This window comes from Proteus alimentorum (assembly GCF_002607735.1).
GTDB classification, from domain to species: Bacteria; Pseudomonadota; Gammaproteobacteria; order Enterobacterales; family Enterobacteriaceae; genus Proteus; species Proteus alimentorum.
Map to the genome: position 1 here is coordinate 230,687 of NZ_NBVR01000024.1, position 115,343 is coordinate 346,029.

Genomic DNA, 115,343 nt, shown 5'->3' on the forward strand with positions numbered 1-115,343 from the left:
CCAAATGACAAGTTATTAAAAGTATTGGGTCGTGGAATTTCATTATTAGATGCGTTTGGCGCAGCGAATGATGTATTAAAAGGCGCAGTTCAAGGTATCGCTGAGCTAATCACTCGCCCAGGTTTAATGAACGTTGACTTTGCTGACGTAAGAACTGTGATGTCTGAAATGGGTTATGCCATGATGGGATCGGGTGCTGCGAAAGGCGAAGATCGTGCTGAAGAAGCCGCTGAAATGGCGATTTCAAGTCCATTACTGGAAGATATCGACTTATCTGGCGCGCGTGGTGTGTTAGTCAACATCACTGCAGGCTTTGACTTACGTCTTGATGAATTTGAAACAGTGGGTAATACCATTCGTGCATTTGCATCAGATAATGCGACTGTGGTTATCGGTACATCCCTTGACCCAGAAATGAATGATGAATTGCGTGTGACTGTGGTTGCAACAGGTATTGGTATGGACAAACGTCCAGAAATTACGCTGGTAACTAATAAACAGAATCAGCAAAGCGCAATGGAGAATCGTTACCAGCAAATGCAAAATAGCATGTCTTCTTTCTCTGCTGTAGAAGAAAGCAAACCTGCTGCAAAAGCCGTTAATGAACAATCTACTCAGGCAAACAAAGAACCGGATTATTTAGATATCCCTGCGTTCCTGAGAAAACAGGCTGATTAATCGCCAAAAAGATTGGCATCTCCGCTTTTTGTGCTAAACTGTCCTGCCAATTATAAGTATAATGATTGGTAGGACGGATAACATTGCGAGATAAAATGATGATCAAACAACGGACATTAAAACGAATTGTACAAGCAACTGGTGTGGGACTTCACACGGGTAAAAAAGTTACGCTTACAATGCGTCCGGCGCCAGCAAATACTGGGGTCATCTACCGTCGTACTGACTTAAATCCACCGGTGGATTTTCCAGCAGACGCAAAATCAGTTCGTGACACTATGTTATGTACTTGCTTAGTTAACGAAGACGATGTGCGTATATCAACCGTTGAGCATTTAAACGCAGCACTGGCTGGTTTAGGCATTGATAATATCGTAATTGAAGTGAATGCACCTGAAATTCCAATTATGGATGGAAGTGCGGCACCTTTTGTTTTCTTGTTACTTGATGCGGGTATCGAAGAGCTTCGTACTGCGAAGAAATTCATTCGCATCAAAGAAACTGTACGAGTAGAAGATGGCGACAAATGGGCAGAGATGCGTCCATACAACGGGTTTAAATTAGATTTTACTATCGATTTTAATCACCCAGCCATTGATGCAAGTACACAGCGTTATAAATTAGATTTCTCCGCTGAATCTTTTATGAGCCAAATTAGCCGTGCTCGTACTTTTGGATTTATGCGTGATATCGAATACCTGCAATCTAAAGGATTGTGTTTAGGCGGAAGCTTCGATTGTGCAATCGTCGTTGATGATTATCGTGTTCTCAATGATGATGGTCTGCGTTTTGAAGATGAATTCGTTCGTCACAAAATGTTGGATGCAATTGGTGATTTATTTATGTGTGGCTATAACATTATCGGTGAATTCACCGCGTTTAAATCAGGTCACGCACTGAACAATAAATTGCTCCAAGCTGTATTAGCAAAAGAATCTGCGTGGGAGTTCGTCACATTTGAAGACGAAGCACAAATGCCAGTGGCATTTAAAGCGCCCTCAATGGTCTTTGCTTAATTCCTGCGAAGGAAAGAACGTTAATTATCTCTAATTAACGTTCATCTTTGGCTGTACTTGTACTCTCTCCGGCAAGTGCAGCCAACCGTTCTAATCTCTCTCTTAATTTCTTCGGGCTTTTTTCTGCCAAATATTTCAATGACTGTGCGCTTTCTAAACTTAAGTGACGTCTCTTTGTCGGCTCTTGCTCTTTTAATGATGATATTAAAGATCTTTTTTCCTGTTTTATTCCCAAAGACGGATTTATTTTGATGTCTATTGAGGATAAGGATGGTAAAATTTCTTGTCTCAATGCGGAAAGTAATGACGGGGTTTCATAACGTAATCGCGTTAACCAACTTGCGTTTGCAACTTCAATAATTAAAATGGCATTGCGATAATTTGCGACACGGCACTTATCTCGTAAAGGAACGGGCAAAAGAGCCATGACGGCGCGATTTAATTTTAGTAAAATTGTTGCACGCTGTTGGATAAGTTGTAATGTACTCTTGTTGGAACCTTCAAGTTCAATGAAGATTTTTTCCAATGATTGTGGGTAACTATCCCGCATAGATTTTGACTCCACAAAATAAAAATTAATGAGCAACGAAGGTTAATGAGCATTATAAGTTTTTGGCGACAGTTTGGCAGGCGATATTTTTGGTCGCACCTGCTTTTAGGGATGGTAGCAGCAGGTATTGGAATACCTTCGCTGTTGTCTGCCCATGCCGAAAATCCACAGCAAACTGATACCCCTTCATCTCAAAACCGTCAAAGTCAGGCACTTATTGCGTTTGATAACTTATTCTTACGCCAAAGTGTACAGAATCCTGCTTCATCCTTCACCTTTAATTACTGGCAACAACACGCAGTAAAAAATGTGATTAAACAGCTCTCTTTTGCATTCACCATTAATTCGCCTGAATTGATGGTTAAAGCCAAAGATGAACCGTTACCTGTTTCTAATGTTGCAGAGGTTATGCTTGATACTCTGTATGCCTTATTAACAGAGACTCCATCATCGGCACTAAGCAACCTTCCTCTTTCTGGCTATGTTTTAGTACAGAATACAATTTCCTATCATACCGGATTATGGCTTGCACAAATCCGAGGTATTCGCGCAGGGCCTTACCTAACAGCTTAATTGAGTCACTTAATCTAATAAGATTATGATTATCTCTGTTTATTGATAAATACAGAGGCTGTTTTCGGCGTTTCACGCCATAAATGAGAATAAAGATTTATGTTAGGTAAAATTGTAACCAAAATTTTTGGTAGTCGTAATGATCGTTCAATCCGTCGTATGCGCAAAGTTGTTGTTGAAATTAATAAACTAGAACCAGAATTTGAAAAGCTGACGGATGATGAGCTAAAAGCGAAAACAAATGAATTTCGTGAGCGTTTAAAAAACGGTGAGAAAGAAGAAGATATTTTACCTGAAGCATTTGCTACTGTTCGTGAAGCAAGTAAGCGCGTCTTTGGTATGCGTCACTTCGATGTACAGTTAATTGGTGGTATGGTTCTAAATGAGCGTTGTATTGCAGAGATGCGTACAGGTGAAGGTAAAACATTAACCGCAACATTACCTGCATACTTAAATGCGCTATCAGGTAAAGGGGTTCACGTTGTTACTGTCAATGACTATCTGGCACAACGTGACGCCGAAAATAACCGACCTCTGTTTGAATTCTTAGGTTTAAGCGTTGGTATCAACTTGCCAAATATGGCACCACCAGTAAAACGCGAAGCTTATAATGCTGATATCACTTATGGTACGAACAATGAGTTCGGTTTCGACTATCTCCGTGACAACATGGCATTTAGTCCCCAAGAGCGTGTTCAACGTAAATTACACTATGCATTAGTGGATGAGGTTGACTCAATCTTAATCGATGAAGCGCGTACACCTCTGATCATTTCAGGCCCAGCAGAAGACAGTTCTGAGCTTTATATCCAAATGAATAAAGTGATCCCTCACTTGATCCCTCAAGAAAAAGAAGACTCAGATACTTTCCAAGGTGAAGGTGATTACTCTGTTGATGAAAAAACACGTCAAGTGAACATCACTGAACGCGGTCTGGTTAAAATTGAAGGGTTATTAGCAGATGCAGGCATGATGAAAGAAGGGGAGTCTTTATACTCACCCGCTAATATTATGTTAATGCACCATGTGACAGCAGCATTACGTGCTCACGCACTGTTTACCAAAGACGTTGACTACATTGTTAAAGATGGCGAAGTTATCATTGTTGACGAACATACTGGTCGTACAATGCAAGGTCGTCGTTGGTCTGATGGTTTACACCAAGCGGTTGAAGCAAAAGAAGGTGTGAAGATCCAAAATGAGAACCAGACATTAGCATCAATCACATTCCAAAACTATTTCCGTTTATACGAAAAATTAGCGGGGATGACCGGTACTGCAGATACTGAAGCGTTCGAGTTTAACTCTATTTATCGATTAGAAACAATTGTTATCCCAACGAACCGCCCAATGGTACGTAAAGATCTCCCTGACTTAGTCTATATGAATGAGCAAGGTAAATTTGCAGCTATTATTGAAGATATTCGTGAACGAACTCAAAATGGCCAGCCTGTTCTTGTCGGTACCATTTCAATTGAAAAATCAGAAGAAATTTCTAAAGCATTGACTAAAGCGAATGTTCACCATAACGTGCTGAATGCGAAATTCCACGCCATGGAAGCGGACATTATTGCTAACGCAGGTTTACCTTCAGCGGTAACAATCGCAACTAACATGGCGGGTCGTGGTACCGATATCGTGTTAGGGGGTAGCTGGCAAACTGAAGTGGCTAAACTTGAAGAGCCAACTGAAGAGCAAATCGAAGAAATCAAAGCTAAATGGAAAGAGCGTCATGATGCAGTATTAGCATCAGGTGGTTTACATATCATTGGTACTGAGCGTCATGAATCTCGTCGTATTGATAACCAGTTACGTGGTCGTGCGGGTCGTCAAGGGGATGAAGGTTCTTCTCGTTTCTATTTGTCTATGGAAGACTCCTTAATGCGTATTTTTGCTTCAGACAAAGTGTCTGGCATGATGCGTAAATTAGGCATGAATGAAACCGAAGCGATTGAGCACCCTTGGGTAACTAAAGCAATTGCAAACGCACAACGTAAAGTAGAAAACCGCAACTTTGATATTCGTAAGCAATTGCTTGAATATGATGATGTGGCAAATGACCAGCGTCGTGCAATTTATACTCAGCGTAATGAATTACTGGATGTAGCAGACGTAAGCGAAACTATCGATAGCATTCGTCAAGACGTCTTCACTTCAATGATTGATAACTATATTCCACCTCAATCACTAGAAGAAATGTGGGATATCGAAGGTTTAACGGCATGTCTACAAAAAGACTTTGATTTAAATTTACCAATCAAAGAGTGGTTAGATAAAGAGCCAGAATTACACGAAGAAACATTACGTGAGCGTATTTTAGAAAAATCTATCGAAGTTTATAAAGCAAAAGAAGAAATCGTTAGTGCTGAAATGATGCGTAACTTCGAAAAAGGCGTGATGTTGCAAACGCTGGATTCACTGTGGAAAGAGCACTTGGCAGCAATGGATTATTTACGTCAAGGTATCCACTTACGTGGTTATGCACAAAAAGATCCAAAACAAGAGTACAAACGTGAATCGTTCGCTATGTTTGCTAACATGTTGGAATCACTGAAATATGAAGTGATCAGCACACTAAGCAAAGTACAAGTGCGTTTACCTGAAGAAGTTGAAGAGTTAGAGCGTCGTCGTCGTGAAGAAGCTGAGCGTTTAGCTAAACAACAACAATTAAGCCATGAAGTGACAAAAGAATCTCAAATGTCAGCAGTAGATGGTCAAGTTGCCGCAGGTAAAAAAGTCGGTCGTAATGAACCATGCCCTTGTGGATCAGGTAAGAAATTTAAGCATTGTCATGGTCAGTTAGGTTAGTTATTGATTTTATATGATGATAAGCCTGTAACACATTGATTAAAACAAGACCCACTTAGTGATAAGTGGGTCTTGTTTATTGGCTCTGACCCGTCCTAAATCAGGTTGACACTTTTCCATATTGAAATTGATACATAAAAAACCCGCTTATTGTGATAACAAGCGGGTTTGGTTTACAAAAGAATAGGCATTACTCTTTTATAGGGTGTCTATTATTTTTCAGAAATAGACGATTTTGTGTTTACAGTTTCATTCACTTTAACGGGTGATTTTAATGATAAGTCACCACCTGCAAGTTGTTTCACTAAATCAACAGCAGATGATTTCAGATCAAGATCTGCACCTGCTTCATATTGATGACCTTCAATATTGTTTAATTGAACGTTACTACCACCTAAATCAACCTGACCTTGTTCGCTTTTAATTTCAGCACCTGTAAGTTTAGTTGTGCCACTTACATTTAATGAAATATCATTTTTGCTTGTTAAGGTTGTTGTCTGATTAACAGCATCATTATCAATATGAGAAACTTTAATATCTGCATTCGCCGTATGGCCTTCAGCACCTGTTACGATATTTTTGATACCATTACCTACTGTGCCAACACCTTTATCAATTTTGGCTTTCGTTTCGCCACTGATACCGGTTTTATCTGCGATAGTTGAAGAGAGTGAATTGTATTTATCAGAGATAACATCAGTTGCAGATTTAATACCTGAATCAATAGTTTCTTTGATTGTATTTTCTAATAATGATCCACCTGCTTTAGCTGTTTTATCAACTTGGCTCGATTTAGGATCATTGTTGTGGTTGTAACCGATATTTACATCAACATTAACGTGACGATCGCTGTCTTTTTGGCTAGTGATTGTAAAGTCACCCCCTACATTACCCGTCACACTATCCGCAGAAATATTTGCACCAGAAAGAGCGAGATTTTTGTCGCTATTTACCGTTAATGTGCCTGTTTCTATTGATGCATTTTGGTGTGTAGATTTTTGTTGATCTTCAACGTTTACTAAAACTTTGCCACCAATATTATGGATAGAAGTTGCTGGATTTTCTTCTGTCACTTCTTTTGGCGTCGTATTCGTTTGTTTGCCATTTAAAGAGATATCAGTTCCCCAATTATTTTTGTAATCAGTGGATTGTGCTGATGTCAGCGTGATATCACCAGATTGAGAGGTTAATTGTGTATCTTTGCTATTAACTTTAGTCCCTTGAAGATTAATAGAGCTACCGTTAACGGTTAAATTACCTTGGTTAGCAATAGTTCCACCTTCACGAGAGACTGTTTTTTCATCTTGCTTACCAATAGCAAATTCAGCGCCACCTAACCCATTAACAGAAGATGATTTATCTCCTGTTTTTTGACCAAAGCCCGCTTGTAATCCACCAGATAAGTTCTTACCTGTTTCAGTACGTTGAGATTCTGTTGCTTGGAAATCAACTTTGTTAGTTGCCGTCAGAGCAACATCATTTTCGCTGGTTAAATGAGTACCTTGTAAAGTCAGATTATGGCCTGAATTTAACTCAATACCTTGAGAGCCATTCACTGAACCTGCTTTTGCTGTTGTTTGATCTTTTTGATGATTAGCGCCACCTGCGTTAAAACCGCCACCGTAATCTTTACTGTCTGGTGTTGTACCGACTTTCAGGTTTGCACTGCCATTCACGTTATGTTGGCTTTCAGAATGAGTATCTGTTGCTTGTGCAAGTGTTAAATCACCGCCAGCATTAATGACCATTTTCCCATCTTGAGCATCAAATTTAGCGCCTTCATAATGTGCGTCTTCACGTACATTAATATTGATATTACCCGTTGAATTAAACTGGCTACCATCAGCTTTCGTTGTGGTTAAGTTTGTGTCAGTAGTTTTACCTTCACCTTTAATGGCAACAGTAATATCACTACCTGTTTTCGTGCTGACACCAACTTGACCCCCCCCCGTTGTTTCATGGAAGGACTCTTGGTGTTGATTTTGCGCCGCTTCACTGGTGTGAGAGTTAGCAGTTAGAGCAATATCACCTTGGGTAGATTGATAATGAGTACCTTGGTCACGTAAGTTGTTATTACTATCAGAATTGATTTTACTCGCAGTAATTGATGTTGAAACTGCTTGGCTATCGCTTTGTGATTTCTGACTACCGCCTCCTTTAATACCAACTTCAACACCGACATTAGGTGCTTCTAAATTACTTAAGTTAGCAAGATTGCTAATAGCATCTTTAAAGGTAACTTTCTTATCCATATCGGTATTGTTACCCGGTTTTGTGGTATCAATTCCGTCTTCTACTGCTTTTTTAATCGGTTTAGTCACACCGCTATAATCAAGATTAACACCCACATCGACACCGATATTTAAGGTATCTGTTTTCGATGTTGCACTGTCATTTGCAGCAAGGTGATTGATATTTTCACCTGATTCTTTATACGCACCATCAACTTTGTGTGATGCACCTTGATGCGTCACATCATTGTTTGCAGTCATGGTTAAATCACCTGCAACTTGAGTTTCGCTACCTTTATTTTTGGTGATCTCAGTTGTTGTATGCTGTTTGTCATATTGGAAATCAGCTTTACTACCGATTTTATCAACTCCACCGGTATAGCTAAAACCACCTGAGATGGTTCTATCTGTACTGTCTGTTTCTTTTTTGTTTTCTGTTGCAACAAAAGCAATATTGTCACCAGAAACAGTGGCATTACCCGCAGTTGTTTTTAAATCAGAACCTGCAAAAGTGACATCTTTATCCGCTTGAACTTTAACACTGCCACCACTAATAGTAGATCCGACTTGTTCAGTTTCAGTGCTATTGTTTTTATTGGAGGTATGCGTGATATGAAAACCTGCGCTATATTGCTTGTCTTCGACTTCTTTAGCATGACCCGTGATCTCTAATGATGTTTTTTCATCATTGATTTTTGTGGTTTGCTGTGCAGATTTAACGTTGATGTCACCTAACGATTTAATACCTAACTCATCAGCACTTTTAATTAAGCTACCAATGACGTTAACATCTTTGCCACTGACTACAGTTAACTCTGCATCAGAAACTAATTCACTACCCGTTGAATGCTGTTGGTTAGTTTCATTCTTGTGAGAATTTTTAGTGATGTTAAATGCTGTACCTGTACGTTCATCTGTTTTTGTAATGGTTTCGCTAATCGCATTATCAATAACAACATCACCTTGAGTCGTTTTAACAAAGGCACCTTGATTGCCTTTTACTTGACTACCTGTGACTTTGACACTGTTATCTGCTGCAAGTAACAGTTGTCCGTCAGCCGTTAATTGTGTTGAATGGCTGACTTCTTGTTTGTTGTTATTATTCTTATTATTACCGCCACCGATACCCCCCCAAACAACATGATTGTTGGTTACTGTTTTATCATTATTGGTATTTTGAACATTAAGATTGATGTTCTCTTTGGCATTAACAACAACATTCTCATTAGAATGTAATTTTGCACCTTGAGCGGTAACTGAGCCTTCAGCATTTAAGCCGAGCGTTTTACCTGCGGTCAGTTCACTCGCTTTTAAGGTTTCTGTTTGATGGCTATTGCTCCAGCTACCTGTTTCTAAACGAGAAGTATGGTTGCGTTTATAGCCGTTTTCACTGCGATTTTCTTTTTCAACTAATCCATTGATATTAATATCTTTATTGGCATTGATGGCCAGTGTGTTACCAGCATTAACTTTGGCGCCTTCAAGTGTTACATCACCTTTAGTTGCCGTTAATGTTGCACTGTTTTTAGCATCAATATGGCTACCAACTTGCTGTACTAGCTCTTTTTCTTTAGTGACATCATATTGCCAAGAATAGAACCAACGATTGTCAGTATCTGTGTCTTTTTGTTGTAACTGTTTACCATCAACAGTTAAATGAGCCCCTTGTAATAAAATATCATCCCCCATTAAATCAGAGGCTTTGATTTGGTTTTTATTACCAGCGACTAAAGTGATGTTTTTACCTTTTAACTCTGTTTTTGTCAGAGTCTGGCTTGAACCACTGTTATTAACAGCAATACCTCCACGGTAATTTTGATAATTTTCACTACCCTCTTTGTCGTAACTGTCGTAACGAACTTGGCTATCCGTTTGAATATTGTCCGCGCTGACACTTAATTCGTTATCAGCAACAAATTTACCTGTTAATTTAACACCACTCCCTTCTGCGGTATTAATGATGCGGATACGACCAGATTGCATACTTCCAAAGAAATAACTATCTAAGGCAGACGCGGGTTTTTGCGATGAAAGAATATCAAAGCGTTGAGAGAAGGTATTTTGACCCGTTAATGCAGAAATCTCTGCCGCTGTTATTTTACCTCGGCTATCAATGCGAGGTGCAATTAAATCTAAAAGACTGGGTGCATGTAATCCATTTTTACCAATAGAAAGTAAATTCGTATTATTAAGCGTGCTGTAACCTTTTAACTCACCATTTTCAAACAGTGGATTACCTACAACCAACGAAGATCGGCTGGTATTGATAAAACCGCATCCATCACAAGTAATACCATTTGGGTTAGAAAGCACATATTCCGCAGCGATACCAAAAACTTCTTGCTGACCTAATAAGAACGAAGGGTTACGACTAACAACTTCATTTAAAATTAAAGAAGCGGCTTGTCCATTTAAGTTACTGTTGGCATTTAGCTGTCCAACAAGCTGTGATTGTCCTGCCTCTAAAGCGTTGTTAAAAACAGCCCCTGGTTTACCTACATTAAAATCTTGATATTGGTTATGAGAGATACCTTCGTTATTGGGTGTAACGATATTAATGACTTGAGTGCCACCATTCACTGATGAAACATTCGGTCCTTGATTGCCCGCATCAGGAACAATACCGCCAGCATATGCATTTAGTGATACAAAAATAATCGCTAAAGATGCAGCAAGCCTACCCGAAGGAGAGAGCTTGAAGTTTTTTGATTTCATAGAGTTTTCTCCGTTTATTGCTATGAGTGTGAATCAAAATAAATATGAAAATCTAACTAACACTTGAGTAGGGTCTTTGGTTTTATTGGAATTCGTTTGGTTGTAAAGCAAATGCCCCTTGGCGACTTCAATATCGAACTGTGCTTTTTGATATTGGAGGTTTAAGCCCGAACTTAGCCCATAGCCACTACGCCATCCTTCATAGTTGCCATGTTGTTGAACGCGGCCAGCATCAAGACCAATTCGAGGGGTGATTGAAAATGTGTTTATCCGATAAGGATAAGAAAGGGTATTGCGCAAATAGCCGCCGTTATCGCCAGAAAGTGTGCTTTGATCAAAACCACGGATCGCGTTTTTATCCGTTAAACTCAGCCATTCCACACCCGGTAAGGTGTCAGGGCTATATTGACCAAAGAAGGCGCTATTGAATAAAAATGTAGAATCCGATATAGCAAAACGATGTTGCCAATTGGCAAAAAGCTTAACTTTTGTAAAGCGATAGTCATTACCATTGCCATTAGCAACACGAGGTGAGCCGTCAGCACCAAACCAACCAATGGCTTTCTCAGCACTTAAATTAACGTTGATGACACCACTTGGAACAATATGTAAATGGTTGATGCCTAACTCTACCGTTGTAAGTGCAGGGCTACTTAGATCAAGGCGGATTTGGCTAAAATAGTTACGTATCCGTTTATGTGTTACCTGAATATTTAAGGTATCAATTTGTTTTTGACTACGATAAAAAGCGTAATCGGCCCTTAAACCAACTTGTGTGGTATCACCGGATAAACGTACAGTACGTGTTTGTAATGCTTGATGAAACTCATACTCGGAATAGCTACCAAAAGTGCTGAATGTCAATGCACCATAAGGTAAAGAATAGAGTAGGGTGTAAGCACGGTTAAAACGTGTATTGGGGTTATCAGTGGTCATGCTGGCATTTAAGCTAACAAAATCAGATAACCCTAATGGGCTGTCTAAGCTTGCATTCGTTCGAACTAACCAGCGTCCTGAGTTTTTTTGCCCATAATTATCACTTGAAATATTTAGATGCCACGGCGCTTGTCGTTGATTGGTGAGCTGAATAATGGAGCCACCTAATTGTGTACCAGGCAATATATCTAGTTTAACTTTATTCGATTGTAAGCGGTTTGCTTGATCCAACCCCTGATCCAATTTTGAAAGTTTAAGAGGCTCTCCTTCAACATGAGGGAAAAGTAACGCGGTGTTAACGCCTCGATCGCCACCCTCAATTTTTTCAATAAAACCTTCAATAACATACAACCCAAGTTGTTGCTCTTGATTCGGACGTAAAAATTGAACTCTGGCCGTGATATAACCCTGTTGAAGGTAGCGCTGAGTTAACTCTTTGACTAAACGGTTAATGTCAGCACTTTTGATACATTGCTCTGGTAATGGTGTTAAGGAGTCAAGATCTTTTTCATTAAGTAAAGTAATTCCTTGAACATAAACCCCATTAATAGGCAAACAATGTTCTGATTCAGTAATAAGTGTGGGAGTTGATGAAACCGCTAATGCATTTTCTTGAAGTTGTTGATAGCGATTTTGTTCAATAAGCTGATTTATTTCACGTTGACTATCTTGTAATGCACGCCGCGATTCTCCCATCGAGCCTACATAACCGGCGTCATTTGCTGTTAATCCACTGGTTGAAAATCCACTTAATAGTGTTAATAAAATAACTTTTTTTCTCATTTTACCTCAATATAAAGGTATTAATTCAAATATAAATAATATTACTTAAATATAGAAAGATAATAATTAATGTTTTTATATTATCGTTAATTTTAGAATAATAAACACCGGGTACTCTCAATATGAAAAGAAATTAAAAATCGATGAAATAAAGATAAATTTTCATCTGTTTCGATATTAAATAGCGACATAACCAAAATGATTACTATCTCAAATAACATTACTTAAACAAATGATTTATTTAAATAGTGTCTAGTGTATTGATTTTCATAGTTATAATCTGCTGTGTTATTTTTTTCTTGCTTAAATTACCATCGATTAAGCTATGTTAATTGAAATTTTTTCATTTTTTATAAAGAGAAGATAAATAATGAGAGGAGATTCGAAGATATAAAAAAAGCAGAATGCTAATTAGCTTTTCATTTGTTGTTTATAAGTTTATTAATGTTTTATTCTGGAATAAATATTTTATGAATTATTATTTCATTTTAATGAATAAAATGGATGCTAGAAAAGTAAAAAGATTAGGTTTTTATTGTTAAATTATTAATCATGATAAAAAGTATGGTTATTTAAATACAACTTGTATTCTATGAAAATGTAATATGAATACATGTATTACCACTTAGTATTATCAATAAAAATTTAAGTTATAAAAAAGAGTTTATTAAAGATTGAAGTAAGTGATAGTGATCACGTTAATATATCATTTATCATAAATAGTGTGATTTTTATCCAAAATATACTATTGTTATATTACTAATTGTGTCTAACTGTTATATAAATTAGCATGTAAATTGTACTATTTCCTGACTATAAGGGTTAAAGTATGTTCTCATCATTTAATGTTTTAATAATATTAAGAGGTTTCTTCAGATTGAAGAAATGGTTTAATATTGATTCTGAACTCGCCTTCTTCTTTCCTGAAAAATAATCCTTTTTTATATCTATCCAAAATAATTTAATACTCTTTTTCCATTTAATTTAAATGGGAAGACTATTTTATTTATTTTAATTTTATTATTTAATTTATATTAAAGGTATTATCATGGCTAAAAGAATCGTAGAACCATTCCGTATTAAAATGGTAGAAAAAATCCGTGTTCCTTCAAGAGAAGAACGTGAAGCCGCATTAAAAGAAGCAGGATATAACCCATTCTTATTACCAAGTCATGCTGTTTATATTGATTTATTAACAGACTCTGGTACTAACGCAATGAGTGATCACCAGTGGGCAGCAATGATAACAGGTGATGAAGCTTATGCAGGCTCAAGAAACTATTATGATTTAAAAGATAAAGCCAAAGAGTTATTTAACTACGATTATATTATTCCTGCTCACCAAGGGCGTGGTGCTGAAAATATTCTTTTCCCAGTATTATTAAAATATAAACAAAAAGATGGAAAAGCGAAAAATCCTGTATTTATTTCTAACTTCCATTTTGACACAACAGCAGCACACGTTGAATTAAATGGCTGTAAAGCAATTAATATTGTGACTGAAAAAGCGTTTGATTCAGAAACCTATGATGATTGGAAAGGCAATTTTGATATTGCTAAATTAAAAGAAAATATTGCTAAACATGGTGCTGATAACATTGTTGCCATTGTTTCAACAGTGACCTGTAATAGTGCTGGTGGTCAGCCTGTTTCAATGGATAATTTAAGAGAAGTTTACGAAATCGCAAAACAACACGGTATTTTTGTTGTTATGGACTCAGCACGTTATTGTGAAAATGCGTATTTCATTAAACAGCGTGATCCTAAATATAAAAATGCGACCATAAAAGAAGTTATTTTAGATATGTATAAATATGCTGACGCATTAACAATGTCAGCGAAGAAAGATCCACTGTTAAATATCGGTGGTTTAGTCTCAATTCGTGATAATGAAGAAGTCTTCACCTTAGCAAGACAGCGCTGTGTACCCATGGAAGGCTTTGTCACTTATGGTGGTTTAGCGGGGCGTGACATGGCAGCAATGGTACAAGGTTTAGAAGAAGGTACTGAAGAAGAGTATCTACACTATCGTATTGGTCAGGTTCAATATCTGGGTGATCGCCTACGTGAAGCGGGTATTCCAATTCAATATCCTACCGGCGGGCATGCGGTTTTCGTTGACTGTAAAAAACTAGTACCACATATTCCTGGTGATCAATTCCCAGCTCAAGCGGTAATTAATGCACTTTATTTAGAGTCAGGTGTGCGTGCTGTTGAAATCGGTTCGTTCTTATTAGGTCGTGATCCTGCAACGGGTGAACAAAAACACGCAGATATGGAGTTTATGCGTTTAACCATTGCGCGCCGTGTCTATACCAACGACCATATGGATTATATTGCTGACGCACTTATCGGCTTAAAAGAGAAGTTTAAAACGCTTAAAGGTCTTGAGTTTGAATATGAACCACCTGTATTAAGACACTTTACTGCTAGATTAAAACCTATCAAATAAATAATACTCCACAATAATAATGGCTCTCGTGCAATGCGAGAGCCCTATCCTTATTTCAGTAAGGACTAAAAAATGGAAAATAAGTCGGTAAATAAAGAACCCTCAATTATTGTAGGGGGATTTGTGTTGGGTGGCGCCATGATTGGTGCGGGGATGTTTAGCCTACCAACAATAATGTCTGGTGCTTGGTTTATTAATTCACTCTTTATATTATTTATTGTCTGTTTCTTTATGTTTCATTCTGGAATTTATATTCTTGAATGTATATCGAAATATGGCGCAGGAACAAACTACTTTCATATATCGAAAGAGTTATTACCTAAATGGGCGTGTTATCTCGCGAATGCCTCCTTGATATTTGTATTGTATATATTAATTTATGCTTATATCTCTGCCGCGGGTTCGATCATTTATGAAGCTTCATCATTATATGGACTTAGCCTAAATCTTAGAGTGATATTCTTTGTATTTACCATCGTACTTGGGGCAACAATATGGTGGGGAGGCGCTTGTGCTAGCCGTTTAACCTCAATATTTTTATTTATTAAAATTGTTCTATTTGTATTAGCATTCTCGGGCTTATTCTTTAAAGCAAGAGGCGATTTATTATTTACTGCAACCTTTGAAGGTAAAAGCCAATTATACCTTTATCCTTTTATTTTTATCATCATTCCTTATGCTATAACCTCTTTTGGTTATCATGGTAATGTTTGTAGCCTTTATAAGCTTTATCATGAAAATGAAAGAAAGGTTGTAAAAAGTTGTGTTATTGGTTGTGTGTTAGCGCTGGTGATTTATTTACTTTGGATGATTGGTACTATGGGGAATTTACCTCGTGAGCAATTTATTACCATTATCCAAAAGGGCGGTAACTTAGATGCCTTTATTGATTCTTTATACACTGTATTAAATAGTAAATATATTGAAGGCTTTTTATTATGGTTTTCTATTAGTGCCGTATTCTGTTCATTTTTAGGGGTAGCGATTGGTCTATTCGACTATATTTTAGCATCACTAAAATTCGAAGATAACAAAACAGGGCGCTTAAAATCTGGCGTTTTATGTTTCACACCGCCTTTACTATTATGTTTACTTTTCCCTAATGGTTTCTTAATTGCGATTGCTTACGCAGGTACTGCGGCATGTGTATGGGCAATTATTTGTCCTGCGGTTATGGCGCTAAAAGCACGCGAGAAATTCCCAAATTCAGGCTTCAAAGTGTGGGGAGGTAAAGGATTAATTTATGCTGTTATTGCTTTTGGTGCTGTAGGGATTATTTGCCAGACATTAGCACAGTTCGGTTTCTTACCTATTTATCGTTAATTAATCGAGGATAGTCGGGGAAAGAAAACCAGAGTAGCGTCGTTGGATATACGTTATAATAACGTTAAGTTGTTATAATAACGTGACTATTCAATAGGTTGTTTATAATGGATAAAAAAAAGCTACATATTGCTGCGGGTATTATTTGTGATCAACACAATAATGTCTTTATCACCCAACGCCCTCTAAAATCGCATATGGGAGGATTTTGGGAGTTTCCGGGAGGGAAATTAGAAGATAAAGAGACGCCAGAGCAGGCGCTAGTACGTGAGTTACAAGAAGAAGTCGGTATTGATGTAACGCAATGCTCACTTTTTGAAACAGTAGAGCATGATTTTCCAGATAGACACATTACTTTATCCTTTTTCTTAGTCACGCAATGGGATAATGAGCCCTATGGTAAAGAAGGGCAAGAATTCAAGTGGACATCTATTGGATCGTTAAATGCTGATGATTTTCCGCCTGCTAATCGCACCATTGTGGCATTATTGCAAAAATAAGCAAAAGTAGAATAGTGCTAAATAAGCGTTTATAAATAAAATAGCCACTCGATTGAGTGGCTATTTTTTATGTTCAAGATTGGAAAATTAAAAGTCTTTTGGCTCTTGTTGCGGAGCTTCACTCCAATCATCACTGTCATTAATATCGCTTTGGCTTGGAATACGCTTTGATTCATCCGCCCATTCACCTAAATCAATAAGTTGGCAACGCTTACTACAAAAAGGGCGATAAGGGCTACTTTCATTCCAAACAACTTCTGTTTGACAGGTTGGACATTTTACAACTAATTCTTCGCTCATTATCTCTCCTAGATTTTATTGGTGCGATTTATGCTCATATCAATAAACATAATGTTAGCAACAAGCAATCTCAAAAGGTAGCTCTAGAGGTACTGTTCCATTTTCACTATCAAGTGGTAAAAAGCGGATCGCATAGCGATTTTTATGCCCAGAGACTTGAGGATAGATTTGGTGATCGATGGCTATTTTAAGGCGTAGTAATTCACCTTCTTCCGCGCTGTCTTGATAAAAACCACGGTGACTGAGAGCTGGCTTAAATGTATCTGATTGGCGAATAAGCATCAGTAAACTATTTAATGCATTTTGTAATGGCAATAAACCCATCAGCCAGCTTTGTAATCTTTCATCACGGGTCGTTTGAGGTAAGCTTAGCCATAAATGTAATGCTGGTACATCAAAGTTACAGCATCCACCGGGAATACTTAGACGTTGTTTAACTAAACTGATGACTTTATCTTGTTTTAAATGTTGACCAATGCGAGGTGCTTGGCTTAATACGGCTGCATTTTCAGCTAATTCATCAATAATTTGAGTGACAATCGCTTTATCAACATTAGGAAATGAAAGCCATTGTTGTAATTTTTTTTGTCTTTTTTCTAATTCTTTAAGCAATTCAGCGCGGATTTCGCCACGATCAAGTACTTCAATAAATTCTGATATCGCACGGAAAAATGAGAGTGCCGTGGGTAATGAATCAATTGCACTAAAACTGTTAATTTGAATCAATGAGTTTTCAATTCTAAGCCATGAACGCATTTTTTCATTGAGGGGATGTTCGAAGATGATTGTTGTGATGTCATCACTCATGGCAATTGTCCTGTAACGCTTGTTGAGCTAATTCTAAGTAATGCTGATGGAGTTGTTTAACTTTTCCAATCATATTTTGGCTATTATCGTGATTTTCAATAATATCATCAGCAACGGCTAATCGTTCCTGTCTTTGAGCTTGAGCTTTTAAAATATTGAGAACTTGCTCTCGACTTACGCCATCTCGTTTCATGGTTCTTGCGATTTGTTCTTCTTGAGTCACATCGACAACAAGAACACGAGAGGCTAAATGGGTTAGTTTATTTTCAACTAATAAAGGAACGACCCAAATAAAATAAGGTGCCTTAATTTGTTGTATTTGTCTTTGCGTCTCTTGCTGTATAAGAGGATGAAGAAGATTATTTACCCATGTTTTTTCTTCATTATTTTCAAAAATAATCTGGCGCAGCTGTGCTCGGTTTAACGAGCCATCGGGAAGCAAAATGCAGTCACCAAAATGCTGATGCAATGCATTGAGTCCTAAGGAGTGAGGCTCTACCACTAATCGAGCAATAATGTCAGCATCAACAAGAGGTACACCTAATGAGGCAAAAGCATTAGCAACGGTAGTTTTACCGCTGCCAATTCCGCCTGTAAGAGCAACCGTATAAGCCATTTGTGTTTATCTGTTTTTAATGAATTAAAATTTACTATTAGTCTAGGTATTCTAAAGCCTAATTTTGTTTTTATCACAAGATAATAACCGCAATATTTAGGTTTTATTCGGTTATTATAATAGATGATTTTCTGCTACCCTGACATCCTACCTCATAATAGGTAATAGAATTACCATCAATCAATAAGTTAGTGCAACACGTAGTAACCGCGCGTTACTCATAAAATTTGTGATTCACTGTATAGTATCACCTAACTGTAATATAGGAAGATACATGGCAATGATTAATGTGCCAATAATTAATGCAATGACCATCATCAGTATTGGCTCTAACCAAGTACTAATTGTATTTAATTGCTCATCAAGTTGATGATAAAACCAATCACTTAATTGCTGGCAAAAATAGAGCAACTGCCCTGAGTTCTCTGCACAAATAATAAACTGATAACAAATGGGCGTAAAAAGAGGTTCATTTTTCATAAATAAACTCAACGATTTACCTTGCATAATGTGATCACTCATTTGAGAGAGAACTCGTTTATAAATAGGGTGTGTAAGTTGTTCTATTCCTATTTTTAAGCCTTGTAATAAAGGTAATCCTGCTTGTTGTGTAATACTGATTATCTGAAAAATAAGATGTAATTGCTGATACTTTAAAAGTTTACCTAAATAGGGAATATGAAGAAAAAGAGTTTGTTCAGCGAAATAAAAGGGCGATAAAGAGTAACGAATTAAACGATAAAAGAATATTAATCCGATAAAGATAAACGCGATTATGCTGATATAATCCGTAAGCCATTGTGAATAAGTAATAAGGGTGAGTGTTAAAAGAGGAAGTTCTGTATTAAAGGCGCTGTATAAGGATTGATATTCAGGTAAAACATAGAGCAACATAATACTGGTAATAAAAACTAATACAGTAAGTAAAAATAGGGGATATTTAAACGCTTTTTTGATTTTTTTTACAATCTCTCGGTGTTTTTTTAATTGTATTATTTGCAAAGTAATCACTTCATCTAATTTTCCACTTTCTTCACCAATAAAAACAAAACGACTTAGTGAGGTTGGAAAGTAAAGTGGATAGCGATTTAATTGTTTAGAAAGCGAACCTCCTTGCATTAAGTTAGAAATAATATCTTCTAATACACATTGCCAATGTGAGTAACGACATTCATTTTTTAATAGCGTTAATGCAGGGAGAAGCGCTAAACCAGAATGAAGTAATAATGCTAATTGTTCGAATAATTGAATTCTATATTGTTTATCAGCATCTTGAAATAAAACGATTTTATATAAACGTATTTTTATGGGGATTTTTTGTTGCTGAGTTAAGTTAATAAATGCTTCGTTATTAGAAGACGCAAGTATTTTTCCAGTACACCATTCCCCTTGATAAGTTAATGCATCATAGCGATAAATTAGCTGTAATCTCATTCAATATCTCCGAGCGTTTGATAAACCTCCTCAAGTGTCGTGATCCCTTGTTTAATTAATGAAAAACCAGAATAGAGCAAATGATAAAGGGATGAGTGTGCTTGTTTTGAGGGCTCAAAGCAGTCATAGATAGCCGTTCTTCCGTTATAGCCTGAACAGCATTGCTGACAACCAACAGCTTGCCAATTTGGTAATTCGACCATTTCTTTATTTATATTAATATGCTGTTTATTAGATAAGCATATTTTACAATGTGGGCATAAACAGCGGACTAATCGTTGTGAAATAATTAAACTCACACAGGAATGAATAAGATCTTTTTCAATCCCTAAGTTATGTAGACGCATTAATGTGGATGAAGCTGAATTAGTATGTAAGGTTGATAATACAAGGTGCCCTGTTTGTGCTGCTTTTATTGCCATTTCAGCAGTAGATTGGTCACGAATTTCACCTACCATAATAATGTCAGGATCTTGGCGTAGCAATGCTCGTAATATTGTCGCAAATGAGATCCCTGATTTTTCAGAAATTTGAGTTTGATTAATGCCCTTTAGAGGTAATTCAACTGGATCTTCAACACTATTTATATTTAGGTTTTCTTTATTTAAATAGTGTAAACAACTATATAAAGTGAGTGTTTTTCCGCTTCCCGTTGGTCCGGTGACTAAAATCATTCCTTGCGGTAAATTTAAATATTTCTTTAATAGTGTTAAATGTGAAGATTGAAAGCCTAGATGATTTAATTCTGGTTGTTGTAAATTATTAATAAGCCGTAAAACAACTTTTTCACCGTACAGCGTGGGGAGTGTCGCTATTCGTATTGAATAGTTTTTTTCATGATAAGACCAACTAAATTGCCCATCTTGAGGTAACCGCTTTTCTGCAATATTTAAGTTAGCAAGCACCTTTAATCGAGTGATTATTTCCTCAGAGAATTCATCTGGAGGAGACGATAATAGATATAAATGATTATCTATTCTGGCGCGAATTCTTACACTGGTTTGTTGAGGCTCTATATGTAAATCAGAGACGCGTTTTAAAATACTTTCACGTAATAGATGCTCAATAAATTCTGTTGCAGAGTGTGTGATATCCATTCTTCACCTCTTTATACGGTTTGATTTATCTAAGTTGTCTTCAATATTTAAAGTGCGTAATAAGAACACTCAATATTGAGTGCTCCTGTATATCTAATCTAACGCGCTAATATGATTTTAAAATCTCACTGCACTGTTTTTGCAACGTAAGATTTGTGGCTACACATTGTGTTTTCCATACCGGAAGAAGGTCATTAATTCCTTTCTCTAAAGACATTGTGATCGTTAGGCCATCAAGCTGCGATTTTCCAGTTGCATTAATTACGCCGTTTAACACATTAATATCGGATAAATATCGACTACGAAATTGTTGCGGTATAAAGGGGGAATCAGAATTACAGTGTTGAAGTTCGTTTTCATAACGACATAGTTCCATCGCAGAACGATAGGGCGAGAGTGTTTGCAGTACATCGGTTAATGCGGCTTTTTGGATATAACCTTGATAAGCTGGAATAGCAACAGAGCTTAAAATCGAGATGATAGCAATCACGATCATAAGCTCCATAAGGGTAAAACCATTTTCATTAGAGTGATAATTAAGTACATTCATCTAGCGTCCTCCTTGAGTAATAGACACTAGAAGTATGAAAAAAAAGGACTTTATTGGCGAATAGATAAAATAAAGTTTGAGTAAAATATCGAAAAGAAAAAAGAGATATACATATTTAACCTTTATTATTGAGGCAACGTTCGCATTTATTGATGAGTATGAATTAATAAAGTTATTGATAATGGCTAAAACAAACTAAAAGAGGGTTGATGTGGAAATTAAACATGGTTGGCTAATCGATGCGAGGCAGGTTCCTTCACCTAATCATGATAAGAGACCTGAAGGTGTGCTTCCTTCTTTATTAATTGTTCATAATATCAGTTTGCCTCCTGGTCAATTTGGTGGGCCTTATATTGATCAGCTTTTTACCAATACATTATCAGAACAAGATCATCCTTTTTTTAGTGAGATTGTTAGCTTAAGAGTATCAGCTCATTGCCTTATTCGTCGTGATGGAGAAATTGTGCAATATGTGCCTTTTACTGAGAGAGCGTGGCACGCTGGCATTTCTTTATATAAAGGCAGAGAAAAATGTAATGATTTCTCAATTGGCATTGAGCTTGAAGGTACTGATGAGTGCGATTTTACCCAGCAGCAATATCAACAATTAGTGAAGATAACTCAATCACTTATTGCTCTTTATCCTGCCATTGAAGAAAACATTACTGGGCATAGTGATGTTGCACCAAATAGAAAAACCGATCCGGGGCCTCACTTTGATTGGACTTATTACCGCCATTTGTTAACAAAATAACTGCTTTTGTTGAATATAAAATCACTAAGATTGCTTTTATATTCAAAATGGTGTTGCTGTCACGCTTCAGTTTGACTGTTTATGTGTTTAAAAAACGTTAAAAAATTTATTTTTAACGTTTCTGTATAATGCGATCTAGTTATCACTTTTGATGAATTTTTAAAATAATTTGTTAAAATTTGCAGGTTTTTATGATTTCGCTCAACAACTGTATGGACAGTTAGTGAATACTTTGTTACTTTATTATTCGTTATATTAAATTGGTATTACCAATTGACAACTCAATCACTAAGGTAATAGTTATCCAATAATGGCTTCCAGCAATATGGCTTATACAAAAATCCGCCAACCTAAGCTTTCTGATGTTATTGAGCAACAGCTTGAACATCTGATTTTAGAAGGTACTCTGCGTCCGGGAGAGAAACTCTTACCTGAGCGTGAGCTGGCGAAGCAATTTGATGTATCTCGTCCTTCATTGCGTGAAGCAATCCAAAAATTAGAAGCTAAAGGTTTTTTACTCCGTCGCCAAGGCGGTGGAACTTTTGTTCAGCACAATCTCTGGCAAAGTTTTAGTGATCCTTTAGCTCAACTGCTTAGCGGACATCCCGAATCTCAATTTGATCTTTTAGAAACTCGTCATGCACTTGAAGGTATTGCTGCATATTACGCGGCATTACGTGGCACTGATGAAGATCTTGATCGTATCAAAGCTAGCCACGATTGTATCTTGAAAGCCCACGAAGAGGGTGATTTAGCCGCTGAGTCTGAAGCTGTATTGCAATATCAATTAATTGTCACGGAAGCTGCTCATAATGTTGTTTTATTGCATCTATTACGATGCATGGTGCCAATGCTTGAGCAAAATATCCGCCAGAATTTTGAGTTTCTTTACACTCGTAAAGAGATGTTAACAGCAGTAAGTGAGCATCGTAGTCAGATTTATCAGGCTATTATTAATAGAGAGCCAGAAGCTGCGCGTGAAGCATCACATCGCCATTTGGCCTTTATTGAAGATGTTTTGTTGGATATGAGTCGTGAACATACTCGCCGTGAGCGCTCTTTGCGCCGGCTACAACAACATCCTGATTTATTTTAGTAGCACAGATCCTGACCGCTGAATCTGTACTACCTATCGCCCTGTGATTTTCAGGGGAAGCGGTAATAACAGCAGGGCCTATCTTCCCGTCATATCAGATGGGTATAACGGGAAGATAGGCTCCCATAACCATTAAAAACAGATAACAGATAAGGAATACACCATGTCAGATATGCTGAAAAATGACGTGGATCCGATCGAAACTCGCGACTGGTTACAAGCGATCGACTCGGTCATCCGTGAAGAAGGTGTTGAGCGTGCACAGTTCCTGATTGATCAGGTATTAAAACAAGCCCGTAATGGTGGTCTTAATATCGCTTTAGGCGGTTCTGTACACAGTGATTATATCAATACCATTCCTGCTGAAGATGAACCCGCTTACCCTGGCAATCTGGAATTAGAGCGTCGTATTCGTTCTGCTATTCGCTGGAACGCAGTAATGATGGTTCTGCGTGCATCCAAAAAAGATTTGGAACTCGGCGGACACATGGCGTCATTCCAATCTTCTGCAACTTTATATGAAGTGTGTTTTAACCATTTCTTCCGTGCACAAAATGAAACTGATGGTGGCGACTTGGTTTATTTCCAAGGTCATATCTCCCCTGGTATCTATGCGCGTGCATTCTTAGAAGGTCGTTTAACTGAAGAGCAATTAAACAACTTCCGTCAAGAAATTGGTGGTAAAGGTTTATCTTCTTATCCACACCCTAAATTAATGCCTGAGTTCTGGCAGTTCCCTACAGTATCTATGGGGCTGGGACCACTATCTGCAATTTACCAAGCTAAATTCCTGAAATATTTGAATCACCGTGGATTAAAAGATACGACTAAACAGACTGTTTATGCGTTCTTAGGCGATGGTGAGATGGATGAGCCAGAATCTAAAGGTGCTATCACCATCGCAGTTCGCGAAAAATTAGACAACCTGTGCTTCGTGATTAACTGTAACTTACAACGTCTTGATGGCCCAGTGACAGGTAATGGCAAAATTGTTAACGAATTAGAAGGTATCTTTGCGGGTGCTGGCTGGAACGTTATCAAAGTCATGTGGGGCGATCGTTGGGATGAGCTGCTGCGTAAAGACACTTCTGGTAAACTCATTCAATTAATGAATGAAACTCTGGATGGTGACTACCAGACATTTAAATCTCGTGACGGCGCTTATGTTCGTGAGCACTTCTTTAATCGTTACCCAGAAACAGCTGCATTAGTTAAAGATATGACTGATGATGAAATCTGGGCATTAAACCGTGGTGGTCACGATCCGAAGAAAGTCTTTGCTGCATTCCAAAAAGCAAAAGACACTCAAAACCAACCAACTGTTATTTTAGCTCAAACCATCAAAGGTTATGGTATGGGTGAAACGGCAGAAGGTAAAAATATCGCTCACCAAGTTAAGAAAATGAACATGGATGGTGTTCACCATTTCCGTGATCGTTTCAATATTCCTGTTGCTGATGAGCAAATCAAAGACCTGCCTTATATTACTTTTGACAAAGAGTCAGAGGAATACAAATACCTGCACGCACGTCGTCAGGATTTAGGGGGTTACCTACCAGCTCGTCGTCCACGTTTTGAAGAAAAACTGGATATCCCTGCACTGGAAGATTTCAGCCAATTACTGGAAGAACAATCTAAAGAGATTTCTACAACTATCGCATTCGTTCGTGCTCTGAATGTGATGTTGAAAAACAAATCTATCAAAGATCGTTTAGTTCCAATTATTGCGGACGAAGCACGTACTTTCGGTATGGAAGGTCTGTTCCGTCAAATCGGTATTTATAGCCCGAATGGCCAACAATATACGCCTCAAGACCGTGAGCAAGTTGCTTACTATAAAGAAGACGTTAAAGGTCAAATTCTGCAAGAAGGTATCAACGAACTGGGTGCCGGCGCATCTTGGTTAGCTGCTGCAACATCTTACAGCACTAACAATCTGCCAATGATCCCATTCTATATCTACTACTCAATGTTTGGTTTCCAACGTATTGGCGACTTATGCTGGGCGGCAGGCGACCAACAAGCACGTGGTTTCTTAGTAGGTGGTACTTCAGGTCGTACAACACTTAACGGTGAAGGCTTACAGCACGAAGATGGTCATAGCCATATTCAATCGCTGACGATCCCTAACTGTATCTCTTATGATCCAGCATTCGCTTATGAAGTTGCTGTTATCATGCAAGACGGTTTAGAGCGTATGTATGGTGATAAACAAGAAAACGTTTATTACTACATCACTACACTGAACGAAAACTACCATATGCCAGCAATGCCAGCCGGTGTTGAAGAAGGTATCCGTAAAGGTATCTACAAGCTGGAATCATTGGAAGGTAAAAAAGCGAAGAAAGGCGCTAAAGAAGCTAAAGTTCAGTTACTAGGTTCAGGCTCTATTCTGCGTCACGTTCGTGAAGCAGCGCAAATTCTGTCTGCTGAATACGGCATTGGTTCTGATGTTTATAGCGTAACTTCATTCACTGAATTGGCTCGTGATGGTCAAGATTGTGAACGTTGGAATATGCTGCACCCATCTGAAGCACCACGTGTACCTTACATTGCTCAAATTATGAATGATGCGCCAGCTGTTGCATCTACTGACTATATGAAACTGTTCGCTGAACAAGTTCGTACTTATGTACCAGCAGATGATTACCGCGTATTAGGTACAGATGGTTTCGGTCGTTCTGATAGCCGTGAAAACCTGCGTCACCATTTCGAAGTTGATACTTCTTATGTGATTGTTGCTGCATTAGGTGAATTAGCTAAACGTGGTGAGATTGATGTGAAGGTTGTTGAAGAAGCAATCAAAAAATACAACATCAACCCTGAAAAAGTAAACCCACGTCTGGCGTAAGAGGTAAAGTGAATGTCTATTGAAATTAAAGTCCCAGATATCGGTGCTGATGAAGTTGAAGTCACCGAAGTGATGGTGAAAGTGGGCGACCGCATTGAGGAAGAACAATCCTTAATCACCGTAGAAGGCGACAAAGCGTCTATGGAAGTTCCATCACCGCAAGCGGGTGTGGTTAAAGAGATTAAAATTGCCGTGGGCGATAAAGTCCAAACTGGTTCTCTTATCATGATTTTTGAAGCAGAGGGTGCCGCACAAGCAGCACCAGCTCAAGCTGCTGCACCTGCACCAGCCGCAGCGCCTGCAACAGCTGCACTGAAAGAAGTTCACGTTCCAGATATCGGCGGTGACGAAGTTGAAGTCACTGAAGTGATGGTAAAAGTGGGCGATAGTGTTGCTGAAGAACAATCACTGATTACTGTTGAAGGCGATAAAGCGTCAATGGAAGTTCCAGCACCATTTGCTGGCGTAGTGAAAGAAATTAAAATTGCAACTGGTGATAAAGTGAGTACGGGCTCTCTTATCATGGTCTTTGAAGTTGCAGGTAGTGCGCCTGTTGCTCAAGCAGCACCCGCTCCAGTGGCATCTGCACCAGCAGCATCTGCGGTGAAAGAAGTCAATGTTCCAGATATCGGCGGTGACGAAGTTGAAGTGACTGAAGTGATGGTGAAAGTAGGTGATTCCATCTCTGAAGAACAATCGCTGATCACTGTTGAAGGCGACAAAGCTTCAATGGAAGTTCCAGCGCCATTTGCAGGTGTGGTTAAAGAGATCAAAATTGCCGTGGGCGACAAAGTGAAAACGGGCTCACTGATCATGACGTTTGAAGTTGCCGGTGCAGCACCAGTTGCTCAAGCACCAGCGGCAGCCGCGCCAGCGCCAGCAAGTTCTACACCAGCAGCGCCTGCTAAAGCACAAGCAACTGCGCCAGCAGCGAAAGAAGAATTTGTTGAAAATGATGCTTACGTTCATGCAACACCTGTTATTCGTCGCTTAGCGCGCGAATTCGGTGTGAATTTAGCGAAAGTAAAAGGTACGGGTCGTAAAGGTCGTATCTTACGTGAAGACGTTCAGTCTTACGTGAAAGAATTAATTAAACGTGCTGAATCAGCGCCAGCGAATGCAGGTGGTGGATTACCAGGCATGTTACCTTGGCCGAAAGTTGACTTCAGCAAGTTTGGTGAAATTGAAGAAGTTGAATTAAGCCGTATCCAGAAAATCTCTGGTGCTAACTTAAGCCGTAACTGGGTGATGATCCCTCACGTAAATCTGTTTGATGAAGCCGATATTACTGAGGTTGAAGAATTCCGTAAGCAGCAAAATAAAGAAGCAGAGAAGAAAAAACTGGATGTTAAGATCACGCCGTTAGTCTTCGTAATGAAAGCAGCTGCAAAAGCACTGGCAGATATGCCACGCTTTAACAGCTCTATCTCTGAAGATGGACAGAAACTGATCCTGAAAAAATACATCAATATCGGTATTGCAGTTGATACACCTAACGGTCTTGTTGTTCCTGTTTTCAAAGATGTTAACAAAAAAGGCATTATCGAACTGTCTTATGAGTTAGCAGAAGTGTCTAAGAAAGCGCGTGCAGGTAAACTGACAGCAGCAGATATGCAAGGCGGATGTTTCACTATTTCTAGCCTTGGTGGTATCGGTACTACCGGTTTTGCACCAATCGTTAACGCACCAGAAGTTGCGATTATGGGACTTTCCCGTTCTTCTATGAAACCAGTATGGAATGGTAAAGAATTCGTACCACGCTTGATTTTACCAATGTCATTATCTTTCGATCACCGTGTGATCGATGGTGCTGACGGTGCTCGATTCATCACTCTGATTAATCAATACATGAGTGATTTACGTCGTTTGGTAATGTAATTTTAAAACCGGTGCTTAGCGCCGGTTTCTCTGATTACAGTGATGGATTTTACAGTCATACATCTTAGGTTGTGAGATCCGTCATGTTAGAGCGCTTTTCAGTTTATTAACATTTCTGTAAACTGCATGCGGTATGTAAGTCTCGGTGTTAAATATGGATTATCGTCTGACTCGCCGGACAAATAAATAATGAGGTCACGATGAGTACTGAAATTAAAGCACAGGTAGTGGTTCTCGGTGCAGGCCCTGCGGGTTATTCCGCGGCGTTCCGTTGCGCTGACTTAGGTTTAGAAACAGTTTTAGTGGAACGTCACTCTACTTTAGGTGGTGTTTGTCTGAACGTGGGTTGTATCCCTTCTAAAGCGTTACTCCACGTTGCTAAAGTTATCGAAGAAGCGAAAGCATTATCTGAACACGGTGTTGTATTTGATGCACCAAAAACAGATATTGACAAAATTCGCATCTGGAAAGATAAAGTTATCTCTCAGTTAACGGGTGGCTTAGCGGGCATGGCTAAAGGCCGTAAAGTAACTGTCGTTAATGGCGAAGCACGATTCACTGGTTCTCACACATTGTCTGTTGAAGGTGCTGAAGGTACAACTACCATCACTTTTGACAATGCAATCGTTGCCGCTGGCTCACGTCCAATCGAATTACCGTTCATTCCACATGAAGACCCTCGTGTATGGGATTCAACAGATGCACTACAACTGAAAACCGTACCAGAGCGTTTACTGGTTATGGGGGGCGGTATCATCGGTCTGGAAATGGGAACGGTGTATCACTCTCTGGGTTCTCAGATTGACGTAGTTGAAATGTTTGATCAGGTTATTCCTGCTGCTGATAAAGACGTGGTTAAAGTATTTACCAAACGTATCAGCAAGAAATTTAACCTGATGCTAGAAACTAAAGTTACTGCTGTTGAAGCAAAAGAAGATGGCATCTACGTAACAATGGAAGGCAAAAAAGCCCCAGCAGAACCACAACGTTACGATGCAGTATTAGTTGCTATCGGTCGTGTACCTAACGGTAAACTGTTAGACGCAGGTAAAGCGGGTATCGAAGTTGATGATCGTGGCTTTATCCATGTTGATAAACAAATGCGTACTAATGTACCTCACATCTTTGCTATCGGTGATATCGTTGGTCAACCAATGCTGGCTCACAAAGGTGTCCATGAAGGTCACGTTGCAGCAGAAGTTATCTCTGGTAAGAAACATTACTTCGATCCTAAAGTTATTCCATCAATCGCTTATACTGAACCAGAAGTTGCATGGGTTGGTATGACTGAAAAAGAAGCGAAAGAGAAGGGCGTTAGCTATGAAGTGGCTTCTTTCCCTTGGGCCGCATCAGGCCGTGCAATCGCATCAGATTGTGCTGATGGTATGACTAAACTGATTTTCGACAAAGAAACTAACCGTGTTATCGGTGGTGCAATTGTTGGTTCTAACGGTGGTGAACTGTTAGGTGAAATCGGTCTGGCAATTGAAATGGGTTGTGATGCTGAAGATATCGCATTAACTATCCACGCCCACCCAACGTTATACGAATCAATTGGTATGGCTGCGGAAGTATTTGAAGGTAGTATCACTGACCTGCCAAATCCAAAAGCGAAAAAGAAAAAATAAGCTGATTGTATAATCAAAGCAACACCTAAATGTTAAGAGCCAAGTTCATTAAGAGCTTGGCTCTTTTTTCATTATGAACATATAGGCATTTAAATTTATACGGTTTATTTTTCTATTAAGAGCACTCTTAAGGCAAAAAATCCTCTCGCGTTACAGTTCACATTTAACGGAGAGGATTTATTATGGCTATAGAGTATGTTTACAAACTACACTAATATGCCTTTTCCTGAAATTGTATCTGTCCAAGCTGCGGCTATCATTTGCTTAGCTTCACCATTTATATTATCGAAAAATCCGTATGTGCCTGCTTTCATGGGGAATGTACTCATTGCTTGAATCTGAATAGCGAGTGCATTACTTGATAAAGCCACATATTCACGCTGATCAGAAGGATCTTTATCTGTCATTTCGATCACAATTTTTGCCTGATTGCCATTAAAATACTGAGTAAAGATCGTCGAGCCAATGCGTTCAAATGCGGCTTGTTCTCCTGTACTTTGTGGTGTCCGAATATGTGAGATCTTTAAATCATAGCCACTGCGTTCAAACCATAATTTATTCCAATCAATATCTCCAAGCACAATATTATCTTCTTGGCTAATATCATCTACATAGCAATCAATCACATTATGATTAATCAGGAAGCTATCGATACCTTCTCCACCTTTGAAGTGGTTCTGATATCCACCTAATATGATAATATCATTACCTGTATTGCCATTAAGAATGCTAAATTTTGAGAATGAAGCGGCAATGAGTTGATCATTCCCATCACCACCATTAACGATGGCGTGATAACCCATTAGTTGAATTTCGTCATCCCCACTTCCTCCATTCAAGCTATTATCGTTACCAAAGATTTTGGAAAAATCATTGCCTTCCTCTAGGGATATTTGGTTGTGGTTACCGATTGTGACAACAAAATCTTGTTCACTACCACTGAAAATGCGATTGTAGTTACCAGTAGTGACGACATAGTCATTACCTGCATTAGTATGGATTTCACCGCCTTCACCAAAGACAAAGGCTTTATCGAGCCCGCCACCTAAATAGACATTATTGATCCGGCCTGCGATAACGGCAGTATCATCTCCATCGCCTCCAAACATCATATTTGAGTGCCCCATCAAGACGCCGAGATCATTTCCGCTACCGCCAGTAAAAATATTTGAGATCCCTGTTGCATAGAAAGCATCTGAACCACGCCCACCCCAAAAATTATTATTATCTCCGAGGTAAGCGCCAAGATCATTCCCGTCCCCCCCCCAATTGAAATTATAGTTGCCAAGAGAGACATGTATGTCACCATCGCCTTTTAAATGGCCGCTATTACGCAAGAAATCGAGCGTTTTCTTCTCCATATTCAGCACATCAGCCGCTAAATTTTCTTTGAGGTTTTCAGCGAGATCGCGCATATTTGCGCGTTTATCTTTATTAAAGATTGTGGCAAATAGATTGGGTATATTCAGCGAATTGAAGCCAAAAGGGCGCTCTTCTTTTTCTGTTGTTTCGCTGTTTTTAGCTTGAGTAGTTGATGCATCAGTAATTGATATTTTGGGGTTAATTGAAACCTCAGTTTTATTTTGTTGATCTTTTGTCGCTTTTGCTTTTAATCCATGGCTTTCAGCAAATGAAACAATACCATCCTTGCCCATATTAATAGATGATTGAAGGCTATCTAATAATTTTGTCGGATCAGTAAATGCGGACAGTTGTTCACCACCAAACTCAGTCACTACGGCAAGCATATCTTTCAAAATAGCCACAACATCAATGGGTTCACCGTGACGAGAGATTATTTTTCCATCCTCGCTATAGTCGACGCCAAAAATATCACCCAGTGTCGTATCTGAATTAACGCTGGCTAATCGACCTAACAATTTATTTTTTAATTTAGTCGGTAAATTTTGGAGGTTATAAGTGAAGGTGGTTTTCACTATGCCAGTTGCTGTAAATTGCTGCGTCATTAAGCCAAATAATGAACCAAGATTGGTGTCCATAATAGACTGGATATTGTCACCAAACATCAAGTTCCAATTCCCTGTTGTAACTTGAATATCAGCACCTTGGCCGCCAATGGCGAAATTAAAAGCGATTTTACTATTTAGTTGACGAAGTTGCTCAGCTCGACTGATTTTTCCCATCTTGTTGTTATTGCCACTGCCTCCCAACCACTGATTATATTTTTTGTTCAGTGTAGCTTCTAGATCACTCTTTAATCCTCGGCTACTACGGTTATGCTGTGAATTCAGATCAGTCAGTGTTTTATAGTCAACATCGCTCGTTTGGTCTATTCCTGACATATCTATGGCAAACTTTTTTGCACCAGCGAGTGTCCACTGACTGTTTTGTTCCGACAACCAATCATCATTTTCACCTGAACATGCGATTGACTCTAGAACTTTGGCGATACTAGCAGCACCGTCAAAAGGGTTGATCAGTGGAGGGGTTGGGATTGATTTTTCTAACATCACAATAAGATCATTACTACGTCCCAGATTAAAGCTGACGTTACGTGTACCAACAAATAATTGCGCACCTTCGAAAGCTTGATAGCCAGCAATATCAACACTATGTTTACTATCACCATTACCAACGTGTACCATCACATTGTTATCACCGAAAACCAGTGATTTAAATCCGCCAGTGCCCACTTTGATCCCGAGATTAGAGGTTCCCCAATTAACTGTTGTAAATTCGCCGTCACCCACACTGACTTGGATATTGCCAGAATAGCTTAATGATGAATTATCACTTCCAGATGAGCTTTGTTTGGCTGGTTTTTTACTTTTTTTTGGGGGAGTAAAGACCTCATTATTATCTGCGATTGCGCCATGTACTTGGTTATCGTTTGAAGTACCTACTTTAGCTAAATTAATATCACCTTCGGCAATACCATTACGTATTTGCTCAAATTCAGTTGTGATTTTTCCTTCTTTATTCCAATTTAACACGACCTTGTTTTGGTTTTGTTTGGCTACCCACTCTCCATTGTCATCTTTGGTATATTTGTGACCATTGGCATCAACCGCGACCTCTGTTACTCGCGCTGAAACGCGACTACGAATACCTTGTTGATCTAATGCATTGATAAACTGATGGGCAAACCCAGCCTGTTTGTCGTCACTTATTAACGAACAGCCGACAATACTGATATGTTCAGGGGTTGTGTTGATATGGTTTTCTTTGCTAAATACGGTACTGAATTTAGCCAATTGATTGGAAAGCTCGTCAGCATTGTAGTTGCTAAGGCGTAAATGATTATTTTCACTTGTTTCACGACCATGTCCAACAAGTTGCCAACGTATTTTACCTGAAAGTTGTGTTGGGTCGCCATAAACTACACGGTAATTACCATCGGCATCCAATTGTACCACTATACTATTTTTGGCATGTTTAGCGGCAAGTGATGAAGCTGCTTGAGCGGCTATCGGATCATCTTCTGTTTGGATAATAATTTGGCTATCAAAACGACTATCACCCCCATTGTCATTGGGCTTTACATATACCATTCCCCAATTAGTCACCTTCTTCTTTTTTATCGGGTTTTGTATCGAATCTAGTGCTTTTCTGTGATTGGTGTTATTTACATACTCTGGGGACAGTAAACTTGATATTATTTGTTTACCGTATTGATTCATCAACATACGGCTAGCGAAATGAGAAACATCGGTTCTTTCTCCTTTAACTAGATATCCTTTGTCAAGCAATTTGGTGCGCATTTTTTCACCGCTCATGCCCAATTCGTCACAATCGGTGAGTAATATAATGGGGATATCTTTTGAGAAACCCTGTAGATTTTTTTCTACGGATAATTGCCCATTGATTTTTTTTGCGAGTTGACCCGTAAATCCCATTGGGTTATGTATTTTATAAGCACCAATCGCTTTTGACATACTTGGCATTGGCCTATCTAATAATAGTCCCGCAATGCGCTGACCATTAGCGGAAATTTCGCTTGCTAATTTAGCCGCAATAGGTGCTCCCATGGAATAACCATGAATAATAATATTTTTAGGATCGACGCCTTTATCATTAACGAGATAACGGAACATTGTTTGTGCATCAGCATACATTCCTTGCTCTGTTGGCGAGCCATCACTTTCGCCAAAACCTCGCATGTTAATCGCTAACATATCGATGCCTTGTTGGTTGTAATAATGGTAAAAACCAGAAGCTTGATTCTCGGCAGGGGTATTTGAGCCATGCAAAAATAGTACTACTTTCTTATCAGTCGCTTCCTGAATACCATTATTTCCTCTGTAATATGCACCGGTAAGACGACCAGCATCACCTTTTAATGTTATTTTTTTTGCATTTTTCATCATTATTATTGCCGTCATTTCACGACGGCGATCATAGTCGCCGAAAAAATAATCATTAAAAAAACGTGTTAATGGACTAAAATTATTTTTCTCGTTTGGTGGCGTGGCGTCATTATCAATAGCCACCTTGTTGTACACTTTATTGTGGTTGTCTGATAACGCTTGTAAATTAGAATGTATAGGTTTGCTCTGTTGTACCGCAATTTGGGCTAATCGTGCTTCTTGTATTTTTTGGGAAAATTGATATAGCTCATTTGGTGTCCATACGCCAAATCTAGGTTTCCAATGATGACCAATCAGTTGATCTGCGCCACCAGCTTTTAATATTCGAGCAACAATACTAGAACAGTTTTTGGTTAATAATTGGTAACGAGGATCAGGCTGACTATTAATGCGCTTCCACTCTTTTTGCATGGCAGCGACATCAAGACCTTCTAGATTAATGCGAAAAACCATCCCATCGTTTGTGCCATCAGCCACTCCTGTTTTGAGATTTTCTGTTTTCTGGTTTTCAATTTCTTTAATTTTCTTGATTTCCAATGCAAAGGTTTGGTTAACCATCGCTGCTGGAAAGGCAATTTTTATCCAGTTTTTCACTGTGATTGAAAAGTCTGTTGATACTTCAAGCGGGTTACTATTTGGGCTTTCCCATTGTTTAATAAAGGGTTGTGAAATCTTTGGTGGAATGACTGTTTCTTGGAGCCTATCAGGGTTACTTAACAGTGAGCCTGCAATTTCAGGTGTCATCTTTTCAAGACCTTGAGTAAGATTCGTTTTATTTCTAAACTCTTTCAACAGTTTGTCATTTTTACCCTGATCTTTACCTAAATTGAAATTTGTCTTTTCCTCTTCTTGAATATCAATTTGTAATGTCATGAAATTTGTTGTTCGATTCACCGGTTGGCTCAAATCATACCAGCGTAATCTTAAATCAGGGTTTTCCTCTGTTGCAATATTAAATGGGGTTGCGATATATTTGTTCCCTTCTGGCCACCAACTGACATAATTATTCTTCTGGTTATTTTGCATATTATTGCGATCTAATTGTAAGCGTCCTGAACCTATTTGCAGCGCAGCATGCCCGAAACGACTATGTTTGGTAGGCTTCCAGATATATAGTGTGGAACTGATTGGCGAAACTTGTTGTTCAATCTCTCGGTGAATTTTTTTCAATCCTGACAGGTCAATACCATGGCCATTTCGGGCAAATTCATTTTCTGTAAATTGATTAAATACCTGATTGGTAATTTCACTGCCATACTCTTTTTCGACCAATCTTTTAATGCTTGCAATTGCATTTTTACCACTAATAAGTTTGTCTTGATTTTGTAAATTATTTTTCCCTTTTGTCACAAAGTTGCCGTTTTCATCAAGATAAATATGTTTGTTGGTTTTTAAGTTAGCATTTAAGAGGCGATCGTATAAATGGCTAAAGCTGTTATCAGCGTTGATTGTATGACTATCTAGTATTAAAGCAGCTGCATGTTTATAACGTGTATTGACTTGAGTTTGTAACTGTTTCAATCCATCATTGCGTTCGGAGTCAGGATGCCCTAATAGGTAACCATCAATTTGGTTTCGCAACTGATCTAGCATTTGCAATTTTTCTATTGGTAAGTCGTTTGGATTAGACTCTTTTTTATGATAGTCATTAAGCGTGGTAACGAGCGCTTTATAACTTTCGCCTTGTATTTTGCCTTTAACACTTGCAACTCTATGCAGTTCATCAACTGACATGACTATTGAATCGGTTAACATTTGCCATTTATGACTTACATATTCTGCAAGTATCCTATCTTTGTTATTATGACTCGATTTAATTTCGTCATTTTCTAAATGAAGTTCATTAGGTATTGCTTCAAAACTTGAATAATTGGCTAAAATAAAGTGTTCTATTATTTTTTGCTTAGTTGGATCGTTGATGTTATCCAAATAAATATTTTTTTGGATACGCATTCCGTTTTTTGTCAAAATAAAAGTAAAATGTTTGTCATGATTATCAATATTTATATTGAATTTCTGTTTTAGCGTTTCAAAAATGGGGCGTTCTGCTAATCCAGAAAGATTGACCGCGATAGCCCCTATTTTGTGATATTGAAGATTGTCTGAACGAAGAGAAGGTTGCTGATAGCTTGCTACGCCATGCCCATTAAGGTTTGATATAGAGGAAGGAAGGGCGTTTGCCGATTTTTGTCGGATCCCAGCATTAATGCTTAAACGATTAATGGCTTGCTGAGCATCATCCAGTAATTCCTGATTAATTTCTGTCAATTTATCATTGAAACGATCATCATTTTTTTTAGTTGATATTGGTTTGATGTAACTGGATGGGGTATTATCAGCCCCCTCTACATAGGCAGCTTCTCCTGATAAACCACTACCATGCGCTCCGTGACGATTAGGTTTATCACTTTCTTTCAGTTGAACAGATTTAGCTTCTTTTTGTGCTTTATCCGATATGTTAGTCGCTGTTTTTTTCTCCGTATCTCCTCGTAATCTCGCTTCTTCCACCATGGTTGATGCTTTTTTCTCTGCTATTTCAGCCTTGTTTTTTTTATCTCTCGCGTCCGAATATCTTTTATCCGCATCGTTTTTGGCTTTGGCGGTATCGAGTTTCGCGCCCTGACAATGTTCTTCACTTTGAATAACGCCATATTCTGATTTCTCTATCGATTTTTTCACCTTTTTAAGGTTTGCAGAATATTTAACCTTAATATTATCAACATGCGCTGAAACCATTTTTTTAGTATTACTTAAGTTCTTCTGTACATCATTTAAAATCCCTTCCGCGAATAGCTCACTCCATTGTTGATCTGATGTTTTTTCACCTTGTGAATGTTCACTGAGTACTTCAAGTGTTTGACCAATAGTGGTCAAATTGTGTGTTACTGAATTAGCTTCTTCAATAATGGCATCACGTTCTGTCTGGCCGTTTTTCTCCAGTGCAACTTGATCGGTCGATTCAAGTTCCGTTTGTGTAGTTGAAATGCGATCTAATTGGCGTTGTTTTTCATCAGCTAGTTTTTGGCGATTTTCATCTGCATTATTTTTATCCGCGAGGGCATTTTTTGTCGCATCAGAATCTGAGAGATACTTGTTGATATTTGCTGCCGCTGATTTAGCAACGATATTTCTTAGTTTGTAATTATTTCCTTGCAAGCCACCAGAACCCGGAATTGTAAAAACAAGGCGATTATTTTCTGCATTGGCGGTTAATTTAATTTTTTGTTGTTGCCATGCTATCGATTTGTCTTCACTTGATGAAGTAAATACAACTTCACCATTCCAGATAACACTCAATTTATTCTCTGTTGGCGTATTATCTTGTCGTTCATACTCAAAACTTAATTCAATCACTTCATCTTGCATCAAACCACTAATATCCTGATACATAGCGATATTGGGCTCATATGGCTCCTCGTATTCTGTTATAATTCCGTGATCCCAATAATCCTCACCATTAGTATTCATTGCCGTATCAGTAGATGTTTTCTGTTCATACTGACTCATTGTTTTTATTTCATCTTCGGTATATACAACGTTCCAACTTTCGGTTTCATATTCAAACCCATGTTTAAAATCACCATTCATGACCAAATTAGGACTGTTATTGGTTAAGTTGGATTCATCTGAATTAACATCGCTTAAATCGGGTGTTTTTACCTCAGTAACCTTGCTCTTTAAATTTTTGCCAATGCGACTCTCCACTTTGTCGATTTCATTCATTTTGAAACCGTCGATTGAAGATTTTTCAATTAAGTTAATCGCCCCTTTACCTTTACGGGATCCAGAAGTGGTTGCATCATCACCTTGTACCAAATAGTTAATGGCCTGACTCCCAACCATACCAAGTACACTTTGTTTTATATTGCCGAAGAAAGTCGCGAGTTTATTACTTTGAGTATTACTAGAAGCAACCGATAAGCTGTAGATATCACCATTGCCAATTTTAACGATGACATTGTTTTTTGCGTAAGAGGCGTTAATACCTAAACCGTTACCAACATGGATATTCGCATTAGCGGTACCTTTCATGACCGAAACATTTAAGCCATCACCCACCTTGGTACTTACGTTGTATTTCCCCCAAGCAACGTTTACTGATACATCATTACCCACTTTTGTATTGATATTTGCGTCGCCGTATGTAACGGTAACGCCGAGCCCATCGCCTACGGTTGTTGTAATATTTGCTCGGCCTTTTGCTATGGTGACTTGCGTGCCATTACCTACTTTTGTTGAAATATTGGCTTTACCCCAAACTATGCCATAGTTGTCGCCTTTTCCCACCATAGTGACAATATTCGCATTACCTTTTGCTAATGTGACCTGACGGCCATCACCGATTTGTGTTACAACATTCGTATTACCCCATGCACCAGTATAATTATCCCCATTACCTACGTGCGTAATAATGTTGATATTACCTTTGACGACAGAGAGTTCTTGCCCATTTCCCACTTTGGTAATGATATTGGCATTTCCTTTAGCGAAATTATATCGTTCGCCATCGCCGATATGAGTGAAAATATTGGCTTTTCCCCATGCAGCATTAATGCCTAAACCATAACCTACTTTGGTGATGATATTGGCGTTGCCTTTGGCAAAACCTATCGTGGCGCTATTGCCAATATGGGTCATAATATTTCCCACCTTTGAAATCAGCAGACCTACGGTGATCCCATCACCCACTTTTGTTAAAACGTTCGCTTTTCCCCCTAGGAGCGCAGCGGTTATTCCATCACCCACATGAGTAACTATATTTCCTTTAGCGCCTGCAATGACGCCCGCAATGCCATTCCCCACTTTTGTTATGATATTGGCTTGACCTAATGCAAGTACGCCAGTTATTCCATCACCGACATGGGTCATGATATTAGCTTTGCCAAACATCGCTGATAATGTAGTGCCATTCCCCACTTTGGTCATGATATTGGCTTTACCCGCAAACAGCCCAATACTGGTGCCATCACCGATATGGGTATAAATGTTAGCGGCACCTAGCATTAATCCCAACGTTGATCCATTGCCAACTTTGGTAAGGACATTACCTTTACCCACCATCGCTGCAAAGGCTTCATCATGCCCAATATGGGTAAAAATATTAGCGCCACCAATCATCGCGGCTAATGTCATGCCATCGCCCACTTTTGTGGCAATATTGCCTGTTGCTAACATTAGAGCAACGGACATGCCATCACCCACATGAGTGAATACATTTCCCTTGGCAATCATTAGCGCTAAAGCATTTCCATTGCCTATTTTGGTATAGACGTTGCCTAAGCCTCCCATTAGTGCCCAAGCTTCGCCACTCCCTACATGGGTGAATATATTGCCACCACCGACCATGGCACCCATACTTGTTCCATCACCTACTTTGGTGAAAATATTCCCCACCGCGCCCATTATGCCTAGGGTTTGTCCATTGCCGACATGTGTTAGTACATTACCGATACCTAGCATAATGCCAGAAAGATCACCGTTACCTACTTTAGTTAAGATATTGGCACCGCCAAGCATAACGCCATGTGTGTTACCAATTCCGATATGGGTCAGAACATTGGCTCCGCCACCCATTATGCCTAAAATATCACCTTGGCCTTTCTTTGTGAGTATATTTAATCCACCGAGGATAATGGTGTAGGTGTTTGATTTTATTTCATTGTTACTGATGTGTGTAATGATATTAGCGCCACCTAACATGATACTGCTCAGGTCACCGTCACCCATTTTAGTCAGGACATTTCCACCACCACCAAGTAACGATGTAATAGTACCTGCACCAACTTGTGTCATGACATTAAGTCCGCCTAATGCTCGCCATGAGGCTTTATCACGCTGATGACTGCCAATCTGGGTATGGGTATTTAATCCTCCTAACATTGTGACATGACTATCACCTAGTCCTTTGTGAATAGAAACATTACCTAATGCTGTAAGATGTGCTTTATATTCACCGTTACCAATTCGGATCAATACATTTGCTGCGCCTGCAGCGTTAATGTTCATTCTTCCTTCTTTACTTTGATGCAGTAAGACATTTACCAATCCTCCACCATCAAAGATTAGGTCTCCTTTTTGACCTTTTTTTACAATGATGTTGGCTGCGCCGCCGCCAGTAAAATGGGTATTACCGTAAGCAGAGTCATGCAATATTACATTTGCACCACCACCACCATTAAAAGTGATATTACCTTGTGTAACATCACTTTTAATGACGTTACCACCACCTACACCTGTAAAATCAATATCACCAGAGCTTTCAGTAGAATTATCGTATTTAAAAAGTTCTTGTTTTACGCCTACTGAGAGTGTTTCTACCGCCTCTTTTTTTGTTTGGGTTGTGTCAATTTGATAATGAACATCCTTCAGTGAAAATGCTTTTTCATTAGTACGATAAAACCCATTAATATTGGAAATCTCAGAATTGGCTAAATTGTGTGTATCATCGATATCGTTTTTACACCATGATGTTAAACGGTATTGTAAAAGCCCTGTTTCTGGATGATTACTGAATTCACATTCAACAACTAAAGTTGATTTTTTTTGTTCCTGATAAATACCATAAATATAAGTATTGGGTTTAAAACGTGATTTAATGGCTTTTATGGTGATGTTTTTATTCGAAGTGTCGCTTTCCATTATTTGCGCATCGAGTAAGGTGATATCAGCAGCATTAACAATCAAATCATTACCATAGGCCGTCCACTCATTTTCAACATGAAGCTGCCCTACGATGCCATTTGGTTCCAAGTTTTGAGATTGAATATGTTGAAATACTTTTAAGTCAGATAATTGATAGTTGCTATCAACTCTTATTTTGGTGAAACGTGGTGATTCGATAATTTCTTGTTTTTCTAATGTATTCCAACACTTATTGACCGCATTGAGGTTATCGCTATCATTAAAATTTTTATTATCAAAACTTATGTTTTTAATATCCCCATTATCTGGGGTTATACACCAAAGTTCGGAATCGTATTGAAGTTTTCCCGTTTTAGGATCATTGTAAATTTTGACCTTATTAAAGGTATAATCTCGACGACCATAATCCGATATGAACAAATTGGTATCACTTGGACCTGGTGTTTTAAAAAGATAAGTATTGGGTTCACGCAATGATTTAATCGCTTTTACTTCAACAAGTGTACCTAAGCTTAAATTTTTCATATAAGCACTTGTTAATACAATATTTTCAGCTTTTGTATATTCAACTGATAAATCATTATGGTGACGGACTTGAGTTGTGCGAGTGATCTTGTTGTAAGCACCAACCCCATAAAATGTGATATTGCCTTGGGCTATATCTGAAAAGATATTATTATAGCCACCAGCCCCTTCAAAATGGATATTGCCACTTGTCTCTTTATAGATATCAACATGTTGGCTGGTTCGTACTAGTTCGTTATAGGCTCCTGCTCCAGACATCGAGATATCGCCTAATTTACCTTCGCGTTTTAAGAGGTTTGCTAAGCCACCGCCAGTAAAATTAATATCACCTGTTTCAACGCGAGATTGGATTTCGTTGCCCCCACCGAACCCATTAAAATGAATGTTTCCTTTTGAATATTTATATTTATCAAACCAAGTACGCGTTAATTTATTATAGAATCCACCACCTTCAAACGTCAGGTTGCCATTATTCGTTTCATGCCAAATTTGATTGTAACCGCCAGCACCTTTGTACGTTATATTGCTTTTTGATCCTTTACGGGTGATGACATTAGCAACAGCACCTCCTGAATACTTGATGTCACCATATTCATATCCAGTATGGTTAATCTTAATCGCAGCAGAAGCACCAGCGTATATCAGATCTCCATGACCCGATTTTTCAATTTCTCCCCATGCACTTAATTCTCTGACATCTAAATTACCGTTCTCGTCAATAATCTTAAGATAAGCACTTCCCCCTCTGACAAAATCGTGCCCATCACCGGTGTAAGCGATAACTGCAAGAGTTCCAACAGTGATTGTATCGTGTCCCTTTCCTGCATAAACGTTACCCCCAAAACCAATGGCATCAATATCATCATCTCCATCTGTACCATGACGCGTTCCTGTAAAAGTAAACTCTAAATCTTTTAAAAATTTTGACATGAATTTTTCTCAAATTTAAATTAAATAGAAAACCACCGTAATTTTTAAATACAGTGGTTTCAGCATCTCTATATACCTTTTCACCATTTGATAAAATTGTCTTTTTAAAGACAAAAAAAGCCTGAAGAGAGAGAAGATTGTTGTAAATAATCGTTCTCTTTCTTTAAATATAGGTGTATTTATTTCAGGTATTAAATAGATTAAATAAAACTTAATTTATAATGAATTAGTTTTCTCTATAGATTCATTCTTCTATTAAGTATTTTTTTTACCTTTAGGTGATTTTTTTTCGACTAAATAAGGGGCGGTAGATCCTTCAGTTATATCAGTTTCATTTTGAAGAGCCGGGAATAGACCTGCTGCAATCAGTTTTTCAAACTCCATGTTTATGCGTGAGTCTTCCAACATATTTTTAATTATTGAAGCCATATAAATAAATCCAGAAGCAGGAATGTGGATCACTTGCTTTAGGGCTAACTCTTCATCTGTTTCTGGCATGATACCTTGCGCTATTTTATGTGGATCTTGACCGACAAAATAGAGTGAGAATATGCCATTGTTATAATTAATACTTGAGATTGCTTGGACGAATTTTTCGTTAATTGACATAAGAATTTTTTTCCATGTAGTTTATGCTTTCAATAAATCAATCATTTTTTGAGGATGAAAAGGTTAAATATAATTACTAAATTATATTTATAAATGGAATTAATACGATTGGTATTTAAATAATTCGTATTTTAAATCTATTACATATTAATATGTTAGATGTTGAAAGTGCTATCAAAAAATAATTATTATATGAATTTTATGATAATTAATTGATTGGGTTATGGTTTATTTTTGATATTGAAACTATTTTTATGAGGGGTGAGTTTAAATATAATATAAAGAAATTCATATAAATTTTTTATTGTTTAACTGGTTATTATCATTAACTAAATGACGTTAATTTATCTTTTTCTTTATTTTAAAAGATAAGCTGCGTTTACCGAGCCGTGCTGATATCTATTTAACTGAATTTATCGCTAAAAGTGCGATGGGTGAAAAAACGCCTATCAGATTGAGTGTAGCAACTTGAATAAAGTGATATTTACGTTTGTTATATGTTGCCTTTATGTGAACGAATTAACATCGTGTTGAAAATTTGCTATGCTAATATCCCTTAGCTGGGCATAATTTCACAACCATAGAAGTTTTATGCGAGCAAAAGATCCTCTGACCTGGCATCCAACTAGATAGGGTGCAGACAGCCGGGTTATACAAAATGACAAAGAAGCGAGGAGACCGTCGTGCTAGAAGAATACCGTAAGCACGTAGCAGAGCGTGCAGCTGAAGGTGTCGTTCCAAAACCTCTCGATGCAACACAAACAGCAGCACTTGTTGAGCTATTAAAAAATCCCCCTAAAGGTGAAGAAGAATTTCTTCTTGATTTAATTGTTAACCGTGTCCCACCCGGAGTTGATGAAGCCGCGTATGTTAAGGCGGGTTTTTTAACCGCTATCGCAAAAGGCGAAACGACATCACCTCTTATTACGCCAGAAAAAGCTGTTGAATTATTAGGTACCATGCAGGGTGGTTATAATATTCATGCTTTAATTGAATCTCTGGAAAATGATAAGTTAGCCCCAATTGCAGCCAAAGCGCTTTCTCATACATTACTGATGTTTGATAACTTCTATGATGTTGAGGAAAAAGCGAAAGCAGGCAACGTTTATGCTAAGCAAATTATGCAATCTTGGGCTGATGCACAATGGTTTACTGAGCGCCCGGCATTAGCAGAAAAAATTACTGTTACCGTATTTAAAGTCACTGGTGAAACCAATACCGATGACTTATCTCCAGCACCAGATGCTTGGTCCCGCCCTGATATCCCATTACATGCTTTAGCAATGCTGAAAAATGCGCGTGAAGGTATTGAACCTGATCAGCCGGGTAGCGTAGGTCCAATTAAACAAATCGAAGCATTAAATAAGAAAGGCTTCCCACTGGCTTATGTTGGTGATGTTGTAGGAACAGGTTCATCACGTAAATCAGCAACTAACTCTGTACTGTGGTTTATGGGAGACGATATTCCGTTCGTTCCTAATAAACGCGGTGGTGGTGTTGTTCTTGGCGGCAAAATCGCACCTATCTTCTTTAATACAATGGAAGATGCGGGAGCACTCCCTATCGAGGTCGATGTTTCTAAATTAAATATGGGTGATGTCATTGATATTTACCCATACAAAGGTGAAATTCGTGACCATGAAACGAATGCGTTATTGGAAACCTTTGAACTAAAAACAGAAGTGTTAATTGATGAAGTTCGTGCTGGTGGTCGTATTCCATTGATCATTGGTCGTGGATTAACGTCAAAAGCGCGTGAATCACTAGGTTTACCGGTTAGCACATTGTTCCGTCATGCTAAACCTGTTGAAGAAAGCAACCGTGGCTTCTCACTAGCTCAGAAAATGGTAGGTCGTGCATGTGGTCGTACAGGTATTCGCCCTGGCGAATATTGTGAGCCAAAAATGACCTCAGTAGGTTCACAAGATACAACAGGCCCAATGACTCGTGATGAGCTAAAAGACTTGGCATGTCTTGGTTTCTCTGCTGATTTAGTGATGCAGTCATTTTGTCATACCGCGGCTTATCCAAAACCGGTAGACGTTACAACGCATCACACTTTACCTGATTTTATTATGAATCGTGGTGGTGTTTCACTGCGTCCGGGCGATGGTATTATTCACTCATGGTTAAACCGTATGTTATTACCTGATACTGTTGGTACAGGTGGTGACTCGCATACGCGTTTCCCTATTGGTATCTCATTCCCTGCAGGTTCTGGGCTTGTGGCTTTTGCTGCGGCAACAGGAGTTATGCCATTAGATATGCCGGAGTCTGTTCTGGTCCGTTTTAAAGGCAAAATGCAACCGGGTGTGACACTGCGTGATTTAGTTCATGCTATTCCTTATTACGCGATCCAAGACGGTTTACTGACAGTTGAGAAAAAAGGTAAGAAGAACATTTTCTCTGGTCGTATTCTTGAGATTGAAGGCTTACCAGAACTGAAAGTAGAACAAGCATTTGAACTTGCTGATGCATCAGCAGAACGTTCAGCGGCGGGTTGTACCATTAAACTGGATAAAGCACCGATTATTGAGTACCTGCAATCTAACATCATCTTACTGAAATGGATGATTGCTGAAGGTTATGGCGATCGTCGTACTATTGAACGTCGTATCACTTCAATGGAAAGCTGGTTGAAAGATCCGCAATTACTGGAAGCAGATGCAGATGCAGAATATGCAGCAGTGATCGAAATTGATTTAAATGAGATCAAAGAGCCAATTCTATGTGCGCCTAACGATCCAGATGATGCTCGTCTGTTATCCGAAGTGGCAAACAGCAAAATTGATGAAGTATTCATTGGTTCTTGTATGACCAACATTGGGCACTTCCGTGCTGCGGGTAAACTGCTTGATCAACACAAAGGTCAATTACCAACACGTTTATGGGTTGCTCCACCAACAAAAATGGATGCAGCACAATTAACGGAAGAGGGATATTATAGCGTCTTTGGTAAGAGTGGAGCACGTATCGAAGTGCCGGGTTGTTCACTCTGTATGGGTAACCAAGCGCGAGTTGCTGATGGTGCAACTGTTGTTTCAACATCAACACGTAACTTCCCTAACCGCTTAGGTACAGGTGCAAATGTGTATCTTGCTTCTGCGGAGCTTGCGGCAGTAGCTTCATTATTAGGTCGTTTACCAGAGCCACAAGAGTATCTGGATTTCATAAATAAAGTGGATGAAACCGCAGAAGATACTTATCGCTATCTAAACTTTGACCAACTAGCGCAATATACAGATAAAGCAGACCAAGTTATTTTTCAAACAACGGTATAACGGTTAATTTATTGCTTTAAAGTATGTTATACAAACAAGCGGGAGGCAAAAGCCTCCCGTTTTTTGTTATTTTTGTCATAATAAGAATAAGATATTTTTTATTAAAAAAGCGAGAGCGTTATAAGGGGCGTACACCATGGATTATGAATTTCAGCGAGACCTCACTGGCGGTATACTAGCCCGTTTTTCGATGGATCATGAAGCAATAGGATATTGGTTGAATGATGAAATTCAGGGCGATATTAGTCTTATAGATCAAATTCTTGAAGAAATGGAAGGAATTAAAGGCAGTGAAAGACAGTGGGAACTTATCGGTAAAGAATACAGTCTTTCTATTGATGACGAAGAAGTGATGGTAAGAGCCAATACCTTGCATTTTGAAACAGATGAAATGGAAGAGGGCATGAGCTATTACGATAATGAGAGCATCTCTTTTTGTGGTTTAGATGATTTTGCTACCATGCTGCAAAAATATCGGTTATTTATTCTGGAAAATAGAAGAAATTAACAAATCCTATATATTTTTGGAATAAATCTGCCACAATATACTATTGAATTACTATTCTTTTTATTACGTTTTTAAGTTTAAAAGGTGGTCTAATGAATGAATTACCCGCTAGTTTAGATGAAGCAACAGGTTGGTTTGTGGCAAATCAGGATCTTTTTATTCAGTATGCTGTGAATATTATTGCTGCATTTTTGATACTCTTTGTTGGTCTTTTTGTGGCAAAAATGATTGGCAAAGGTGTCGCAAGAGTTTTAACGTTGCGCCACATTGATGCTACTGTTGTTACATTTCTGTCTGTTCTAGTTCGTTATACCGTTGTTGCTTTTACCTTAATTGCGGTATTAGGACGATTAGGTGTTCAAACTGCATCTGTTATTGCCGTATTGGGTGCCGCCGGTTTAGCGGTTGGTTTAGCATTACAAGGTTCGCTGTCTAACTTTGCTGCTGGTGTACTGATTGTTATTTTCCGACCAATCCGTACTAATGAATATGTGATGATCGGGTCTGTTGAAGGTACCGTGAGAGATGTGCAGATTTTTTCAACCACATTACGCTCAGCCGATGACAGAATTATTGTTATCCCGAATAGCAAAATTATCAGTAGCGAAGTTATCAATTTAACGCGTGAGCCTAATCGTCGTACACAAATTATAGTCGGTGTCGCTTACGATGCTGATATTGATAAAGTAAAACAAGTACTGGGTGATGTTGTTGCGAAAGACAAGCGTATTCAACATGAGCAAGGCGTGACTATCCGTTTACATGAAATGGCACCGTCTTCATTAAACTTTGTGGTGCGAGTTTGGACAACCAATGGCGATGCATGGCCAGTTTATTGGGATTTGATGGAAGATTTTAAACGTGCATTAGATGCGAATAATATCGGTATTCCATTCCCACAAATGGATGTTTATATGCATCAAGCACAAAGTACAGCAGCGAAAGCAGAATAGTCTCACAAAAATAGATGACATAGAGCCACGTTAATCACGTGGCTTTTTTTGTCTTTATTTTCATTAGTTTTCCTTATTATCAATAAGAATGATTCATTTCCTCTAATATCAAAACCCCGCTATTATGCATCCAATATTAAATGAATAATTATTAGGATATTCTGCATGTTCACAACTTTTTTTCAGGGGTTCTTATTAAGTGCAGCAATGATTTTGCCAATAGGTGCTCAGAATGCCTTCGTTTTACAACAAGGAAGTAAAAAACAGTTTCATTTAATGAGTGCATTTTTATGCGCTTTAAGTGATGTTGTTTTGATCTCTGCAGGTGTCTTTGGTGGAAGTGCTTTACTTAGACAATCAGAAATACTTTTATTACTGATCACTTGGGGAGGCGTCGCGTTCTTATTATGGTATGGCTGGAATGCATTTAAAACGGCTTTTTCAAAAGAGATTGAATTATCACAAAGTGAAAATCAGGTAAAAAGCCGTTGGCGTGTGATTGTGACATTAGTTGCCGTAACTTGGCTTAATCCTCATGTTTATTTAGATACGTTTGTGGTGATTGGCAGCATGGGCGGGCAATTAACGTCAGAACTGCGTCCTTGGTTTACATTTGGTGCGATATTTGCCTCTATAAGCTGGTTTTTTGCGTTATCACTACTGGCGGCTTGGTTTTCTCCAATATTAAGCAAAGCGCGCGCTCAACGTATGATTAATCTATTTGTAGGATGTGTAATGTGGTTTATTGCTGTTCAATTAGCAGCACAAGGATGGAAAACTCTCTTTTAATCTTAAAGAACTTTACATCAGATATGCTAAGGTTCTTCTTAGCCATAAAAAGAGGGTCTTAAATTTTATTCTGTCAGGGGGTTTTTGTGAAATTAAAAGCAATTGTATTAGCATCCGTGTTTACGCTGGGATTACCTTCTTTTGCATTAGCAGCGTCTGAGCCAGAAGGACCACATATCACAACATCGGGTAATGCGACAATTAAAGCCGCTCCTGATATGGCAACATTAAATATTCAGGTTAACGAAAGAGCAAAAGATGCGGCTCAGGCTAAGAAACAAGTTGATGAGCGTGTTGCAAAGTATTTTGCCTTCTTAAAAGAAAATGGTGTCGTTAAAGAAGATATTGATGCTGCTAATATTCGTACTCAACCAAACTATGAGTATGATAAAAAAGCAGAGCGTTCAGTGATTAATGGTTATACCGCAACACGTACCGTTAATGTTAAAATTAAGAAGTTAGAACAGCTTAATACGTTGCTTGATGGCGCATTAGCGGCGGGTTTAAATGAGATTAATAACGTTGAATTTGGTGTAAATAATCCAGAACAATACAAAACAAAAGCACGAGAAGTTGCGATTAAAAATGCAATTGATCAAGCAACGTCAGTAGCAAAAGGTTTCGGTGCAGATTTAGGTGCTGTTTATAGCGTGAGCTATCGTGCGCCAGAAGCCACACCTTACCCAATTGCACAAGTGCGTATGGATGCAATGGCATTAAAAGCAGAAGTACCTGCCGCCGTACAAGAAACTTATCAACAACAAAGTATTGAATTTAAAGATTATGTAGATGTAGTTTTTGAATTAAAACGTACTAAATAATCCTATTATGAGAAAAACAAAATAGGCTTCATATTGAAGCCTATTTTTTGTGTTAATAAGATGAAATAGCGTTTTACTCTTCATCCTGTTTTAACACTTTACGCCCAAAATCAATAAGTGCGTCAGTTACTTTTCTCATGGTTCTACTTTCTGGTGCAAATCGGTGCCAATAGAGCATACGCCGCTGGCAAAGGCCCGGCGTTAAATCAACCAACTCCCCGCTTTTTAGTTCATTTGCAATTTGTAGATGAGGGATCATACAACAGGTTGAACCTTGTTTCGCTAATTGCACAAAGGCTTCAGAGGAGTTCACGATATGACAGGGCACACTCCCAGGTGATAAACCGAAATTTTGTTGTAAAAAAGCCTGATGCATATCGTCAAGATGGTCAAATGCAACGGCTGGCGCTTTTAATAACGAAGATTTTGTTACACCGTTAGCAAAGTATCGTTGAGCAAAGTCAGGAGAAGCAACGAATAGGTAATCGAGAGCGCCTAATTGATCGACAAGGCAACTTGGTAGTGCTTGTGGCTGAATACTGATTGCACCAACGACTTCGCCTCGTCTTAATCGTTCTTGGGTACGAGTTTCATCTTCTACTTGAATATTGAGACGAATAGGCAATTGCGTTAATACGGGATGTAAAGCGGGTAATAACCATGTCGCTAAACTGTCAGCATTCACAGCCAAAGAGAGTAAAAGAGGTGTAGAACCGCTGTTTTCATCACCTAACCATTGTTCTTCAAGTAATTCTACTTGATGCAATAGCGCTAATAATTTTTGTCCTTGCTCAGTGGGTTGAGGTGGAACAGTTCTAACTAATAGCGGTTGTCCAAATAAATTTTCTAACTGTTTGATACGCTGAGAAACGGCAGATTGTGTAATACATAATTTTTGCGCGGCTCTTTCAAAACCACGTTCTCGAATGACGGCATCAAGGGCTTGTAATGCTCGATAATCAGGGCGTTTCATTAACAGACTCTCTTCGATTTTATATTCTATTGCTTACTATGCCATATTTTTCGTTGTAATGAGTTAAAATGTTGCTTCTCAGTTTTTGATGTGTCTCGTGCTAGTTTTGAATGCAATATGCTATTCTTAATCCATTAACGTGATAAATAAGGTTTTTTAAATGACTCAGGATGAATTGAAAAAAGCAGTAGGTTGGGCAGCGCTTGAATATGTAAAACCAGGCACAATTGTGGGGGTCGGTACTGGCTCTACGGCTTCTCACTTTATTGATGCATTAGCAACAATGAAAGGTCAAATCGAAGGCACCGTTTCAAGTTCAGAAGCATCAACTGCAAAATTAAAAAGTTACGGCATTCCTGTTTTCGACTGTAATGAAGTCGATTCTTTAGATATCTATGTTGATGGGGCTGATGAAATTAACCATCACATGCAGATGATCAAAGGTGGTGGTGCTGCATTGACGCGTGAAAAAATCATTGCCGGTGTCGCGAAAACATTTATCTGTATCGTTGACGAATCTAAACAAGTCGATGTATTAGGTAAATTCCCTCTACCTGTTGAAGTTATTCCAATGGCGCGCTCTTATGTCGCTCGTGAACTGGTTAAACTGGGTGGCTTGCCTGAATATCGTGAAAACGTGGTAACAGATAACGGTAACGTTATTTTAGACGTTCATAACTTAACGATTCTTAACCCTATCGAACTGGAAAACAAAATTAACAGTATTCCAGGTGTGGTAACCGTAGGATTATTTGCTAACCGTGGCGCAAATGTTGTTTTAATGGGCACCTCTGAAGGTGTGAAAACCATTAAATAATTCTTTTTAAGATAGGTAGCGATGGCTACCTATTTTTAAAATTATTTTAGAAACCGCAAATTCAGTGATATATATCACACGCTAGTTATATCTCTCTTTAAAATCCTGCCATTTTCAAAGTCAAAATCATTTTACTCGGTAGAAAATCACTTTATTTACCGCTTATTCTGTCATCACTGCAATCGGTTGTATTGCCACAAAATCTATTTTTGTTATGTTGATGAGACAGGATTTTGTTTTTCATTAAATGTAATAACGATAGGGCAGGGTAAATGGTCAAAGTATCTTTGGAAAAAGAAAAGATAAAGTTTCTACTCCTTGAAGGTGTGCACCAAAGTGCAGTAGAAAATTTAAGAGCTGCGGGTTATACCAATATTGAATATCATAAAGGCGCATTATCGGACGAAGAATTAAAAGAAGCTATCCGTGATGCTCGTTTTGTTGGTCTTCGTTCCCGCACTCATTTAACAGAAGAAATTTTTGCGGCGGCTGAAAAATTAGTTGCTGTGGGATGTTTCTGTATAGGTACTAATCAGGTTGATTTAGACGCCGCTGCTCGCCGCGGTATTCCCGTTTTTAACGCGCCTTTCTCAAACACTCGTTCCGTGGCTGAGATGGTGCTTGGCGAATTACTGTTATTACTGCGTCGTATCCCTGAAGCAAATGCGAAAGCACATCGTGGGGTTTGGGATAAACAAGCCAAAGGCTGTTTTGAAGCACGTGGTAAAAAACTGGGTATTATTGGTTATGGCCACATTGGTACACAGTTAGGTATTTTAGCCGAAAGTGTTGGTTTAAATGTCTATTTCTATGATATTGAAAACAAACTGCCATTAGGTAATGCAACACAAATTCGTCATCTCTCTGAATTGTTGAATATGAGTGATATTGTCAGCTTACATGTGCCAGAAACACCATCAACCAAAAATATGATTGGGTATGAAGAAATTCAGCGCATGAAACCGGGCTCAATTCTGATCAATGCTTCTCGTGGTACTGTGGTTGATATTCCTGCGTTGTCACAAGCGCTAGAATCAAAGCATTTATCAGGTGCTGCGATTGACGTATTCCCATCAGAGCCTGGTGCGAATAACGATCCTAACGATCCGTTTGTTTCTGAACTTATCAAGTTTGACAATGTGATATTAACACCGCATATCGGTGGTTCAACCCAAGAAGCGCAAGAAAACATTGGTTATGAAGTTGCGGGTAAATTAGCAAAATATTCAGATAACGGTTCTACATTATCTGCTGTTAACTTTCCAGAAGTGTCACTGCCAAGCCATGGTGATGATGTAAACCGTTTATTGCATATTCATGAAAACCGCCCAGGTATGATGAATAGCATCAACAAAGTGTTTACTGAAGAAAATATCAACGTAGCCGCACAGTATTTACGTACGTCAGGTAACGTAGGTTATGTTGTGATCGATATTACAACACAAACGAAAGCGCAAGCTGAGTTAGTGTTACAAAAAATCAAAGCATTACCGGGAACCATCCGTGCTCGTATGTTGTACTAAATAAATTATTTTAATATTAAGTATAAAGGCTCAATAATTTGAGCCTTTATTTTTTATGGTTCATCACTTATTACGGTTTATTGTTGCGTCTGTTGTTGCCACAATTGCTGATAAAGTGTTTTATTATTTAATAAATCTGTATGTGTACCTTCTTCTAATATACGACCTTTATCAATGACATAAATATAATCTGAAATAGAAATGGAATTAAGTCGATGAGCGATACAAATCACCGTTCTATTTTTACAAATAGCAGGAAAGGTTGCTAAGATTTCAGCTTCTGAGCCATAATCCAATGCGGATGTCGCTTCATCTAAAATAAGAATTCGTGGATTAGGCAAAAGTGCCCTTGCCAGAGCGATACGCTGACGCTGTCCTCCTGATAAATTATGTCCTCTTTCTCCTACTTGTGTATTAAATCCATTAGGAAGTTGAGTAATAAAATTAAAAGCCCCTGCTAATTTGGTCGCTTCAATAATATCCTCTTCGCTACTATCGGGTTTTGATAAACGAATATTTTCTATAATAGTGCCACTAAATAAAAAATTATCTTGTAAAACAACACTAATTGATTGACGTAAAGCAAGGGGATCTGCAATCGCGAGATCCATGCCATCAATATAAATTTGCCCTTGCTGAGGGGTATAAAAACGTTGAATTAAACGTGTGATGGTACTTTTGCCTGAACCTGAAGGCCCTGTAATTCCAATAAATTTTCCTGCAGGAATAGCGAAAGAGAGTTGTTCAATCACATCCGGAGTATTGTCTGTATAACGAAAGCGTACATGAGAGAATTCTATATTTCCTGCAATATGCGGTACAGTGGCAAGTCCTTGATGCTGATATTCGGTGGGAGTATTGAGGATCTCGCCAATACGACGTATTGAGATACTCGTTTGTTGAACATCTTGCCAGAGTTGGGCTAAACGTAAAATAGGGTGTGTAATATGAGCGGCAAACATATTAAAAGCCACTAATTCGCCCACAGTTAACTGTGCCTTCATAATTAAGTTCACACCATGCCATAAGATAATTGCCATCGTAATTTTATGAACAACGCCAATTAATTGCTGAGCAAGTAACGCTTTTTTGGCTGCAGAAAAACGCTTAAGAATATGGTTGGTGAGTTTATATTGCCATTTTTCAACAAATTGGTTTTCTGTCGCTGTTATTTTAATGGTTTCTATACCATTGATAGCTTCTGTTAATAAGCTCGTGTTATCGGCATTCGCTTGATACTCTTGTTCAACCCAATAGCGGATCATTGGGCCAAGTATAAGCCAGAGTAAAAAGTAAAGTACTAATGCTGCTATAGTTATCCAAGTTAATAAAACTGAGTAAGCAAACATTACTGAAATAAACACGATAATAAAAATAGAATCCAGCACCATCATCAGAGCTGAACCAGTAATGAATTGACGAATATGGGCAAGTTCTTGAATACGAGAGATAACTTGCCCAGATTGGCGTTGATTAAAAAACGGATTTGGTAATCGAATGAGATGCTGATAAATTTTACCTGAAAATTCTGCACCTAGGGTGCAAGAAACAAAAGCATAAAGTTTATTCCGCATTAAAAGATATATAGGCTCTATAATGGCAATAAGTACAAGCACCCAACCTAAAACCTGTAAATTGGAAAGGCTTCTTCCTGTTAATACCTTATCAATGATTTTTTCAAAAATGATCGGATTTACCAAGGAAAATAATTGAATAAAAAAGGATAAAACAAAAATTAAATATAATGATTTTTTTTGTTTTAATAAAGAAGGAATAAACCACATTAAACTAAACTTACTCAGTTTAGTGGTAGACATCTTATTAATAATTAGCAGTGTTGAAAAAGTAATATTCTTATTAATATGGTGAATGCTTTCTGTGTTGGTACTTGGATCAATAATAATTAATTTATCACGGGTTCTTTTCTTTAGAACATACCAATATCCTTTAATTTCAATAAGCGTATCAATGATGGTTTCATCTTCATTATGAAGATAAGAGAATTCGCATTTTAAATTTAGCTGTTGAGCAGCTTCAATAATGTTTAACTCTGAAAGATGATTGGTATCACCTAAAAAATGAATAAGCTGCTCTTTTTTTAATGAACCTTTATTTTCTTTTGAAAAATAAATTAGACCATCAATAATTGAAGGATGAAGAGGTCGGTGATTTTTAGCTATATTATTCATAGATATCTCTCTATTATTTTTCCCTTAATGCTTCATGGCGATAAACGTCTATTGGACTGAGTAAATAATCAATCACTCGACGTTTTTCAATAATCACATCAGCAGTTAAAGACATCCCTGTGGCAAGGTGATATTGCTCTTCATCTTCACCAATCGCTTGTTTATCTAGTTCAATAAGGACGGGATAAACTAAGCCTAATTGTTCATGTTTTATGGAATCTTTGGCTATATTGATAATGGTTCCTTCAATGGTGCCATAACGGGTATAAGGAAAAGCATCAATTTTAATTACCGCTTTTTGTCCTGGATAGATAAAACCAATATCTTTATTGAGAATATTTACCTCAGCAACGTTATGTTGAGTATCTGGTACTATAACCATTACGGCTTGTGAAGGTTGTAATACAGCGCCTAGGGTATGAACAGAGAGTTCTTGGACAGTACCTGTAACCGGAGAACGTACAATTTTTAATTGTTGGCGTTTTTGAGCATGATAAAGATTTTGCTGATAAATAAAAATTTCACTTTCATATTGTTTAAATTTGTCATACCACTCTAGGTATTTTTGTTTTTCTAATTTATCGCGTTCTTTAATATATTTTTCTTCTTGACTGGATAAAATAACTAATTCTGATGATTTCCTCTTAATGGAACGATTAATTTCTAATTGTTCTTTTTGATTTTCCAAAAATTCCATAGTACTAACGATTTTTTTATCATAAAGTGTTTTTTTAATATTGAAGCGCTTTTCAACATTTTTTTTTAATTCATTTAATGAGCTAATTTCTTGATGAATAAGGAGCTTGTTTTTATCATTAGTTTCTATTTCAGCATTAATATGATTGATACTGGCATCGAATTCATCTTTTTCTTTTTTATAACTTAATAGAAGCGATTCTTTATTTTTGTTATTTAATGAATTAAATTGAGAAAATGTATCAAGTAAAACATGTTGGCTTAATGCTTGATAACGAATTTTTAGTAATAATAAACTTTCTATTTTGTTCTTTAGATTATTAATTTCTTCATCAACACCTAAGATATCAAGTGTTAATAATGCTTCTCCCTCGGTAACCTGTTGGCCGTTTTTCACATGGATAGTTGTTAAGCGACTATGTTCATAAATTTGAATTTGTTGAGAGTAACCTGAAACAACTAATTTCCCCATTGCTGGTGAGAGTACATCCAATTTACCTATATATGCCCAGAGCATAAATATAATAACGCTTAATGAAATTATTATCGCAATAATACGACTATAAGGTGTTGGAGGTTTTTCAAGCACTGCAATATGATTAGGGTAAAAATCATAGTTTTTAGGCTCTTTTTTAGTTTTTAAATAGTGATTAATGATTTTTTTTATTTTTGATTTCATTATTTTCATCCTTGTTGATGTTGCCAAAGTTTTTTATAAGAACCATCTTTTTTAATCAATTCATTATGTTTCCCTTCTTCAATTATCTGGCCATTTTCTAATACAATAATGCGGTCACAGTTTTTTATTGTAGAAAGACGATGAGCAATCATAATGACGGTTTTATTTTGAGTTATAAGAGGAAGGTTTTTTTCGATTATGGCTTGAGATTCACCATCTAATGCACTAGTGGCTTCATCAAAAATTAAAATCTTAGGTGATGATAATAAGGCTCTGGCAATGGCAATACGTTGGCGTTGCCCCCCAGATAACGATCTGCCATTTTCAGCAATTAGGGTATCGTATCCCAAAGGAAGTTTTAATATAAACTCATGCGCACCTGCTAATTTAGCAGCATGAATAACGTCATCTAATGAGGCGGATGGTTGAGTTAAACGGATATTGTCAAAAACGGTTAAATGAAATAAAAAATTCTCTTGTAATACAAATCCTATTTGTTGACGTAATACTGTGGGAGGAATTTCACAAATAGGCATTCCATCAACCTTAACTAGCCCTAATTGTGGGATATAAAGTCCTGCGATCATGCGTGCTAATGTGCTTTTCCCTGACCCAGAAGTCCCAACTATACCAATAGTTTCATGCTTTTTAATCACAAGAGAAATTTGCTTTAAAATGGGGGACGTATCATGTTGATAATAAAAACTCACATTCTCAAAACTTACTTCACCTTGTAATATGATATTCTTATGCGCTTTTTCTTGTTCTGTCGGGAGATTAAGAATATCTTGTAAATGATAAATAGCTGTTTTTGTTCTTATATACTTTCCCCAAACTTCTATTGCAGAACTTAAAGGTTGTAAACAGTGATTTAATAGCATATTAAAAGCTATTAATTGACCTATGGTCATTGTGAGTGAAATGACTTCAAAAGCACCAAGGCATAAAAGAGTGGCTGTCGTTATTTTTTGCAAAAATGAAACAATGTATTGGGATAAGTTATCAATATTTTGTAACTTTAAATTTTCATTAGTGAGCTGATGAATTTGCGTATTCCACTGTTGTGTAAAACGTGGTTCTAATGAAAGACTTTTTATTGTTTCTATGCCTCCTAGCGTTTCTGTTAAAAAAGCACTATTTGTTGCCGAGCATTGATAAAGTTGTTGTACGGTATTTTCTATTTTAGGTGCAATTAATTTAGCTAATATAAAGTAGAGAGGAATGGTGGTAAGAAATATTAATGTTAACTTTAATGACAAATATGCCATAACGAATAGAAAAATAAAGATAAATGAGAAGTCAACCAATAACATCAATAAGGTTTTTGTTATAAATTCTCGAATAATATCGAGCTCTTTTACTCGAGTGACAATAATACCGGTTTGGCGAGACTTAAAGTAACTAATAGGTAGTTTGAATAAATGATGAGTTAATTTTAAACTCAGTAACATATCAATTTTATTGGCAGTATGATGATAAATATACTCTCTTATTCCCTGAAGGACGGATCCTGAAATAGCGACAAAAATAAGACCTATTACCAATACATCAAGTGTAGATAAAGCTTGATGTATAATAACTTTATCCATAATTATTTGTGTAACAAGCGGTGAGGCAAGTGCTAGCAATTGAAGAATTAACGAGTAAAATAAAACACGTTGAAAGTGTGAACGATATTTCATAAAAGTAGGAATAAACCAAGAAATATCAAAAAAATGCTTTTCCGCAAAATCGAGATAATAATAATGATGAACACTGTTTTTTATTAACGTCTCTTTACTCCATGTTTCCATTTGGTCAGTTTGTAGATCATAAATTAGAAATTCATTATCATTATATTTTAAAATAATAAATGTGTTTTCTGAATCATCTGAAAATATAACTGGATAATATAGTTGTTTTTTAAAAACATGATGGATGCTTTTTTTCTTTAGTTTGAAAGCGTAGGTTTTTTCTAATGATGAGATAGTGTTATTATATTTATTATGAATTGAATTTTCATTTTTTAATTGTTTTCCTGATAGTTTCAGAATGGTATTGATGCTTTTTATAATTTTGGGGTTTTCTCTATTTTTCATCTTAGATACAGTTTGGTTAAAAATAGAGATTTAAACGAATCAAGTCAGATAATGATATAAAAAAACAAAGATGATGGAAAAATAAAACTTAATTATTAAAACTCCATATTTTATTGGGTGTAATAATTTCAGGCAATGGTATATCCCAATCTGCACTTGGCAATGGCTTAACTTGTTGGCAAGTATGTGCAAGCCCCATAGGATAAAATGACTGCTGTTGCCAATTTTCTAATGTTCTATCATAAAAGCCACCTCCCATACCGAGCCGCTGACCGAATTCATCAAAAGCAACAAGTGGCGTAAAGATAATATCAATATCAGATATTGGAATAATGTTATTCACATTGAGTGGCGGTTCAAAAATATTAAAGCGATTTTTTACTAATTGAGTGGTTGGGTCATAACGTAAAAAAAGTAAATGATGGCGATGAAAAGGGTGTAATACCGGTAAGCAAACCTGTTTATTTAATACCCATAGCTGGGTGATCAAAGGTGATGTATCAATTTCACCATCAAAAGAAAGAAACAGTGCGATCGTCTGCGCTTGTTTGATTTTTGGGTGAGAGAGAACCTGTTCGCATAATTGTTCAGCTGCCTGCTGTTGCTCGTCTAATGTAAGTAAACGGCGTTTTTGGCGAATAGCTTTGCGGATTTCATCTCTTTGCTGAAAAAGTGAAGTATGCGTCATTCATCAATCCATCAATAAGTGGTTGGTATTAAGTAGAAACCATCATTTTAATCAATTTATCACACTTTAGAGGTAAGAATGCGAAGAAGTTGAAGATAGGAGAATAGAGGCATAAAAAAAGTTCTAAACATTAAGTAGTTACAAAATACCTAATGTTTAGAACTTTAGTAGAGGTCTCCAAGATGCCGCCGCAAGCTGTAACCCTTGAACCCATGGTCCAAGGTGAACATAGTGTTGCTGCCATTAGGCTGCCTGAACGAATCGGGTATGCTCACAAGCAACAGATCACCACGTTCTATGTGTTTCGAATATCGGCTCAGGGGACTGGCCCGCTGGCAAACATCTCAGAGAAATTTGGTGGGTGCGTTAAGCACCTTATCTATGGACTATTGTATTATTTTAATTGTAGAAAGCAACCTATTATCTGTGAATTTCGTGGTGTACGCATGCTTTCTGAACAAATCTACTTCGCAGTTGAAAAAGTGCGATCATGGTGCTTGCCTTGATCGTGTAAAGCTTGTTCAATAGATTGTTGTAGCATTTTTATTTTCTCTTCCATGTTGTAGGCATAGTCTCTGGTTTTTAACTTTTCTTCTGCCAACTCATGACTCATATTTAATGCCACGATAAAAATTAAGTGCTCTGTATTGGAAACACCACTGCGTTCTTTGAGATCTTGTAATCGTTGTTCCAGTTCAGCAGCAGAAGCCAGTAAAGCATCTCTTTGTTCTGGTGGGCAATTGACACGTAATGAGCGCCCAAAAATTTGAAGATCAACGGGTTGTGCGGACATGATTCCTTCCTGACATAAAATCTGTGCTACGTGTTTAGTAGTGTATACGGTTATAACGCTGTATTAAACGCTATTACTGCAAAAATTCCAATGATTAACATGGCTTAACTGGTACAGCGACTTCTATTGATGGTAGCATATCTTGAACTATTCCCCTAAATGCGACGTTTATTCTTATGTCAAAACAGAACACATTACCGAATTATCAAACTATTGATGCATTATTACAGCAACATACAGTACCTTTAACCGCAGCTGAAATGCATGGTTTGATTACAGGATTTATTTGCGGTGCAGTGCGCGATAGCAGTTGGAAAACCTTATTACACGACTTGACCAATGAAGGTTTAGCTTTTCCTAAAACGCTATCAGAGCCACTTGAAGAGCTTTATCACATCACCTATGAACAGCTCGATGACAGTGTGTTCAACTTCTCTATGCTAGTGCCTGACGAATCTGAATCTGTTTTTTCAAGAGCCGATGCTCTTGCGGGTTGGGTTAATCATTTTCTTTTAGGTCTGGGTGTTGCTCAACCTAAGTTGTCTGATCATAAAGAGTTGACTGAAGTGATTACTGATCTTCGTAATATTGGTGCGCTAGGTTACGAAGAAGACGAAAACCAAGATGAACTTGAAGATGCACTTGAAGAAGTCAGTGAATATGTAAAAGTATCCGTTCAACTTTGTTATATCACTTTTGTCGCACCAAAAGACAAAGGAAATAACGAGCAAAATGATCAACGTGTACTACATTAATTTCATCATTAATTAGATAACCATAAAGATAAATGAAAGACAGGAGTGGGTATGAATAAGCAAGAATTTTTATCCCGTCGTCAGGCATTATTAGCTCAAATGAAGCCTGCGAGTGCGGCTATTTTTTTCGCCGCACCACCAGCGCAACGTAATGCGGATAGTGAGTATCCTTATCGCCAACATAGTGATTTCCTTTATCTAACTGGTTTCAGCGAGCCTGAAGCTATTCTTGTGCTGATTAAAAGTGATGAAACACATAATCATAGTGTGCTTTTTAATCGCGTTAGAGATTTAACCGCTGAAATTTGGTTTGGTCGTCGCCTTGGACAAGAAGCTGCACCTGAAAAATTAGGTGTTGATAAGGCACTACCTTATGAAGATGTGAGTGAACAACTTTACCAATTATTAAACGGATTAGATGTTGTTTATCATGCTCAAGGTGAATATGCGTTTGCTGATGAAATCGTTTTTAGTGCATTAGAAACGTTAAGAAAAGGCTCTCGTCGTAACTTAAAAGCACCACAAACTATCATTGATTGGCGTCCAATTGTTCATGAACAACGCCTATTTAAATCTGATTTTGAACTTGAATTACTGCGTAAAGCTGGAAAAATTACCGCATTAGCACATACGCGTGCGATGCAAAAATGCCAGCCGGGTATGTATGAATATCAACTTCAAGGTGAGATTGAACATGAGTTTGTCTCTCATGGTGCGCGTTTCCCTTCTTATAACAGCATTGTCGGCAGTGGTGAAAATGGGTGTATTTTGCACTACACCGAAAACGAAACCAAAATGCGTGATGGGGATTTAGTTCTTATTGATGCAGGCTGTGAATATGAAGGTTATGCTGGTGATATCACTCGTACTTTCCCTGTTAATGGTAAATTTAGCCGTCAACAACGCGAAATTTATGACATTGTCTTAAAATCCATCAATGTTTCTTTGGAATTGTACAAACCTGGTACAAGTATCAAAGAAGTCACTGAGCATGTCGTGTATATCATGGTCGAAGGACTGGTTAAACTGGGCATTATGCACGGTGAAATCGAGCATCTTATTGAAACAAAAGCTTATCAGCGTTTCTTTATGCATAGCTTAAGCCATTGGCTAGGCCTTGATGTTCATGATGTTGGGCATTATGGCACCGAGCGTGACCGTATTTTAGAGCCGGGCATGGTACTAACCATTGAACCGGGAATTTACATTGCGCCAGATGCCGATGTGCCACAAGAGTATCGTGGTATTGGTATTCGCATTGAAGATGACATTGTTATCACAGAAACAGGCAATGAGAATTTAACGGCATCAGTCGTTAAAGATCCTGATGAAATTGAAGCTCTGATGGCAGGAAAAATTTAAGGCTAAAATCAGCATGAATGTGATTATTGTGGGTGGTGGAATGGCAGGTGCGACATTAGCACTTGCACTCTCTACATTAAATAAAGGTAAGATTTCAATTTCGCTAATTGAAGCAAGAGAGCCTGACAATGGGCACCCAGGGTTTGATGCAAGAGCGATTGCATTAGCACATGGAACAGCGAAACGGTTAGAGCAGATCGGGCTTTGGTCAACATTAAAACCTTTTGTCACTCCCATTAATCATGTTCATGTCTCTGATAAAGGTCATTGTGGTTTTGTTAATATTCATGCACAAGACTATGATATCTCAGCACTGGGTTATGTTATTGAATTGCATGATGCAGGGCGACAGCTTTTTGCGAAATTAAAAAAACAATCTAATATCACGCTTTATTGTCCCGCTAAAGTTGAACAGGTTCAACGTAATATCAATTCTGTTGAGGTAACACTTGATGATGGTACGCAATTATCGAGTGATTTATTGATTGCCGCTGATGGTACCAACTCACCTATTGGCCATCAGTGCCATATTCAATGGCAACGAGAGCCTTATCATCAAGTGGCTGTGATTGCTAATGTCAAAACGCAAATCGATCCTCAAGGGAAAGCTTTTGAGCGCTTTACTGAATTTGGCCCATTAGCCCTATTACCAATGAGCGAAGGGCGTAGTTCATTAGTATGGTGTCATCCTATTGATAAATTGGATGAAGTTTCACAGTGGGATGATAAAACAACCATCGCACATTTACAGCGTGATTTTGGCTGGCGTCTAGGGAAGATCGAGCATATTGGCAAGCGAAATTGTTACCCTTTAGCACTACAAAAAGCCAATCAAATAATTGGTCATCGCTTAGCGTTAGTTGGAAATGCCTCGCAAACACTTCATCCTATTGCAGGACAAGGTTTTAACCTTGGTTTACGTGATGTTATGGCACTCGCCAATACAGTCACCCAAGCGATTAATGCCAATACTGATATTGGTAGTTATCGAGTGCTCTCTCAATATCAACAAATTCGCCAACAAGATAGAGAAAAAACCATCTCTATTACTGATGGGTTGGTAAAAGTGTTTGCAAATCGTTGTGCACCATTGATTGTTTCTCGCAATTTAGGGTTAATGACGATGGAATTGTTCCCAATGATGAGAGATAAGTTGGCGCATCAAACACTTGGCTGGACAGACTAGAGCGTGTTGATCTTTGATGGTCAATTTTTTTGTTGTAAAAATAAGCAGAAAAGAACGGCGCGCTCTAAAATAATCGCTTTTTAGGATACTTTTATTATGAAATCATTTGATGTTGTTATTGCTGGTGGTGGAATGGTTGGGCTTGCATTAGCCAGCGGATTACACGGGTGTGGATTACGGATAGCGATAATAGAAAATCACCCAGTAACGAAACTTTTTCACCCACAAGATGATTTTTCATTACGGGTATCTGCTATTAATACAGCCAGTGAGATGTTGCTGAAAAAATTAGGTGTTTGGGAAAATTTACAAGCATTACGAACTGCACCTTATCAAGGTATGGAAGTTTGGGATCAAGATAGCTTTGGCCGCATTGAGTTTTCAGCCCAAAAAGAAGGATTCAGTCACTTAGGTTCTATTATCGAAAATAACCTTATTCGTGAAGTACTTTGGCAAAAATGTGAAAGCCATAGTGATATTACCTTCTATTCATCAACGCAAATTGAGCGTGTGGTATGGGGGGAAAATGATGCATTTATTACCCTTAATGACGGTGAAATGTTGACGGCAAGACTCGTTGTCGGAGCTGATGGGGCTAATTCATGGTTACGTAAACACGCAGATATTCCCCTCACTTTTTGGGACTATGAACATCATGCTTTAGTTGCCACTATTCGTACTGAACAACCTCATGAAAATGTTGCGCGTCAAGTCTTTCATGGCGAAGGTATTTTAGCGTTTCTGCCTCTTTTTGATCCTCATACTTGTTCTATTGTTTGGTCTTTACCAAGTAACCTCGCTGAACGTTATCAAAATGCAGAAAAAAACCTATTTGAGCGCACACTAGGTGTAACCTTTGATATGCGTTTAGGCCAATGTGAGTTAATCAGTGATCGCATGACCATACCATTGACAGGTCGTTATGCTCGCCAATTTGCTGCTCCTCGTTTAGCATTATTAGGCGATGCTGCTCATACTATCCATCCTTTAGCTGGACAAGGTGTTAACCTTGGTTTTATGGATGTTGCAGAGTTAATCGGAGAGATCCGTCGCTTAAAAGCAGAAGGTAAAGATTTTGGTGAATATCTCTATTTGAGACGATTTGAGCGCCGTCGCAAACATGCTGCTGCTGTAATGTTGGCCAGTATGCAAGGATTCCGTGAACTTTTTGCTGGCAATAATCCCGTTAAAAAGCTGGTTAGGGATATCGGCCTTTCGTTAGCAGATAGTTTACCAGGGGTAAAACCTAAGTTACTTGAGCAAGCAATGGGACTTTCTGATTTACCAGAATGGCTAAGTGATAAAAATTTCACTTCAGTTGAAAAAATCTAATTCCTCTCTTATTTCACATTACTTTTATTTATATCTGGCTGAAGAAATAGAACTAAAAAAATCTATTTTTTCAGTCTATTCTTTGCACTAATTCCTTTTTTTTAGTAATTCCTCGCTAAAAATGAGCGCTGATACGCATAATTGCAATCATTAGTTCTGCATACCCATATGTCTACATTATGATTAAGAGACACAATACCCTATTTTAACTTATGGTTTATTTTTTCTCACAATGCTAAGTTCAAGGGGATGGTATCGTTTGCGTTGTACGTTAATTGCTCGCATTTGTTAAATCCATGTTTAAAAATAAACTTAAGCTTGAGATTAACACTATGATTTTAAATCAAGTTTAATTTTATATTTAACAAATCGCGTTCTCTGAATAATCTAAAGTAAAAGTAGAAAGAGGGAAGAATGGCAAAACAGACTCCGTTGTATGATGAGCACGTAGCCTGCGGTGCTCGTATGGTCGATTTTCATGGTTGGATGATGCCACTGCATTATGGCTCTCAAATAGATGAACATCATATTGTACGTCGTGATGCCGGTATGTTTGATGTTTCTCATATGACCATTGTTGACTTACATGGCTCACAAGTTAAAGATTTTCTACGTTATTTATTAGCGAATGATATCGCTAAACTCACCGAAAAAGGTAAGGCGCTTTATACCGGTATGCTCAATGCATCTGGCGGTGTCATTGATGATCTTATCGTCTACTATTTTGATGACTCTTTCTATCGCCTCGTTGTGAACTCTGCTACTCGTGAGAAAGATCTGGCATGGATTGAGCAACATGCTGCCGATTATGTCGTTGATATCACTGTTCGTGATGATTTGGCTCTTATTGCCGTTCAAGGCCCTCATGCACAAGAAAAAACCCAACGCTTATTAACTGAGCAGCAACGCCAAGTTGTTTCTGCCATGAAGCCTTTCTATGGTGTAGAGCTTGGTGATTTGTTTATTGCAACAACGGGCTATACCGGTGAAGCCGGCTATGAAATCGCAATGCCAAAAGAGCAAGCCGTCGATTTTTGGAAAAAATTATTAGCTGTGGGCGTTAAACCCGCAGGATTAGGTGCAAGAGACACATTGCGTTTAGAAGCGGGAATGAACCTATATAGCCAAGAGATGGATGAAACGATTAATCCACTTGAAGCAAATATGGGATGGACGATTGCATGGGCGCCAGAAGATCGTCAATTTATTGGTCGAGAAGCATTAGAAAAATTACGCGCAATAGGCACAGATAAACTTGTTGGTCTTGTAATGCGAGAGAAAGGTGTGTTGCGTGCTGGCACTGCCGTACACTTTACTGATGATTTAGGTGAATTAAGAGAAGGTATTATTACAAGTGGTACTTTTTCGCCTACATTAGGTTTTAGTATTGCATTAGCAAGAGTTCCTGCTGGTATAAAAGATAGCGCAATTGTATTAATGCGTAATCGTGAGATGCCAGTGGAAGTGGTAAAACCTGGTTTTGTTCGCTCAGGTAAAGCATTGGTATAGCACGCACAATTATTTTAAATGGAGAGTAAGGTCAATGAGTCAAATACCTAGTGAATTAAAATACGCACAATCTCATGAGTGGATCCGTTCAGAAGGCAATGGTGAATACACTATCGGTATTACTGAACATGCACAGGAATTATTAGGTGACATGGTGTTTGTTGATCTACCCGAAGTGGGTAGAGAGGTCACCGTTGGTGATGATTGTGCAGTCGCCGAATCAGTAAAAGCAGCATCAGATATTTACGCACCATTATCAGGTGAAATTATCGCAGTAAATGAAGAGTTAGATGGTTCTCCAGAACTGGTGAACAGTGCACCTTATGGAGAAGGTTGGCTATTTCGCATTAAAGCAAATAATGAAAGCGAATTAGATGACTTACTTGATGCCGCTGGTTATCAAGAACTGGTAGATAGCGAAGAGTAAAACCGAAGCGCCCCGTCAAATAATGCCGGGGCGTTTTTATTTGTTAGCTTGTTATCGTAACGCTATCTCAACGCGCTTTAAGCCGTGTGCTATTTACCTATCCATTCATAGTGAATTCAGGAAATTACTTGCAATGACACAGACTTTAAATCAGTTAGAGTATCGCGATGAATTTATTCGTCGCCATATTGGTTCATCACCAGAACAGATTAAAGAGATGCTCAGTGCTGTTGGCGTCTCCTCATTAAATGAATTAACTCAAAGAATTGTTCCAGATAATATTCAATTAGAAACACCACCGAATGTAGGTGCAGGGGCAACAGAGCAAGAAGCCTTGGCTGAATTGAAAGCGATCGCCAGCAAAAACAAACGTTTTACCTCTTACATTGGAATGGGGTATGCACCTTCTGTATTACCTCCTGTGATTTTGCGTAATTTATTAGAAAATCCGGGTTGGTATACCGCTTATACACCTTATCAGCCAGAAGTTTCTCAAGGTCGCCTAGAATCATTACTGAATTTCCAACAGGTTACAATTGATTACACAGGAATGGATCTCGCTTCTGCATCGTTGCTAGATGAAGCAACAGCTGCTGCCGAAGCAATGGCGATGGCAAAACGTGTAAGCAAATTGAAAAATGCGGATCGTTTCTTTGTTGCTGATGATATTCACCCTCAAACCTTAGATGTTGTCAGAACGCGTGCAGATACCTTTGGTTTTGAAGTTGTTGTTGATAAAGCTGAAAAAGTATTAGAGCTTGAAGGTATCTTTGGTGTGCTATTACAACAAGTCGGCACAACAGGCGAAGTTCATGATCACAGCAAGTTATTAGCTACACTAAAAGAGCGCAAAATTATTACCAGTGTTGCCGCTGATTTAATGGCGTTGGTGGTACTCACTGCTCCGGGTCATCAAGGTGCTGATATCGTATTAGGTTCAGCACAACGTTTTGGCGTCCCTATGGGGTACGGTGGCCCACATGCCGCATTCTTTGCTTGTCGTGATGAGTATAAACGTGCGATGCCGGGACGTATTATTGGTGTTTCTCGTGATGCGGCAGGTAATCGTGCATTACGTATGGCAATGCAAACGCGTGAACAGCATATTCGCCGTGAAAAAGCGAACTCGAATATTTGTACATCCCAAGTCTTACTCGCCAATATCGCGGCTATGTATGCGGTTTATCATGGACCAGAAGGGTTAAAAACCATCGCTCAACGTATTCATCGTTTAACGGATATTTTAGCGGCGGGTTTACAACAAAACGGTATGGTGTTACGCCATAAAACTTGGTTTGATACATTAACGATTGATACCGCTGATAAAGCCGCTGTACTACAACGTGCTAAAGATGCTGAAATTAACTTACGTACCGATATTGTAGGTGCCGTGGGTGTCACACTAAGCGAAATTACAACGCGTGAAGATGTGTTAAAGCTGGTTGAAATTATCAGTGGTAAAGCATTAGCCGGTGATATTGATGCACTTGATAAACAAGTTGCTTCTTCATCAGCATCAATTCCTGCTTCTATGCAACGTAAAGACACTGTGCTGACTCATGAAAACTTCCATCATTATCACAGTGAAACAGAAATGATGCGCTATATGCATCGTTTAGAAAATAAAGACTTAGCATTGAATCAAGCGATGATCCCGTTAGGTTCATGTACGATGAAACTCAATGCTGCCGCTGAAATGATCCCGATCACATGGCCTGAATTTACAGAGCTACATCCATTCTGCCCAGCTTATCAAGCGAAAGGCTATCAAGTGATGATTGGACAACTATCCAATTGGCTTGCCGCATTAACGGGGTATGACGCGATGTGTATGCAGCCAAACTCAGGCGCTCAAGGCGAATATGCAGGCTTATTAGCCATTCGTCGTTATCATCAAAGCCGTGGCGAAGGTGCGAGACATATCTGCTTGATCCCAAGTTCAGCACACGGCACTAATCCTGCATCTGCACATATGGCAGGGATGACAGTGGTAGTGGTCGGTTGTGATGATAACGGTAATATCGACATTGCAGACTTAAAAGCCAAAGCAGAAAAACACCAAGCTGAACTCTCTTGTGTGATGGTGACATATCCATCGACACATGGGGTTTATGAAGAGGGTATTCGTGAAGTTTGTGAAATCATTCATCAATATGGCGGGCAAGTTTACCTTGATGGCGCCAATATGAATGCACAAGTGGGGATCACAACACCGGGCTTTATTGGTTCTGATGTTTCGCACTTAAACTTACATAAAACTTTCTGTATTCCTCATGGCGGTGGTGGCCCAGGAATGGGACCTATTGGTGTTAAATCACACTTGGCACCATTTGTACCAGGGCATTCTGTTGTTGAAATGGAAAATGTCACTACACAAGGCGCTGTTTCTGCGGCTCAATTTGGTAGCGCTTCAATACTACCAATCAGTTGGATGTATATTCGTATGATGGGCGCACAAGGGCTTAAACAAGCAAGCCAAGTGGCAATCTTAAACGCGAACTATATTGCACAACGTCTGAAAAATGACTATGACATTCTTTATGCTGGCGCTGATGGTTATGTCGCACATGAATGTATTATCGATATCCGCCCATTAAAAGCGAATTACGGTATTAGTGAAATGGATGTGGCTAAGCGTTTAATTGACTATGGATTCCACGCTCCAACTATGTCATTCCCTGTTGCGGGTACATTAATGATTGAGCCAACTGAGTCTGAAAGTAAAGTTGAAATTGATCGCTTTATTGAAGCGCTGCTTTCTATTCGTGCTGAAATTGCACAGGTAGATAAAGGTGTATGGCCAATTGATGACAACCCATTAGTTAATGCACCTCATACACAATATGAATTAGTGCAAGAATGGTCACATAGTTATAGTCGTGAATGTGCCGTGTTCCCAAGTGAAGCAACAAAACAAAGCAAATACTGGCCTGCGGTTAAACGTCTGGATGATGTGTATGGCGACCGTCATTTACATTGTTCATGTGCGCCAATCAGTGATTATGAATAAGCTTTAATCTCGCTATATTCTTAAATTTTAATACCGAGGGTTAACTTAGCCTTCGGTATTTTTTATTTAACAAATTCAATATTGAATAGATTACTTCAGCCAGCCTTTTTTCTGTGCCTCTAATAATTGAGGGTAGAGGTATTGCCAAAATTCAGGCCACTGTTTTTCAATAAACAGATTACGTGCTAATACTTGTTCTAAGCGGATATTATTTTCAACCCAACTTTGACCTTCATTATGTAAATTCATCAGCATTGGCATGGTGCGATCAAGAATATTGGCAAACTGAGACTCTGGTGTTTCAGCCGCATCATATTCCAGCCATAAATTGAGAAAATATTCACTTTGTGGGGACGGTAATAAAGAGAAAATACGTTTTGCTGCTTTTTGCTCGTGCTCTTTAATTGCTTCGCGAGCGGCAACGTCATAAACCATCACATCGCCAGCATCTATTTCAACGATATCGTGAACAAGGGCTAACTGAATAGCACGTCCCATATCAATATCACCCGCATAGGGCTGAAAACTCATTGCTGCAACGGCAAAGTGCCAGCTATGTTCTGCGGTATTTTCGGAACGACTATTATCTAATACATTATTTTTACGATAAACACGTTTTAGTTTATCTAATTCCATAATAAAGTTAATAGTATCAGAGAAGGGGCCAAATGCCCCTTTAGGTAATTGTGTCATAAAAGTCCGTATTGGTTATGATAAATAAAAATTACGCATCTTCTAAAGAATAAGGCAGTGGTTTAATGGATAAACGACTAATGTTATCGTCTTGAACTCGAAATACACTCTCTAGCGCCATATCGTTATTCATAACAACTTCAGCCAAAATAGTATTATCAGCCATACGTACAGCGCTTAATACCGTTCCTGTTTTACGCCATTTATCTTCGCCTAATTGCCATTCAACGCTACCACCGATCTCCGGTAATTCAGTACCACCACCAGATAACAGATACATTGCTCGCTTATTTGCACCTCTGAATTTCGCACGAGATACCATTTCTTGCCCGGTATAACAGCCTTTTTTAAAGCAGATGCTCAGTGGTAATGCTTGCAGATTTGTTGCTTGAGGTAAGAATTGCTCAATATTTGGAGTATCAATAATAGGATATCCAGCCTCAATATCTAAGGCTAACCATTGCTCACTATTACTGGTTTCTGCTTTTAATGTTGTTGCAAGATTTTTTGCTGTTTCTTCATCTGTTACGATTAAAAAACGTTCAGTAGGTAAAGGGAGCTGAAGAATATAAGTATTATCGTGATTAACAACTTCGTTTGCTTTACGAGGAATATTGGGAAAGTAATCTGCTAATGCAAGAGCTGCACCTTGCCCCGCTAATCCTAATAATACGGCTTGTGTATTTTCAGCTAAGGTTACTTTTGAAAATACGGCATATTTTTTTAATTCAGCAAGTTGTTTTTGTGCGACATTTTTACGCAGAATATAAGCAAAACCTTCTTGCTGGTGGAATAAGCGGAGTGTACTCCACATTTTACCTTTTGCTTCACAGTGTGCAGCCAATGTATGTGTCGTTGTTGGAAGTGCTGCAATATCCGTTGTTAGTTGACCTTGTAGATATTTTTCACTGTCAGCACCTGTTGCTGTTATCAGTGACCATTCATCTAAAGAAACCAGTGTTAATGGCAAATTGATTGCTGCATGAGGGCGTTTAGCCTGAGTAGAATTTTGAGTCATGATGTCACCAGCTATTAAATTAATCAGATACATCAGTTATGGTAAAAGAGTGGCAAGACAATGCAAGTCATTATTATTTTTAGCGCACAGAAAATGAACTTGATAAATAACAAATGAAAGCATGTTCAATAGGTTGTCTATGAGACTAAACCTGCAAACTGTGATCATTTTGATGTTAAAATTTTTGCGATAAGACTATCATCAATGCTAGGAAGAAATCGTGGTATTTCTTGATTTGAACAATGTAAAGAGCAGAGTATGACTATCGATATAGAGAATAAAGCACGAATTAACTGGGCATGTCGTCGTGGAATGCGTGAACTGGATATTTCTATCATGCCTTTTTTCGAGAATGAGTACGATACGCTATCTGATAACGATAAAGCGCTTTTTGTTCGTTTACTAGAGTGTGCAGATCCTGATTTATTTAACTGGTTAATGAATCATGGGCGCCCTGATGATGATGAACTCTATTATATGGTGAAGTTAATCCAAGATCGCAATAAAGCTAGAATGGCGGAGATCGTTGATAAATATTAATAAAATAGATTATCAAATCAGCGATAGATTAAATAGTAATTAAGATTGATTAAAAATGACGCTTTTATTTTCTCATCGAATAAAGGCGTTTTTATTTTTTGTATAAAAATTTAATAACATTAATGGCACTCTAAAATTTACTGAAATAAAAAATATAGTTGCGTTAAATTTGCGCGCTATCTCTAAAAATGATCGCTTAAATCGCCTTTTTTTGATGTTTTTCACTTTATACTTAATAAATCAGATATGCTGACTTTATTAAAACAACGATTAACAAAAAATATCAATCAGGTTCTTATTATTAAGCTATATTTTTTGAGCAAATCTAAAATAGAAAAAGTAATAATAAATAATTGAGTAAAAAGGTAAGATAAACTAATTGCAAGGTTAAGGAAGAAGTTACATTATAAATAGGTTGCTCTTTATTATCTTTAACTTATTTATATTCGTATAGAATTACAGCAGGAGTTAATATAACTCGTGATTTTATGGAAATCGCATCTCACAGTGTCATGGTTCACTCAATTCTTCTCAACGGTTGCTTATGTTGCCTTTGAGATAGGCTTACTGTTGTATCCATGGCCTCCTGATTTTATTTATGTTTGGGTTCCATTGTTACTTTTCTTGATAGGTAGTTGGTATTTCACACAAAAGAATATTAGTCGTATCAAAGGGGATTTTGTTTTACTGAATGGCAACCGAATTCAATGGAAACTGCATGAATGGCAAATAACAAAACGTCCTTGGATCAGCCGTTTTGGTACTCGAATAACCTTGACTTCTATTCTAAATAAAAAGCAAATCACATTATGGGTCGCTTTCGATAGTATGGCTGAAAATGAGTGGCGTAACTTCTCTCAGTTATTAATGCAATATCCAGATATTTAATATCTGGATATTAAATTTATAAGTTTTCTTCTATTTCACGTAGAATTTGCATACACCATTGTGATAAACGTTCATCAGTTTCTTCAAACTGATTTACGTCATCTAATGCAAGACCAACAAAATGTTTACCATCATCTGATAAAGGTTTTGGGCTGACAAATTCATATCCATCAACAGGCCAGAACCCAATAAACTTAACACCACTTGGTAATAAATGATGGTAGAGCATACCCAGCGCATCAAGAAACCATTCGCTGTAATCAACCTGATCACCCATTCCATACATTGCAATAAGCTTATTGTTTAAATTTAATGTCGGCAATGTATCCCAAATATTGAGCCAATCTTCTTGGATCTCACCAAAATCCCAAGTTGGAATACCTAAAATAAGGATGTCATATTGTTCCATAAGCGTGATATCACACTCTTGAACATTATGAAGATCAACGAACTCTTCACCGAGAATATCACGAATTTTTTCTGCTGCCATTTCGGTGTAACAGGTGCTGGAACCGTAAAATAGACCAATTTTCATAAAGGTTTTTAGGATATTTTTGCCAATAAAGGTCACTATTGTACCAGAAAAATTTTTTTATAAGGCATAATGTAAAGGCGATAAGCTAAAGAGAGGGAGAGTAAGACTGTGTCACAAACCAAATTATCGACAAAAAAGACAACGCATATCAATGAAGAGACTGATATTATCATTGAACAATTTCTCGACAACATTTGGTTAGAGCAAGGCTTATCTGCCAATACGCTCAGCTCTTATCGCTTAGACTTACAAGCATTAGGGCAATGGCTTGCACATCACCAATTAGATTGGTTATCAGTCACTACTTTAGATTTACAATCTTTTCTCGCGACGCGCTTAGATGAAGGTTATAAAGCCAGCAGTGCAGCCCGATTACTCAGCACAATGCGCCGGTTATTCCAATATTTATATCGTGAAAAATTACGTTTAGACGATCCTAGCGCATTACTTTCAACCCCTAAGCTTCCCAAGCGTTTACCAAAAGATTTAAGTGAGCGACAAGTTGATGATTTACTTAATGCTCCTTGTATCGATGAACCACTTGAATTGCGCGATAAAGCAATGCTTGAAGTCCTTTATGCATGTGGACTTCGTGTTTCTGAATTAGTGGGATTATCCCTCTCTGATATCAGCTTACGGCAAGGCGTGCTACGAGTTATCGGTAAAGGCGATAAAGAGCGATTAGTTCCTTTAGGTGAAGAAGCTATTTACTGGCTAGAGCAATATCTGCAATATGGAAGACCCACTTTAATGCAAGGGAAAACGGACGATATTGTTTTTCCTAGTTTAAGAGGGCAAAAAATGACACGACAAACGTTCTGGCATCGGATAAAACATTATGCCGTGATAGCAGGAATCGATACTGAAAAACTCTCACCTCATGTATTGCGTCATGCATTTGCGACCCATCTCTTAAATCATGGAGCAGACTTGCGTGTTGTACAGATGTTATTGGGGCACAGTGACCTCTCTACAACACAGATTTATACCCATGTTGCAACAGAACGCTTGAAAGCGCTTCATCAGCAACATCATCCAAGGGGATAGCCGCTAAAGAGCAGGCGTTAAATAGGAATTCAAATGAAAAAGAAATTATTCTGGTTGCCAATATTATTAAGTATGGCGTCAATACCTGCACTTGCTGACAATGCTTCTATTGAAGCACAACTGGCTAAAATGCAAATTAAAGCAGAAAGTATCCAACCTACGCCGATTGTTGGGTTAAATGCAGTGTTATCAGATAAAGGCATTTTTTATATTACAGATGATGGTAAGTATCTGACTGCGGGACCTATTTATAACATTAGTAGTGGTGAGCCAGTTAGCATTGCTAATCAAGTTATTATGAAAAAAGTAGATTCACTTAAAAATGAAATGATTGTCTATAAAGCGCGTAATGAGCGCCATGTGATCACTATTTTTACTGATATTAGTTGCCCTTATTGCCAAAAACTACATCAAGAAGTTCCAGAGTTGAATAAACAGGGGGTAACCGTGCGTTATTTAGCATTTCCTCGTAACGGTATTGGCAATAATATCGTGAGTAAAGAGATGAATGCCGTGTGGTGTAGTGGTTTTCCTAATAAATCATTAGACAGCGCATTTAAAGGGGACAAAATTATACCCATTGATGAATGTACAAAAATCAATATCAATGAACACTTTAAATTAGGCACCATGATGGGGATCCAAGGCACACCCGCTATTGTATTACCAAATGCCAGTATTTATGGTGGATATATTTCTGCTCAAAACCTTGTTGAATTATTAGATAAAAAAGAGAAGTAATTACGTTTTATGGTCACTATTGAACCGACACTGCGTCGTCGAATTGCGCAGGTAACTCAATTACCGGATAACTTAGATCCCTTATTACGACAAATTTATGCTAATCGAGGAATAACATCTGAAGTTCAACTAGAACGATCGTTAAAAGGCTTACTTCATTATCAAGCATTAACAGGAATAGAAACGGCAATTTCATTACTGATTGAGGCATTACAGCAACAATCTCGTATTGTTATTGTCGGCGATTTTGATGCTGATGGTGCAACAAGTACCGCACTTGCGATTAAAGCATTACGTCAAATGGGATTTAAGCAAGTTAGCTATCATATTCCTAATCGCTTTGATGATGGTTATGGCTTAAGCCCTCAAGTTGTTCATGACGTTGCTAGAAAAGGGGTTGATCTCATTATCACTGTGGATAATGGAATATCCTCTTTTGACGGTGTGGATACGGCTCATGAATATGGTATTCGTGTCCTCGTTACCGATCACCATTTACCGGGACAAACCTTACCCGCCGCTGATGCAATTATTAATCCTAACCTGACAGATTGTTCTTTTTTATCTAAATCATTAGCCGGTGTTGGTGTTACTTTTTATTTAATGACGGCATTAAGGGCTGAATTAGAAAAACAAGGCTGGTTTGAGCAACAAAACTTAGCTCGCCCCAATATGGCTGATTTTCTCGATTTAGTGGCACTAGGCACAGTGGCAGATGTTGTTCCTCTTGATGAAAATAACCGTATTTTTGTTTATGAAGGATTACGCCGAATTAGAGCGGGTCGTTGTTGTGTAGGGATAAAAGCACTTACGGAAGTTTCTCGTAAAGAACTCTCTCAATTGGTTAGTAGCGATTTAGGTTTCTCTTTAGGGCCTCGCTTAAATGCAGCAGGACGCCTTGATGATATGTCTGTGGGTGTTGCTTTACTTTTAACCGACAATATTGGCTCAGCGCGTGAAATTGCTAATGAACTTGATGGATTAAATCAAACTCGGCGTGAAATTGAAGCGGGTATGCAAGAAGAAGCTTCTATCATTTTCCGCCAATTTATGGGAACGCAACATGATTTACCCAATGGTTTAGCGATCTATCATCCTGAATGGCACCAAGGTGTTGTGGGTATTTTAGCGTCTCGTATTAAAGAAAAATTGCACCGTCCGGTTATTGCTTTTGCACCTAGCAGTGATGGCCTGTTAAAAGGCTCTGGTCGTTCAATTAGTGGCGTTCATCTGCGAGATGCTTTAGAACGACTAAATACATTAAATCCGGGTTTGATGGTGAAGTTTGGTGGGCACGCAATGGCGGCTGGACTTTCACTTGAAGAAGATAAATTCCCGTTATTTCAACGTCATTTTTCGTCTTTAATGGCAGAGTTGGTTTCGGATGAACAGTTGCAAGGTGTTATTTTATCGGATGGTGAACTCACTGATAATCAACTTTCATTACCTATCGCAGAAATGCTAAGAGAAGCAGGTCCTTGGGGACAGGCTTTTCCTGAACCTTTATTTGACGGTAAATTTACGCTATTACAACAACGTATTGTCGGTAGTAAGCATTTAAAAATGATGCTTCAGCCAGTAAATAGTCATCTTATGATTGATGCAATTGCATTTAATGTTGATATCAATATGTGGCCAGATAACAGCATTAAAACGGTTGAGTTAGCTTATCGATTAGATGTCAATGAGTTTAGAGGACAACGTAATGCGCAACTGCTTGTTGAGCACATTTGGCCTTGTTAACACGAATAATTAAACGATTTACCGTGTTATAAAGAGTAACGTTGTTATGGTAACAACGATCTGATAGACAATTGTATATAAATGCTATAAACCCGCTGATATATCCGTTACAATATGCGGTTCAAAATTTATTCCAATTGTTTTTGAAAACAACATAAAGACGAAAAAGTATGTTTGAAATCAACCCCGTAAAACACCAAATAGAAGAAGTCTCTGAAAGAACAAATGTTCTCAGGGGGTATCTTTGACTATGATGCCAAGAAAGAGCGTTTAGAAGAAGTTAACGCTGAATTAGAACAACCTGATGTATGGAATGAGCCAGAAAGGGCACAAGCATTAGGTAAAGAGCGTTCATCTCTTGAGGCTATCGTAGAAACAATCGATCAGTTAGATCAAGGACTAGAAGACGTTTCTGGTTTACTTGAATTAGCGGTTGAAGCTGATGACGAAGAAACATTTAACGAAGCTATTGCTGAATTAGATGTGTTAAATAAAAAGCTTGAGCAATTAGAATTCCGTCGTATGTTCTCTGGTGAATATGACAGTGCGGATTGCTACCTTGATTTACAAGCCGGTTCAGGTGGTACAGAAGCGCAAGATTGGGCAAGTATGCTGATGCGCATGTATTTACGTTGGGCTGAATCAAGAGGCTTTAAAACAGAGATTATTGAAGAATCTGACGGTGATGTTGCAGGATTAAAATCAGCGACTATCAAAATTATTGGTGAGTACGCTTATGGTTGGTTACGTACAGAAACAGGTGTTCATCGCCTAGTTCGTAAAAGTCCATTTGACTCAGGTGGCCGTCGCCATACCTCATTTAGTTCTGCCTTTATTTACCCTGAAGTTGATGACAATATTGATATTGAAATCAATCCAGCTGATTTGCGTATTGACGTTTATCGTGCTTCAGGTGCAGGTGGACAGCACGTTAACAAAACAGAATCTGCGGTTCGTATTACCCACGTTCCAACAGGTCTTGTCACTCAATGCCAAAACGATCGCTCTCAGCATAAGAACAAAGATCAGGCAATGAAGCAGATGAAAGCGAAGTTATATGAGCTGGAAATGCAGAAGAAAAATGCAGACAAGCAAGTAATGGAAGATAACAAGTCCGATATTGGCTGGGGTAGTCAAATTCGTTCTTATGTTCTTGATGATTCACGTATTAAAGATTTACGTACTGGTGTGGAAACGCGTAATACACAAGCAGTATTAGACGGTGATCTTGATAAATTTATTGAAGCTAGCTTAAAAGCGGGCCTGTGAGGAAAAACATGTCGCAACAGCAACAAGGTGCGGAGCAGGCACCTGATTTAAATAACGAACTGCAAACACGCCGCGAAAAATTATCCGCTTTACGTGATAATGGTAACGCATTCCCAAATGATTTCCGCAGAGATTCTCTGTCTGATGAATTACATCAAAAGTATGATGCAATGAGTGCAGAAGAGTTAGAAGCCGCAAATGTGGAAGTTTCTATTGCAGGTCGTATGATGACTCGCCGCATTATGGGTAAGGCATCTTTCGCTACATTGCAAGACATGGGTGGTCGTATTCAGCTTTATGTTTCTCGTGATGATTTACCAGAAGGGATCTATAACGAGCAATTTAAAAAATGGGATCTGGGCGATATCTTAGGTGCTCGCGGTCGTGTTTTCAAAACGAAAACGGGTGAATTAAGTGTTCACTGTACAGAAGTGCGTTTATTAACTAAAGCACTACGCCCATTACCAGATAAATTCCACGGTTTAGCTGACCAAGAAATGCGTTATCGTCAGCGTTATTTAGATCTGATTTCTAATGAAGAATCGCGTAAAACTTTCCAAATTCGTTCACAAGTCATGGCGGGTATCCGTCAATTTATGGTGAACAAAGGCTTTATGGAAGTTGAAACGCCGATGATGCAAACCATTCCTGGTGGAGCGAGTGCGCGTCCGTTTATTACTCACCATAATGCGTTAGATATCGATATGTATCTGCGTATTGCTCCTGAGTTATATTTAAAACGTTTAGTTGTGGGTGGTTTTGATCGCGTATTTGAAATCAACCGTAACTTCCGTAACGAAGGTGTATCACCACGTCATAACCCAGAGTTCACCATGATGGAACTCTATATGGCGTATGCTGATTACCGCGATCTGATTGAACTAACTGAAGAATTATTCCGTACATTGACTGAAAATGTACTGGGCTCTTCATTAGTGAAATACGGTGATCAAGAGTTTGATTTTGGTAAACCCTTTGCCAAATTAACCATGAAAGAAGCTATCTGCAAATATCGTCCAGAAACTGTAATGGCTGATTTGGATGATATGGATAAAGCCGTTGCTATTGCTCAATCTATTGGTATTAAGATTGAGAAAAGCTGGGGCTTAGGTCGTGTTCAGTGTGAAATTTTTGAAGAAGTTGCAGAAAGCCACTTAATTCAACCAACGTTCATTATTGAATATCCTGCCGAAGTTTCTCCATTGGCTCGTCGTAACGATGATAATCCATTTATCACTGACCGCTTTGAATTCTTTATTGGTGGTCGAGAAATTGGTAATGGTTTCTCAGAACTTAATGATGCACAAGACCAAGCAGAACGTTTTGAAGATCAAGTTCGCCAAAAAGAAGCGGGTGATGCAGAAGCTATGTTCTTCGACCATGACTATATCACGGCATTAGAACATGGTTTACCGCCAACAGCAGGTTTAGGTATTGGTATTGACCGTATGGTGATGTTATTTACTAACAGTCACACTATTCGTGATGTTATTTTATTCCCAGCAATGCGCCCTAATAAATAATTATTATTTTAAATAACTGTTATTTTAAATAAATGGTTAATTAACAAATAGCATTAACGAATACCCATATAGTTATAAAGCCACCGAAAGGTGGCTTTATTGTTTTTAAAAACAAATAGTTATATTTTTTGTGATGATTAAATAATCATTTGAATAAGAAGGGGGATTGTCGTTCAATCAAGGAGGCGTATAATCAGAAAAATCTACCGCGGGCGTAGTTCAATGGTAGAACGAGAGCTTCCCAAGCTCTATACGAGGGTTCGATTCCCTTCGCCCGCTCCAAGAACTCTTTTCCTCAAATACGCTCTCAATATTGTCCACTCAACATTTATGTTTCTTTAGCTGATTTAAGAATATTCCAAACCTTATTTTTCTCTTCAATTATCCTTTGCTCTCTTTAATGCTTCTTATTTATTTTTATCGCAATCATTATATCAACATTATGATTTTTAATGATTTTCTGTTTTTTATATTAAATTATAAAAAATGATATATAAGTAACATTTTTGCTTCTTTCATCTAACTCTTTTTATGTATAGAAAATAAAAAACCAATTTATAAAAAACTTTAGTAAAAAATTAAAATAAATTGAAAAAGTGTCGATAAGAGTACATTACGCCCTATTGGGCTTACTTTATCTTGTTAGTTGAGAAATTCGATGCAGAAACTTCGTAACATTACTATTCGTCTGATGATGATAATCATACTGGGGACTTTATGTGTGTTATTTGGCAGTGTTAGCCTTTATAGCGCATGGTCATTATCACAAATATCTGAAGGCAATCAATCTGATAATCAAATAATAAAACAAATGGCTGCACTCAGTCAGGGAAATGATCAGTATTTTCGATTCACTTCTCGATTAAATCGTCTCGTTGAGGAGAAAGCAGAAGGCAAAAACGTCGATTTTACACAAGCACAATTGGCGATGGATAATATGGAAAAACAGATTACGTATATGAAATCTGTTTCCCCAGGGCCGATGGATGCAAAAGTATCGAAAGAGCTAATGGATGTATGGCAAGCGCTTTTTGAACAAGGAGTAAAAAAGCAGATGGAATTAGCGCTCAATGGCACCATCGAGCAATATGAACATCATGCAAAAAATGTAACACCTGCGTTGAGTCGCGAATTAGGTAATGTGAGTGAAAACTTTAATAATGCCGCAAATATAAAAATCGATAGTACGATTGAAGAAGTGGATGGGCTTATTGAAGTGACACAAATAGTTATTATTGTTAGCGCCATTTTAGGGGGGGGAATTTTGATCCTCACTGATCGCTATTTAGTGGTAATGTTACAAAAACCACTCGAAAGTATTCGCCAACATTTTATAAGAATTACAGAAGGTGATCTGAGTCAGCCACTAGCGCCTTTTGGTAATAACTGTGCTGGGCGATTAATACCGTTATTAAATGAGATGCAAAATAGTTTGCATGAAGCGGTAAGTACGATCCGAATAGGAAGTGATAGTATTTATCGTGGCGCATCTGAAATTGCTAAAGGGAATAACGATTTGGCTTCTCGTACAGAGGAGCAAGCAACGGCATTAGAACAAACAGCAGCAAGTATGGAAGAGATTACCGCTGCTGTTAATCAGAATATGGAACATGCTTATCAAGCGAGAGAATTGGCTGAAGTTGCATCAGTGACAGTTGAAAAAGGCAATGAATTAGCTGAATCTGTTGTAACAACAATGGATGGGATCTCTAATAGTTCAAGTAAGATTGCCGATATCATCAATGTCATTAATAACATTGCATTTCAAACGAATATACTTGCTTTAAATGCATCAGTAGAAGCGGCAAGAGCAGGTGCTCATGGTCGAGGATTTATGGTTGTCGCCAATGAAGTGCGTAATTTAGCAGGAGATAGTGCCAAAGCTGCTAAAGAAATTGAACTCCTTATTGCTGATTCCTCAAAACGTGTAAAAAAAGGTGCAAGTTTAGTGAGTGATATGGAAAAAACGATGGAAGATATTTTGACGGGAGTTAAACAGGTAACGTCAATAATGAAAGAAATCACGGTTGCATCTGAAGAGCAAAGTAAAGGTATTGGTCAAGTGAGTGTGGCGATTACTCAAATGGATGGTGTAACACAACAGAATGCCTCTTTAGTTGAACAAGTTTCAGCGGCAGCTATTTCATTAGAAAGACAAACCGAAGAATTACAGTTATCGGTACAAAAATTCAATCTTGTTCATCATTGATATAGAAAATTTGTACACTGTGTGTCTAAGGTGGTAAGTTTTTACTCGTTAGACGCATAAACATAATAAATTTAAAGTTTAACTTCTTATTATTCTTGCTTTTATTTAAAAGCAGAAATAGATTTAACTTAGTCATTGATTGAGTCTTGAAACAGCAATGGTTTGTGATTTTGTTATGAGAAACAGAAAATGATTATCCAAATTAAGCAAGCCATAAATAATAATGTTATTTCGTTTATACTCAATCAATAAAAAAGTACTTTCTATTTTAACTTTCATAATCAATCAATCAGTGATTATGTTAAAGCTTGACGTGATTTGATTTTTAAAGATGTAGATATAAGTCCTCTCTAATATAAATAATAATAAAGAGAGGGTGCTGAAGAATGTGGCATCAATGTTTAGAGCATTTTTTTTATATATTGTTCTGTCTTGCTTATAACATCTTGGTATTGAGGATGATTGATATAAGCATCATTGACGGTTTTATTTATATCGTGGATCACTACTTCTTTTTGTTTATCAGTCAAAGTCAATAACAAGGCTTTTAAAACGACTTTTACTGCCGCAATTTCATACTCTATATTGACCATTTTTTTTTCCATAAGATCCTCAAAAGAACGACAATTTATTGCTGTGTGATAAATTAATTTTCATATTAATTAATTGTTTAATTAAATCCAAGAAAAAATCAAATTGATAAATGAATATACAAATTGACCGCGTTTTTTCATTAGAACAGTAAATGTGAGGATATTTGAGATGAGGGAAAGAGACACTCAATAAATTTAACTTAGTGTTGTATTAATGGAAGGGAAATCACAGTATATCCTATATAAAATAATCAATAGGATGCTATTTTCACCCTATAAAAATTAGGGTATAAATTTTATAGCAATAGCAAATATCGTTTTCATTAAGCTTGAGTAAGTTTCTTCACATATTGCTCAGTTAAGTTAATAACTTCATTGAGTTGAGGGTATTTGTTCGATGTATCCTCAAGCACTATAGATATATTGCCTAACATATCCCTTCGTTGTTTATCACTTAGCGTGGAAAGTAAAGATTTGATAACAATTTTTAGAGCAGCAATTTCGCATTCAATTTCTTTTAAGTTTTTATCCATGATTTACCTTCCAGTATTTAATGGATGAGTAATATAGGTAATTTTTTTGTTGATCACAATTATAGAAGCATATTATTTAGAGATGTATCGCATATTGTGACTAATGTTCTAACTTAATATAAATTATTAAAAATAATTATCAAATTGTAAATTTTATATGAGGTAGTAGATTGAAGTCTTATTGATATTTTATGACTTTAGAACGAGTAAGATAAATGATTAAATTTGATCTCAAGTCTGATTCTATTTAAGCCCCTTTATTTTTGATTAGATAATAAACAATTCTTAATTGTAATAATAAAAATAAGTCTTTTAAAGATGATCTATTTTTGTCCTGTGTTGTTTAATGCAGAAGTGAATAAGGATATCGTTACTTTTTATCTATGAAATATTGAAATCTTTATTTGTCAATAGAGATATTATAACCAAATAAATTACATTAACTCTGATGATGAAAAAAAAGAGCTTATGCTTTTCACATAAAGCTCTTTTTAGTTTGTTATTGATTATTTTGCTTCACAAAAGCCACGTAGGCATCAACCCAGTTTTGCATAAAACTTGCTGTTTTCTCTGAAAACTGCCCATTCTCAACCATTCCGTCATACCATTTTAGATAACATTCGGGTTGATTTAGGGTTGGCATATTCAAAAAGGCTAACGAATTACGCAAATGTTGTTGAGCTATTGCCGTACTAATATTACCCGTTGAAACACCGATAATTCCGGCTGGAATTTTATTCCAAGCATTCGTTCCATAAGGGCGAGAGGCTTGGTCAATCGCATTTTTAAGTGCACCAGGTATTGAGCGGTTATATTCCGGTGTGATAAAGATGATGCCTTGGCTCGCTTGTATTTGTTGTTTGAAAGCGATAACAGAAGAGGGAGTATGACTGTCATCATCTTGGTTATAGAGAGGAAGAGTACTAATATCGATAAACTGACAGGTAAATTCTTGAGGGAATAACTTAGTTAAAGCATGTGCTGTTTGTTTATTAAACGAATCTTTTCTTAAACTACCGACAACGATACCAATTTTAAAATGACTCATCTTAGTTCTCCTATATTGAAGGATAAAATGAATATCAATGCCTATATTAGATATTCATTTTTTGATTTTATCTCGGTATTAAAAAACAGCAACAAAATATAAGACTATTTTTTACACGTAAATTACGTAAATAAATGATAAAATTAATATTATTATTTTTATTATTATCTGGTATTATTCCATCAATATAAAAAACGATCAGTTTATATGACAACATTTTTACTAAATAAATCCGATATTCAAGATTTGATGCATTTAGTGTGATGTAAGTAGTATTTTAAGAAAAAACAAATGAAATGATAGGAACACTCATTGCAACCAAGGGTGTTAGCCTATTTATTTAGTATGCAGTAGGTAATAGAAAATTATAATAAAATGGCTTAAAATGCGACAACTCATATGCTCTTATTTAAGTCTGATCGGAATTAAGGAAAAATGATGTCCTTATTACAAAATAAAAAGAATGTCCTCGCTGTATTTATGGCAACCAGCGTCCTCGCCCTATCAGGGTGCGCGTGGACTGATCACACTCGTCCAGTTGAAATGCCAGCGCCAGCACAAACTACACAGCCTGTAGCAATGACTCAACCAGTGGCAACAGCTCAACCCGTGGCTGTTGCACAACCTCTTTCTATGGCACCTGCGGCAGAGCCTGCTGATAGTGGCGTAGATGCAAGAAAATTGGGATTAGCACCGCAAAGTGCTTGTATCAAACAACTTGATTCTTTGAAAACGTTTTCTCCATCTGACTACCAATCCATGATGAGCTCATTTAAAGAAATTAGCGAAATCAATGCGATGTACCGAAGTGTTCAAGGTACAGCAAGTAAAGATAGCTTAGATTTATTAAAAATGAGTATTGAATCAAAAACAGAAGTGTTATGTGCAAAAGTTCGCTATTTGTCGATTATGTCAGTTAATTCGACATTAAAAAAATTAGGTGAATAATTACTATGAAATTAAAGCAGAGTGTTTGTCTCGCTTTTATGCTGTTTCCAACGCTATCGTTTGCCAATAATGAATTTAATTCTGTTATTGAAGATTTTGACCGTTATTTTGAAACACAAAAGCCAATTAAAATTGAGCCTAAAACATCTGCTACAATTTCATCGTCAACGAGAGCCGGTCAGGCTAATCGTGGAGTAAACCACACCACAACAGCGACTCAACAAACAAAAACAGAGCAACGAGTTAAACCTTCTACGCCAGCTAAAACGGATAATCAGGCAGTTGAACCTGTTAAGACGTCTGATATCACGCTGGCAGAAAATTGCCCTGTATTGCCTGCCAATTATTCAAAATTAAAGAGTGATTACACTCGTTATTTAACGCCGTTGCTTTCATTTATTCCGATTAAACCACAATTTACACCAGAGGATCTTAATCGTTATAGCTACAGAAATAATGCAACGGTTTATAACCCGTTAGCGCTTTATTCAAAAGAGAGTTATGCAAGGCCTCAACGTAATGACAATTTCTTGTTAGATATTGTCCCAGGAACATTTTATTCTGTTACAGCCATCCCATTTCACTTTGCATATCAGTTTAATCGCTCTGTACTCGATCATAAACAACCTCTTTTTAATAAAGCGCTATTAAATCGTTTATCTGATACTAAAAATAAATATCAAACGCTGTATCAAAAATACACAGAGCAGGTAGCTATAACAAAAGAGCATTTAGAAAAACTTCAAAATGCAAACAACCAAATTAAACAACTTGAATTAACGCTGGCTGAAACAGAAGAGAAATTAGCTACGGCGAATCACTTACTTACTGATGACACGTTAAAACAGGCTGTTGCCAAGCTACAAAGTGATTTAGAAACAATTAAAAAAGAGCGTGACTTATTCGTTAAGCAATTAGCTGAAAAAGAGGACGTATTACAGGCAACAACAGTAAAAAATACCGAGTTAGCAAAACAGCAACAAGATTTTGAAAAACAAGCGGGAATACTTAACACCTTAGAGGCGAAATATATTCAGCTTGAGCAAGAAAAAGAGCAATTACAATCTCAGTATCAACAGGCTCAGGCTCTGTTAAAAGATGATAGTGCCAAAAAAGAGATTGATAAATTACAAAGTTCACTTGAGAGCATAAAAGTAGAACAAGAGAAGTTAATTAGCCAATTAAATGAAAAACAGGCACTACTTGCTAAAATTGGACAAGAGAAAGAAGCGATACACGCTCAGTATATTGAATCTCAGAAATTGCTAAATGATAACAATAAACAAAAAGAACAAGTATTAGCTAATTTAGAAGCAGCAAAAAATAAAGAGATAGCAACATTAGAAAATTCGTTATCAACAATAACGACTGAGCAAGAAAAATTAACGAAACAGCTTACAGATGTACAAAATCAATTAGCAACAATAACGAAAGAAAAAGAAGATGTGCAGACTCAATTTGCACAGGCTCAACTATTGCTAAAAGATGACTCTGCGAAAAAAGAGATAGATAAATTACAAAGCACATTATTGAAGATCACATCAGAACGTGAAGATTTATCTAAAGAACTTGCATTAAAAGTAGCAGAAGCAGAAAAACAACAAGATGCTAATAGCAAACTTGTTGAGGAGCAACGCAAAGAAATAGCACAACTAAAAACACAAGTTGAAAAAAGTAATCAGGAACAAACTCAACTTAATAAATCACTTTTAGCTGTTCAACAGCAAAAAGAGCAAGTGGATGAGAAATTAAAAGAGATCCCAGAATTAAAATCACAGTTAGATAATAAAGTCACTGAATTAGCTGACTTGAAGAAGAGTTTATCTGCGGGTGAAAAAGCTGTTGATAATTTAATTACTGATAAAAATAATCTGATCGCTAAGTTAGAGAAAGCGCAAAATGAGCTATCGAATAAATATCAAACATTAGATACAAAATTTAAAGAGAATAATATCGCATTAGCTCAAGTCACTATGAGTAAAACAGAGAGTGATAAAACGTTAGCATTGCTAGAAAAACAGCTCACTGAAAAGCAGAATACAACGGATAAATTGAGCGCTCAATTAGCTGAAGCAAAAGTACAATTAGAAAAACAAAATACAGAAAACACACAGCAAATTAGTACGTTAAAGCAACAGCAAACAGAATCTATTGCTAAATTAAATGAGCAAATTAAAGCAAAAGATTCTGAATTAGCGAAAGTTAAAACAGACACGAGTAATATTTTAAAAGAGAATAAAACGCTAAAAGAGCAGCTTGAGAAAATGGCGGGTGAAGGGCAAATGATAGCTGGGCAACTTGCCTATGCTTATTCGATTATTGGAAAAGATAATGCCCAGCGTAATAAATCCATTTTATCTGAGATCCAAAAACAAAATTATGTACAGTATGATGATAATACGTACTTCAAGATTTTAAGACAAGGTAAGCCCGTTCCTTCTATTGCAGGTAAAACAGTCGTATTTACAATGCATGAGGAGCTCACAGATGGCACTGTGACGTTGAATTATGATAAAGCTAAACCACTTATTTTGCCGTATCGTCAACTACCATTACCATTGAATACCTTTATTGCTAAAGCAGGTATCAATGGCAAAGCTAAAATTTATATAAAACCAAATGGCGGTTATGGAAAAAATGGTGTTCCAGGACAAGTGCCACCAGAATCAATGTCTATTGTTACCGTCGAAATACTCGACATAAAATAGCTAACTGACATCAGTTCTTCTTTCATTTAGAGAAGAGCTGATGTTTTTTTATTCTCTCCATAAAAACTCATCATTTTTCAAACAAATTTCTCTGGCTAAGAGCCAATTTTTTAGTTTTTGGCAATTTTCAGGATGTTTTGGAATACTGTTTAAAATCGCCCATAAGGGTTTTATTAATTCAGAATTTGGCGTTATTTTTTGGATATAATCTAAAGAATTATTAATTTCAACATTAAAGATAGGTTCATTTTTCCAATTGTTGATGAGTAATTGAACATCTTTTTGTAGTAAGTCATCAATAACAATTAGTCTGATTTTATCCGTATTAAGTTTAATATTGATATCATCTAAAGATAAAAAGGGATCATTTTTATTTGACAGTTGTTTTTCTTCAAATGACTTAATATTTTCACACTGCTTAATTTGAAGCTCAAGCTCTCTTTTGGTGTCATAAAACGTGAAAAGCTGAGGCGTAATGTGTCGAACCCACCAAATAAAAAGTGGTTTTATTACGGATTGAATTAAGCGCATATGTTCATTGATATTGACCGTTGCTTTTAATGATTTATCCCAATCTGCCGGTGTTATTGTGGTGTGTGGTTGCTTTACATGAAAAGAATGTGCGAAATCAATAACATCACGTATTTCTTCTTTAGAGATAACAACAAAGCAGTATTTCTTACGTAAAAACCAAGTGGATTGCAATAAACTGTCTAAGCTTTCACGGCATAAAACACGGGCTAATATTTTTATTTGTTGTTCATTAACATCACAGGTAGTAACGATGTTTTCATTCGAACGGAAAGAAAACTGTAGATCAAACAAATTATCTACAGTTTTTTCATTATTGGGTGCCATTATTTTTTTTAGTAGGGTTAGATAGTCATAATAATGGGCTTTGGTGTTGCTATATGTATTTTTTTTTATCACGATATACAACTCACGCATAAGAATAGATTTCAAACATTCTAACTATGAATGGCTTTTAGATATTATGATATTCGGTCGGATTTTTTATAATTTTGATCTGAGATTTCTCGCTTTACTTGGCGTCATATTAAAACGACGGTGATAACTTTGTGTAAAGTATGATTGGCTTGAAAAGCCTGATTCCATTGAAATATCAACAATGCTCATTTCTGTGGTCAGTAGCAGTTGATGTGCGTAAATAATTCGTCTTTCACAAATCCATGTTCTAGGTGAAGTACCATAAACATGATTAAAAAGTTCTTTAAACGTTGTTAGCCCCATCCCAAATTCTCGAGCAAATTGTTTAAGCTTCCAATTTTTTAAATGATTTTTTTCCATAAAAATCTTTAAGCGGTCAACTTGACGGTGACTAAGTTGGCGCAATAACGCCATTAAGTCAGAACCTTGTTCAGTTGAAAGTAATAGAATTAAAAGCTCTTCAATACGTAATTGAGTGAAGGTTTCAGGGCAGGACTGAACAGTAAGATATTCAAAGCCATTACTACAAAATTGAATAAGAGATGAATTTTGAAAACAAATAAAGGCACTAGAAAACTCTTCATCCCTTTCTATTTGGCACAAAATATCGTTGTACTTAGACATGAAATCTCTTAAGAAATCATCAGAAAGAGGGATATAAATAATATCGGTAGGCTCTGAGCCTTGTGTTTTTATTGTATAGCTACCTTGTTGTAGAAAAAGAACTTGGTTTTCGTTAGTTGTTACTGTGTCAGTACAATTTTGCAATGTAAGTGCATTTTTTCGGATAAGAAAGATCGCTTTTTGTTCATTTTCTAGTATTTGGTATTGTGGATAAAAATAAGATCTTTTTTGAATAGCGCCATCATATCGTTCGGTTTTATCACATAGTATTGTATTCATTTTTCGCCCAAATTTATTATATAAGTATCACGGTATTTTTATAAAGATAAATATCAGAATATTTATAAAAACACTTCTTTATTATTGAGTGTTATTAAAAATAAAAAAGAGACTATTTTCTTTATTTTGATGTGGTTTTTTTTTAGATATTAGGCATTGCATTTTATTTTTATAATTTAAGATAAGTCACTTTGTTAATTTAATGACATTCCTTATAAATTGCAAAACTAAATTAAATATGGATAAATTTTTCTGTGAGGTGTTCAGTAATAGCATGGGCATTAATGTAATTAATACTTTACGTTTACTTATCAGTTGAATAAAAAGTATATATAACAATAAGTTGTTTTAATTTTTTTCTTTACAGTGTAAAAAAACAATAAATGTATTTAAAATGCAAAATTTATTATAAATGTTAATTTATGGTAAATAAGAAAATTAATTGTTATAAAAACATTAAAAAAGTGAGTTTGAAATACTAAGGTACCAATATACTAATATTCAAATATAAAGAAGATTAAAGTTGAAAAAATAAACTGGTAACTATTGTTATATTAACTCATGTTATCATAACATCATTTTTATATGACATGAAATAATCCATTAGTCATAAAATAGTCCATAAAAAAGTTATTATCTGTTTATTTTCTCGGTTTCTTAATTACTATTGTGATGAAGATCTCATGTTTTTTCGCCAAAATCCAGAGGCGTTCAAACCTAGATACTGAATTTTTTTTGAATAATTTTTTATCAAAATATAGATTTAGATGTGAAATGTTAATTTTCAATGAAAAATAGTTGTCTGAATAAACTGATAATCATCACGATTTATTCACATTAAACGTAGATTATTAAAATAGTAAGTTTTATCTCTTAATTTAATTAAACTTTATTTTTCTCAAGAAACAAATCAAAAAACTAAAAGGTAATAATAGGCTTATTGCCGGCATTATACTTATCGTCTATTTATTAGAATGGTGAATGCATAAGTGTATTTATTGTCAGGGAGGTAAGGATATAGCTAATTATGGAGAATAAGCGAACACTGCGAAATATTATATTCAGCGGGATATGGATAATTTGGACTCTTGCCTTAATTGCCTTTTGGCGTTATCAGATGGCTGGCGAATTTTTGATTATTCTAATCCTAATTTTTAGCATTATTATTTATTCTATGACGTTGAGGTTAAAAAAAGCCGCTATGTTTAGTCGTAAAACTGAAACACCAAAAGCAGCAGAGCCTGTTGCACCAGTAATAACAGAAGAGAAAAAACCGATGCCAGAGCAAAAACTATACACGATTATTGCAAAAGGAACGGTTTTCCAAGGCGATATTAATGTTGAAGGCGATATCCAAATTTGGGGTAAAGTAGCTGGCAATATTAATGTCAAAGATGGCGTTATTCGTGTTATGCATGCGGGACAAGTTGAAGGCGAATTAACAGCACCTGATATTATTATTGATGGTTTTGTAAAAGGTATCTGTGCTGCAAATAATTTAGATATCTTAGAACATGGCGAGTTACGTGGTACTAGTCGTTGTGGCAGTATGTCTATCAAGCGTGGCGGTATTTTTACTGGGCAATCAGAGCAAGTTGAACATCAAGCAAAATCAGTTGCTCAACAACGCGTTGTCTCAATAAAAGAAAGCTCTAATGCAAATAAAGATAAAGTTGTTGCTCCAGTAGAAAACCAACTAAAAGAAAACAAAAAATAAAGTACCATTTTTCTTTTCATTGTTCGTTGCTTATCCTATTTTATCGCTATTGTCTTAATTTTATATAAAAAGAGAATAACGATGAATTTAGATACTCCCAGACTACACCTAAGAGAATGGCGTGAAAGTGATAAAGCGCCATTTTTTTCTGAAATCAACTCTTCACCTGAAGTAATGCGCTATTTTCCTTGCACTTTATCTCAATTAGAAAGCGATAATATGGTTGAGACTATCCGTGAAAAATTTATTCAACAAAATGGATGGGGAATGTGGGCTGTTGAATTAAAAGAGACTCAAGAGTTTATTGGTTTTGTTGGGCTAAATATCCCAGCAGCGTCTTTGCCATTTAATCCCTGCGTAGAAATTGGTTGGCGGATCGCGAAAAAGTTTTGGCGAAAAGGTTATACTTATGAGGCGGCTTTAGCGGCATTTAAATTTGCTTTTGAGACATTGAGGTTAGAAGAAGTTGTTGCTTTTACTGCAGTTTCAAACCTTCCATCTCAAGGTGTAATGCAAAAACTCGGTATGCATCAATCTGATAATTTTTTTCATCCCGCATTAGATAAAACACATCCTCTAGCTGAGCATGTTTTATATCGCTTGAAGAAATCCGATTTTACTTTTCAGTCGAACGAATAGTGCGCTTTTTTTCAGGAAGTGGAGGAACAGGTTTTTTATCATCAATAAGATGACGTATTGCTAAGATCGGATGATAAATTAACATTCGTGGACCAGCCCAACGCATGATTTGTTTCATCGCTTCTCGTTTGGCGGGTTGATAGCAATGAATAGGGCATTGTTTACACGCTGGTTTATCTTCACCATAACGACATTTATCTAATCGGTTATATGAATAATTGATTAATTGTTGATAATAATCTGCGTCAGCTTCAGGATGTGAGTGAGCATAAAGGTGAACCATTTTTTGAATGGTTTTTTTCTCACGATTTATTCTTTTCTCTGACATACCTTTCTCGCTTAGTAATATGTTGTATTTATTATGCATCTTATCATTAAGCCGATAGAGACGCTAAAATATTATTTAATGCGTAATGATAAAAAATTTTATCAAAAAGACTTTTCTTTTTTCTTAGAATATAATACTGTATTTATATACAGTTTATTTGCCTTTAAATGGTGAAACCAATGCGTGTGGAAATTTTATTTAATAAACAATCTAAGATAACCGACTCATTATTTCCGCTCTTAGAACACGAACTGAGAAAAAAGATCATTCCAGAATATCCAGATATGCAGTTTCGTATTGCCTTTAGTAGCATGAACTCGATTCAAGTTACCGGCATAAAAGATGAAACCAAGCATGAACACATAATGGAACTTATTCAAAGTGTTTGGGAAGATGATGGTTGGTTGCAAACAGACGATGAATAAAATGCAGTAAATAAAGCAATGACGATTGTCAGAACGAATTGGCTTTTTATTTGTTTATATAAAAAGCCAATGACATAGAAAAGGACATCACTGGCAATCGAGCTTTAAAACTGTACGTCTATCAATGATGACAAATCTTATTTTCACTCGTTGTAAATCCACCCTCTGCGGGAATAAATTTACCTTTCCTTTCTAAGAAATCAACTAATTCAGTTGCTGTCATATTTTCCGCTGAGCAAGTATGAAAACGTGAGTCATTGCCAAATTGTTTATGGATCGCGTCAATCAGCGATGTTTTAGTAAATGCAGTCTCTGAAGAAAGGATCATTTGCAAAACTTCATGACCATGTATTGATGACATATTGAGCCCCTAAAAATAAAAGATACATTAATTATGCATCTTTATGGGGTGGTATCTTTGTTTTTAATCATAAAAAGCGATGACATTATATCATCGCTTAAAAAGAGCCTTATTTTTCACTTCGCTGAAGTATTTTTTGCATTTCATCTTTGAGATGAAGCTTTTCTTTTTTTAGTTTGGCAACTTCATCATTATAGCCAGCCCCGTTAGGACCTTCTAATTTAGCAATTTCTTGATCGAGTCGATGATGTTTATCGTAGAGAGCTTCAAAGCGGGGATCACTATTTCTTAATTGAGAAACAAGAGCTTGTTGATCTGAGAACATATAACCTCCTATGAAAAGAAATTGGGTCTCTATTTCAGTATAATCATAGATAGCTTATCTGCACGGTGATGTATCACAAATTTACACTTCATGAAAAAACGTGATTTTTCTTTTTAAAACATTCAGAATTATCTACTCATAGTACTATTTACTAAGATGTTAGCATTCAAGCACTAAAAATATTAGTATTCAGATAACGAGCAATAAAAACATCTGACTAATTTTGTTAACGGCGAAGTGTTCGCTGTAAAAATGGAGAGAGTGATGAACAAAGTAATATTATCTTTAGTAGCAGCAATGTCTTTATCTGCGTGTGCACAAGCTACTGACAGTTTAGATAAAGTTGCACCTTATCCTAAGGCTCAAGAAAATCAAGTTCGTCATGTTATCGAGTTAGAGAAAAAAGATAATGAAAGCAATTACCAAGTTGAATTAATTATTGGTAAAGAACTTAAAGTAGATTGTAACCATCAGTGGTTTGGTGCGGATTTAGATGAAAAAAATTTAGAAGGTTGGGGTTATAGTTATTATGTTGTTGGTGATTTAAATGGCCCAATGTCAACAATGATGGGGTGTGCTGACAATACGAAAAAAGATGCCTTTGTGCAGGCAAATATGGGATCAGATGCCTTCATCCGTTATAACAGCAAATTACCTATTGTCGTTTATGCACCAAAAGATGTTGATGTGAAATACCGTATTTGGTCAGCGGCTGAGACGACACAAGATTCGGTTAAAAAATAACAATCAATCTTATTTAGAATAGATCTTAGTTTACTAAAAGCCCTTTGTTGTTGAGACAAAGGGCTTTATTGTTATTTAAGCTAAAGATTAACGTATAACTAAAACTGACATTTTGGCATGGCGTACAATTGATGATGCCGTTGAACCTAATAAATAAGAGGAAACATTAGGTCTATGTGATGCAATCGCAATTAAATCAGCATCAATGTGGCGGGCATATTCTAAAATTTCATCTTTTGCATTACCAACACCAACATTACATATAATTTGCTCATCAGGAATTTTTGCATCTTTAATCATTTCTTGTAGTGCAACAAAAGCGAGACGAGTACGTTCTGACGAATCTTTGAATTTTTCAGGAATAGCGGCAAACTCGATACCAAAGAAAAGTTCAGCATTAGGAATAACGGTGAGGAAGTGGATCTCAGGTTTACCCACCTTTGCTATTTGTTCAATGTGAGCGATCAGTTCCTGAGAAAGTTCATCTTCTAAAATATCAATGGGAACTAGGATTTTCTTATACATTACAAACCTCACTTAGCGTTAGTTTAAAATATCTATCATTATCGCCTAATAGTAAAAAATAGCTGTGATCTGTGTTTTAAATAAGAGTGAGAATGATTATTTACTACTTTACATTATTAAGCATTTAAAATTAAAAAAAGTCTGAAATAATATTAACAATATAATGAAATAAGTTATACATCTTAACTTGTTGACAGAAAAGAAATTAATAATGGCGCATTAAAAATAAATTTCTCTTTTTCTCATTAAAAGTAGAAAATGCATAAAAGAATGATTATCAATTATATTATTGTTTTGTATCTATAAGATTTTATTGATAAAAATAAGAGACAGAAAGATTTAAATATGGCATATTAATAGGCAATGACATCTCAACATGATGTCTGGACAGCAATCTTAGTCCCTAAACTGGATTGTTATTCAGAGTCGTCCTTTATCCTCACCAATGAGTTATGGAACCTGAAATAACCTATGGAACTCTATTTATTTATAGCAATAGAGTAGGCTATTTAAAACCAAATAAGATTATTATTATGACACATAATCACATTGATGATATTGAGTTGGATCGGGCTGATAATAAGCAGTCTGAAAAATTTAAGGCAGCGAAAAAAAGCACGTTAGTGAGTGTTTTTGTCAACATCGTTTTATCTATTTGGCAAATTACAGTGGGCTTTTTCTCACACTCTCAAGGTTTAATTGCCGATGGTATTCACTCACTTTCTGATCTTATTGCTGACTTTGTTGTTTTAATTGCCAATAAAGGTAGTCAGAAACAACCTGATGCTGATCACCCTTATGGGCATTTTCGTTATGAAAATGCGGCATCACTTATTCTTGGGACTATTTTATTAATTGTTGGTTTAGGAATGGTGTTTTCTGCCATTCATAAAATTTTAGATCCATCTACTATTCCTGAAGTTCATAGCGTTGCTTTATATGTGGCTTTACTTGCATTAGCGGCGAAAGAAGGGCTATTCCGCTATATGCTGGCTGTTGCAAAAAAAGTGGACTCCAATATGTTAGTCGCAAATGCTTGGCATGCGCGTTCTGATGCGGCTTCTTCATTAGTTGTTGCAATTGGCATTATCGGAAGTTTGGCCGGATTTAAATTTTTTGACCCATTAGCTGCATTAATTGTCGGACTGTTTGTTGGTCGTATGGGATGGCGTTTTACTTATCAAGCGCTACAAGATTTAATGGACAGAGGGGCTGATGAAGAAACGCTGGAAGAGATCAAACAGATGCTGGTTTCAACACCCGGTGTGCAAGGCATTCATGATTTAAAAACGCGTCGTTCGGGTGATTATCTACTCGTAGATGTGCATCTTGAAATCAAAGGTGATCTCACCGTCAATGAAAGTCACGCTATTGTCGTTAATGCACGTAATAAGGTTTTGCAAAATAAACAGATCTTGAGTGTGATGGCTCACGTTGATCCCGCTTAAGTTAATTTGAGAGTATAATAAAAAAGGTAATGACAGATTTTCATTACCTTTTTTTGTACTTCAAAAACACTATTTTCTATTTTAGAAATTCACGCAGTTTTCTTTTACATGATGACTCAGCGCAGCAATCAGATTATCTACTGCACATTCAGCCATTGCATAGCGAGTCTCTTTAGTTGCAGAGCCGATATGCGGAACAGCAACGACATTTTTCATCGTTAATAAAGGTGAAGATGAGGATAGCGGCTCTTTTTCAAAAACATCCAGTCCAGCGCCCGCGATCTCTTTTTGTTCTAATGCATTGATGAGTGCTAATTCATCCACGACAGCGCCACGCCCTGCATTAATTAAATAAGCATCAGGTTTCATCATCGAAAATTGTTTTTGACCGATTAAATGGTGTGTTTCTGGTGTTAATGGCAATGTGATACATACGAAATCAGATTGCTGTAATAAAGCTTCTAAAGTGCAATGCTTAGCAGAAAATTTATCGTTCACTTCTGTATATTCTGTACGTGAGTGATAAAGAATATTCATATTAAAACCAAAGTGTGCACGCTGTGCTAAAGCTTTACCTATTCGTCCCATACCAATAATACCCATGGTTTTATGATGAACATCAGTACCATACCAATCAGGTGTGATACCTTTAACCCATAAACCTTGTTTAACATTATCAGCAAGTTCAGGAATACGTCTTGCTACGGCAAGTACTAATCCCATCATGGTATCTGCGACGGTGTCTGTTAATACGGTTGGAGTATGCATTAGTTTAATATTACGCTTGGTGAGTGCATTAACGTCAACATTATCATAGCCAACAGAAACCGTTGAAACGGCTTTTAAATGAGGCGCTTGGTTAATAAAATTTTCATCGATATTGCCACCAGCGCCAAGTAACCCTGAGGCATTGGCAAGTGCTGAACGAAAATCATTAGAGTCTAAAGAGAGCGTGTTAAATTGTTTGATATCAGCAAAATCAGATAGTTTTTTGTACAGTTTTTCGGGAAGATTTTGGTAGAGCAAGACCGTCGGTTTCATTATGTTCTCCATACTCGTCATACTTCAATACTCGTCATACTTCAAACCACAGCGTTGTTGTCTGCGTTCACTCGCACTAGTCACCTACTTATGTAGGCTCCTAGCAACTCATTCACTTGTCGCCTAGATGTGATTTGAATTATTTAGAGTATTTATACAATAAAGTACTTATTAAATTGTAAGTATTTATTGAGGGTATATATTCAACGTGTTTATTAATGGTGATTATTGTATGTAGCCGTTGACTCGTTTTTCCCCGAATTATTTAGCGGGGAAGTTAATAAGGTATGATAAAACGTATTGAATGTCAGTTTTATCATATAATTAGCGCATTAAATGAGATGTAATCGTTTACTTTTAATGTGTATTATTTTTAGTGTTAAAGTGAGGGATTGTGTTACTTATTCTACTAAATTACTGTAATACAATTCTAAATTAGGATGTTGTATAAAAATTTAAAGCGCACCAAAAGAGTGTAAACGTTTACACTAAATGTCGGTTTGATCACGAAATGGTTTTGTTGATCTTGCTAAACTCTGTGTCAGTGAACAGAAACCGTCTTGCGCTTTTCCTTTGAATTGAATCAAAAGAGGTGAATGTGGAAATATTAGTAACAGGTGGTATGGGATATATCGGTAGTCATACGTGCGTACAAATGATTGAAGCAGGCATGACACCGGTTATTTTAGATAACCTCAGCAATGCGAATGAAGAAGTACTTAATCGTGTTGAAGCTCTAACAGGTAAACGCCCTCTGTTTTATCACGGTGATATTCGTGATGACCAGCTATTAGCATCCATTTTTGCTAAGCATTCTATTCAGTCTGTTATTCATTTCGCGGGATTGAAAGCGGTTGGAGAATCTGTTCAGAAGCCAATTGAATATTATGACAACAATGTTAATGGCACATTGGTATTAGTGCGTTGTATGCGTGATGCGGGTGTAAAAAGCATTATTTTTAGCTCATCTGCAACCGTTTATGGTGATCCTCAAGTGGTTCCTATTACTGAAGATTCGCCAGTAGGGGGAACAACTAACCCTTATGGCACCAGTAAATATATGGTTGAGCGCATTTTATCTGACTTATTTGTTGCTGATGAAAGTTGGTCTATTAGTTTGCTGCGTTATTTTAACCCAGTTGGGGCGCATCCATCAGGTACGATGGGAGAAGATCCTAAAGGTATTCCAAATAACTTAACTCCTTATATTTCTCAAGTAGCGATTGGTCGTCGTGAACAAGTGGCTGTTTTTGGTAATGATTATCCAACAAAAGACGGCACAGGGGTTCGTGATTATATCCACGTTATGGATCTGGCTGATGGTCATATCGCGGCATTAAATGTATTAGGTAAAAAAGCGGGCTTGCATATTTATAATTTAGGAACAGGTAACGGTACTAGCGTGATTGAAATGATTGAAGCATTTCGTAACGCTAGCGGTAAACCTATTCCTTATCAATTACAAGCTCGTCGTCCAGGTGATATCGCAGAATGTTGGTCAAGCCCAGCAAAAGCAGAGAAAGATTTACACTGGAAAGCTATTCGTTCAATTGATGATATGGCTGCGGATGCTTGGCGTTGGCAGTTACAAAACCCAAATGGTTATCTGAAATAAGATTTAAAGTATTCAGATAATCTTGAATAAATAAGAGAGAAGGTTATGTCGAAACTGATTTTTGATCCTGTTGAACATCCTCATCGTCGTTATAATCCGCTAACGGATCAGTGGATTTTAGTTTCGCCACATAGAGCAAAACGACCTTGGAATGGCAAAGATGAAAAGCCTCAGATTGCGACACTTCCCTCTTATGATCCTCACTGTTATTTGTGTCCAAGCAACACCCGTGTCTCTGGTGATAAAAATCCAGATTACAAAGGAACATATGTCTTTAATAATGACCACTCTGCGTTATTGCCAGATGAATATCATATTGAGCCTTCATCAAATCCTTTATTTCAAACTCAAGCAGTAAGAGGAATTAGTCGAGTCATCTGTTTTTCACCTGATCATGGAAAAACTATTCCTGAATTACCCGTCAGTAGCTTACGTAAAATTGTTGATACTTGGGATAATCAAATAGAAGAACTCAGCAAAGAATATCTTTGGGTTCAAGTATTCGAGAATAAAGGCGAAACGATGGGATGCTCTCAGCCTCATCCTCATGGGCAAATTTGGGCGAGTGATTTCTTACCTAATGAATTAGCACGAAAAGATACGCAATTAAACGCTTATTTTGAAAAATACGGGCGCAATCTATTAATCGATTATGTTGATGCTGAATGTAAAGATGCAAGCCGTACCGTAGTTGAAACAGAGCATTGGCTGGCGGTAGTCCCTTATTGGGCTTCTTGGCCTTATGAAACAATGTTATTACCGAAAACGCATATTCGAAGAATGAGTGAATTAAATAGTGCTCAGCGAGATGATCTTGCTATTGCAATGAAAAAATTAACAAGCCGTTATGATAATTTATTCCACTGTTCTTTCCCTTATTCAATGGGATGGCATTTTGCGCCTTCTTTTAAAGATGATAGAAATATCGATCACTGGCAATTACATGCGCTTTACTATCCGCCATTATTACGTTCAGCCTCGGTGCGTAAATTCATGGTGGGATATGAAATGCTGGCAGAATCGCAAAGAGATCTCACGCCAGAACAAGCCGCGAATAATTTACGTCAATTAAGTGACATTCATTATAAAGAGCAACGTTAATGACCTGCAATATAGCAAGATCATTTAATTAATCTGCTTTTTGCGCACGAAATAAATTAAATCAAACATCTCATTATTTACATAATGATGTGGTGGGATTTTTATACTCTTCATCCTGCAAGTTGCAGGGGTGTTGGCTACGCTCAGCTACCCGAATCACATACATGAGTATGCTCATCGGGATATCTTTGCTTGCCGCCTACCTGCAACTCAAATGATTTAGAGTTCATTACTTAATTTTAAGCTAAGGATTTATTATGCAGGCACTTATTAATAATGTGACTCGTTCATTTTCATCTATTTTTGGTTACGCACCCACACATTTTATTCAAGCGCCTGGTAGGGTAAATCTTATTGGTGAACACACTGATTATAATGATGGGTTTGTTTTGCCTTGTGCAATTAATTATCAAATGGTCGTTGCTGCGGCAAAACGAGAAGATAATACTATTCGTGTTATTGCGGTTGATTACCAAAATGAAGTTGATGAATTTAGTCTTGATAACACCATTGAGTTTTTACCTAATAAAATGTGGGCTAACTATGTTCGTGGTGTTATTCATTTTCTACAAAAAGATAACTATTCTTTTCATGGTATGGATATTGCGATATCCGGAAATATCCCTCAAGGTGCAGGGTTAAGCTCTTCCGCCGCGTTAGAAGTTGCCATTGGTCAAACGCTTAAAACACTTTATCAATTACCTATTAGCCAAAAAGAGATTGCATTAAATGGCCAAAAAGCAGAAAACCAATTTGTTGGTTGTAACTGTGGCATTATGGATCAGCTTATTTCGGCTTGTGGTGAAGAAAACCATGCACTATTAATCGATTGCCGTTCATTAGAAACGTCAGCAGTAACAATGCCCGAAAATAGAGTTGTGATGATTATCAATACCAATAAAAAGCGAGGTTTAGTTGATAGTGAGTATAATACTCGTCGCCAACAGTGTGAAGAAGCCGCTCATATTCTCAATGTGACTGCATTAAGAGATGCCACATTAGACGATTTACTTGCAAAAAAAGCATTAATGAGTGATGTGGTTTATCGTCGGGCACGCCATGTTATCACTGAAAATAGCCGTACATTAGATGCCGCAGAAGCTTTGCGCCATGGTGATTTAACCACATTGAGTCAGTTAATGATGCAATCACATCACTCAATGCGTGATGATTTTGAAATCACAGTCAAAGAGGTTGATTCATTGGTTGAAATTGTGAAATCGGTGATTGGTGATCGTGGTGGGGTAAGAATGACAGGTGGTGGATTTGGCGGTTGTGTCGTAGCATTAATGACACCAGATTTAGTTGATAAAGTCGTTGACTCTGTTAAGGCACAATATGAAGCTAAAACGGGGTTAAAAGAAACTATCTATGTCTGCTCTGCAAGCCAAGGAGCGGGCTATTCGGAGGCAAAATAATGGCGACTAATGAGCTTCGTTTTCTTGAACCAGAACAAATGACAGCACAGCCTGCATCAGATGGAAAACCTGCGCAAATCGTGGTGCTTAAAAATCGTTTTGGTATGTCTATCTCTTTAATGGATATTGGTGCGACTTGGTTAACCTGTATTGTACCGGTTAATGGATATCGTCGAGATGTGTTATTAGGCGCTGCGGATATGAATGCCCATAAACAACAAACAGCGTATTTGGGCGCAACGGTTGGGCGTTTTGCTAATCGCATTGCAGGAGCCAAGTTTGTATTAGAGGGGCAAGAATATAAAATTAGTGCGAATGAAGGCAAAAATACCTTACATGGGGGTAAGCAAAACTTTAGCCATCTTCGCTGGGGGATCACCGCGCAATCTTCTCAATCCGTTACGTTTACACTGATTTCAAATGATGGAGACCAAGGGTTTCCCGGTGCTGTGAAAGTAAGCGTGACCTATACACTGACAGATAATAATGAAGTATGCATTGATTATCAGGCAATGAGTGATAAAACCACGCCATTAAGTTTAACTAATCATGCTTATTTCAATCTTGCAGGTGAACATACTGAGCGCACTGCACTTGAGCATGATTTAAAAATTTGCGCGACTCACTATTTAAAAAATGGCAAAGGCAATATTCCTACGGGGGAGTTTGCCAGCGTAATAGGAACAGGGTTTGATTTCCGTAAATTAAAACGTGTTGGCCTTGATTTTATGGCAGATGAGTGCCAAAAAGCGGCTAATGGTTACGATCATGCGTTTATTTTAGATAAGAAAACGATTGAGGATAAAACGCCTGTGGCGACGTTAATAGCGCCAGAAGGTGAGCTTAAAATGGATGTTTTTACAACTATGCCTTCTATCCAGTTCTATACAGGTAATTTTCTGGTCGGAACAAAAGGAAAGAGTCGTCATTACGGTAATTACTCAGGATTAGCATTAGAAACACAATATTTCCCAGATGGTCCTAATCATCCAGAATGGCATGAAAATCAAGGTATTTTACCTGCAAATACAGCGTGGAATAGCCAAACAATCTATAAGTTTTACTCGTAACAACAAAAGGAAAGTGTAAACGCTTTCCTTTTCACTATTTATTTGATCTTTTTACTTTTTAAATTTCACTTCTTCGCAGATAATCAAGCCACTTAAATTCTATTACTCTCTTTTTTCTTTGTTTGTAGATTAACGGTTCGTTATTTCTTAACCATGAATAAAGGTGATCCATAAGGAGTGGATATGGCGACAATCAAAGATGTCGCGAAAGAAGCGGGTGTTTCTGTCGCGACGGTATCTAGGGTCATTAATAACTCGCCGAAAGCAAGTCAAGCATCTATCGAAACTGTTAATGCTGCGATGCAAAAATTAGGCTATCGACCCAATGCGGCAGCAAGGGCTTTGGTTAGCCAAAGTACGCAAACTTTGGGTGTTTTAGTGCATGATGTTTCTGATCCCTTTTTTGGCACACTGGTTAAAGCGGTTGATAACGTTGCAAGACAATCAGGGAAACACATCTTGGTTTGTAATGGTTATCATGATGCTCAAGATGAGCGACAATCTATTGAATTATTGATTAATAGTCGCTGTGATGGTCTTGTGATCCATTCAAAAGCACTCTCTGATGAAGAGTTGCTGGCTTATGCTCATGAAGTTAAAAGCATGGTATTGATTAACCGTTTTATTCCTGAAATTGCCGAACGCTGTGTCGCTTTAGATAATTATAAAGGGGCATGGATGGCAACAGAGCATCTTATTCGTCAAGGCCATACTAAAATCGCGTATATTTCATCTACTCATCATATTGAAGATACAACTCAGCGCCTTGCGGGTTATAAAGCTGCATTAGAAGCGAATAATATCTCATTACCTGAAAGTTATATTGAGTATGGTGAGCCTGAAGGCGAAGGCGGTGAAAAAGCAATGATGCATCTGCTAACGAAATCAATCGATTTTACAGCCGTAGTGACTTACAACGATTTTATGGCTGCAGGGGCTTTATCTGTTCTTGATGAAAATGAAATCCCTGTCCCTGAAAAAATCTCAGTTATTGGCTTTGATGATGTATTAATTGCACGCTATATTCACCCTCGTTTAACCACAGTGCGTTATCCTGTACAAATGATGGCAGAGCAAGCCGCAACACTCGCTATCCGGCTGTCTAAAGGCGAAGTGCTCGAACAAAAACAACGTATTTTTTCACCAACGCTAGTTCAGCGTAATTCTGTTTTTAATCTTAGCCACCTCTCTTAATTACCTCATTTACTTTTTAATCTCGTCGATCCTCTTAATGGTTTTCACATTAAGAGGTTATGCTCAATTAGTCTGTGTAATCGTTATCATTTCTGGGGCCTTTTTCAACGATTATTTGAATATCTGAAATTTGTTAAATAAAGCTATTATCATATTTTAAGCTTATATCTTGCTTTGTTCGTCATGGTAATCGTTTGTTTTTCTATTTTATGATCCATTTACGTAACATAAGCAATAAATTTGTGAACAGAGTAACGGAAAAAGAGTGTGAAAACGTTTACATTAAAATCCTATTCTCTCTATGGGTCTGAAAGGAAAATATTATGCATACAGAAGGTGTTGGGTTAAGCACAATAGATTATGCAATTTTTGCCCTCTATGTCGTCATCATTATTAGTCTAGGATTGTGGGTTTCTCGTTCAAAGGATGGTGAGAAAAAAGGAACAAAGGACTATTTCTTAGCAGGTAAAACCCTTCCTTGGTGGGCAATTGGTTCTTCGCTTATTGCCGCTAATATTTCAGCAGAACAATTTATTGGTATGTCTGGCTCTGGTTTCTCCATTGGACTTGCTATTGCTTCTTATGAATGGATGGCAGCGCTGACATTAATTATTGTTGCTAAATACTTTTTACCTGTCTTTATCGAAAAAGGTATTTATACCATTCCAGAATTTGTTGAGAATCGTTTTAAAAGCCGTAACTTAAAAACCATTCTTGCCGTGTTCTGGCTGGCATTATTTATCTTTGTTAATTTAACATCGGTACTTTATTTAGGTTCATTGGCATTAGAAACCATCCTTGGTGTACCAATGATGTATGCCATTATTGGTTTAGCATTGTTTGCGGTTATCTATTCACTCTATGGTGGACTTTCTGCTGTTGCGTGGACAGACGTGGTACAAGTGTTCTTCCTTATCCTTGGTGGCTTATTTACCACTGTATTAGCCGTCAGCTATATTGGTGGAGATGGTGGGATCATGGAAGGGTTGAGCAAAATGACACAAGCCGCACCAGATCACTTTAAAATGATCTTAGAGAAAGATAATCCGCAATTTATGAACTTACCAGGGATCGCGGTATTGATTGGTGGTTTATGGGTGGCTAATCTCTATTATTGGGGTTTTAACCAATACATTATTCAACGTGCTTTAGCTGCAAAATCTATAAATGAAGCACAAAAAGGGCTAGTGTTTGCTGCATTCTTAAAACTTATCGTGCCTGTCCTTGTTGTTGTGCCGGGTATTGCTGCATTTGTTATTACTACTAACCCTGAATTAATGGCGGGTTTAGGTACAATGGCACAAGAACATATTCCAACGTTATCACAAGCGGATAAAGCCTATCCTTGGTTAACTCAGTTCTTACCTGTAGGTGCAAAAGGTATTGTGTTTGCTGCACTTGCCGCTGCAATAGTTTCATCTTTAGCATCTATGCTTAACTCTATCGCGACTATTTTCACGATGGATATCTATAAAGAATATATTGGGCCAAAAGCTTCTGAAACACGTTTAGTTAACGTGGGTCGTATTAGTGCCGTTGTTGCGTTAATTATTGCTTGCTTTATTGCGCCATTATTAGGTGGTATCGATCAGGCATTCCAATATATTCAGGAATATACAGGCTTAGTTAGCCCAGGCATTTTAGCTGTATTCCTATTAGGTTTATTCTGGAAAAAAACGAATGCAAAAGGTGCAATCATTGGTGTGGTTTTATCTATACCGTTTGCGTTGTTCTTAAAATTAATGCCATTAGGTATGCCATTCCTTGATCAAATGATGTACACCTTTATGTTTACTACTGTGGTGATTGCTTTAGTGAGTTTAACCTCGACTAAAACGGATGACAGTGTAGGAGCGATTGCATTAACAGATAAAACCTTTAAAACACAAAGTGGATTCAATATTGCTTCTTACGCCATCATGGTCATCTTGTGTGTGCTTTATGCCGTATTCTGGTAATAGTAAAATTGTAATTTGTTAATTTTCTAAATCTAAAAATACTCTACAAAACGATACAAAGCAGATGGTTATGCCATCTGCTTTTTTTTTTGTGTTCAAGATCCACTATTTCTGTATTTAATCGGGATAGTACTAATTTGCTTTGATACAGATTAAAAAAAAACACTAAATATGAAAAGAAAATCATTCTCATGAATATTTGATTAAGATAATATTAATCATTCTCATTACTATAACTGTTATTGATTCAGGGAACTGCTATGAACTTTAAAATGGNCACTAAATATGAAAAGAAAATCATTCTCATGAATATTTGATTAAGATAATATTAATCATTCTCATTACTATAACTGTTATTGATTCAGGGAACTGCTATGAACTTTAAAATGGGTGTTTTAACCGCCTGTATTTTATCTGCCTCTTATCCGCTGTATGCACAAGAAAACAAAGAAGAAAAACTTGTTGTATCAGCATCAGGGTTTGCTCAACAAATTACAGATGCACCAGCAAGTATCACCGTGATCAGCAAAGAACAACTCGCTAAAAAACCCGTTCATGATTTAGCCGATGCCGTAAAAGGTGTTGAAGGCGTTAGCATTAATGGTAATGCGAATAAACAAGAAATCACGATGCGTGGTTTACCAGGCGAATACACACTTATTCTTGTTGATGGTCGTCGCCAAAATAGCCGTGAGTCACGTCCTAATGGGAGTGGTGGTTATGAAGGGGGATTTATTCCACCCGCAGATGCGATTGAACGTATAGAAGTTATTCGTGGACCAATGTCATCTCTGTATGGTTCAGATGCAATGGGGGGTGTTATCAATATCATCACCAAACCAGTCACAAAAGAGTGGCATGGCTCTGTTGCACTTGGCGGTACATTGCAACATAACCGTGATGCAGGCGATTCTATTAATGGTGATTTTTATCTTTCAGGGCCTTTGATTGAAGATAAATTAGGCTTACAGCTTTATGGCAGTAGCTATTTACGTGCTGAAGATAAAATCACTTATGGTCAAGGTCGTAATGACAATAAAAATATTACGGCAAAATTGGCATTCACACCGACTGATAATCAAACCATTTTATTAGAAGCGGGTCGTAATACGTTACAACGTACAACGACACCAGGTAAATCCATGAGTGAATTTACCAACCGAGGTGGGCGTCTTGATGAAAATAAAATGTTGGAAACCAATAATGACCGTAATCACTGGGCATTAACCTATAAAAATCAGTTTGATATTCTGCATTCAGAATTAAGTGTTTATCAAGAACAAACTAAACGTATCACCAAAACAGAAATGATTGATAAGGTGACAAAAGAGCGCGAGGAGTATTATGAAGATCGCCGTCCTGAAATTACCAATACCGTTTTTGATGCAAAATTTACCGCGTTTTTACCTTCAAATGTGATGACCTTTGGTGGTCAATATCAATATTCACGTTTAAAAGATGAATCATCAACTGGATCTGGTATTAAACAATCTACGATTACCGCGGATCAAAAAGCGTTATTCCTTGAAGATGAATATAGCGTAACAGACAACCTCGCGTTAACCGGCGGTATACGCCTTGATGATCATGAATACTACGGCAATCACTGGAGCCCAAGAGCCTATGCCGTTTATCATTTAACGGATGAATTCACCTTAAAAGGTGGTGTTGCTAAAGCCTTTAAGGCGCCAAGCTTGCGTGAAATCAGCCCTGAATACGGCACATCAACAGATAAAGGCCATGCAATTATGTATGGTAATCGTGATTTAAAACCTGAAACGTCAGTTAGCCAAGAAATTGGTGTTGGTTATGATAATGGAGATGGCGTTACTGCAAGTGTGACTTTCTTTAATACTGATTTTAAAGATAAGCTAACGAACTATAAGACTGCTGAGAAAGATCCAATAACAGGATTAGATTTATATCAATACGATAATGTCGGTAAAGCCAATATTAAAGGAATTGAAACCGCGGTTGGTTTCCCTATTGCTGAAAGCTGGCGTGTCAATGCGAACTACACCTATATTGATTCAGAACGTAAAAGTGATGATGAAAAGCTAGCTTCTGGTGAGTCATTAAAAGGCTATCCACTAGATATGACACCTAAACACAGTGCGAATGCGCGTGTGGATTGGCAGTTTGATGAGGCGACTAGTTTTTATGCCAATACCGCTTATACGGGCAAACAAATTTGGGCAGCACAACGAAATAGCCATTCAGGGGCGCGTTATCGTAGTGGGTACACTACCTTTGATTTAGGCATGACTTACAACTTTAATAAAAATACCATGTTGAATTTAGCGGTATTAAATATTACAGATGAAACAGGCCCTGCTGTTAATGATAAAGGCGGTAACTGGGTTGTCGATGAAGGTCGTCGTTATTGGGCGAATGTTAAATATAGCTTCTAATCAAGCCTAAATGAAAATAAACCCCGTATTAAATATGGGGTTTATTTTTTTATGCCTCTCTATTATTTTCATCTTAATGGTTTAATTTTTAAATTATCGACAGAGTATCTGATTTATGCGAATACTAATGTTATGTGGAATGATTATGTTATCTGCGGTTGCTCAAGCCAGACCTAACCAAGAAGTGCCTGAAATTGAGTCTCAGGCTCACTCTTATTATCAAATTACCAATAAAGAAGTAGCATATGAAGGAAAGCAATATCGCCTCTTTCTGGCTATTCCTAAAAATACCACTAAGGCAGCATTAATTTATAGTGTTGATGGAAATGCTCAGTTTCCGTTGATGGTAAACGAAGCTATAAAGCAGAAAAATAAACCACTGCCTGCAATTATCAGTGTGGGGTATGTGGGTGATAACGCTTATTTTATTACAGAGAGAATGCATGACTACACACCGAGTGTAAAAGGAGAAGCATTTAGCAGAGGTGGAAATGCAGAGCATTTTTATCAATTTTTCTTAACGCAAGTAAGACCTTATGCATTAGAGCAACTCGCTAAAGAAAAAATTTTGATTACTCAGCAATCGCTGTTTGGTCACTCTTTTGGCGGTGTATTTACTCTCTATGTTTTATTCAATCATCCAGAAACATTTCAACGTTATATTGCAGCAAGTCCCTCATTATGGTGGGGAAAAGGCGAATGGGTGAAAAAAGAGCAATGGCAAGCTATTCCTAGCGATATTTCTATTGCAATAACTTTGGGCGAAAAAGAAGAAACACCTGATTTAAGCCGATTGAGTGAAGAACAACAAAAAAATTATCAAGAAAGGAGTAGCTGGTTAACGCAACGTCAGTTATGCCAATATTTATCGGAAGCAGGAAAACAGTGTGCGTTTTATCTGTTTGAAGGCAAAGGCCATGGTGGTTCAATTCCTGATGCGATTAATATTGCTTTAGAAAAAAGCGTAGAATAAACAAAAATCTCTCTTTATTTTTAGCTATCCTATTGGGTAACGATAGGATAGTAATGAATATTTATTATTTCTATTTTATTTAGTACGTATTTGCTCGTCGTTATTCTTAGTAAAAAATACTTATCTTTTAATAAAAATAAATATTAGATGAGAACTATTTCTTTTTAGTGGAAAAAGGCGATAATCATGATTGATATAAATAAAATTGTTTTCTGACATTAGATTTTATAATTTTATTTATCATCATTTAAACGCTATATTCGCGTCTCCTGAATTTAGGGACGCCATCCACTGTTTTCACCTTTGTTTCTTTTATCTTTCCTAGATAAAAGAACAGCCTCTATCAGGCATCGAGGAAACAGCGCATCATCAACCGTTTTGATTGTGGAGACGAGGGTAGTGAAACAGAACACTACTTTGGTACGCAAAGGCGACAGTACATTAGTACCTGTGGCTGGGTTAACGGTATTTGCTATCGCGTCAGGCTATTTAATGAGTTTAATTCCACTGTCTATGAGCAGTTTTGGAATGGATACACTCTATGCCAGTTGGTTAGCAAGTATTTATTTTATTGGATTGTTAATAGGTTCAGTCATGATAGAACCTATTATTGCAAGAATAGGGCATCGCCTTTCTTTTGTTGTATTTTTATTATTACTGGCAGTGACTGTCGGTGTGTTGCCTTTAATGCCTTATTTATCAGCATGGATGGTTTTCCGTTTTATTGGTGGTATGGCGGTCGCAGGTATCTTTGTTGTTGTCGAGTCATGGTTATTAATTGGCGATAATCCTAAAGAGCGAGCTAAACGCTTAGGCTTTTATATGACCTCGCTTTATGGCGGCACAACATTAGGACAATTGGCGATTGGGGCGATTGGTACGCAAGGTGCTATCCCATTTATGGCGATATTAGTTTTGTTATTAATCGCCGTATTACCGCCTCTGCTTTTTAAACAAGGGCAACCGCAAGGGCATGATCATAAAAGTTTGTCACTCAAGCAGATGAGCCGATTAAATAAAGCAGCTTTAGTCGGCTGTATGGTATCTGGTGTCGTGATGGGCAGTATTTATGGCATGATGCCATTAGCTTTAAATCAAGGGCAGTTTACAACAGACCAAATTGGTGTGTTGATGGCAGCAATTATTTTAGGCGGAATGGTGGTTCAGCCTATTATTAGCAAATTGTCTGTGATGATAAGCAAAACATTGTTATTAGCGATGATGTGTTTAGTGGGTGTTTTTGCTATGGGACTGACTTATCTTTCTAGCGATTATATGGTGCTTATTATTGCATTAGCGCTATTGGGAATGTCTTCTTTTGCACTTTATCCTATCGCTATTACATTGGCGTGTGATCATGTGAACGCGAGTTACATTGTAGCTATTACACAAGTGATGCTATTAAGTTATAGCATTGGCTCTGCTATTGGGCCTTTAGGTGCAGGGATGTTTATGGCTCAAGCCAATAACGGCATTATGAATTTCTTCTTTGTGGTGTTATTAGTGACAGCAATTTACATGTTGTTTGCAAGTTTACGCCGTAAAAGCCATATTGTGTTGAACTAAACTGTATTCTCTTACTTGTTCTCTTTCTTATTCTCTTATTTATCAGCCGAGCTTACCCTAAAGGTGGCTCGGTTTTTTTATATCTACTCTAAAAATGAATTAAGATTTCCCCGATATTTTTATGTTGTGCTCTATTAGTATAAACAGATAACGTTATTTCTTTCTTAAATAATGGATTTCACTTTTTCATGGAGAACAGACAGTGAAAATAATGAAAATTAGCGTTTTACTCTTACTCATTATTCCCTTTTCAAGTGCACAAGCGATAACCTCAGAACAAAATAAAAAGCTGGTGGAGTATGCGACTGACTTACCAAGGGCCGTATTTTACGACTCTGATTATCGTAAAATAGACTACCCAATGGGAGATGTGCCTGCTTATAAAGGAGTATGTAGTGATGTGATTATTCGTAGTTATCGTGGGATTGATATCGATTTACAAAAATTGTTGCATGAAGATATTAAAGCAAATTTTTCCGCTTACCCCAGTAAACGAATGTGGGGATTGAATAAACCCGATACGAATATTGATCACCGTAGGGTTCCCAATTTAGAAGTCTTTTTCACACGAAAAGGAAAAGTAAAACCGATTACAAAAAATGCAGAAGATTATGTTCCAGGCGATATTGTGAGTTGGCGTTTAGATAATGGACGGCCTCATATTGGCATTGTAGTAAATAAGAAAAGCGGGGATAACCAACGCTATCTCGTTATGCATAATATTGGGTTTGGGCAAGTTGCTGAGGATGTCTTATTTTCATGGAAAATAACGGGACATTTTACCTACTAAATAGGCAAACGAGGAAAATTTGAGGTATTTAATTTTTTATAAAAAATAGAATAAAAATAACAAAAGTAAAAATAAATCTAAAATTTAAACGATAAGTAAAATAATGCCCATACTGATTTTATCTCAAGTATGGGCATTATTTCTGGGGAAGAATATTTTCATCAGAAATATTCATAATTATTCCTCTAAGCCACCGAGTAACATACTAACGACCGCAGTAGAACAGATAAAAGAAAGGAAAAGGATAAAAAAAGAGCTACTGATCATAATGCCCTCCAAATTTATTGCTATTTTAAAATAAAAAACCTCACTAAATACACGTTATTAACTCATTACCTTATATACTAGGTCATTTAAAAATAAAGTCAAACTAACATATTATTTAATAATGATTTTTTGTGCTGTCATTTTATTTTTTTATAAAAAAGCATGAAGGATGGTATTAAATGATCAGGAGGGGCTTAACCCCTCTGATGTCTTACGCGGTGTGAGGCAGGGTGATGTGGGTTAATGGAGGTAAACCATAAGCCGCTCTCGCACGATCACAAGCTTCATTTGGGATGCCATTTACCCAAGATTGTTGAAACTCACGACAAGGAGAAGGGCGTTGTTCGTAGATAGAACAACTTACACACTCTCCGACTTCACCAATCAGTTTGTCACAGCGTGGTTTTTTAGAATTCGTTCCTTTCATGCAAGAGAGAAAAGGCGTTAATGGTTCTGTTAATTCATCTGGAACCACACCTCCACCACTTACCATTTCTGCCCAATAGAACGAAACTCTAAAATAGGCGCAACAAGCACCACAATGCATACAGGGATTATCCTGCATATAAATAAAATCGTTAGAATGTTTGCTCATACCAGATACCATTTTATCTGACGTTAAAGTGATAAAACGCACGTTTTAAGAGTGCGGTAGTTTAAGAGAGGCAAAAAAGACAGAGAAACGATGCTTCTCTTAGAATAATCATTATGCGCCGAATGAAAAATATTTTTCAAGAGAAATATTTCTGTATATAGAATATATTTATTACAAAGCAGACTATTATTTTGGAAAAAACGTCTGAGTAGACTATATAACTTAATGATAAGTGATGGTGTTATTTAATTCTCTGTAAAAATCACACTATAAATAGTATTAAAAGTAATCAGAGTGTTAGATTTTGAATCAAAAAAGCCTTATCGGTTTTGATAAGGCGGTAATAAAACAAGCTTAGATAACATGCTGAAAAAATGAGCTAATGATATCTACTAATCGATTTTTCTAAAAAGGCCCTTTAAAAATAAATAAAGCGCCTGCACCAATTAAAAGAAAACCAATAAAATGATTTAATGTAAAATTTTCCCCCAAATAAGTGACAGAAAAAATAGCGAAAATAGTTAAAGTGATTACTTCTTGTATGGTTTTTAATTCCGCTGCACTGTAGTAATTATGGCCAATGCGATTTGCGGGTACAGCAAAACAGTATTCAACAAATGCAATCAACCAGCTTAAAATAATGACAACAATAAGGGATTTATTGCCATATTTTAGATGCCCATACCAAGCAAAGGTCATAAAAATATTGGAAATTATGAGAAGAATAATGGGGGTAAATTTATAGAGCATATCGGTGATACCATTGGTCGTTTTTAGGTGGAAATTGCCAATAAGAAGGATATGAGATTACTGCAAAAAAAGTGGATTTTCTATTGCTATGCTGAGAAAAAAATAGTGAAAATTGAAACAGTAGACTTTTTTTCGGTATAAGAAAATTTGTTATTTTTTCAATTAAAAGCAAAGTTAAAGTAGTAAATGACTATTTTAAAAATTATTGGCTGAGTTTTAATCGATTGATATTGCATTAAATAATATTTAATTGATAAAAAATAAGCAAAATACGTTTAAATAGAAAAGACATTAATAATATTTTCTTATTATTACTCGATTGAAATCTAAATTTATCGAGTAAGATGCGATATATCCTAAAATGATACTGTTCGCACTAATATATGTGATATTCGTTATTTTATACATTATGTTGAGCATAAATTTTATTATAAATTTCTATAAGGAGTTCGCGTGAAACTAAGTTTATTTCTGCTCTCTTGTAGTTTACTTACAGTTAGCTTTTTTTCTTCGGCACAAGGCAAATACGATCCTTTAGCAAAATGTTATGAAGTGACCGCAAAAGAGCCGAGAACATCAGTGCAAACTTGTCTATTGGATGAATTAAAACTGACAGAACAGCAAATGAATATCATTTATGACAAAAGTAAAAGTGATCTTGAGGATACTGATTCTGTTGCAGCGAAAAGTGCCATTGATGCATTATCCAGTGCTCAACAGCATTTTATTCAATTTAGAAGCGCTGAATGTCAACGGCAATCCGCATTATTAATGGGGGGATCGGGGGCAGGAGATGTTTTACTCGCATGTGAAATAAAATTAAATCAATGGAGAGCAAAAAATTTACTGAATAATTAATTGGCACATAATAGAGAAAAACCCAAAAGCGATTAACTTATCTTTTGGGTTTGATTTAGGCGTCAATAATTGACTCTGACTGTTAGCGATTTTGTTATCGTTTTAACGTTATTTTATCTTGAATTAGCAATCTTCAATAATAAGATAAGCCGCATGAACAGGGCCATGAACTCCCCATACTTTAATCAATTCAATGTCAGCAGTAGAACTTGCACCACCAATTAAATTGATACAAGACGGCATTCTTATACCCTCTTGAGCCATCTTATGTAAACGCTCAGCAATTTGAGCCACTCGAGGTAAAATATCGCTTTTACGTAGGATAACAATTGAGGTTTCTGGTAATAAACTCACGGCTCGCCCTTTTTCAGGAGACGAAAATAAAACAATCCCACCCGATTCCGTTAAGCCCGCTTCAGCAAAAACAATCCCAATTTGAGAGCGTTCAGCATAAACAATATTTTCACGTCCAAGAGCCGGATCCCAAATATAAGTTTCGTATTTTTCGCTAACCGCTTTTGTGACGCCAAGTGCATCTAAACGCTCATCACCACTTATTACCACCGAGCCTTTACAATCATAACTTTCACAGAGCTCAATTAGGTTATTAATAACGTCATCAGGTTTGCTAACAACACATTTCACCATTTGAGTCTGAGCAAAGTCAGTAAATTCTTTGCACAGTTCATCTTGAGTTAAATTAGTTAAGCGTGTTTTCGCTAAATCATTCACTGGTGTAGGTTGTGGTTGTGGCTTATACGCAATAGGGCGTCCTAATTTTTCAGCAATAGTTTGCAGAAATTCATTACGGTTTTGTTCGTTTAACATATTATTTTTTTCCTTCTGCTTTATGGCGTTTAAACCAACTACGGAAGCTATAACCATCCGGTTTAGGGAGATCTCGCGATTCCATCCAATCGTTAAGAACACTGATTTTGATTGGTGTAGAACCATTTTTGATCATTAATCCCGCCATTTTCGCACCGACATTCATACCCACTTTCCAAAGGGCAGGGTGTGAATTGAGGTAGTTAAACATACCTGTGACTCGACGTTCTGCTTTTGGTGTAAGACCTGTTTCTGCCATTACACGGCGATGTTTTAAAATCAGTTGCGCTAAAGGAATTTTGACTGGGCAAACTACATTACACGCGTTACATAGTGAACATGCATAAGGGAGATCGTGGAAATCTTTATAACCCCCTAATAGTGGTGAAATTACTGCACCAATTGGGCCTGGATAAATTGAGCCATAAGCATGACCACCAATATTACGATAAGCAGGACATGTATTTAGGCAAGCACCACAACGAATACAACGTAAAATATCTTTAAATTGTGAGCCTAAAATTTCAGAACGACCATTGTCCACAATGACTAAATGGAACTCTTCAGGGCCATCAACATTACCGGCTTCACGTGGGCCAGTTACCCAAGTGTTATAACTAGTTAAACGTGAGCCAACGGCGCTACGACATAACATGGTTATCAATGGATCAACTTCTTCAAAGGTGGGAGCCACACGTTCCATCCCCATAACCGCGATATGGGTTTTAGGTAATGTTGTGGTCATCCTTGCATTACCTTCATTGGTAACTAAACAGACAGTACCCGTTTCTGCCACAGCAAAGTTACAGCCGGTGACGCCAATATCAGCAGAAAGGAAATCTTGTCTGATACGTTGTCTAATGAAAAGCGTCATGTCTTCTGGCGTTTCACTGCCTTCATAATTGAGTTTTTCATTTAAGACTTTGCGAATTTGATAACGATCTTTGTGGATCGCTGGAACCACGATATGAGATGGTGGATCATTATCTAATTGAAGAATATATTCACCGAGGTCTGTTTCGATGATCTCAATGCCTTCATTTTGTAAGGCTTTATTCATCCCAATTTCTTCGGTGACCATTGATTTAGATTTTACAATCTTCTTCGCGTTTTTCTTTTTGGCAATGTCACAAATATAACGAGAGGCATCTTCTGCTGTTTTAGCAAAATAAACATGGCCACCGTTTTCAGTGACTTTTTCGGATAATTGGTAGAGATAAGCATCTAAATTTTCAAGAACATGGTTACGGATTTGTTCAGCGCGATCACGCCACTCTTCCCAATTACCCAGTTCCTTCACCATGATTTGACGGTTAGCCCCAATACGCTCTTGCGCCATAACAACCGCATTACGCATGATCGTGTCTTTCATTTCATGTTCTAGACGAGGTCTGAAATCTATATCACTGGTTTTGATAGACATAAGCAGGCTCCCTTATTGGCTCATTAAAACTTGTGCAATATGCAACACTTTTACAGGACGTTTCTCACGACTTAAACGACCTTGAATGTTGATTAAGCAACTTGTAT

At 37.3% G+C, this 115,343-nt stretch carries 88 protein-coding genes, 1 tRNA gene and 1 other RNA gene (2 of these 90 running past the window's edge); 54 read left to right on the plus strand and 36 right to left on the minus strand.

Annotated features, from left to right (window positions below; all coding sequences use genetic code 11):
• Both ftsZ and lpxC read left to right on the plus strand, forming a co-directional pair.
• A protein-coding gene (gene ftsZ / locus B6258_RS07955) for a cell division protein FtsZ (protein WP_023581499.1) crosses the window boundary here: on the plus strand, positions 1 to 678 show its 3' portion. The gene continues 489 nt to the left of window position 1, outside the view; the window shows 678 of its 1,167 coding nt (coding positions 490-1,167); its start codon lies off the left edge, out of view; the stop codon is at positions 676 to 678.
• A gap of 98 nt (positions 679 to 776) precedes the next feature.
• Positions 777 to 1,694 (plus strand): UDP-3-O-acyl-N-acetylglucosamine deacetylase, encoded by a 918-nt coding sequence (lpxC, locus tag B6258_RS07960; RefSeq protein WP_036913397.1) that lies wholly within the window; start codon positions 777 to 779, stop codon positions 1,692 to 1,694.
• A 34-nt stretch (positions 1,695 to 1,728) separates the two neighbouring features.
• Here lpxC and B6258_RS07965 read toward each other — a convergent pair whose 3' ends face one another.
• Complete coding sequence (locus B6258_RS07965) at positions 1,729 to 2,244, minus strand: DUF721 domain-containing protein (RefSeq protein ID WP_099074808.1); 516 nt, start codon at positions 2,242 to 2,244, stop codon at positions 1,729 to 1,731.
• A gap of 45 nt (positions 2,245 to 2,289) precedes the next feature.
• On the opposite strand from B6258_RS07965, the gene secM reads away from it, so the two are divergent.
• The gene (gene secM / locus B6258_RS07970) at positions 2,290 to 2,817 is read left to right on the plus strand and encodes a secA translation cis-regulator SecM (protein ID WP_099074809.1); all 528 of its coding nucleotides are present in this window, start codon (positions 2,290 to 2,292) and stop codon (positions 2,815 to 2,817) included.
• A gap of 99 nt (positions 2,818 to 2,916) precedes the next feature.
• Positions 2,917 to 5,625, plus strand: a complete 2,709-nt coding sequence (gene secA / locus B6258_RS07975) for a preprotein translocase subunit SecA (RefSeq protein ID WP_099074810.1) — start codon at positions 2,917 to 2,919, stop codon at positions 5,623 to 5,625.
• 212 nt (positions 5,626 to 5,837) lie between these two features.
• On the opposite strand, the gene hpmA is transcribed toward secA, so the two are convergent.
• Positions 5,838 to 10,571, minus strand: a complete 4,734-nt coding sequence (gene hpmA / locus B6258_RS07980) for a calcium-independent hemolysin HpmA (RefSeq protein WP_099074811.1) — start codon at positions 10,569 to 10,571, stop codon at positions 5,838 to 5,840.
• Positions 10,572 to 10,604: 33 nt separating this feature from the next.
• Complete coding sequence (locus B6258_RS07985) at positions 10,605 to 12,290, minus strand: ShlB/FhaC/HecB family hemolysin secretion/activation protein (protein WP_099074812.1); 1,686 nt, start codon at positions 12,288 to 12,290, stop codon at positions 10,605 to 10,607.
• A gap of 829 nt (positions 12,291 to 13,119) precedes the next feature.
• Between B6258_RS07985 and tnaC the strand changes: the two genes are divergently transcribed.
• From tnaC to mutT, 4 genes are all read left to right on the plus strand, one after another.
• Positions 13,120 to 13,224 carry a tryptophanase leader peptide gene (tnaC, locus tag B6258_RS18550; protein WP_071788547.1) on the plus strand — a complete coding sequence of 35 codons (105 nt, stop codon included), beginning with the start codon at positions 13,120 to 13,122 and terminating at the stop codon, positions 13,222 to 13,224.
• A gap of 114 nt (positions 13,225 to 13,338) precedes the next feature.
• Positions 13,339 to 14,742, plus strand: a complete 1,404-nt coding sequence (locus B6258_RS07995; protein ID WP_099074813.1) for a tryptophanase — start codon at positions 13,339 to 13,341, stop codon at positions 14,740 to 14,742.
• A 72-nt stretch (positions 14,743 to 14,814) separates the two neighbouring features.
• The gene (locus B6258_RS08000; RefSeq protein WP_099074814.1) at positions 14,815 to 16,065 is read left to right on the plus strand and encodes an aromatic amino acid transporter; all 1,251 of its coding nucleotides are present in this window, start codon (positions 14,815 to 14,817) and stop codon (positions 16,063 to 16,065) included.
• A gap of 107 nt (positions 16,066 to 16,172) precedes the next feature.
• The gene (gene mutT, locus B6258_RS08005; RefSeq protein ID WP_099074815.1) at positions 16,173 to 16,565 is read left to right on the plus strand and encodes an 8-oxo-dGTP diphosphatase MutT; all 393 of its coding nucleotides are present in this window, start codon (positions 16,173 to 16,175) and stop codon (positions 16,563 to 16,565) included.
• A gap of 87 nt (positions 16,566 to 16,652) precedes the next feature.
• Here mutT and yacG read toward each other — a convergent pair whose 3' ends face one another.
• The 6 genes from yacG to ppdD form a co-directional block, all read right to left on the minus strand.
• Positions 16,653 to 16,865, minus strand: coding sequence for a DNA gyrase inhibitor YacG (gene yacG / locus B6258_RS08010; RefSeq protein WP_069367708.1), 213 nt, complete (start codon positions 16,863 to 16,865; stop codon positions 16,653 to 16,655).
• Positions 16,866 to 16,919: 54 nt separating this feature from the next.
• Entirely contained in the window at positions 16,920 to 17,672 is a 753-nt protein-coding gene (gene zapD / locus B6258_RS08015; RefSeq protein ID WP_099074816.1) for a cell division protein ZapD, read from the minus strand.
• Positions 17,665 to 18,288: a dephospho-CoA kinase gene (gene coaE / locus B6258_RS08020; RefSeq protein WP_099074817.1), complete on the minus strand. Its 624-nt coding sequence runs from the start codon at positions 18,286 to 18,288 to the stop codon at positions 17,665 to 17,667. Before coaE ends, zapD begins: the two co-directional genes overlap by 8 nt.
• 234 nt (positions 18,289 to 18,522) lie before the next feature.
• The gene (locus B6258_RS08025; protein WP_099074818.1) at positions 18,523 to 19,722 is read right to left on the minus strand and encodes a type II secretion system F family protein; all 1,200 of its coding nucleotides are present in this window, start codon (positions 19,720 to 19,722) and stop codon (positions 18,523 to 18,525) included.
• Positions 19,719 to 20,819, minus strand: a complete 1,101-nt coding sequence (locus B6258_RS08030; RefSeq protein ID WP_099074819.1) for an ATPase, T2SS/T4P/T4SS family — start codon at positions 20,817 to 20,819, stop codon at positions 19,719 to 19,721. The genes B6258_RS08025 and B6258_RS08030 overlap by 4 nt, the downstream gene beginning before the upstream one ends.
• Before the next feature lie 106 nt (positions 20,820 to 20,925).
• On the minus strand, positions 20,926 to 21,369 hold the full coding sequence (gene ppdD, locus B6258_RS08035) for a prepilin peptidase-dependent pilin (RefSeq protein WP_099074820.1): 444 nt from the start codon (positions 21,367 to 21,369) through the stop codon (positions 20,926 to 20,928).
• A gap of 211 nt (positions 21,370 to 21,580) precedes the next feature.
• Here ppdD and ampD point away from each other — a divergent pair, with 211 nt between their 5' ends.
• The 5 genes from ampD (at position 21,581) to lpdA (ending at position 29,576) form a co-directional block, all read left to right on the plus strand.
• A complete protein-coding gene (gene ampD, locus B6258_RS08040) occupies positions 21,581 to 22,123 on the plus strand; it encodes a 1,6-anhydro-N-acetylmuramyl-L-alanine amidase AmpD (RefSeq protein WP_099074821.1) in 543 nt (180 codons plus the stop codon).
• A 325-nt stretch (positions 22,124 to 22,448) separates the two neighbouring features.
• Entirely contained in the window at positions 22,449 to 23,219 is a 771-nt protein-coding gene (gene pdhR / locus B6258_RS08045; RefSeq protein ID WP_099074899.1) for a pyruvate dehydrogenase complex transcriptional repressor PdhR, read from the plus strand.
• Positions 23,220 to 23,382: 163 nt separating this feature from the next.
• Positions 23,383 to 26,070 (plus strand): pyruvate dehydrogenase (acetyl-transferring), homodimeric type, encoded by a 2,688-nt coding sequence (gene aceE / locus B6258_RS08050; protein WP_099074822.1) that lies wholly within the window; start codon positions 23,383 to 23,385, stop codon positions 26,068 to 26,070.
• A 12-nt stretch (positions 26,071 to 26,082) separates the two neighbouring features.
• Positions 26,083 to 27,948 (plus strand): pyruvate dehydrogenase complex dihydrolipoyllysine-residue acetyltransferase, encoded by a 1,866-nt coding sequence (gene aceF / locus B6258_RS08055; RefSeq protein WP_099074823.1) that lies wholly within the window; start codon positions 26,083 to 26,085, stop codon positions 27,946 to 27,948.
• A gap of 200 nt (positions 27,949 to 28,148) precedes the next feature.
• On the plus strand, positions 28,149 to 29,576 hold the full coding sequence (gene lpdA, locus B6258_RS08060) for a dihydrolipoyl dehydrogenase (RefSeq protein WP_075670832.1): 1,428 nt from the start codon (positions 28,149 to 28,151) through the stop codon (positions 29,574 to 29,576).
• Between the two features lie 206 nt (positions 29,577 to 29,782).
• Here lpdA and rtxA read toward each other — a convergent pair whose 3' ends face one another.
• Together rtxA and B6258_RS18355 are read right to left on the minus strand one after the other, a co-directional pair.
• Positions 29,783 to 42,001, minus strand: coding sequence for an MARTX multifunctional-autoprocessing repeats-in-toxin holotoxin RtxA (gene rtxA, locus B6258_RS08065; protein ID WP_099074824.1), 12,219 nt, complete (start codon positions 41,999 to 42,001; stop codon positions 29,783 to 29,785).
• A gap of 255 nt (positions 42,002 to 42,256) precedes the next feature.
• Positions 42,257 to 42,610, minus strand: coding sequence for a peptide chain release factor 1 (locus B6258_RS18355; protein ID WP_240531547.1), 354 nt, complete (start codon positions 42,608 to 42,610; stop codon positions 42,257 to 42,259).
• A gap of 683 nt (positions 42,611 to 43,293) precedes the next feature.
• Between B6258_RS18355 and acnB the strand changes: the two genes are divergently transcribed.
• The 5 genes from acnB (at position 43,294) to B6258_RS08095 (ending at position 48,962) form a co-directional block, all read left to right on the plus strand.
• Positions 43,294 to 45,891 (plus strand): bifunctional aconitate hydratase 2/2-methylisocitrate dehydratase, encoded by a 2,598-nt coding sequence (acnB, locus tag B6258_RS08075; protein ID WP_099074825.1) that lies wholly within the window; start codon positions 43,294 to 43,296, stop codon positions 45,889 to 45,891.
• A gap of 136 nt (positions 45,892 to 46,027) precedes the next feature.
• Entirely contained in the window at positions 46,028 to 46,399 is a 372-nt protein-coding gene (locus B6258_RS08080) for a YacL family protein (RefSeq protein ID WP_023581519.1), read from the plus strand.
• Positions 46,400 to 46,491: 92 nt separating this feature from the next.
• Entirely contained in the window at positions 46,492 to 47,352 is an 861-nt protein-coding gene (gene mscS, locus B6258_RS08085) for a small-conductance mechanosensitive channel MscS (protein WP_099074826.1), read from the plus strand.
• A 165-nt stretch (positions 47,353 to 47,517) separates the two neighbouring features.
• A complete protein-coding gene (gene argO / locus B6258_RS08090; protein WP_099074827.1) occupies positions 47,518 to 48,141 on the plus strand; it encodes an arginine exporter ArgO in 624 nt (207 codons plus the stop codon).
• A gap of 86 nt (positions 48,142 to 48,227) precedes the next feature.
• On the plus strand, positions 48,228 to 48,962 hold the full coding sequence (locus B6258_RS08095) for an oxidative stress defense protein (RefSeq protein ID WP_099074828.1): 735 nt from the start codon (positions 48,228 to 48,230) through the stop codon (positions 48,960 to 48,962).
• Positions 48,963 to 49,035: 73 nt separating this feature from the next.
• Here B6258_RS08095 and B6258_RS08100 read toward each other — a convergent pair whose 3' ends face one another.
• Positions 49,036 to 49,935: a LysR family transcriptional regulator ArgP gene (locus B6258_RS08100; RefSeq protein ID WP_069367724.1), complete on the minus strand. Its 900-nt coding sequence runs from the start codon at positions 49,933 to 49,935 to the stop codon at positions 49,036 to 49,038.
• Between the two features lie 160 nt (positions 49,936 to 50,095).
• Between B6258_RS08100 and rpiA the strand changes: the two genes are divergently transcribed.
• Entirely contained in the window at positions 50,096 to 50,752 is a 657-nt protein-coding gene (rpiA, locus tag B6258_RS08105) for a ribose-5-phosphate isomerase RpiA (RefSeq protein ID WP_072063358.1), read from the plus strand.
• A gap of 272 nt (positions 50,753 to 51,024) precedes the next feature.
• Entirely contained in the window at positions 51,025 to 52,275 is a 1,251-nt protein-coding gene (gene serA, locus B6258_RS08110) for a phosphoglycerate dehydrogenase (protein ID WP_099074829.1), read from the plus strand.
• 77 nt (positions 52,276 to 52,352) lie between these two features.
• On the opposite strand, the gene B6258_RS08115 is transcribed toward serA, so the two are convergent.
• From B6258_RS08115 to zapA, 6 genes are all read right to left on the minus strand, one after another.
• The gene (locus B6258_RS08115; RefSeq protein ID WP_099074830.1) at positions 52,353 to 54,464 is read right to left on the minus strand and encodes a type I secretion system permease/ATPase; all 2,112 of its coding nucleotides are present in this window, start codon (positions 54,462 to 54,464) and stop codon (positions 52,353 to 52,355) included.
• A 13-nt stretch (positions 54,465 to 54,477) separates the two neighbouring features.
• Complete coding sequence (locus tag B6258_RS08120; RefSeq protein WP_240531548.1) at positions 54,478 to 55,839, minus strand: HlyD family type I secretion periplasmic adaptor subunit; 1,362 nt, start codon at positions 55,837 to 55,839, stop codon at positions 54,478 to 54,480.
• Between the two features lie 5 nt (positions 55,840 to 55,844).
• The gene (locus B6258_RS08125; RefSeq protein WP_099074831.1) at positions 55,845 to 57,917 is read right to left on the minus strand and encodes a peptidase domain-containing ABC transporter; all 2,073 of its coding nucleotides are present in this window, start codon (positions 57,915 to 57,917) and stop codon (positions 55,845 to 55,847) included.
• 88 nt (positions 57,918 to 58,005) lie between these two features.
• Positions 58,006 to 58,605 (minus strand): 5-formyltetrahydrofolate cyclo-ligase, encoded by a 600-nt coding sequence (locus tag B6258_RS08130; protein WP_099074832.1) that lies wholly within the window; start codon positions 58,603 to 58,605, stop codon positions 58,006 to 58,008.
• A gap of 170 nt (positions 58,606 to 58,775) precedes the next feature.
• A non-coding RNA gene (gene ssrS / locus B6258_RS08135) (6S RNA) lies at positions 58,776 to 58,959 on the minus strand.
• A 109-nt stretch (positions 58,960 to 59,068) separates the two neighbouring features.
• Complete coding sequence (gene zapA, locus B6258_RS08140) at positions 59,069 to 59,398, minus strand: cell division protein ZapA (RefSeq protein WP_023581530.1); 330 nt, start codon at positions 59,396 to 59,398, stop codon at positions 59,069 to 59,071.
• A gap of 176 nt (positions 59,399 to 59,574) precedes the next feature.
• Here zapA and B6258_RS08145 point away from each other — a divergent pair, with 176 nt between their 5' ends.
• The 7 genes from B6258_RS08145 to gcvP all read left to right on the plus strand — a co-directional run bounded on the left by B6258_RS08145 (position 59,575) and on the right by gcvP (position 68,979).
• Positions 59,575 to 60,153, plus strand: coding sequence for a YecA/YgfB family protein (locus B6258_RS08145; RefSeq protein ID WP_099074833.1), 579 nt, complete (start codon positions 59,575 to 59,577; stop codon positions 60,151 to 60,153).
• 51 nt (positions 60,154 to 60,204) lie between these two features.
• Entirely contained in the window at positions 60,205 to 61,515 is a 1,311-nt protein-coding gene (pepP, locus tag B6258_RS08150; protein ID WP_099074834.1) for a Xaa-Pro aminopeptidase, read from the plus strand.
• A 13-nt stretch (positions 61,516 to 61,528) separates the two neighbouring features.
• The gene (gene ubiH, locus B6258_RS08155; protein ID WP_099074835.1) at positions 61,529 to 62,701 is read left to right on the plus strand and encodes a 2-octaprenyl-6-methoxyphenyl hydroxylase; all 1,173 of its coding nucleotides are present in this window, start codon (positions 61,529 to 61,531) and stop codon (positions 62,699 to 62,701) included.
• 96 nt (positions 62,702 to 62,797) lie between these two features.
• Positions 62,798 to 64,033, plus strand: coding sequence for an FAD-dependent 2-octaprenylphenol hydroxylase (ubiI, locus tag B6258_RS08160; RefSeq protein ID WP_099074836.1), 1,236 nt, complete (start codon positions 62,798 to 62,800; stop codon positions 64,031 to 64,033).
• Positions 64,034 to 64,447: 414 nt separating this feature from the next.
• Positions 64,448 to 65,542, plus strand: a complete 1,095-nt coding sequence (gcvT, locus tag B6258_RS08165) for a glycine cleavage system aminomethyltransferase GcvT (protein WP_099074837.1) — start codon at positions 64,448 to 64,450, stop codon at positions 65,540 to 65,542.
• A 34-nt stretch (positions 65,543 to 65,576) separates the two neighbouring features.
• Positions 65,577 to 65,969, plus strand: a complete 393-nt coding sequence (gene gcvH / locus B6258_RS08170) for a glycine cleavage system protein GcvH (RefSeq protein ID WP_099074838.1) — start codon at positions 65,577 to 65,579, stop codon at positions 65,967 to 65,969.
• Between the two features lie 133 nt (positions 65,970 to 66,102).
• Positions 66,103 to 68,979, plus strand: a complete 2,877-nt coding sequence (gene gcvP / locus B6258_RS08175) for an aminomethyl-transferring glycine dehydrogenase (RefSeq protein WP_099074839.1) — start codon at positions 66,103 to 66,105, stop codon at positions 68,977 to 68,979.
• A gap of 90 nt (positions 68,980 to 69,069) precedes the next feature.
• Here the strand turns inward: gcvP and B6258_RS08180 are convergent, their stop codons facing one another.
• Together B6258_RS08180 and ygfZ are read right to left on the minus strand one after the other, a co-directional pair.
• On the minus strand, positions 69,070 to 69,672 hold the full coding sequence (locus tag B6258_RS08180; protein ID WP_099074840.1) for an HD domain-containing protein: 603 nt from the start codon (positions 69,670 to 69,672) through the stop codon (positions 69,070 to 69,072).
• A gap of 31 nt (positions 69,673 to 69,703) precedes the next feature.
• Positions 69,704 to 70,690: a tRNA-modifying protein YgfZ gene (ygfZ, locus tag B6258_RS08185; RefSeq protein WP_099074841.1), complete on the minus strand. Its 987-nt coding sequence runs from the start codon at positions 70,688 to 70,690 to the stop codon at positions 69,704 to 69,706.
• A gap of 264 nt (positions 70,691 to 70,954) precedes the next feature.
• Between ygfZ and sdhE the strand changes: the two genes are divergently transcribed.
• Both sdhE and B6258_RS08195 read left to right on the plus strand, forming a co-directional pair.
• Positions 70,955 to 71,230, plus strand: a complete 276-nt coding sequence (gene sdhE / locus B6258_RS08190) for an FAD assembly factor SdhE (protein ID WP_072063493.1) — start codon at positions 70,955 to 70,957, stop codon at positions 71,228 to 71,230.
• A 480-nt stretch (positions 71,231 to 71,710) separates the two neighbouring features.
• Positions 71,711 to 72,118, plus strand: coding sequence for a protein YgfX (locus B6258_RS08195; RefSeq protein WP_099074842.1), 408 nt, complete (start codon positions 71,711 to 71,713; stop codon positions 72,116 to 72,118).
• A gap of 16 nt (positions 72,119 to 72,134) precedes the next feature.
• Here B6258_RS08195 and fldB read toward each other — a convergent pair whose 3' ends face one another.
• Positions 72,135 to 72,653, minus strand: a complete 519-nt coding sequence (gene fldB / locus B6258_RS08200) for a flavodoxin FldB (RefSeq protein ID WP_099074902.1) — start codon at positions 72,651 to 72,653, stop codon at positions 72,135 to 72,137.
• Between the two features lie 108 nt (positions 72,654 to 72,761).
• On the opposite strand from fldB, the gene xerD reads away from it, so the two are divergent.
• From xerD to B6258_RS08235, 7 genes are all read left to right on the plus strand, one after another.
• On the plus strand, positions 72,762 to 73,700 hold the full coding sequence (xerD, locus tag B6258_RS08205) for a site-specific tyrosine recombinase XerD (RefSeq protein WP_099074843.1): 939 nt from the start codon (positions 72,762 to 72,764) through the stop codon (positions 73,698 to 73,700).
• Between the two features lie 33 nt (positions 73,701 to 73,733).
• Positions 73,734 to 74,441, plus strand: a complete 708-nt coding sequence (gene dsbC, locus B6258_RS08210) for a bifunctional protein-disulfide isomerase/oxidoreductase DsbC (protein ID WP_099074844.1) — start codon at positions 73,734 to 73,736, stop codon at positions 74,439 to 74,441.
• A 9-nt stretch (positions 74,442 to 74,450) separates the two neighbouring features.
• Positions 74,451 to 76,184, plus strand: a complete 1,734-nt coding sequence (recJ, locus tag B6258_RS08215) for a single-stranded-DNA-specific exonuclease RecJ (protein WP_099074845.1) — start codon at positions 74,451 to 74,453, stop codon at positions 76,182 to 76,184.
• A 170-nt stretch (positions 76,185 to 76,354) separates the two neighbouring features.
• A protein-coding gene (gene prfB, locus B6258_RS08220) for a peptide chain release factor 2 (RefSeq protein WP_099074846.1) occupies positions 76,355 to 77,453 on the plus strand; the annotation gives its coding sequence in 2 pieces (ribosomal slippage) (positions 76,355 to 76,429 and positions 76,431 to 77,453; 1,098 coding nt in all).
• A gap of 8 nt (positions 77,454 to 77,461) precedes the next feature.
• Positions 77,462 to 78,976: a lysine--tRNA ligase gene (gene lysS / locus B6258_RS08225; RefSeq protein WP_099074847.1), complete on the plus strand. Its 1,515-nt coding sequence runs from the start codon at positions 77,462 to 77,464 to the stop codon at positions 78,974 to 78,976.
• Positions 78,977 to 79,184: 208 nt separating this feature from the next.
• Positions 79,185 to 79,258 (plus strand) — tRNA-Gly (locus B6258_RS08230).
• A 376-nt stretch (positions 79,259 to 79,634) separates the two neighbouring features.
• A complete protein-coding gene (locus B6258_RS08235; RefSeq protein ID WP_099074848.1) occupies positions 79,635 to 81,185 on the plus strand; it encodes a methyl-accepting chemotaxis protein in 1,551 nt (516 codons plus the stop codon).
• A 401-nt stretch (positions 81,186 to 81,586) separates the two neighbouring features.
• Here the strand turns inward: B6258_RS08235 and B6258_RS08240 are convergent, their stop codons facing one another.
• The 3 genes from B6258_RS08240 to B6258_RS08250 form a co-directional block, all read right to left on the minus strand.
• Complete coding sequence (locus tag B6258_RS08240) at positions 81,587 to 81,790, minus strand: hypothetical protein (protein WP_099074849.1); 204 nt, start codon at positions 81,788 to 81,790, stop codon at positions 81,587 to 81,589.
• Positions 81,791 to 82,101: 311 nt separating this feature from the next.
• Positions 82,102 to 82,311: a sigma-S stabilization anti-adapter protein IraP gene (locus B6258_RS08245; protein ID WP_098942235.1), complete on the minus strand. Its 210-nt coding sequence runs from the start codon at positions 82,309 to 82,311 to the stop codon at positions 82,102 to 82,104.
• 499 nt (positions 82,312 to 82,810) lie between these two features.
• Positions 82,811 to 83,359, minus strand: a complete 549-nt coding sequence (locus B6258_RS08250; RefSeq protein WP_099074850.1) for an NADPH-dependent FMN reductase — start codon at positions 83,357 to 83,359, stop codon at positions 82,811 to 82,813.
• Positions 83,360 to 83,797: 438 nt separating this feature from the next.
• Between B6258_RS08250 and B6258_RS08255 the strand changes: the two genes are divergently transcribed.
• On the plus strand, positions 83,798 to 84,307 hold the full coding sequence (locus B6258_RS08255) for a hypothetical protein (RefSeq protein ID WP_240531549.1): 510 nt from the start codon (positions 83,798 to 83,800) through the stop codon (positions 84,305 to 84,307).
• Positions 84,308 to 84,312: 5 nt separating this feature from the next.
• On the plus strand, positions 84,313 to 87,015 hold the full coding sequence (locus tag B6258_RS08260; RefSeq protein ID WP_099074852.1) for a sugar transporter: 2,703 nt from the start codon (positions 84,313 to 84,315) through the stop codon (positions 87,013 to 87,015).
• Between the two features lie 48 nt (positions 87,016 to 87,063).
• Here B6258_RS08260 and B6258_RS08265 read toward each other — a convergent pair whose 3' ends face one another.
• Both B6258_RS08265 and B6258_RS08270 read right to left on the minus strand, forming a co-directional pair.
• Positions 87,064 to 87,963 (minus strand): T3SS regulon anti-activator ExsD domain-containing protein, encoded by a 900-nt coding sequence (locus B6258_RS08265; RefSeq protein WP_099074853.1) that lies wholly within the window; start codon positions 87,961 to 87,963, stop codon positions 87,064 to 87,066.
• 66 nt (positions 87,964 to 88,029) lie between these two features.
• Positions 88,030 to 88,866, minus strand: a complete 837-nt coding sequence (locus B6258_RS08270) for a helix-turn-helix transcriptional regulator (protein WP_099074854.1) — start codon at positions 88,864 to 88,866, stop codon at positions 88,030 to 88,032.
• 1,201 nt (positions 88,867 to 90,067) lie between these two features.
• On the opposite strand from B6258_RS08270, the gene B6258_RS08275 reads away from it, so the two are divergent.
• Both B6258_RS08275 and B6258_RS08280 read left to right on the plus strand, forming a co-directional pair.
• Positions 90,068 to 90,583 (plus strand): bactofilin family protein, encoded by a 516-nt coding sequence (locus B6258_RS08275; RefSeq protein ID WP_226892275.1) that lies wholly within the window; start codon positions 90,068 to 90,070, stop codon positions 90,581 to 90,583.
• Positions 90,584 to 90,664: 81 nt separating this feature from the next.
• Positions 90,665 to 91,222, plus strand: a complete 558-nt coding sequence (locus B6258_RS08280) for a GNAT family N-acetyltransferase (RefSeq protein ID WP_099074856.1) — start codon at positions 90,665 to 90,667, stop codon at positions 91,220 to 91,222.
• Here the strand turns inward: B6258_RS08280 and B6258_RS08285 are convergent.
• On the minus strand, positions 91,200 to 91,550 hold the full coding sequence (locus tag B6258_RS08285; RefSeq protein WP_099074857.1) for a nitrous oxide-stimulated promoter family protein: 351 nt from the start codon (positions 91,548 to 91,550) through the stop codon (positions 91,200 to 91,202). The genes B6258_RS08280 and B6258_RS08285 overlap by 23 nt on opposite strands.
• A 179-nt stretch (positions 91,551 to 91,729) precedes the next feature.
• Here B6258_RS08285 and B6258_RS08290 point away from each other — a divergent pair, with 179 nt between their 5' ends.
• A complete protein-coding gene (locus tag B6258_RS08290; RefSeq protein ID WP_036934877.1) occupies positions 91,730 to 91,975 on the plus strand; it encodes a DinI-like family protein in 246 nt (81 codons plus the stop codon).
• A gap of 121 nt (positions 91,976 to 92,096) precedes the next feature.
• On the opposite strand, the gene B6258_RS08295 is transcribed toward B6258_RS08290, so the two are convergent.
• Complete coding sequence (locus B6258_RS08295) at positions 92,097 to 92,336, minus strand: YecH family metal-binding protein (RefSeq protein ID WP_023581559.1); 240 nt, start codon at positions 92,334 to 92,336, stop codon at positions 92,097 to 92,099.
• A 109-nt stretch (positions 92,337 to 92,445) separates the two neighbouring features.
• Positions 92,446 to 92,661 carry a DUF465 domain-containing protein gene (locus B6258_RS08300; protein ID WP_023581560.1) on the minus strand — a complete coding sequence of 72 codons (216 nt, stop codon included), beginning with the start codon at positions 92,659 to 92,661 and terminating at the stop codon, positions 92,446 to 92,448.
• A 252-nt stretch (positions 92,662 to 92,913) separates the two neighbouring features.
• On the opposite strand from B6258_RS08300, the gene eco reads away from it, so the two are divergent.
• Positions 92,914 to 93,405: a serine protease inhibitor ecotin gene (gene eco, locus B6258_RS08305; RefSeq protein WP_023581561.1), complete on the plus strand. Its 492-nt coding sequence runs from the start codon at positions 92,914 to 92,916 to the stop codon at positions 93,403 to 93,405.
• An 87-nt stretch (positions 93,406 to 93,492) separates the two neighbouring features.
• Here eco and B6258_RS08310 read toward each other — a convergent pair whose 3' ends face one another.
• Positions 93,493 to 93,930 (minus strand): universal stress protein, encoded by a 438-nt coding sequence (locus B6258_RS08310; RefSeq protein WP_023581562.1) that lies wholly within the window; start codon positions 93,928 to 93,930, stop codon positions 93,493 to 93,495.
• Positions 93,931 to 94,463: 533 nt separating this feature from the next.
• Between B6258_RS08310 and B6258_RS08315 the strand changes: the two genes are divergently transcribed.
• Positions 94,464 to 95,378, plus strand: a complete 915-nt coding sequence (locus B6258_RS08315) for a cation diffusion facilitator family transporter (protein ID WP_099074903.1) — start codon at positions 94,464 to 94,466, stop codon at positions 95,376 to 95,378.
• An 81-nt stretch (positions 95,379 to 95,459) separates the two neighbouring features.
• Here B6258_RS08315 and ghrB read toward each other — a convergent pair whose 3' ends face one another.
• Positions 95,460 to 96,419 (minus strand): glyoxylate/hydroxypyruvate reductase GhrB, encoded by a 960-nt coding sequence (gene ghrB / locus B6258_RS08320; protein WP_099074858.1) that lies wholly within the window; start codon positions 96,417 to 96,419, stop codon positions 95,460 to 95,462.
• Between the two features lie 598 nt (positions 96,420 to 97,017).
• On the opposite strand from ghrB, the gene galE reads away from it, so the two are divergent.
• The 10 genes from galE (at position 97,018) to B6258_RS08370 (ending at position 110,515) form a co-directional block, all read left to right on the plus strand.
• Positions 97,018 to 98,034, plus strand: coding sequence for a UDP-glucose 4-epimerase GalE (gene galE, locus B6258_RS08325; protein ID WP_099074859.1), 1,017 nt, complete (start codon positions 97,018 to 97,020; stop codon positions 98,032 to 98,034).
• A 45-nt stretch (positions 98,035 to 98,079) separates the two neighbouring features.
• On the plus strand, positions 98,080 to 99,135 hold the full coding sequence (locus B6258_RS08330) for a UDP-glucose--hexose-1-phosphate uridylyltransferase (RefSeq protein ID WP_099074860.1): 1,056 nt from the start codon (positions 98,080 to 98,082) through the stop codon (positions 99,133 to 99,135).
• 257 nt (positions 99,136 to 99,392) lie between these two features.
• Positions 99,393 to 100,553: a galactokinase gene (galK, locus tag B6258_RS08335; RefSeq protein ID WP_099074861.1), complete on the plus strand. Its 1,161-nt coding sequence runs from the start codon at positions 99,393 to 99,395 to the stop codon at positions 100,551 to 100,553.
• Positions 100,553 to 101,623: a galactose-1-epimerase gene (gene galM, locus B6258_RS08340; protein ID WP_099074862.1), complete on the plus strand. Its 1,071-nt coding sequence runs from the start codon at positions 100,553 to 100,555 to the stop codon at positions 101,621 to 101,623. Before galK ends, galM begins: the two co-directional genes overlap by 1 nt.
• A gap of 183 nt (positions 101,624 to 101,806) precedes the next feature.
• Positions 101,807 to 102,817, plus strand: a complete 1,011-nt coding sequence (locus tag B6258_RS08345) for a substrate-binding domain-containing protein (RefSeq protein ID WP_099074863.1) — start codon at positions 101,807 to 101,809, stop codon at positions 102,815 to 102,817.
• Between the two features lie 323 nt (positions 102,818 to 103,140).
• Entirely contained in the window at positions 103,141 to 104,775 is a 1,635-nt protein-coding gene (locus B6258_RS08350) for a sodium/sugar symporter (RefSeq protein WP_099074864.1), read from the plus strand.
• A 374-nt stretch (positions 104,776 to 105,149) separates the two neighbouring features.
• Positions 105,150 to 107,186: an IreA family TonB-dependent siderophore receptor gene (locus B6258_RS08355; RefSeq protein ID WP_099074865.1), complete on the plus strand. Its 2,037-nt coding sequence runs from the start codon at positions 105,150 to 105,152 to the stop codon at positions 107,184 to 107,186.
• Positions 107,187 to 107,301: 115 nt separating this feature from the next.
• Positions 107,302 to 108,159: an alpha/beta hydrolase gene (locus B6258_RS08360; protein ID WP_240531550.1), complete on the plus strand. Its 858-nt coding sequence runs from the start codon at positions 107,302 to 107,304 to the stop codon at positions 108,157 to 108,159.
• Positions 108,160 to 108,558: 399 nt separating this feature from the next.
• Positions 108,559 to 109,725 (plus strand): MFS transporter, encoded by a 1,167-nt coding sequence (locus B6258_RS08365; protein ID WP_099074867.1) that lies wholly within the window; start codon positions 108,559 to 108,561, stop codon positions 109,723 to 109,725.
• Between the two features lie 211 nt (positions 109,726 to 109,936).
• Complete coding sequence (locus B6258_RS08370) at positions 109,937 to 110,515, plus strand: DUF1287 domain-containing protein (RefSeq protein WP_240531558.1); 579 nt, start codon at positions 109,937 to 109,939, stop codon at positions 110,513 to 110,515.
• Between the two features lie 478 nt (positions 110,516 to 110,993).
• Here the strand turns inward: B6258_RS08370 and B6258_RS08380 are convergent, their stop codons facing one another.
• Together B6258_RS08380 and B6258_RS08385 are read right to left on the minus strand one after the other, a co-directional pair.
• A complete protein-coding gene (locus tag B6258_RS08380) occupies positions 110,994 to 111,377 on the minus strand; it encodes a YkgJ family cysteine cluster protein (RefSeq protein ID WP_099074870.1) in 384 nt (127 codons plus the stop codon).
• A gap of 405 nt (positions 111,378 to 111,782) precedes the next feature.
• Positions 111,783 to 112,127, minus strand: a complete 345-nt coding sequence (locus B6258_RS08385; protein ID WP_099074871.1) for a DMT family protein — start codon at positions 112,125 to 112,127, stop codon at positions 111,783 to 111,785.
• A 453-nt stretch (positions 112,128 to 112,580) separates the two neighbouring features.
• On the opposite strand from B6258_RS08385, the gene umoC reads away from it, so the two are divergent.
• Positions 112,581 to 112,985, plus strand: a complete 405-nt coding sequence (umoC, locus tag B6258_RS08390) for a lysozyme inhibitor LprI family protein (RefSeq protein WP_099074872.1) — start codon at positions 112,581 to 112,583, stop codon at positions 112,983 to 112,985.
• 123 nt (positions 112,986 to 113,108) lie between these two features.
• On the opposite strand, the gene B6258_RS08395 is transcribed toward umoC, so the two are convergent.
• The 3 genes in view from B6258_RS08395 to B6258_RS08405 are tightly spaced (at most 12 nt apart) and all read right to left on the minus strand, a layout consistent with a single transcriptional unit that may run on beyond the window.
• On the minus strand, positions 113,109 to 113,813 hold the full coding sequence (locus tag B6258_RS08395; protein WP_099074873.1) for a LutC/YkgG family protein: 705 nt from the start codon (positions 113,811 to 113,813) through the stop codon (positions 113,109 to 113,111).
• Position 113,814: 1 nt separating this feature from the next.
• A complete protein-coding gene (locus tag B6258_RS08400) occupies positions 113,815 to 115,236 on the minus strand; it encodes a LutB/LldF family L-lactate oxidation iron-sulfur protein (RefSeq protein WP_099074874.1) in 1,422 nt (473 codons plus the stop codon).
• 12 nt (positions 115,237 to 115,248) lie between these two features.
• A protein-coding gene (locus B6258_RS08405) for a (Fe-S)-binding protein (protein WP_099074875.1) crosses the window boundary here: on the minus strand, positions 115,249 to 115,343 show its end. 625 nt of this gene lie beyond the right edge of the window; the window shows 95 of its 720 coding nt (coding positions 626-720); its start codon lies off the right edge, out of view — the gene reads right to left on this strand; the stop codon is at positions 115,249 to 115,251.

Coding starts and splice junctions, on each gene's coding strand:
- B6258_RS08345 (WP_099074863.1), top strand. CDS start 101,807: ATGGCGACAATCAAAGATGTCGCGAAAGAAGCGGGTGTTTCTGTCGCG.
- B6258_RS08315 (WP_099074903.1), top strand. CDS start 94,464: ATGACACATAATCACATTGATGATATTGAGTTGGATCGGGCTGATAAT.
- B6258_RS08380 (WP_099074870.1), bottom strand. CDS start 111,377: ATGAGCAAACATTCTAACGATTTTATTTATATGCAGGATAATCCCTGT.
- gcvH (WP_099074838.1), top strand. CDS start 65,577: ATGAGTCAAATACCTAGTGAATTAAAATACGCACAATCTCATGAGTGG.
- B6258_RS08355 (WP_099074865.1), top strand. CDS start 105,150: ATGAACTTTAAAATGGGTGTTTTAACCGCCTGTATTTTATCTGCCTCT.
- B6258_RS08400 (WP_099074874.1), bottom strand. CDS start 115,236: ATGTCTATCAAAACCAGTGATATAGATTTCAGACCTCGTCTAGAACAT.
- ghrB (WP_099074858.1), bottom strand. CDS start 96,419: ATGAAACCGACGGTCTTGCTCTACCAAAATCTTCCCGAAAAACTGTAC.
- zapA (WP_023581530.1), bottom strand. CDS start 59,398: ATGTCCGCACAACCCGTTGATCTTCAAATTTTTGGGCGCTCATTACGT.
- eco (WP_023581561.1), top strand. CDS start 92,914: ATGGAGAGAGTGATGAACAAAGTAATATTATCTTTAGTAGCAGCAATG.
- rpiA (WP_072063358.1), top strand. CDS start 50,096: ATGACTCAGGATGAATTGAAAAAAGCAGTAGGTTGGGCAGCGCTTGAA.
- mscS (WP_099074826.1), top strand. CDS start 46,492: ATGAATGAATTACCCGCTAGTTTAGATGAAGCAACAGGTTGGTTTGTG.
- B6258_RS07995 (WP_099074813.1), top strand. CDS start 13,339: ATGGCTAAAAGAATCGTAGAACCATTCCGTATTAAAATGGTAGAAAAA.
- ppdD (WP_099074820.1), bottom strand. CDS start 21,369: ATGAATGTACTTAATTATCACTCTAATGAAAATGGTTTTACCCTTATG.
- gcvT (WP_099074837.1), top strand. CDS start 64,448: ATGGCAAAACAGACTCCGTTGTATGATGAGCACGTAGCCTGCGGTGCT.
- fldB (WP_099074902.1), bottom strand. CDS start 72,653: ATGAAAATTGGTCTATTTTACGGTTCCAGCACCTGTTACACCGAAATG.
- pdhR (WP_099074899.1), top strand. CDS start 22,449: ATGGCTTATACAAAAATCCGCCAACCTAAGCTTTCTGATGTTATTGAG.
- B6258_RS08145 (WP_099074833.1), top strand. CDS start 59,575: ATGTCAAAACAGAACACATTACCGAATTATCAAACTATTGATGCATTA.
- B6258_RS08395 (WP_099074873.1), bottom strand. CDS start 113,813: ATGTTAAACGAACAAAACCGTAATGAATTTCTGCAAACTATTGCTGAA.
- lpdA (WP_075670832.1), top strand. CDS start 28,149: ATGAGTACTGAAATTAAAGCACAGGTAGTGGTTCTCGGTGCAGGCCCT.
- B6258_RS08120 (WP_240531548.1), bottom strand. CDS start 55,839: ATGAAATCAAAAATAAAAAAAATCATTAATCACTATTTAAAAACTAAA.
- serA (WP_099074829.1), top strand. CDS start 51,025: ATGGTCAAAGTATCTTTGGAAAAAGAAAAGATAAAGTTTCTACTCCTT.
- aceE (WP_099074822.1), top strand. CDS start 23,383: ATGTCAGATATGCTGAAAAATGACGTGGATCCGATCGAAACTCGCGAC.
- B6258_RS08180 (WP_099074840.1), bottom strand. CDS start 69,672: ATGACACAATTACCTAAAGGGGCATTTGGCCCCTTCTCTGATACTATT.
- B6258_RS08350 (WP_099074864.1), top strand. CDS start 103,141: ATGCATACAGAAGGTGTTGGGTTAAGCACAATAGATTATGCAATTTTT.
- ubiI (WP_099074836.1), top strand. CDS start 62,798: ATGAAATCATTTGATGTTGTTATTGCTGGTGGTGGAATGGTTGGGCTT.
- ubiH (WP_099074835.1), top strand. CDS start 61,529: ATGAATGTGATTATTGTGGGTGGTGGAATGGCAGGTGCGACATTAGCA.
- B6258_RS07985 (WP_099074812.1), bottom strand. CDS start 12,290: ATGAGAAAAAAAGTTATTTTATTAACACTATTAAGTGGATTTTCAACC.
- B6258_RS08260 (WP_099074852.1), top strand. CDS start 84,313: ATGAAATTAAAGCAGAGTGTTTGTCTCGCTTTTATGCTGTTTCCAACG.
- B6258_RS08130 (WP_099074832.1), bottom strand. CDS start 58,605: ATGACGCATACTTCACTTTTTCAGCAAAGAGATGAAATCCGCAAAGCT.
- hpmA (WP_099074811.1), bottom strand. CDS start 10,571: ATGAAATCAAAAAACTTCAAGCTCTCTCCTTCGGGTAGGCTTGCTGCA.
- argO (WP_099074827.1), top strand. CDS start 47,518: ATGTTCACAACTTTTTTTCAGGGGTTCTTATTAAGTGCAGCAATGATT.
- B6258_RS08080 (WP_023581519.1), top strand. CDS start 46,028: ATGGATTATGAATTTCAGCGAGACCTCACTGGCGGTATACTAGCCCGT.
- B6258_RS08265 (WP_099074853.1), bottom strand. CDS start 87,963: ATGCGTGAGTTGTATATCGTGATAAAAAAAAATACATATAGCAACACC.
- B6258_RS08125 (WP_099074831.1), bottom strand. CDS start 57,917: ATGAAAAATAGAGAAAACCCCAAAATTATAAAAAGCATCAATACCATT.
- B6258_RS08030 (WP_099074819.1), bottom strand. CDS start 20,819: ATGGATATCACACACTCTGCAACAGAATTTATTGAGCATCTATTACGT.
- lpxC (WP_036913397.1), top strand. CDS start 777: ATGATCAAACAACGGACATTAAAACGAATTGTACAAGCAACTGGTGTG.
- B6258_RS08385 (WP_099074871.1), bottom strand. CDS start 112,127: ATGCTCTATAAATTTACCCCCATTATTCTTCTCATAATTTCCAATATT.
- galM (WP_099074862.1), top strand. CDS start 100,553: ATGGCGACTAATGAGCTTCGTTTTCTTGAACCAGAACAAATGACAGCA.
- lysS (WP_099074847.1), top strand. CDS start 77,462: ATGTCGCAACAGCAACAAGGTGCGGAGCAGGCACCTGATTTAAATAAC.
- B6258_RS08000 (WP_099074814.1), top strand. CDS start 14,815: ATGGAAAATAAGTCGGTAAATAAAGAACCCTCAATTATTGTAGGGGGA.
- zapD (WP_099074816.1), bottom strand. CDS start 17,672: ATGAGTGATGACATCACAACAATCATCTTCGAACATCCCCTCAATGAA.
- B6258_RS08270 (WP_099074854.1), bottom strand. CDS start 88,866: ATGAATACAATACTATGTGATAAAACCGAACGATATGATGGCGCTATT.
- coaE (WP_099074817.1), bottom strand. CDS start 18,288: ATGGCTTATACGGTTGCTCTTACAGGCGGAATTGGCAGCGGTAAAACT.
- B6258_RS08245 (WP_098942235.1), bottom strand. CDS start 82,311: ATGGATAAAAACTTAAAAGAAATTGAATGCGAAATTGCTGCTCTAAAA.
- ygfZ (WP_099074841.1), bottom strand. CDS start 70,690: ATGACTCAAAATTCTACTCAGGCTAAACGCCCTCATGCAGCAATCAAT.
- B6258_RS08240 (WP_099074849.1), bottom strand. CDS start 81,790: ATGGAAAAAAAAATGGTCAATATAGAGTATGAAATTGCGGCAGTAAAA.
- B6258_RS08100 (WP_069367724.1), bottom strand. CDS start 49,935: ATGAAACGCCCTGATTATCGAGCATTACAAGCCCTTGATGCCGTCATT.
- B6258_RS08310 (WP_023581562.1), bottom strand. CDS start 93,930: ATGTATAAGAAAATCCTAGTTCCCATTGATATTTTAGAAGATGAACTT.
- B6258_RS18355 (WP_240531547.1), bottom strand. CDS start 42,610: ATGTCAATTAACGAAAAATTCGTCCAAGCAATCTCAAGTATTAATTAT.
- yacG (WP_069367708.1), bottom strand. CDS start 16,865: ATGAGCGAAGAATTAGTTGTAAAATGTCCAACCTGTCAAACAGAAGTT.
- B6258_RS08255 (WP_240531549.1), top strand. CDS start 83,798: ATGTCCTTATTACAAAATAAAAAGAATGTCCTCGCTGTATTTATGGCA.
- B6258_RS08275 (WP_226892275.1), top strand. CDS start 90,068: ATGTTTAGTCGTAAAACTGAAACACCAAAAGCAGCAGAGCCTGTTGCA.
- B6258_RS08290 (WP_036934877.1), top strand. CDS start 91,730: ATGCGTGTGGAAATTTTATTTAATAAACAATCTAAGATAACCGACTCA.
- B6258_RS08115 (WP_099074830.1), bottom strand. CDS start 54,464: ATGAATAATATAGCTAAAAATCACCGACCTCTTCATCCTTCAATTATT.
- mutT (WP_099074815.1), top strand. CDS start 16,173: ATGGATAAAAAAAAGCTACATATTGCTGCGGGTATTATTTGTGATCAA.
- B6258_RS08360 (WP_240531550.1), top strand. CDS start 107,302: ATGCGAATACTAATGTTATGTGGAATGATTATGTTATCTGCGGTTGCT.
- dsbC (WP_099074844.1), top strand. CDS start 73,734: ATGAAAAAGAAATTATTCTGGTTGCCAATATTATTAAGTATGGCGTCA.
- aceF (WP_099074823.1), top strand. CDS start 26,083: ATGTCTATTGAAATTAAAGTCCCAGATATCGGTGCTGATGAAGTTGAA.
- B6258_RS08295 (WP_023581559.1), bottom strand. CDS start 92,336: ATGTCATCAATACATGGTCATGAAGTTTTGCAAATGATCCTTTCTTCA.
- recJ (WP_099074845.1), top strand. CDS start 74,451: ATGGTCACTATTGAACCGACACTGCGTCGTCGAATTGCGCAGGTAACT.
- B6258_RS08330 (WP_099074860.1), top strand. CDS start 98,080: ATGTCGAAACTGATTTTTGATCCTGTTGAACATCCTCATCGTCGTTAT.
- secA (WP_099074810.1), top strand. CDS start 2,917: ATGTTAGGTAAAATTGTAACCAAAATTTTTGGTAGTCGTAATGATCGT.
- B6258_RS08250 (WP_099074850.1), bottom strand. CDS start 83,359: ATGAGTCATTTTAAAATTGGTATCGTTGTCGGTAGTTTAAGAAAAGAT.
- secM (WP_099074809.1), top strand. CDS start 2,290: ATGAGCATTATAAGTTTTTGGCGACAGTTTGGCAGGCGATATTTTTGG.
- B6258_RS08300 (WP_023581560.1), bottom strand. CDS start 92,661: ATGTTCTCAGATCAACAAGCTCTTGTTTCTCAATTAAGAAATAGTGAT.
- B6258_RS08280 (WP_099074856.1), top strand. CDS start 90,665: ATGAATTTAGATACTCCCAGACTACACCTAAGAGAATGGCGTGAAAGT.
- B6258_RS08370 (WP_240531558.1), top strand. CDS start 109,937: ATGAAAATTAGCGTTTTACTCTTACTCATTATTCCCTTTTCAAGTGCA.
- tnaC (WP_071788547.1), top strand. CDS start 13,120: ATGTTCTCATCATTTAATGTTTTAATAATATTAAGAGGTTTCTTCAGA.
- B6258_RS07965 (WP_099074808.1), bottom strand. CDS start 2,244: ATGCGGGATAGTTACCCACAATCATTGGAAAAAATCTTCATTGAACTT.
- pepP (WP_099074834.1), top strand. CDS start 60,205: ATGAATAAGCAAGAATTTTTATCCCGTCGTCAGGCATTATTAGCTCAA.
- B6258_RS08285 (WP_099074857.1), bottom strand. CDS start 91,550: ATGTCAGAGAAAAGAATAAATCGTGAGAAAAAAACCATTCAAAAAATG.
- rtxA (WP_099074824.1), bottom strand. CDS start 42,001: ATGTCAAAATTTTTAAAAGATTTAGAGTTTACTTTTACAGGAACGCGT.
- B6258_RS08025 (WP_099074818.1), bottom strand. CDS start 19,722: ATGAGATTACAGCTAATTTATCGCTATGATGCATTAACTTATCAAGGG.
- galK (WP_099074861.1), top strand. CDS start 99,393: ATGCAGGCACTTATTAATAATGTGACTCGTTCATTTTCATCTATTTTT.
- B6258_RS08235 (WP_099074848.1), top strand. CDS start 79,635: ATGCAGAAACTTCGTAACATTACTATTCGTCTGATGATGATAATCATA.
- gcvP (WP_099074839.1), top strand. CDS start 66,103: ATGACACAGACTTTAAATCAGTTAGAGTATCGCGATGAATTTATTCGT.